The organism is candidate division TA06 bacterium B3_TA06 (genome assembly GCA_005223075.1).
Taxonomy (GTDB): Bacteria; Hydrothermota; Tepidihabitantia; order B3-TA06; family B3-TA06; genus B3-TA06.
This window is the reverse complement of record NJBO01000006.1, coordinates 1-115,343: the sequence shown is the minus strand read 5'-3', so window position 1 is coordinate 115,343 and position 115,343 is coordinate 1. Positions and strand designations below refer to the sequence as shown.

Genomic DNA, 115,343 nt, shown 5'->3' with positions numbered 1-115,343 from the left:
CTGCTTGGTGTGGGTGTGCCTACAGGCATTAAGCTCCCTGGTGAGGCCTCGGGAAAGATAGATCGCCCTCGTCAGATGAGCGAGCTGCGTCTGACCAACAACGCCTTTGGTCAGGGTCTTTCCGTGACTACCCTGCAGCTTGCGACAATCTATGCGACCTTTGCATCGGGTGGAGTTTACAACGCACCTCATATCATCAAGTGGATAGACCGCGACGGCAGGGTTATATTCAAGGGTAAGGCCAAGGAACTTAGAAGGGTATTCAGCGAGCAGACCGCAGCCGACGTATGCGAGATTCTACAAAAGGTTGTGGATGAGGGAACCGGTAAGGCGGCAAGGATTGAAGGCATCCAGGTTTGCGGTAAGACAGGAACGGCCCAGAAGCCCGTTGCCGGCGTAGGCTACTCATCTTCTGTTAGCGTGGTCTCGTTTGTCGGCTTCCTACCTTACCAGGATGCTCGTCTGCTTGTTGTGGTGGTCATAGACGAGCCTGGCCGCGGCCGGTTCGCAGGAGAAATCGCCGCACCTGCCTTCCAGCGCATCATGGAACGCATCCTTCGCCTGCCCGTCTACAGAGATATTCGCATGCCACCTGAAGAAGAAACCGAAAAGCTGGCCCAAATCCAGGAGCGAGAAGAATGAAGCTGGCTGATCTTATCAAGGATTGCAAAGACGTTAAACTGCACGGCTCAGGGGAAGCAGAGATCACCTCGGTGGCCTATGACTCAAGACGGGTTGAGGAGAACTCTTTATATGTGGCAATTCCGGGCGCGAGGTTCGATGGACGCCGCTTTGCGCAGGATGCTCTGGCTCGTGGAGCGGCGGCTTTAGCTGCAGAATCCCTGCAGGGTCTGCCTGAGAGCATCCCTTTAATACAGGTCCCCAAAGCCAGACGATTCCTGGCAGAGACCTCGGCAAGGATCACAGGTTATCCTGACAGAGAGATGACCGTTATCGGCGTCACCGGCACAAACGGCAAGACAACGGTTACCTATCTTGCCGAAAGTATCCTGAAGGCCGCAGGTCAAAAAACCGCCGTCATAGGCACCACCGGCTTCTACGACGGGGATAGATGGGAGAAGCTATCCCATACCACACCCGAGAGCACCGATCTCTGGCAGATGCTGAAGCAGGTGAAGGACGCTGGATGTGAAGCGGTGGCGATGGAGATCTCATCCCACGCCATAGCGTTTGAGAGGGTGGGGGGGTTGGATACCGATGTGGCCATCTTCACCAACCTGAGCCAGGATCATCTGGACTTCCACAAAGATATGGAAGACTATAAGGAGACCAAGTTCAGGCTCTTTGAGGAGATGAAGCGGGATGCACTAGCTGTGGTGAATACCGACGATCCTGCCGGCAGAGAGTTGCTTGAAAGGCTTGGGGACAGAAAGAAACTCTCCTACTCATGCGAGAGCCGTGAGGCTGATCTATGGGTGGAGATCGAAGAAGCGAGTCTTGAAGGCTCTGCGGTAATCTTGCACCACCGTGGCCTGGCTTTACCACTCTTCCTTCAGTTGCCGGGTCTACATAACGTAAGTAACGTTGCCGCTGCCGCAGCAGCCGCACTTAACCTGGGGGTAGAGCCGGAACATCTCAGAGGAGGTGCATGGGCACTTCGATCTGTCCCTGGGCGTATGGAGCCGGTGCCCAATGACAAAGGTTTTTTTATCTTCATAGACTATGCGCATACCCCTGATGCATTGAAACACTTGATCCATGCCGCTCGCAGTCTGGCTAAAGGCCGCGTGATTACCATTTTCGGGTGCGGCGGCGACAGGGATCGTTCGAAGCGTCCAAAGATGGGGCGAATAGCCTCGGAGTTATCCGATTACGTCTTCATCACTTCGGACAATCCGAGAACCGAAGAACCGCAGGCGATCATCCAAGATATCCTAGTGGGAGTAAAAACCGACGCCAAACAAGTGATCGTTGACCGCAGAGAGGCGATATTTGAGGCAGTAAAATTACTTAAGCCGGGCGATGTGCTGCTTGTCGCTGGAAAGGGACATGAAGATTATCAAATACTGGGAACTGAAAAGATTCATTTTGACGATCGGGAAGTCCTAAAGGAGGCTTTGGATGCTCTCGCTTGATGAGATCGTCCGTGCGAGCTGCGGTGTCCCTAAGGACATAAATGATCCTGGCTTATGTCCTTCAGGTGTGTCAACAGACAGCCGAACCATCGAGCAAGGAGAGCTTTTTGTTGCTCTTGCCGGCCCCAACTTCGACGGCCACAACTTCCTGGGGCAGGCATTCGAGAAGGGAGCCATCGCAGCCGTCGTTTCAAAGGATCTCCCTCTTGCTCGCACCATCAGGGTGGCCGATACCCTGATGGCTCTGGGAGACATAGCAGCGGCCTACCGGCAGAAATTTGATATACCGGTTATCCTCATAAGCGGAACAAACGGAAAGACAACGGTAAAGAACATCTTGAGGGATTTGCTTTCTCTAAGATACAAAACCTATGCCAATCCAGGCAGCTTCAACAACCTGGTGGGCCTGCCTGTTTCAGTGCTTGCGATTGCACGGAACCACGAAATAGCAGTGCTTGAGGCGGGTATAAGCGAGAAAGGCGAGATGGAGAGGCTCTGCGAAATCTCACGTCCCACCCACGGTCTGTTGACCAATATCGGGCCAGGTCACCTTGAGGGTCTTGGAACCCTCCAGGAGGTGTTTGAAGCTAAGTGGGAGTTAGCTCGGGCGATAAAGAATTTAGGGGGCGTCCTTTACCTGAACGCCGACTACCCCGAGTTCCTGAAACGTGCGAGGACGGAAAAAATCACATACAAAACCTTTGGGGTTCAAACCGAGACTGAGTTCACGCCCGCCGATGTGCACTATGGTATGGACGGTACGGAGTTCGAGCTTAAGGGAGAGGAGTTTCATCTCCTTCTTTTAGGGGCAGGTAATCTCTGTAACGCAGTAGCCGCGCTGGCCGTTGCCTCAGGGGAGTTTGATATTCCCCTTTCGGAGGCGACCCAGGTGCTTGCCGAGGCTAAACCCGAGCGCTGGAGGCTGGAACACAGAAAGGTAGGCGGCCTGCATCTTTTGATTGACTCCTACAACGCCAACCCTGTTTCGATGCGAGAGGCCTTCGGGCTTCTTACAGTATTCCCTTCGCCACGTATAGCGGTGTTGGGAGCGATGCTGGAACTTGGGGATGAGTCGGAACGTTACCATCACGAGATACTCGAGCTGGCGCGCGAGACCGCGGATCTGGTGATAATCACCGGACCCCACTGTGAACTCTATCCTCGCCACGAAGGGGTGCTTTTTATACCCGACAAGCAAAAGGCGGCAGAGGAACTCCACAAGAGGCTGGTGCCTGGGGCAAGCGTTCTAATCAAGGGTTCGCGTTACTGTGCCTTGGAAGACATCGTATCAGAGCTCTGGGGTAGCGCATGATATATCTACTTGCCAAGGCGATTCAACCCGTCTTTTCACCTGCTAACCTATTGCGTTACATCACCTTCCGCGCGGCTCTGGCCGCAGGATTCTCCATACTCCTCCTCATGCTCTTCGGCAGACCTGTGGTGAGGATAATAAAAAGGTTGGCGCTGGGCGAGGAGATCTACGAGGAGCTGCCCGATCGTCACAAAAGGAAGGCAGGCACCCCCTCGATGGGCGGGATACTTATCGTCGCAGCGATTGCGATCTCCCTCATCCTCTTCGCCGACATCACCAATCCCTACGTTTTACTCTCCCTCGTGATACTCGGTGGCATGGGAATCCTTGGTTTCCTTGACGACTACGTAAAACTGCGCAAACACAAGCGGGGCATCAAGAAGCGCTGGAAGTTCCTTGCTCAGGCGGCACTTGCTTTGGGCGTGAGCCTCTACCTCTATTTCTTCCCCGAAACTGACGCCCTGCGTTCCACCACCAACGTGCTCTTCTTAAAAAACTACGTGATCCAACTCGGCGTCTTTTACGTTCTCTTGAGCGGTTTTGTGATCGTTGGTGCTGGTAACGCGGTGAACTTCGCGGACGGCCTTGACGGGCTTGCTATCGGCCTTTTGGCCATCGTTGCCGGCGCCTATGCGATGCTTGCTTACGTGGCAGGGAACGTCAAGATTGCAGACTACCTGAACATTCTCTACGTTGCCAAGGCGGGCGAGATGGCGGTGGTAAGCGCTGCGGTGGTGGGAGCAGGACTCGGTTTCTTATGGTTCAATACGCATCCTGCATCCATCTTTATGGGAGACACGGGTGCACTACCACTGGGTGCGCTCATGGGATTTATTGCGGTGGTGGTCAAGCAGGAGATTCTTTTAGGGATCATCGGCGGGGTGTTCGTGCTGGAGGTTATCTCGGTGATACTTCAGATTATCTGGTTTCACTCAAGCAGAGGGCGCAAAAGGCTCTTCAAGATGGCACCACTGCACCATCACTTCGAGCTGAAGGGCTGGCCTGAATCAAAGATAGTTGTTCGGTTCTGGATATGGGGAATCCTCTTTGCCCTGGCAGGGCTGGCAACCCTGAAGGTGAGGTAATGAGAAGAATCGGAATCCTGGGACTGGGTCGTGTAGGACGCAGCCTGCTTTCGTATCTCATGGATAAGGATGTGGAGATACTACTCTATGATGAGAATCCACAGGCACTGGCTCACCGGAGGGTGAGATTCGCCATCGATAACAGAAAAGCCAGAGCGATAGATAACCCTGCCGATCTCAAACAGGCTGATCTGCTTCTCAAAAGTCCAGGCATACCCAACGAAGCGGACTGGATAAGGAAGCTTGACGAGGCGGGTGTGCGGATGATAGACGAGATCGAATACGTGTGGAAAGAGTTGGGAGAGCCTATGACAGTGGCGGTCACCGGAACCAACGGGAAGTCAACCACAACCGCGTGGATAGCAAAGGTGCTTAAAGCCGCAGGCAAGAAAGCGTTCTGCGGGGGCAACATCTCGCCGGGCAGACCCTTCTCCGAGGCCCTCGGCCATCGGCGATACGAGGTTTATGTAATCGAGGTCTCCACCTTCCAGCTCGAGCGCTGCCCAAGTTTCAGACCCAACATAGGGGTGCTTTTGAACATCACCGCAGACCACCTGAATCGTCATTCGCTTGAGGGGTATGTAAACCTGAAGCTATCACTCTTCAAGAATCACCGAGCCCAGGATCGAGCGGTCCTCAACGCGGACGACGAAAACATCAAAAAGCGCCTGGAGCAGGTAAAAGGCCAACACATCCTCTTCTCCCTGCAACGAACTGACGTGGATGCTTACCTTAAAGAAGGCGGGTTGTTCCTGTGGGATAGAAAAATCATTGATAGGGGTGATTTGCCCCTTCCCGGTCTTCACAACGCAGCCAACGCCCTTGCCGCGATAGCGGTAGCCGGTGAGTTCAATCTACCACAAGAGGCCATAAGGTCAGGGCTTAGGAAGTTTAAAGGTCTGTCCCACCGGATGCAGTATCTGGGTAAACTTAAAGGCAGGGAGGTCTACAACAACTCCATGTGCACCAACCCGGTGGCCTTTTATCACTCGGTGCGTGCGTTCGATGAGCCCTCGGTGATCATAGCTGGGGGAACTGAAAAGGGGCTTGCACTTGAGCCGTTTATCCAGGGGGTGAAGGAGCAAGCAAGGTTTGTGGTTCTCTTCGGCGAGAATGCCGAGAGACTGAAAAAAATCCTTGAGAAAGATTCACGCTTCTCCTCCTGCGTCACAGTTACATCGTTGAGGGCCGCTCTACAGGCGGCCCTCACACACAGCTCCGAGGGCGATCGAATACTCTTCTCACCCGGCTTTGCAAGTTTTGGAAACTTCAGAAACTTCGAGGAGCGAGGAAATGCATTTATCCAAGCCTACAGAGAGCTCATCCGAGAGACCTGATTACGGTTTTTTGGCCATCATCATCCTTCTGGTGGGCTTCGGCCTGGTGATGGTTTTCTCCTCCAGTTTCTATCTAGACAATAACGATCCATTGTACTTCCTCAAGAATCAAGCCATCCGTATCGCTATAGCAACGGGTTTCTTTCTTGTGGGACTCAAGCTCCCCTACCGGTTCTGGCGAAAAACAGGCGGCATCTTTATCCTCATATCAATGGTCGTTCTAATCATCGTGCTATTCATTGGACACAAGGCCGGAGGAGCTACTCGTTGGCTAAAGTTCTTAACTTTTTCCCTGCAGCCCTCGGAGTTCGTGAAAGTTGCCCTGCTCATCTATCTCTCAGCGTTCTACGCAAAGCGAGAGGAGGCCAAGCGTGACTTCAAGCACTATACGCTTCCCCCGCTTATCGTCTCAGGTATACTGCTGTTGCTCATAGCGCTTCAACCCAGCCTGGGAACCGCGACGGTCCTTGGAATGCTTGTTCTCTTTGTTATGTTCGTAGCCGGCGTCCGCCTGCGCTATCTTTTGCTCCTTACCCTGCTGGCTGTAGGCGCGTTTGTGCTTCTGGTCACCGTCTTCCCCCATGCCAAGGCACGCGTGGCAGGTTTCTTGGGGGCAGGGAACTACCAGCTTGAGCAGGCTCGAATAGCCATGGGATCAGGAGGTCTCTTCGGCGTAGGCCTGGGCGGAGGACGTCAAAAATTCCTGTTCCTGCCCCAGCCACATACCGACTTCATATTTGCGGTAATAGGTGAGGAGTTGGGATTTGCAGGTGTCGCAGGACTTATTCTTCTCTTCGTGCTCTTCCTCTACAAAGGACTCAATCTGGCAGCCAAAACCGAAGATGCATTCGGACGCTACCTGGGGTCTTCGCTCGTGGTGATGATCCTTCTTTACTTCCTGATCCACGTAGGTGTCAGTATGGGGCTATTACCAACCACCGGTCTACCACTTCCATTTATCAGCTTCGGAGGATCGGCCCTTACCTCCAACCTCTTGGGGGTCGGTATCCTCTTAAACATAAGCCGCGCAAAGGAGAAAGCCTATGCGAGTGATGCTCGCCTGCGGTGGAACAGGCGGCCATATCTTCCCAGCCCTAGCCCTCGCCCGTGAGCTTGAGAAAAGAGGACACAAGGTGCTCATGCTAACCGATGAGCGAGGCGCAAGGTTTGTAAAGGATGAGATAGCTGTGGCAGAGATACCTGCAACGCCCTTCTTTGGCCGTTCGCTCGGCGATAAGTTACGCGCGGGCAAGGCTTATCTAAAAGGGAAGCGCAAGAGTGTGGAGTTAATAGACGAATTTAAACCGAACGTAGTGATAGGCGCAGGAGGGTATGCCAGTTTTCCGGTTATCCGGGCCGCGCAAGCCAAGGGACTCCCCTACTTCCTTTTGGAGCAGAACTCGGTGCCTGGCAGGGTGACAAGGATGACGGCGAGGGGAGCAAAAGAGGTCTACTGCGGAATACCCCCTGCCCGTAACACACTCTCAAAAACACTTGAAAGAAAGGTTATAGTGACAGGTAACATCTTGAGGGAATCGGTAGTCATCAAGGATAGGAAGGAAGGCGAAGAGATCCTCGTTTTGGGAGGAAGCGGAGGAGCTCAAAGATTGAACGAACTGGGATACGAGCTGGCAGAGAGGATGCCTCGTGAGAGATTCATTATACTCACTGGGAAAAGGGACTACGAGGAGATGTCCGCCAAGCCAACCCTCGAAAACCTTGAGCTTGTGGAGTTTACCGACCATCCTGAAGAGCTTTACGCAAGAGCGAAGACCGCAATCTCCCGCGCAGGGGCGATCGCCTTGAGCGAGCTTCTGGCCAACGGCATACCCTCGATTCTCGTACCCTTCCCCTACGCGGTAGACGATCATCAGACCCACAACGCGAGGTGGGCAGCGCAAGCAGGAGCGGCTGTATTAATACCTGAGAAGGAGATCGAACGCGTTGAGATAGTGCTGAAAGAGCTACTTCAGGACAAAACACGTCGAGAGCTGATGAGTGTTGCCGGTAAAGAGCTGGTGCCAACCGCCGCCGCCGCCAGGATAGCTGAAAGGATTGAGGGATGTTTGGCCGCGTAGACAGCATCCACATGGTGGGCATCGGCGGGATAGGGATGAGCGGAATAGCCCATATCCTGCACAACATTGGGTTTGCGATCGCCGGCTCGGACATCACCCGCTCGGAGATCACCCAGATGCTCGAACAGTCAGGGATAAGGGTGGAAATCGGCCACAAGAAAGAAAATCTTAAGCAAGCCGATGTCGTGGTGATCTCCTCGGCCATCAAGCCGGACAACCCTGAGATAGCAGCCGCCTGCGAGCGCGGCATACCGATCATCGGCCGAGGCGAGATGCTCGGAGAGCTCATGCGCATGAAGTACTCGATCGCGGTCTCAGGGACCCACGGAAAGACCACCACCTCATCCATCATAAGCTTCATCCTGGAGCTTGCAGAGCTTGATCCCACCTCGATCATCGGCGGAAAGGTCCTGGAGATGGGCTCAAACGCCAGGCTGGGCCAAAGCGAGTACCTGGTAGCTGAAGCGGACGAATCGGACCGCTCGTTCCTTCACCTATTCCCGACCATAGCGGTGGTCACCAACATAGAGCCCGAGCATATGGACTACTACTCAAGCTTTGCAGACATCAAGAGCTGCTTCAAACAGTTCACAGAGAAGATCCCCTTCTACGGGCTGGCGATATTGTGCGGAGATGATGAGGGAGTGCGGGCAATACTGCCGGATCTTTCGGTGCGCAAGATGACCTACGGGTTGGAAAAGGATAACGACCTTCGTCCCATGTGGCGTAGAAACAAGGGGTGGAAATCACGCTTCGTTTTGAAGCTAGATGAGCGGCTGTACGAGTTCGAACTTAACCTTCCTGGAGAACACAACATGCGCAACGCCATTGCCGCTATCGCTGTGGGACGAGAACTAAAGGTTTCCCCAACAGTTATGAAGGAGGCTTTGGCAAGATTCCGCGGCGTCCGCCGACGCATGGAGAAGGTAGACGAGGTTGAAGGCATCACATTTATCGACGATTACGGTCATCATCCAACCGAGATCAGAGTCACCATCTCCTCGATTCGACGAATATTCAACGGTCAGCCCTTGCGCGTGCTCTTCCAGCCGCACCGCTACAGCAGAACAAAGCACCTGCACGCGCTCTTCGGTCCGGCGTTTAAGGAAGCAGACGAGGTGGTAGTCACCGATATCTACCGGGCAAGCGAGCAGCCAATAGAAGGGGTGGGGCCTGAGTTGATATTGGAGAGTATAAAGAAAGAGGCACCGAACGCGAGCTCCCAGATCATTACCGACAGAGAAAAGATAGTGGATTATTTTGCAAAAACCTTAAAGCCAGGGGACGTATTTCTCACCCTTGGGGCAGGCGACGTATGGAAGATTGGCGCAGAGATATTGGAAAGAGTCTCGGCACGTACCTAGAGGGTAAGCTGGCCATGGGCGAGGAGATGGCCGCCCACACCAGTTACAGGATAGGCGGGTCTGCCGACGTGTTCGTCGAGATGGAGAGCGTGGAGGATCTGCAAAATGTGGCTCGCTTCCTGGCAGAGCATCCCAAGGTTCCGTGGCAGATCTTAGGTGGAGGCACCAATGTGCTTTACCCTGAGCACTACCGAGGAGTGGTGATTCATCCGGGCAAGGGACTATCGAAGATCAAAAAGAAAGAGGATCGTGTGATCGCCGGTGCCGGTGCGGAGCTCTTGGAGGTCATCAAGCAGGCCGCCGAGTGGAGTCTGGGGGGTATGGATTTCCTCGCTGGGATACCTGGAAGCGTGGGTGGTGCTCTCAAGGGCAACGCAGGTGCGTTCGGTAGGTGGATATCGGAGTGTGTGGAACTTGTCAGGGGATTTGACCTTGCGGAGCGTGTCGAAAGGGAATTGAAGAACCAAGAGATCGAATGGTCGTACCGAAAAACCAACCTGCGCGCTGCGCTGTTCATATACGAGATCGTCTTGAAACTTGAACCCCGTCCGATTATGGAATGCATGCACGAGATCTCGCGCGTGCTGTCAGAGCGCATGGCAAAGAATCCATCCGAACCCTCGGCAGGATGCGTGTTCGTCAACCCCGAACCGCCTGATGTTACCGCCGGTCGGTTGATTGATGAGCTGGGATTCAAGGGTCGCAGGATAGGCGACGCCATGTGCTCACCCCAACACGCCAACTTCATTGTGAACGTCGGCAAGGCGACGCAAGCTGATGTTTTGACTTTGATTACCGAGATCAAGAAGGCGGTAAAGGAGCGGTTCGGATACGACCTGGTGGAGGAGATAAAGATTATAAGAGAAACAATGGAGGAACATAATGGCTAAAGGCGAACGAATCGTGGGTCTTGATCTTGGCACGACCAAGGTCGCCGCGGTGATCGCCGAGCTGGATGAGAATCTACAGCCGCGCATCGTTGGTGTGGGTTTGACGCCCTCACGCGGGATGCGTCGAGGCACGGTAGTTAACCTGGAGCAGACCGTTGAGTCCATCAAGCGGGCCGTTGGAGAAGCGGAACGCATGGCCGGATGCAAGGTGGATTCATGCTACGTTGGCATCGCCGGCAGTCATATATCTTCGATGAACTGCCGCGGTGTGGTGGCGGTGGAGAAGGCCGGCGGCGAGATTACCCAAAGGGACAAGGCAAGGGTGATCGAGCAGGCCAAAACCATCGGGCTGCCCCTGGACCGTGAGATCATCCACGTGATCCCTATCGAGTTCATCGTGGACGACCAGCCCGGGATCTGCGACCCTGTTGGGATGTTCGGCAAGCGGCTTGAGGTCGAGGTCCACATAGTAACAGGTGCGGTGACCTCGGCCCAGAACATATACCGCTCCATAGAACGGGCAGGACTGCGGATCAAAGACCTGGTGCTTCAGCCTCTGGCATCGGCTTACGCGGTGCTCGAGGCGGACGAGAAGGAACTGGGGGTGCTTCTGGTAGACATCGGCGGCGGAACCACCGACATGGCGATCTTCAAGGAAGGTTCAATCCGGCACACGCAGGTCCTTGGTCTGGGTGGAGAACACATCACTTCAGACATTGCGATCGGCCTTCGCACCCCCACCAAGGAAGCAGAGGAAACAAAGAAGCGCTACGGATGCGCTCTGGCCAATCTGGTGGATGAGGATCAGACCTTCACCGTGAAGGGCGTGGGCGGCCGCAGTGAAAAGCAGGTATCAAGAAGGATACTTGCTTCGATCATCGAACCCCGTGTCGAGGAGATTCTTACCCTGGCCCACCGGGAGATGAAGAAGACCGAGTTCGCGGAACTCCTGGCCGCAGGCGTGGTCATCACCGGAGGCTCGGCACACCTTGAAGGAATTGAGGCTATCGCCGAGCAGATATTCGACCTTCCGGTCAAGGTAGGAAAGCCGTGGGGCACCTCAGGTCTAACAGACATCATCGCCGACCCCATCTTCGCTACCGGGGTGGGGTTGGTTCGTTATGGGATCGAAAAACAGAACCTGACGCTTCTGCCATCGGGCACAGAGGACAGATTGTTCGGAAACATCCTCAGCCGTATGCGCGACTGGCTGAAGGAATTCTTCTAAACGAAGGAGAAGACATGTTCGAACCAGTTGAGGAAAACCGTTATCAAGCACAAATAGGGGTTATAGGTTTCGGCGGCGCGGGCGGCAACGCCGTGGATCACATGATCGAGAAGGGCTTACCAGACGTGCGTTTCTATGCCTTAAACACCGACGTTCAGGCGCTTGATCAAACCAGGGCCGAGCATAAGATCCAGCTTGGGCCTAATCTTACACGAGGCTTAGGATCCGGCGGCGACCCCGAGGTAGGCAGGCGTGCCACCGAAGAATCGCTTGAACAGATAAAGGAGATACTCCTTGACCTGGATATGGTGTTCATCGCCGCTGGCGAGGGCGGCGGGACCGGAACCGGTGGTGCACCTCTGGTGGCCGAGCTTGCCCAGTCGCTTTCCATACTTACCGTCGCAGTTGTAACTCGTCCCTTCGACTTCGAGGGCCCGGTTCGCAAGAGCCAGAGCGATGAAGGCATAGAGCTAATCAAGAAGAACGTAGACACCCTCATCGTCATCCCAAATCAGAAACTTTTATCTGTTATCCCGCAAAACATGACGCTACGCGACAGCTTCCGCATGGTAGACGAGGTGCTCTTCAACGCCACACGAGGCATCACCGATCTCATCACACGCACCGGTATGATCAACCTGGACTTCGCCGACGTGCGCGCCATCATGGCAAATCGTGGCAGTGCGGTGATCGGCATAGGCTCCTCCAAGGGCGAGAACCGGGCGGTTGACGCGGCGCAGAAGGCGATCTCATCACCACTGATCGAGGAGTTCGAGATCTCCGGTGCTAAGGGAATACTTCTCAATATCTCCGGCGGCGAGGATTTAACACTGCACGAGGTCAACGAAGCGGCACGCATCATCTACGGCTACGCCAACGCCGACTCAAACATCATCTTCGGAGCGATACAGGAGGAGGAGTTCGCCGATGAGATTCGCGTCACGGTGATAGCCACAGGTATCGAAGAGATGCCCCCTCGTGTAGAAAAGGTCGAAGGATTAATGCCGCATGGAGCGCAGGACCTAAAGGTGCCGACCTTTATGCGGCATGAGCGCAAGGTCCCGCGCGGGTTCGAAAAGGTGGAGCCGAAACCCCTCTCTGATGAGGATCTTGAGATCCCGGCGTTCCTGCGCAGGCAGTTTGATTGACGCATCATCCTTTTTGACTAATATTAGAGGATGATGAACCGGATCAAGACCCTTGCCTGGATTGCTCTGGGGCTTGCCATGTTCTTGCCTCCAACAGGGCAAGCGGAAGAGCCGGATTCGTTGGCGGCTGCCACCGCCCAGGCCAGGCGGACAGGGATCGTTATAGCCGCAGAGCGGGTTATGCCCACGGTCGTCTCCATAACAGTCTTGCAAACACGTACCTACAGCTCACCCTTCTGGCTTGACCCCTTCTTCGATGAGTTCTTCGGCAACCTATTCCCTCGCGAGTACAGCCGGGAGATTCAGAGCCTGGGATCAGGATTCATAGTATCTGATGACGGCAAAATCGTAACCAATGCACACGTTGTCCAGGATGCAACCACAATAAAGGTAACACTCGCTGACGGCAGAACCTTCGACACCAACGTTATGGGTATAGATGCGGGCCTTGACCTGGCGCTTCTTAAGCTCATAAATCCCCCTGAGGATCTTCAATCGGCAGTCCTCGGCAACTCCGACGACCTCTTGATCGGCGAGTGGGCCATAGCCCTGGGCAACCCTTTTGGGTTCCTTATTGCGGACGCCAAGCCGAGCGTTACCGCAGGCGTGATATCGGCCACAGGCCGCAGGGTACAGACCGGCGAAGCCAAGCGATTCAGCTACTCGGGAGTTATCCAGACCGATGCGGCCATCAACCCTGGAAACTCAGGAGGCCCTCTTACAAATATCGCAGGAGAGGTCATAGGCATCAACACCTTCATCTTCACCAAAAGCGGCGGCTCCGAGGGCATAGGCTTCGCCATACCAGCGAACCGGGTAAAGAAGTTCATATACGAGCTTCAAAGCCACTCCGAACGTCGCATCGCATGGCTTGGCCTGGGTGTACAGACCCTGACATCGGACATGGCCCGCGCATTGGGAATCCCGGGGCAGAGAGGAATCATCGTCACCCAGATATTCGAGAATACTCCGGCCGAGCGAGGAAATCTCGAGGAAGCCTGGGTTATCATCTCAGCAAACGGTATCACATACGCCAGTGAATCGGACTGGCAGATGATGGAGCAGGGCCTTTTTGTAGCTGACACAGTTCGGCTTGAAGGAATAACGGACGAAGGTAAGCCATTTGTTCGCACCCTACAAGCGATAGAGTACACCACTCCAGCACCGGTAAGGATAGCTGCTTTGGGCATCCAAGCGATGGATCTCGACCCGGCGATTCGCTATCGGTATAACATCCGCAGCCTGCAGGGGGTGGTTGTGTTGAAGATCGAACGGGGCAGTCGAGGTGCCGAACTCGGACTTAAGCAAGGCGACGTGATCCTGGCCTATGGCTCGATGGAAACCCCGAACATAAGGGAACTTAAAAAGGCGGTACGTTCAGTCGAAGATCCCCGCACATCGGTGATCGAACGCGACGGAGGCCGCTACCGACTTTACCGGGGATTTTAAAATGATAAAACGTTACTCCACTTCACAGATGGCCGAGATATGGGCTGATGAGCACCGCTTCCGATACTGGTTAAGGGTCGAGAAGGCGGTGGCAAAGGCAGAAGAAGAGCTTGGGATAATACCAAAAGGCCTTTCAGAATGCCTTGCGGACGTCTCAGATGTTGATCCTGAAAGGGTTAGAGAGATCGAACAAGAGACAGAGCACGAGGTTACCGCGTTCCTAGAGGCTGTATGGGAGAAAGCACCCTGTTCAAAGGAGTATCTACATTACGGTCTCACCTCATACGACGTGGTGGACACCGCACTGACCCTGCGGATCCTACAGGCATGTGACGTTCTAGCAAAGGATCTCAACAAGCTCAATAAGACCCTGGCCGAGCTCGCTCTCAAACACAAGCGCACACCGGCTCTTGGGCGCACACACGGCAGGGGTGCCGAACCAATAACCTTCGGGGTGCGGGCGCTCTCATGGTACTCGGAGGGTCTGCGGGTGACAGAAGGTTTAGAGCATGCCCGCAGCATAGCTGCACGCGGACGCATCTCAGGAACGGTAGGAACGTTCACCGTCCTCCCCCCTATTGTTGAAGAGCTGGCGCTGAAAGACCTAGGACTTGAGCCTGAGCCGGTGGCCACCCAGGTGATACCGCGAGACCGCCACGCAACCGTGCTATTCGCCCTGGCTCTTATAGGGACCTGGCTTGAGCGCATGGCCTTAAACATCCGATTAGGCCAGCTTGAGGGGCTGGACGAGCTTTTTGAACCATTTAAAGAACGTCAGACCGGGTCGTCTGCCATGCCGCATAAGCGCAACCCGGTGATCACCGAACGGGTCTGCGGCCTTGCAAGGATACTTAGATCAAACGTGCAGGCCGGGCTTGAGAACGTGGCGTTGTGGCACGAGCGCGACATCTCCCACTCATCGGTTGAGCGGGTGATACTGTCTGACTCGTTCAATCTCGCACACTACCTTGTGCGCAAGATGCAGGGGGTGATCAATGGATTGAAGGTAGAGGTGGATCGGATGAGCCAGATTCTGGATGGGACAGGGGGTGTTTTCTTCGCGCAAAGGCTCCTGCTTGCACTGATTAAAAAAGGCATGGCGCGCCAGGACGCCTACAAGCTGGTCCAGGATCTGGCCTTCAAGACAAAGGAACAAGGGCAATCGTTTGATCTTCTGGCGCGCAAGAAGAAAGAAATCAATGAGAAGTTATCCGAGGCCGAGCTGAACGAGATATTCTCTCTTGAGCGCTTTCTTGAGGGGATCGATGTGCTTTACCGCAGGATGAATTTATAACCCCCCCCACATCACCGATGCAACCGAGTGCTCGAATCCTGGTTGTGGTCCCCTGACCCGCCGGGATTCGGGCGTTTATGCTGAAAGCCTCCCTTACTGAAGGGGGAACCAAAGGGGGATTGAGGAGGAGGGGACTACGATATACTACCCCTCCCTTGACGGGACAGCGTGCCCCAGTCGGGCAGGGGGTATGGGGAGGGTGACAAAAGTCCCCCTTCTCTAAGGGGGAACTAAAGGGGGATTAGAAGAAAAGGGTTGGAGGAAGGGGGAAGTTATTGATTACTCAACCAACCAGCGAACGCACTCAGAAGCATATTTTCAGTTTTCTTATCTCTAATTAAGAGTACCGGTTTTCTGAGACCAACCGCAACGCCTATTTCATACATTGTGTTGGGGTTCGTTGTGGACACGTCTGCAATGATTAGGTCAGAATCTACAATCAAACTCGTTACTTTGTCGACGATAAGACTCCCATGAGATGGAACGTCACTAGGGGTAATAACAGAATAGAAGTTCTCTAATGCCTTCTTAATGGACTTAATCAATGGGGTGTTGGATGGTGCCAATAAAAGACATCTAGCATTCAGCCTTTGCTCTTCTTCTCTTTGTTTAAAGTTCTTCGTCTGCTCTTTTGGATTCTTCATGTTAGAAGTATATTGTGAAAGTAAATTCGTGTCAACCTTGCCCCTCCTCTCCTCGCGTCTCTCCCCCATCTCCTTTACATCCAACTCGTCACCTCATACGATTCGCCGTCAGCTGTTAGCCGACAGCCCCCTTAATTTTGCATTTTGATATTTGATATTTGCACCGGAGGGCGACGCTTGCGGAGCAATCGCGACGAAGTCGCGTTCTTGTCCATCTTTTTTACCCCACAAAAATGCTTCGCATTTTCGTGGGGACCCCGAACTTTGACCACCTTTTGGGTAGCTTTTGACCAGCTTTTGACCAGCTTTTGACCAGCTTATTTGCCACATCTTTTGAAAGGAAGAATAATGGGCAGGGGAGGATTCGAACCCCCGAAGGCATTCGCCAGCAGATTTACAGTCTGCCCCCTTTGGCCACTTGGGTACCTACCCTTAAAGCCGGAGAAGGGAGTCGAACCCCCGACCTGCGGTTTACAAAACCGCTGCTCTAGCCAACTGAGCTACTCCGGCGCACGTAACTACGTCACTTGTGAAACTCTTGACGGATGAAAATCAAACTGTGCCAATTTTGTGCCAGCACTATTTACAGCATCCAAGAAATGAGCCTTTGAAAATACGAAACATGTGTTTCAGCGTCTGGATCTCACGGTTGACAGTAGCAGGACAGTCTCTAAGCGTCTCCTTTTGTTATATCCGTCGTTGAATCTCTCCAAGTTTTAAAAGAGCCTCTCGCTTGGTCCGACCTGCGGTAGCTTCTCCCGTTATATGAGAAGTCGACATACCAGCGCCTGCCACCCTGACAAACTCACCTAACCTACCTCTAATTGTAGTTGACCTCAACAGGTTGTCAACATCTTTCGAGATTGGCACCATTGGTTTTAGTAAGGGAATTACGCACAATACCGGCGTGGTTTAACGAGTTGCGATCTTTTCCCCTCTGCACAAAAGGAGCATCCAACGTTGACAAGTCGAGTAACCGGATTAAGCTAGAGCATGAAATTCTGGGGAATCGTCATTTCGGTTGCGGCGCTCGTATGTGGGGTGGGCGGCGCGGTGCTCGCGTTCATCGGCTGGGACCGTAAAAACAAGGGTGAGGATGCTCGACTTCTCTTCACCCTTGCCATCATCGGCGGCTTCCTCTTCGCCGGCCTCCTGTACCTCGGCGGCAAACTGGGACTGTTGTGGTGAACCCTTTCCGCGTAGCGCGAGGCTTCAGCCTCGCTTTTGTTTAGCGAACCTTCAGGTTCGCACTATATGCTTGACAAAACTCTAATCCACCTTTAAACTAAGCTTATGCATTTGGAAACAGAAGAGGATATCCAAAGATTAATTGATGATCGTATTCCTGAAAATTACACCCTTGACTATAAGGAAGAACCTTGGCCGGAAAAGAAAGGCAAAAACACTGCTAATGAAATCGCAAAGGACATCTCTTCATTCGCCAATAACCAAGGCGGCATAATAATTGTTGGGGTTAAAGAGGATAAAAGAACCAAGTTACCCGTGGCACGGACCCCTTTTGAGATAGGTAATTGGGAAGAACGTATAGATGACGTTCATCACACTTCCATCAAACCATTCATAGAAGGCTTACGAATCCGTAGAATAATATCAGATGAGCAAACGGGTAAAGGGTATTTGATTATAGAAATCCCCGAAAGCCCCAACGCCCCTCACATGGTTACTACTACAAACAGGTATTACAGACGCACTAGCTCAGGTGCAAAACCAATGAGCGAAGCTGAAGTAGCTGAGCTTTACAATAGAAGACAGGTACAAGAAAAGAGGTTAAAGGAACTCTCTAAGCCTCTCTTTGATAAACTTGAAGAAGAAAAAGCAAAAGTTGGAAATGATGAAACTCAACTCTATTGTCTCTTCTTACCAAGAATATTTCACAAGGAGCTTATCGACATTTACAGAAGCGAGTTCATATCTAACACTGAATCGGGACTTAAGCGCTTAGAACTCGGCATTAGTGGTATGTATACCCCAGACGTAAAAGATGGATTTTTCCATTATCGTCACGAATCAACTTCCGATTACCACAGATTACCTAACGTGTGGATTCATCAAGATGGAGGATTGCTATTTGTTAGCAAACTTTTTGACTCTAAAAGCTCACAGAGAGAAATTCATCCAGTTTTATTTATCGCTAATATAGAATTAGGTTTTAAGTCAGCCAGGTGGATCTTTTCGGAGCTTTTAGAACTTTACGAAAGCTTTCAATTAAAAACTCTCGTCCAGCTCTATAATGTCAAGGGATGGTGGATCGAGAATTTCTACCCTCACTATCCTGAAAAGATAAGTGAGTGGTCACAAGCAAGAGCACAATTCCGCCGTGACTCTTCCCCCCAATTGCCTACCGACAAACATAATATTTCTGTAGAACGGAATTCGTCTCTCTACCAATTGGAAGAAAATCAACTCCAGCAATTCCTCAAAAAGGAAGTATTTCTCAAAGTCCTCAGAGATTTCGGGCACCCAAACCTAGACGAGTAGACGTAGGGGTTGGTCTTTAGACCGACCCGATCCGAATTCACATAGGCGGGCCGACCTTAAGGTCGGCCCCTACGAGGATCAACACCGCCTTTCTTGACTTTACCTCCCCCCTACGTAAACTTCGTCCATGAAAGACGTTGCCGGATTCGTTGAAGAGTGCATACAAAAGCTGAAGAACGAGATTAAGGGCACGGCTATAATTGCCTGCTCCGGCGGGGTGGATTCGACCACATCGGCGGTTTTGGGCAACCGGGCCATCGGCGAACGGCTGGTTACGGTCTTCGTGGACACCGGCTACCTCAGAAAAGGCGAACCCGAACACGTGCAAGCCCTCCTCAGAAACATGGGGCTGAACCTGCGTTTCGTTGACGCGTCGGCTGAGTTCTACAAGGCGCTACGCGGTGTTACCGACCCTGAGCGCAAACGAAAGATCATCGGCAACCTGTTCATCAAGATGTTCGAGCGCGAGGCCGAGAAGGTCAAGGCCGATACCCTGATCCAGGGCACCATCGCCCCGGACTGGATCGAGTCGGGCGGTCAGCTGCGCGACGTTATCAAATCCCACCACAACGTGGGCGGCCTGCCCGAAGAGATGAAGATGAAGCTTTCCGAGCCTCTGCGCGATCTCTACAAGGACGAGGTCAGGAAAGTGGCGAGACATTTAGGACTTGAGATAGCCGAGAAGCAGCCCTTCCCCGGACCCGGACTTGCGGTAAGGGTTTTAGGTGAGGCAACCCGTGAAAGGACAGCCATCCTGAGGGAAGCGTGCGCGATCGTGGAGGAGGAGATCGAGCAAGCAACAGAGCGCGGCGAGTGCGAGCTTCCCTGGCAGTACTTTGCGGTGCTTCTGCCGGTAAAGAGCGTTGGGGTAAGAGGAGACGTCCGCGCCTACGGCGAAACCGTCGTGGTGCGTGCGGTGCAGAGTATTGACGCCATGACCGCATCTGCCAGTCCTCTCCCCTACTCGCTTCTTGAACGCATAGGAATCCGCATCACCAACTCCATTCCCCAGGTGGTGCGTGTGGTCTACGACGTAACCCACAAGCCGCCCGGAACCATCGAGTGGGAGTGAGGGTAGACGTCGTCGACAACGGGGGGCAATGGACCCACCGGGAATGGAGGATGCTACGCGACCTTGAGATAGACACCAGGATCATTCCCAATACGACTCCGGTCAAACAGATCGAGGCGGATGGATTGATTCTATCCGGCGGCGCTCCCCGCATCGGCTCCGATATCCCCAAGCTGGGCGTTACCGCGGATTACCTGGACAAGCTGCAGATACCTATTCTGGGGATATGTGTGGGGCATCAGTTCATCGCCCTTCACTTCGGGGGCAAGGCTGGCCCGGCTAAGGTGCCTGAGTACGGCAAGGCGGAGCTTATCGTTACCGACCCGGATGATCTGTTCAAAGGCTTACCGGAGCGGTTCACGGTGTGGGAGTCGCACAACGACGAGATTCACGAGCTGCCTGCGGAGTTCATTGCATTAGCACACTCCAAGGACTGCCGGTTCGAGGCGATCCGCCACAAGACGCGCCCGCTTTACGGTGTGCAGTTTCACCCTGAGGTGGAGCACACGGACTTTCACTACGAGATATTTGCCAATTTCATAGAAGTGGTGAAGGTTTCTAAGCCCTGATTTTCACCCTTCCTATCCTCTAAAAATCTGGTCTACACTCCATGACTCCAGGATAACCCATTTGCAACATTGCGTACTCTCTAGAGCTTCCATGAATGGTAAACATGTAGTGCGAGGCTCAGCGTACCCCCTTGGGTATTAGCCTCGCAGCGAACCTAAAGGTTCGCACTACGTAACTTAATCACAAATGGGGCGAAATCTATTCCACTGTACTTCCCCAACCGGTATTCGGCTTTTGTCTTAACCAGCGGGGGAGCAACTCGATCAAGGCTGAGGGTTCCAGCTTGACTGAAGTCAGATCATCTACCCGCTGCCATAGAAACTCAAGGTGCGATTCCTGAGGAACAGGGGCTTTAGGGGCATAGAGATCCTCACACTCCATCCTGAAGATCAGGTTGATCTCATGGTTGAACCCTTTCTCATCCTCCCAGCTATGCTCAACAACACCTAAGAAATCCTTGACCTCTATGGTTACTCCCAGCTCTTCTTTGATCTCACGGACAAGAGCCGTTCGCGCCGGCTCCCCGAAGTCGATATGTCCGCCGGGAAGGAAGGTATTCGTCGCTCCCTTTTTATGCGTAAGCAGTATCCGATCTTTATGGATCAGTACCCCTCGTACGACCACCTCAACCGTTTTCACTGCTCAACCGACCTTATCCGTAGGATTTCGACCCCGGGCTTACCCGGACGGGTAAGGAATCAATCACTGGAACCGGAAGAAGCAGATACTCCTGATCGGCGAAAAGCACCCCTCCTCCGATAGTGATTTCGTAGGCCCGTAAAATGAAGTGGTGAGGATGAGTCAAGTAATAACCGACCCACTGACGTAGGGGTGGCACCGGTATCTCGTTGTCTTTGCTGGTGGTCTCGTTGATCAAATCCCTTATGTCCAGCTTGTGATTTTGATAGAAGTCCCGCTTGATCTCGAATCCAGTTTTACGAAACAACCGCCGCGCAGCAGAACGTGATATATCACGTTTATGATGAGGGATGGCCCAGTCCATGGTAACCGCCGAAGGGAAACAAACCACACCGGCTCCCCCGGGGAGAAGAGCCAGGTTGATCCATCGCATAAACCTATAGGCATCGGCAACGTGCTCCACCGTGGCCAGGCTGACCACCGCGTCGAACTTGCCCAGGCTCTTGAGGAACCCGGCATCGTCGGCGTTGCCAAGCATGAACGAGGTGCGCTCGTTTTTGTAGTTCTTGCGGGCGTAATTCACCGCTTCGGGATCCAAATCGACCCCCACTACCTCACCGACTTCTGAAAGTATCTCGGTACCGTAACCTGACCCGCAGGCGATATCAATAACCCTCGCTTTGCGCCCCTGGAAATGCTCCCTTAACCAATCCCTCGCCACCTTGTAGCGGGTGGTAAAGACCTTATACATCACGCCCTGGATATTCCCTATCCCATCAGCATCTATCTCCTTGGGATAAACGCGCTCAGTTATTCCGGCCATATTTACTCCTATCTTCAGGGAAAACGGGGCTTACAACCTTAATTCGCGTCAGCGGAAGGTGTAAGCAGATACTGCTGGTGGGCAAACAGAATCCCGCTGCCGGCGGTCATCTGGTAAAGACGCCTGATCAGATGATCGGGGCGTCTGAGATAGTAACCCAACCAGTAACGCAACGGCGGAGCCGCCATCTTTTTGTTGGTGCGGGCTTCGCGGATTATATGGCGCATATTCAAACGGTCTTTCTGATTGAATGTCTTCATAATCTCGAAACCGCACTCTCGGAATAAACGACGCGCAGCATGACGCGAAATGTCCCGCCTATGATGAGGTGCGGCATAGTCCATTGTAAAAGTCGATGGGAAAGAGACGATAAGGACACCACCCGGCCGTAGCGAACGATTGACCCACTTAAGATAGGCACGATGATCACCAATGTGCTCAATAGTCGCAAGGCTGATTACCGCATCGAACTTGCCAAGACTTTCAAGAAAACTGCGATCGTCAGCGCTACCCACCATAAATGACGTATTTACAGTCTTGTAATGGTCTCTTGCGTGTTCCACTACATTTTTGTCTATATCCACGCCAAGAACCTCGCCGACCTTTGAAAAGATTCTTGAACCATAGCCGGTTCCGCAAGCAAGATCCAAAAGACGAACTTCACGGTCTTGGAAGTGTTCCGTAAGCCAGTCATAGACCTTATAATAACGCTCAAAATACATTTTAATAGTCATCCGTTGCACTTCACTCGAAGTATCCATTGCTTGGGGAACAACTCTCTCACCATGCCAGTCCAAAATCACTCCTAGGTAGAGGTTTGTTTAACAAAGATGCGGTACTGCAGTCCTAAAAAGGCTACACGTTTTGAAAAAAGTACATCCCTGATTATGTAATTTTGAGTCATGTCAAATTACTCTCTCAATAGGCTCAAGCAGATACTGCTGATGGGCAAACAGGATCCCGCTGCCGGCGGTCATTTGATAGATACGCCTTAACATGTGATCTGGACGTCTCAGGTAGTAAACTATCCATTGACGCAGAGGCGGTGTCGGTATCTCCTTGTTGGTGCGTGCCTCGCGGATTATATGGCGCATATTCAAACGGTCTTTCTGATTGAATGTCTTCATAATCTCAAAGCCGCACTTTCGGAGTAAACGACGCGCGGCAGGGCGCGATATATCCCTTTTATGGTGAGGAGCAGCCCAATCCATTGTAAACGTCGAGGGGAAAGAAACAACGAAGACACCTCCCAGTCGCAATGCTTTCTTTACCCATTCCAGGTATCGGTAGTGGTCCTCAAGATGTTCGATAGTTTCAAGACTGACCACCGCATCGAAATCCCCCAGACTCTCAAGGAAGCGCTGGTCGTCCGCGTTGCCGACCTTGAAGGATGTGCGTTCGTTGTGGTAGTGGCGTTCCGCATAGCCTATAGCATCCTCATCCATATCCACACCAAGCACCTCACCGACCTCTGTCAATATCTCCGAGCCGAACCCTGTTCCGCAGCCTATATCGAGAATCTGCGCCTGCCGCCAGCTGAATCGCTCGCCAAGCCAATCGCGAGCAACATGGTAACGCTGTAGGTGGTATTTCAACGCAAGGCGCTGCACCTCACTTGAGACGATATCCATCTCCTTGGGAACAACACGCTCGATGTTCCAGTCCAAAAGTCTCTCCTAGGTAAAGGTTTCCTTAATTGCCCTCTGGCGTTACCACCGTCTGCCCCAATACTAAAAAAGTATACTCTCAAATCCCAATATGTCAAGTCAATTTGTCAAACGAACTGTAAAGCAACTTAACCTTTACGTCCATTTGACTGCACCGGATGTCCGTTTTATCTTTCTACTTACAACTTCCATGGGGTAAATCAAGAGACTCTATTAGAGGATAGACGGTTCACCTTAAACTCAAAAGAGTCAGAGAGTATGCGATAGGTGTAAAAGATCGAATCTTCGCTTCGTTTCAAATCTTGTTACGGGTGTATTACGGCATCAAGGGCAGGGGAGGAACTATCCGCTTACCTTTTGCTTCAGGCTTACCCGGCGAGTTGTCGTAGACCTCTATTACGTAGTAAACGACACCGATGAACTGTCTGTCAAAAGCCCCGTGGAAGTAGGAGTGGATGAGGTTGGCGTATTTTACCTGGAGTTTCTCTGTCTCGGTGAGCTTTGGATCATCCGGATGCATAAGATGAGCTATGGCTTTGAACTCGTAAGAAGGGATATCAAGGAACACAACAGCGCACGCCGGGTTTACCATCTGATTGATAAAGGTACCGGTCTCAAACTCATGGGTTGAGTAAAGCTCAAGGCTCACCTGTCTGGTGAGGTCGTAGAGCTTGGTTCCTTGCTTGTAGAGTGAATCCAACCGGTCGAGCTTTGCCGAAAAATCCTCGTCAATTGTGGACTCAAGCAGCTTGATGACCTCGGCTAGCTTCTCGTCGTAAGGCAGCCATCCCATACCCTTGACCGCGTTGTTGATGGCAAAGCGGCTGTCGTTACGTGCTAGACCATAGGTGGCAACCATCGCGTTGTGCGGACCTGAAAGCTCAGGGGGCTCGTGATTACGGAAACGTTCCAGTGTTGCAGCACGCTTGCCAAAACTCCACTCCTGAAAGGCCACAGGGAGCTCGCGTAACTCGAACTCCTGCCATGAACCGTCCACCTTGGCTCGGATTATCCCCTCGGAAAGCCGGGAGCAATCCACACTCTCCTGGTGGAAGGCTGTGTTCTCCCAGAAGCCAACGTCAGCGTGTTCCAGATTACGCTCCTGTGCGCCAAGAAGGGACACCACTGCGAGGGCCGTCAATGCGACCAACAAATGTCTCATATACTCTCCTTTGGGTTGAATCGTTCACTAGGCTTTATTCTTACTTGACCTATTCCGGCTGGTCGGGAAAAGAATCCTCAACGCGTCGCGTATGCTCTTAACCGTGCGGAAGGTAAGACCTGTGCGCACGTGTTTTGGGATCTCTGTCAAATCCTTCTCGTTCTCGGCCGGCAAAAGGATGGTGGTAATGCCTGCGCGCTTGGCACCTAAGACCTTTTGCTTGATCCCGCCCACAGGAAGCACACGACCGGTAAGGGTTATCTCACCGGTCATGGCGATGGAGGGGTCTATGGTCTTTCCTGAGAGAAGGGAGTACAGGGCTGAGGTCAGCGCCAGACCTGCGGAAGGGCCGTCTTTGGGAATAGCACCCGAAGGGATATGAATATGCAGGTCTGTTTTGGAGGTATCCAGAGTGTCGAGTTTCAAATCTTCGGCATGGCTACGCAGGAAAGAAAGTGCTGCCTGTGCCGACTCCTTCATCACATCACCAAGGGAGCCGGTAAGGATAAGCGCTTTGGAACCGGGCATCCTGGTGGCCTCGACGAAGAGTATCTCCCCTCCAACAGGTGTCCACGCCAGACCTGTGGCTACACCGATCGTCCCCTCTCGTGCGGCAAGCTCCGAGTAAAACTTGGTCGGCCCCAGGTAGTTGGAGATATTCTTCGCGTTAACCTTGACCTTGCGTTTCCTTCCCTCAGCATGACGACGAGCGATCTTCCGTATAACTGAGCCTATCTCACGTTCCAGGTTACGCACCCCTGCCTCACGAGTGTAGCTCTTGATGATCCCGAAGATGGCATCCTCTGCAAACTCCACTGCTGAAGATTTAAGACCTGCTTGCTCCAATTGTCGCGGGATAAGATAGCGCTTGGCGATTTCAAGCTTTTCTTCGTCTATGTAGCCTGGAAGCTCGATTATCTCCATGCGGTCATGCAGGGCAGGGATGATGGTCTGGGTGATGTTTGCGGTTGCTATGAACATAACCTGTGAGAGATCGAACGGCACCTCGATGTAGTGGTCGGAGAAGGAAAAGTTCTGTTCTGGATCGAGGACCTCAAGCAGAGCAGAGGATGGATCGCCACGGAAATCTGCGCCCACCTTATCAATCTCATCCAGCATGAACACCGGGTTGTTGGAGCCTGCGGTTCTAAGGCTCTGAAGGATGCGCCCGGGCAAAGCACCAACGTATGTGCGGCGGTGGCCGCGGATCTCAGCCTCATCACGCACTCCCCCGAGCGACAGCCTCAGGAACTTACGCCCCAAGGCACGGGCGATTGAGCGGCCAAGCGAGGTCTTACCCACACCAGGAGGGCCGACAAAGCAAAGGATAGGACCCTTGGAGTCGGGTTTTAGTTTTCTCACCGCAAGGTACTCAAGGATGCGCTCCTTGACCTTTTCCAGATCGTAGTGATCCTCATCAAGGATGCGCTTCGCACGACGGATGGCCAGGTTATCCTCGGTTCCCTCCTGCCAGGGAAGGTTCAGTAACCAATCGATATATGTGCGGACAACGGTATATTCCGCGGCCGCAGTAGGCATCATACGCAACCGATCGAGCTGTTTGAGGGCTACCTCATTGGTCTCGTCAGGCATCGCTTTGGCCTCAATCTTTTTCCGCAGCTCCTCTATCTCGGCGGTACGTTCGTCGGCCTCCCCAAGCTCTTCCCTGATGGCCTTGAGCTGCTCACGCAAAAAATACTCGCGCTGCGACTTATCCACCTCACCCTTGACACGATCGCGTATCTTTTCTCCCAGCTCCAGGATGCTTAGCTCCTTGGCAAGCAACGTATCAAGCTGCTTGAGCCTTTCTTTGGGGGCTATGGTATCCAATAGCCTCTGCTTTTCCGGCACCTCGAAGTTAACGTAGGAGGCAACGAAGTCGGCGAGCCTGTCGGGATCGTGGATATTGAGGACAACCGACATCAACTCCTCAGGAAGATAAGGGACCATAGAAACAAGCTTTTGAAAGGAACTCACCACATTGCGCATGAGCGCCTCGGTCGCTGTATCGCGACGCTTGTTCGCTCTAATCAATTCCACCTTTGCGGTAAGGTAGGGGTCATGCTGAACGTACTTCTCGATGCGCCCCCGCATCATTCCCTGAACAAAGATACGAAGCGTCTCGTCAGGATAGCGGCGCATCTTAAGGATTAAGGAGACTACTCCCACATCGTAGAGCTCTCCAGGCTCAGGATTCTCGATCTCGGCGTCACGCTGGGTTACAATACAGACTATCTTGTGGCTGGAAAGGGAATCGTCCACAAGCTTGATCAAGGTCGGGTTGGAGATCGCAAGGCCGGTCGCAAGGTTAGGGAATATAACCCCACCCTTGATTGGCAATATGGGAAGTGTCTCAGGTAAGGGATGAGCATCGTCCATTCCAAGCAACAATTCGTTCTGCATCAGCGCCTCCTACTTAACCGGGATCTCTACCACCTTGTGACGTCGCCTGGGGATGCGTATGTGAAGAACTCCATCGCAAAGATTCACCTTCACATCTCGAGGCTCAACCTCCACCGGTAGAGCTATGCGCCGTTCGAAGAACCCGTAAAACGACTCAAGCTTGTAGAAATGGGTTGCCTTGGCAAAGAACTCAGGTTCACACCTGCGGCCTCGAATCTCCACATGGTTTTCGTCAATCTTGACATCCAGTGCCTGGCGCGGTACCCCGGGCACCTCGGCCAAGAGACAAACCTCCTGGTGGGTAAGCAAAAGGTCAACCAGGGGATAGGCCTCATCCTCCCCACTGATGGGCCACCCTTCAAACATGAAATAAAACCGGTCTCTTCTCATAACGCTACTCTCCTGGGTTAGGGTTTAACTGAAACCTTCTCCCCTACCCGCATCTCAAGAAGACAAGCTGCAGAGCCTTCACGGCAGGCTATCTCATAATAACCCCAACTATTCAAGATCAAGCCCGGCTTGCCTTCCTCAAGCTCCGAGTAGCTACTCACGATCGCCAGCCTCTCTTCACCCAAACACACGCAAGAACCCTCACCAAGATGCTGGGTCCGCAGGTTGGTTATAAGATTGCCGAAGTGATCTATGTGTATGATCTCGCCCTCAACCCCTGCTTCAACCTCACAAGGTTCGGGTATCTGGAGCACCTCAGGATCGGTTATTGGAGCGCTAAAGGCGGAACGATCCAATCCGGCCAGAAGCTTGCCTGCAGCAAGTGCGTAGATGTCCCGACCGTGAAAGGTGTTGCTTGCTTTAGTAACCCCAAGAAGGGCAGGATCGATCTCAAAAACACTGCCTCTGTTAAGTTCAGCGATCCTGCCCAGCACGCCGTTGTCAGGCCCTATAAAGAAGTGAGCCGCAGCTTTGCAAAAAAGATGCCTGCGCACCGAACCGACACCGGGATCAACGACCATAACGTGCAGGCTGCCTGCCGGGAAGCTGGGGAAAGAATTCTCAAGTATCAACGCCGCCGCGCAAAGGTTGAAGCGAGGAACACAATGGGTGATATCCACAAGCCTTGCACCAGGTGCATGGGCAAGCACCACCCCTTTCATAACACCGGCGTACCCGTCCTCTGTTCCAAAATCGGTAAGGAAGGTTACGATACCTGAGTATAGGGTTCTGCTACTTTGCGTACTCAACGTTTCGCACCTCACGGATCACCACAACCTTGATGTAGCCTGGATACTTAAGCTCGTTCTGGATCTGATTGGCGATCTTCACACTCATCTCCTCCATCTCAAGATCACTCACAACGTCAGGCTGCACAAGCACCCGGATTTCTCGTCCGGCTTGAATGGCGTAGGCCTTCTCAACCCCTTCAAAGCTTGCAGCGATAGCCTCAAGCCTCTCCAATCTCTTAAGATAGGCCTCTAGGGTTTCACGCCGTGCACCGGGACGTGAACCTGAGATAGCATCAGCAGCGGCCACAAGGAAGGCATAAGCACTCTCCATAGGAACCTCCTCGTGATGGGCGGCTATCGCGTTTACCACCACATCATCCTCCCCATACTGGGAGGCGATGCGAGCGCCTATCTCGGCGTGAGGGCCTTCTATCGTCACCTCGGCAACCTTACCTGTATCATGCAAAAGCCCGGCCCTTGCTGCCAACTGCGAGTCTAAATCAAGCTCAACAGCCATATTCACGCATAGATGGGCCACCTCTTTGGAGTGCTGCAGGAGATTCTGACCGTAACTCGAACGATACTTCATCTTGCCGATATAGTTGTAAAGCTCGTTGTGAAGACCTATGATCCCCAGCTCGGCTGCGGTCTCCTCACCGGTAACCTTGACGTGATCGATGATATCCTTCTCGACCTCGTGAAAGACCTCCTCTATCCTGGCCGGATGTATCCGACCGTCCCGTATCAACCGCTCAAGGGCGAGTTTGGCCTTCTCACGGCGCAGAGGATCAAAGGCGGATATAATCACGGCCCCTGGGGTGTCGTCAACAAGAACCTCCACACCGGTCAGGGTCTCAAAGGTGCGTATGTTACGTCCCTCTCGCCCGATGATTCTACCTTTAAGCTCCTCTGTAGGCAACTCCACCACAGAAACCGTGGTCTCTGTCCAATGGGAGAGGGATACCTTTTGAATGGCCTGAGAGATGATCTCGCGCGCTGCCCGCTCGCCCTCCTCACGAGCGCGTTCCTTGATATCCTTGAGTATCTGCACCGCCTCAAGATCAACCTGCTTGCGAATGTTCTCCATCAACTCCTCTTTGGCCTTCTGCTTGCTTATAAGGGCTACCTTCTCCAGACGGCGGTTCTGCTCCTCTATTAGCTGGTCGTAGCGTTGCATCTTTGTGTTAAGTAGCTTCTCAAGATTTGCCAGGTGCTTCTCGTTACGGATCATGACACGCTCTCGCTCGGTAAGATAGTGGCTTCTGCGCTCAAGCATAGCCTCGCGGTCGGAGAGTTTCTTTGCTTGTTTGTCGAGCTCTCGCCGGTCGATCACGAGCTCCTTTTCCAGCTTTTCCTTGGTCTTGAACCAGCGTTCCTTGACCTCGACCTCGGCCGCCTTAATGGTGCGTTCGGACTCCTTTTGCGCTTGTTTGAGAATCTCGTTAGCACGCATCTTGGTAGAGGCGATCCGCCTCGTACCGATTAGTTGAAATAGGCAAAATCCCGCGAGAAAAGCCACCACGACTACCCCTGCGAGAATAACAATCCACAAAGTAGGCATCTTCGTCCTCCAGATCCTCCGCCGTGTCGTGGAGACGGGTGTCTTTGAACCCAAGAACCATGACGGGGTTCGGTTAGTCGAATCCTGAAATCCCCAGGGATCTCATCCCTGATGGGTTCTCAATTCATCGACGCCATTCCCCGATCCCTGAGCGTTGGCTCAAGACAAAGACCGTCACCACGCACACGGCAGATTCCTAAATCACTTCATCTATCCCCCGAACAAGACGCCTAACCTTCTCGGCTACCTCTTCTTCAAAGAGACCGCGCTGCTCATCAAGCTTGTCTGCCAAATCAAGGGCCACAAGCAAAGCGCAACGTGCAACCGAGATATTTCCGAACTTTTCCTTCTTCTCTCTAACTAACTTGTCAATCCACGAAGCAAGACGCGCCAGACGATCAGGGGTTGTGTCATGACGAATCTGTATCTCGTAGCCGGCAATCTTTACCCGATCAACAGCCATAATAACGCCTCATTCGGGTTCTTCCAACCTGTCAAGTATCCCAGTAATGCGTGCAGCTGCCGCCTCTTGCAATTTTTCCAACTCGCCAATCCGGGCTTGCAACTGCTCGCGTTCAGCTTCAAGTTCCCGCACACGCTGAATCAAGCGCCCTATTCTCTCCTCCAGCTGCTTGAACTCAGCTTCCATCGCTCTCTCGCCCTCTAACCAAAGCGTTGAACTTAGCTGCCACCCGCTCACCGGTCTTTGCAATTATGCGATCCAACTCCTCTTTAGGAAGGTTTCCGTCACGCGGCATAAAACAAAGCCGCAGCCCCAGATTACGTTTACCTGGGGGAAGTGGATCGCCCACGTAACTATCAAAAACATCAACACCCGTGCACAGTGGACCTGCATGGCTGCGAACAAATTCCACCACATCAGCCGCACTATGGTTCGCATCCAGAAGCAGGGCCATGTCACGCTCGACCGGGCTGAAACGGGGCAGCCCTTCAAAGTTTGATTCATCGCTAGTTACAGCCTCAAACACTGCGAGATCGACCTCACAGAAGTAGACTTCACCTGCGATGTCGAAATGCTCGAGCAACTCAGATGAAACCCTACCCAGCTCGATTACTGCAGCATCATCCATCTTGACCAGGCAGGCTTCATCTTCGAAGTAACCGGGTTCCGCGGGCTCAAAGTGCGCTCCTTTGATTCCAAAACGCTCGAAAAACATCTCTACGATCCCTTTGAGATCGAAGAAATCAACGCTGCGGGACCCCTGATCCCACTGGAGTGGGGCGGCGTTTCCGGTGAGTAGGATCCCAAGATGGGTCTTCTCTGAGGGTGAATCCTCGCCTTTGGTAAAAACCTGTCCTATCTCATAGATTCCAAGATCAGAGTTCCCGAAACGTACGTTAGCTGAGACAACCGCAAGCATACCCGGAAGAAGCGAGGGACGCAGCACGCTCATCCGTTCGGAGAGAGGGTTGGTTATGGGAGTGATGGCCGCTTGTAGTTCTTCGGGAACATCTTGCATCGGGATAAGACTGAGTGAATACACCTCAGAGAGTCCTAACCCGGAGCAAAAATTGCGGATCTGCTCGATGCGCTTGGATAGGGGATGCCTTTGGCCTCGGCGTTCGGCACGCCAACCGAACCTCGAAGGCAAATCGTCGTAGCCGGAAAGCCGCAGCACCTCCTCAATGAGATCTACATCCTCGAGGATGTCGTTTCGGTGGGATGGAACCTTTGTCTTCAGGGAATCTTTCTTCAGATCAACCTCAAAACCTATAAGTTCGAGGTTGCGTTTGGTCTTCTCAGGATCCATCCTCTTGGCCGCGTAGGAATCGAGCTTGGCAAGCCCAAGGGAAACCGACCCCTTATCCATGGCAGCGCCGTAGGCCAACTCACCTGAGACCAAAAGGTCAGGGTTCATCTCGGCCAGGGCATCTATAAATACTAAAGCGGCGTCACGCACCATGGCACCGTCAATCCCTGCGGCAAAACGCTTGCCTGACTCGCTCCTAAGCCCTGTCTTTTCAATGCTTCCTCTTGCCGCCTGCTTCCTGAACTCGGCCGATTCAAGGAACAACCGCACAGTGCTTTCAGATACCTCGGAGTCAACCCCTCCCATCACACCGGCAATGGCCAGGGGATGATTCTTGTCGGCTATAAGCAGACAGTCGGATGAAAGCGCATAGCACTTGTGATCGATGGCAGTGAAGCGCTCCTTATCCTTTGCACGACGCACCTTAACCACCGACTCTCGGATCCTTGCCGCGTCAAAGGCGTGCAACGGCTGACCGGTGAGGAACATAACGTAGTTAGTGCAGTCCACCACGTTGTTCACCGGCCGCACCCCAAACGCATGAAGCATCCAGCGGAGCCAGAAGGGAGATTCGGCCACGCCCACGCCATCTATCGCAAAACCGTAGTACTGATGAACGGCATCTTCGGCCTCTATCTCGAGCCTAAATGGATGTACATCTGAGCCTATCTCCACTCGCGGTGCCGGAGGAGTAACGAACCGCTCTCCCCACAACACCGACAACTCCCGCGCCAGTCCGTATACAGAGTATAAATCGCCGCGGTTAGGGGTAACCTCCACGTCAAGCACCGTGCTTTCAATAACATCGGAGAGCATCACGCCCAGCGGAGTATCCGGGGGAAGAACTACAGGCCTATCTTCTTCCAGTCCCAGGTCCTTCTCCACCAGCACCGCGGCCGCGGCGTCGTTGCGGCCAGCGAGCACATCTTTAGCGATAGGACTCTTTATAAATCCAATCGCTACAATGCCTTCTGGCGCCACCTCAACGTGGGAATAGGCGTAGTAGCGCTCTTCGTCTGTTTCTACTGTAAGAAGTACTCCATTATCGGTATGCTTGAAGACACCTGTAACCTTTGCGGTGCGAACCTGTGGATCATAAGGCAGGAGCTCTATGATCTCCTCAACAGGAAAACCCACACGCTCAAGATGTCCCGCAACCGAATCTGCCGAAAGATCTCGACCGGTCAAGGTCTCGAGCAGACGCATAGGAAGTCTCATACCTTAAGCTTAATCGCAATATGTGGGTGTGTCAAGCCGTTTGATTCTCCTTTTGTCCTCTGGACAAAAGATCGGAAATAGAAATCTAAATCGTTGTGGGTGAACCCAATATATTATCTATGACGACGTGGTTAAACGGCTTGGATTTTCGATAATCCCTGCCATAACCACCCTGTCCTGCCAGTAAATAACCCCTAACTGACCGGGCGTGATTGCGTCAACCGGATGATCCAAGACAACCTTTTCATCTTCAAGACGGCAGCTGATTTGCGGGGTGGCGTAGCGTATCTTGCAGGTTAAGGGAAGGTTAGAAAGATCGCGGTCGGTGAAGCGATTGATGTGAGTGAGGCGAAAACTCTTACCCGCGATAGCAGAGCGCGGACCGACCAGCACCCTGTTGTTTTCTGAATCGAGTGCAACTACGTATAGCGGTTCGCCTGTAGCTATCCCCAGACCCTTGCGCTGACCTATGGTATGAAACCAGATGCCCTTATGGGTTCCTAGAACGTTACCTTCAAGATCAACGATCTTCCCAGGCTTGGAACCAAAATGCCTGCGAAGAAACGAAGCAGTATCCCCGTCAGGTATAAAGCAGATGTCCTGGCTTTCGCGATCTATTATCGGTAGATTGTTATCAGACGCGATAGCGCGCACCCGGTCCTTGGTCAACTCGGCAAGCGGAAAGATCAGATGACCTAAACGTTCCTTAGGGATCAGTGCAAGGAAGTATTCTTGCGACTTGCGCTCGTCCTTTGCACGAGCAAAGAACAGCTCACCTGAATCTTCGACTATTCCGGAGTAGTGCCCGGTGGATAGATAATCTGCTCCAAAGCTCCTTGCTGCATCCCAGAAAGCCCCGAAGCGAATACGCTCGTTGCAGACCGCACAAGGGTTAGGGGTACGGCCGCTGCGATATTCATCAAGGAAGTAGTTGACTACCTCGGCCTCGAACTGTTTGCGGATATCGATGATGGTGTGAAGGATACCTATCTTCCGGGAAACGGCGATCGCAGCTTCGATAGCATCGCGCGAGCAGCACCTGCCCTCCTCACCCTCCTCGCCCTCCTCACCCCACATACGCAGGGTGAACCCGTGAACCTCGTAGCCCTGCTCTTTGAGCAGTAAGGCGGCAACCGAGGAGTCAACCCCGCCGCTCATACCTATCAGGACCTTCTTATTAGTCACGGGATTGAAACTCACCCCTCCCAGCGTTCGACGAACCGAAGCAGGGTGCGCATGCCGAAGCCGGTGGCTCCCTTGCGGTAGCAGGAGTAGGGCTTATCGGCCATCTCCTTGGCCGCTATGTCTATGTGCGCCCAGGGCTTTTTGTCTGTAAAATGCTCGAGGAACTTGGCCGCGGTGATAGCTCCTGCATCTCTGCCGCCCGTGTTCTTGATACCGGCAGCCGTACTCTCTAACTGTTTATTGTACTCGTCAAACATGGGCATCGGCCAGAGCCGCTCACCGGTCTGGCTTACGTTATCCATAAGAAGTTTCTCTAACTTCTCGTCCGTGGCAAAGATACCTGCCACCTTTGTACCCAGAGCAACGACCGATGCCCCGGTAAGTGTAGCTATATCAACCAGATAGCCTGCACCCAACTCGCGCGCGTAGGAAAGACCGTCGGCAAGTATCAACCGTCCCTCGGCATCAGTGGAGATTATCTCGACAGCGGGACCGTCAAGGCCGCAAACGATGTCGCCAGGATTCTGAGCTCCTCCACCAGGCGAGTTCATGACCGCAGGGATGATGCCCAATACGTTGCGCTTGACCCCGAGTTTGGCAACGGCAAGCAAGGCTCCGGCAACCGCAGCACCGCCGCCCATATCGCCCTTCATACCCTCCATACCCTGTGGCTTCTTGAGCGAGATGCCGCCTGAATCGAACATAACGCCCTTGCCAACGATGCCTATCCAGGGGGCCTTATCACCCGCCCCCTTGTAACGGATAACCACCAACCGCGGCGGATGCTCACTTCCCTTGGCAACGCCCCAGAGAAGGCTCATGCCCTTTTCTTGAATCCAGGCCTCATCGTGGACAGTAACTTCAGCTCCGGCTTGGCTCCCGGCCTCTTGGACACGTTTAGAAAACTCAACAGGCGTCATCGCGTTGCTTGGTTCGTTCACCAGGTCGCGTGCAAGGTTCTGCGCCCAGGCAATAACTTCGGCTCGCTTAACCCCTTTCTTAAAGGAAGCGATCTTGGCTGCCTCGCGCTCGATGATGGCAAGATTCTCAACACGAGGCTTTTGCTGTTCCTTCTCCTCTTTGTACTTGTCGAACCGGTAGGCGGCAAGCAGGGAACCGATTGCGGTGGCCTCGGCTGCGGACTGAGGTTGGATTCCTCCGATGCCTGCACCGTGAACAATGGTTGCCGCCTCTTTTGCCGACAGCTTTTCTGCAGCCCAGATGGCCGAAGCTGCAGCCCTGCGCGCCTCCTCAGGGCCAAACTTTTCAGCCTCACCAAGACCGACCACCAACACTCGCTCGGCAGGGATCTTGCCGTCCGTATGGAAGAGAAGCGTTTCGCCGAGCTTACCCTCCATCTCTCCGGCGGCAAGTGCCTTACTGATGGCTCCGCCCAGTGCTTGATCCACCGCACCGGTTGCTCCGCCTGGATGCTTTACACCCTTAAAAAGGTTGACCATAAGAAGCGGGCTAGCGAATGAGGTTACATCACCTTGCTTTACTTCTACCTTCATCTTAGATCTCCTTGCCTTCTCATTTTTGAGGAAAGTATAGGCACAAGGTAATGGATGTCAAACTTATGTGGTCACTTAACGTTTTTCTCGCCGTCCAAGTGGTTATCTATCTTTCTCGGCGCGGCGGCGGGTGTTACGGGTGTTACGGGATCGGCGGATGTAGTTCTCTGTATCACGCCAAGAAAGGCGCTCGTAACGAATCCACCCCTTGCGCTTGGCGAAACGGATGAAGAGGTAGAACGCACACGGCACAAACATCAGAAATGCAAGAAACAGAATGTCTCCCAATCGAATCACTCCCATACCTGATCATCTCTCATATCATGACGAAGTCCACCCAAAGCTGATGCCTATAACACCAGCGATATTGCGGGCGGAACAGGTTTCTCGATAGTATTAAATCTATTAGTATCTTTTGGGGTATTGACAAACAAAGTTTATTCCTTATAATTCGTTCGTGAGAACCCTTAAACTATAAGGAGGCAAAAATGAAACCAAAGGGCACACTCTCACTAATCCTCGGTCTGGTGCTACTGTTAGGAGCCAGTGCATTGACGGCTTCTGACTGGGTAGGCACCTATGATGGCGACGATCAGGGCGTCATTGAAGGCACTCTGAACGAAAGCACCGATCCCGCAATCTATGAAGGCACCTGGGAAAGCTACAATGACTACCCTCACAACTACGGCACCTGGTATGGAAGAGCAGAGGAGATAGTAAACGGCTGGTTCGTAGTGCGAGAAGGTGAGATCTACGACGACGAAGGAACCTATATCGGGACCTGGAGTGGCACGTTCCCTCCCTGCCACATAGACGGCCTTGCCTCAGGTGACTGGTGGCGGTTCAACCCTTGGCAAGGAACCTGGATCGCGTGGAAATAATAGAACAACAAAACAATAATCGCAAGGAGGAAAGATGAAAAACAAAGGAACCTTGATCGTGGCCGTAGTATTGGTGTTTGCGGCCACCGCTCTAATGGCCAACTCTAACTGGCAGGGCACGTTCACTGGAGACAGAATAGGTGTCTGGAAAGGCACAATCTACGACGGCCAGGAACCTGCATACTACGAAGGCGAATGGAAAACCACTGACCAGGAGCCGCCGGATATAGGCACGTGGTATGGAGAGGCCGAGCTTGTAGGCCGCTACTACGTGATCGATGCAGGCATCGTCTACGACGAGGATGGCGAACCTATGGGACGCTGGTCAGGCAGATTCCCCGCATACGACGACACAGAGGCTTCAGGCAGATGGAGCTGGGACAGCACAGCGAGCGGCACCTGGAGCGGTTGGAGCTACTAACCGCAAAGATAAACTCGTTGTGACATTGCAATCATTCAAGGAGAAGACATGAAGAAAGCATTGCTTCTGGCCGTAGGGATCATGCTTCTGGTGAGCGCCACCGGACTTTTTGCCGCAACCGAGTGGTACGGCAAGTTCTGGGGCGACGCAGAAGGCGAATGGAAAGGAACCCTGTACGACAAAGAAGTCCTGCCGCCTGTTTTTAAGGGCGTCTGGGCCGACGGACACCACGAAGGCGAACTGTACGCTGAACTGGAATACGCCGGCCATGGAGTCTACAAGATCGTGAAAGGCTTGATCTTCAACGAGTACGGCAAAGAGATCGGCAAATGGGACGGCTACTTCAACGAAAGCATCAAGCCCGGTCATGCTGAAGGCATGTGGTGGTTGATAGACTCCCACTGCGAAGGCAAATGGGAAGGCCAACGAATACTCCCCTAAACTAGAATCCACCCACAATGGGGGGCGGGCCCGTAACACACCCGCCCCCTACCTTTATCACTCCCATAACCCAATCATATTTTTTATGATGACGAAGTCTACCAAAACGCGAAAGGTTGAGAGAACATGTAGCGCGGGTCTTCAGACCCGCAACGAACCTGATACCCACCGGGGCACGCTGAGGTTCGCGCTACTACGGATATTCCTAGAACTCGTAGCGCGGGTCTTTAGACCCGCAGCGAACCTAAAGGTTCGCACTACATGACACCCTCTGAAAAACGATCATAATCAGTTTGCGAGAAGGGAATCCTTAGAGGAGAAAAGGGGCGAAGATTCTCCAGATACTAATGATCCCTAGAGTGTAGATACGTAAGTACCGAACTAGGAAGTTTAATCACCCTCCCCCTACCCCCTACCCTATGAGTGCACCAGGCACTCAAGGGGCACACTGTCCCATCAAGGGAGTGGTGTAATTCTCCTCTCCCTCTGGGAGACGCCAGTGCTACCGTCTGGCAGGAGTTAGAGGTGAGGGAAGACCATTCTCACCAACCCCTCACCCCAACTCTCTCCCGAAGGGAGAGGGGGCCTCACTCCTCCCCCTTGACCGGGGCACGCTCTCTCAAAAGGAGGGGAAATGTCCACCCCTGTATTCCCGTCGTCGCGACCGTCTGTCCGTCTCCTTTGGAGGCGGGGAAGGGTGGCGATCTCATACAAACGGCAGACCCATGAGATCGCTCCCTGCGTTCGCAATGACAAGCTATACAACAGCTTGACTTTGTTACCTGTTCACGTAGACTTAAAGCTCAATTTGGTTTAGCAGGCTTCAAGGAGGATTAATGGCTAGAATTTGCGAGATTTGTGGCAAAGGAGCGCAGAAAGGGCACAAAATCTCTCACTCCCACAAGGTCTCCAACCGCCGCTTTAAGGTAAACCTTCAGAGTGTCAGGGTGCGCCAGGGCGGTAAGGTGCGACGGATACTTGTCTGCACCAAGTGTCTGAAGGCCGGCAAGGTCGAGCGTGCCTGACCCTTCCCCAATCGTGGGAATCCAGCAAGGAGGATAAGATGAGAAAGACATTGCTTGCAGCCGCGGCAGTGTTTCTTGCGGTTGCATCGGTGAGGGCGGCCGAGGAAGAGCGCCGCACACTTACCGTTACCGGAACCGCAGAGATCTCGGTAGCCCCGGATATTTGCTACATGAGCTTTTCCGTCCAAACCCGTCACAAAAGCGCTGCTGACGCATATCGCCAAAACAACGAGCTGATGAACAAGGTGAATGCCGCCATAAAGGCAGCCGGAATCGCCGCCAAGGATATGCAAACTACCAATTTCACCATCTCACCTGAGTATCACTACGAACGGGCTACCAACAAACGGATCTTCGACGGTTACCTGGTCTCCCATACCCTTAACGTAAAGGTGCGCGAGCTCGCAAAGGTCCCGGATGTTCTGGATGCAGCGGTCAACGCCGGTGCCAACCAGGTGCTTGGAATAACCTTCACAGTCGAAAACCCCAAGAGGTACGCATCCGAAGCTCGTGTGGATGCCATAAAGGCGGCAAGGACCAAGGCCTCCCAGATCGCATCCCTTACAGACGTCAAACTCGGCAAACCTATCTCGATCTCCGAATCCGAGCCGGGCCGTCGTATACTCTACCCGCAGGCCGCAATGATGCGAAACGGCGGTGCACTCGACGAAGGCGTTACCCTTGAACCCGGTGAGATCAAGCTAACTCATACGGTATACATCACCTACGAGATCAACTGATGGCTAAACGGGTTCTTATCACGGGCATCACCGGCTTTGCCGGAAGCCACCTGGCAGATCATCTTCTGGATCGGGGTGGATTCGAGATTTACGGTCTGTACCGCTGGCGCTCGCGTATGGAGAATGTTGAAGGATTCAAGGACAAGATCAATCTGATCGAGGGAGACATACGAGACGCGGCGTCCATGAGGTCGCTGATTGAGAAGATCAACCCTGATTGGGTGTTCCACCTCGCGGCACAAAGCTATGTGCCCATGTCATGGAAGGCACCGGCAGAGACGCTTTCTACAAACGTCATAGGTGAAGTCAACCTGTTCGAGGCCTGCCGAAAAGCGAGAGGCGATCCTTTAATTCATATCGCAGGATCTTCGGAGGAGTACGGGCTTGTTCATCCTGACGAGGTGCCTATAGCCGAGACGACTCCTCTGCATCCCCTATCACCTTACGGGGTTTCCAAGGTAGCCCAGGACCTTCTGGCCTTCCAGTACTTCAAGAGCTACGGGCTTCGCGTGATAAGGACCCGTGCATTCAACCACACCGGCCCGCGCCGGGGCGAGGTTTTCGTAACCTCCAGCTTCGCCCGTCAGATCGTCATGATCGAAAAGGGACAAGCCGAGCCTTTAATCCGCGTAGGCAACCTGGATGCGGTGCGGGATTTCTCCGACGTAAGGGACATCGCAAGGGCCTATACCATGGCGCTGGAGAGATGCGAACCAGGCGAGGTCTACAATATCTGCTCAGGCAAGGGTATAAAGATCCGTGAGCTTCTGGATATGCTTATTGCCCAGGCCGATGTGAATATAACGATCAAAGAGGACCCTGCACGTATGCGTCCTTCGGACGTCGAGTTCCTGATAGGTGACGCGACCAGGTTCCGCGCGAAAACCGGCTGGAAGCCTGAGATTGCGTTCAAGCAGACCCTTGCCGATCTCCTCGACTTCTGGCGCGAGCGGGTCTAGCCAGCCTTTCCTGGACAGGACCAGGCAGTGTCTCACTCTCCAGACAAGATACTGATAACCGGCGCGAGTGGATTCGTCGGCAGGCTGCTGGCCAGGGCCGAGATGGAAAGGGGTAATACAGTAATCGGGATTCACGACCCGCAGGAATCTCCCGATCTGCCTTTCGAGTCCAAAGGTGTCGATATACGGGATAAAAAGACACTCCAAGATTTCATCACTTCCCTCAAACCCCAACGGGTTTATCATCTCGCCGCGATCTCCTCTGTAAGGATGTGCCAGGAGAATCCAGGGATGTGCTTCGGGGTAAACGTCACCGGAACCCTCAATCTGCTGGATGCTTGCTCGAAACTTGATGAGAAACCGAGGGTCCTATTCACCTCTTCATGCGAGGTTTACGGGAACGTCGATCCTTCTCATCAACCGGTCAACGAGGATACCAGGCCTGCCCCTATCAACGTCTACGGGTTGAGCAAACTGATGGGAGAAGAGATCTGTCAATTCTATATGAGAGAGCACGGACTGCCGATAATTATCAGTCGAGGTTTCAACCATACCGGGCCCGGACAAACAGAGAGCTTCGTTTTTCCTCACGTGGCAAGGAGTCTGGCAAGGATTGAGAAAGACGGACAAGAACATGTCCTAAAGATGGGCAACCTGTCTGTAATAAGGGACGTGCTGGACGCGCGCGACGTGGTGCGTGCCTATATGATGGCAGCCGATAAGGCGAAGCCTGGCTCGACCTACAACGTAACCTCGGGGCGGTGTATATCTATAGAGGAGGGTGTAAGGATGCTGGTTGAAATCTCCGGATTAAAGGTTAAGATAGTGCAAGAAGCATCGCGCATGCGTACCTACGATATCCACCAGTTGCATGGTGACGCATCGCGTATAGGCAAGGATTTAGGTTGGCGTGCAGAAATCACGCTGGAGCAGACCATGAAGGATCTGCTTTCATACTGGAGAGCAAAGGAAGGCGTATCGTGAAGTTACATGCTTTCGGGGTCAGGGGCAGCCTGCCCTCCCCATCGACCAAGGGTTTTAAGACCTCGGCCTACGGCGGCAACACCACATGTTATTACCTCGAGGCTGGTCCATTCAATATCACCCTGGACATGGGCTCGGGCGCAAGGGTGCTGGGTAACATCTTGATGAGCAAGGGGATAATCGGCAAATCGTTCATCTTTCTTTTGACCCACTATCACTCGGACCACACCCAGGGAATCGGCTTCTGCGTTCCCTTCTACATCAAGGCCAACACCTTTCATATCCACGGCTTTACCCCGGATGAAAGGAAGGGCGCAGACCCCATAAGAAACATAGTCCTGCAGTGTCTGGAGGAGCAGCAGTCAAGCCCCTACTTCCCGGTTCCTCACGTATCTCTGCCAGCGGAAAAACTCTACCAGGCGCACGACAAGATGTTTTCCGAGGTTTTCTACTACCTGCACCGGAACGGCAGATACATGTATGTCTCTGAAAAGGAATCAGCCGAGACCAAATCCGTAGACCCCAAGGATGTAGCCAAGGTAACCACCATCCCACTCAACCATCCCAACGGCTGCATCGGTTATCGAATAGACTACATGGACGCCTCCATGGCCTTCTGCACCGACAACGAGCCCCTGGCCTTTACCAACGACAGGATCAACACCCTCTGCAAGGATGTCGATCTCGTGGTTCTTGACGGCCAGTATACCGCGAAGCAGCTACGAGGCTCAACCCAGACCTTCGGTCACGGAACCCCTGAGTTATGTGTTGATCAGGCAATAGCCTGCGGGGCAAAAAAACTCCTCATCACCCACTTTGACCCTGGCCATGACGACGCCAAACTAAGGAAGATGGAGGATGCCTGCAAGGTCTATCTGGCAAAGAAAAAGAGGAAGTTCCCCGAAAGCGTTGAGTTCGCCAGGGAGGGAGCCTCCTGGGGGATCTAGGTTGAGGATCCTTGCTATCAACTGGCAGGACTGGGGGGCGCCGCAAAAAGGCGGAGCCGAGTTCTATCTCAAGGAGATTCTCGTCCGACTGGTCTCCTACGGCCACGACGTGACCCTTTTGGCCTGTGGGTATCCTGGAGCACCCCATAAAGCGTTGTTGGACAGGATCAAGGTGATAAGGACAGGCTCGCGCAACACCTTTAACTTTCATCTATACGGCAGACCGATTCGGAGTTTTTTAAGATCGAATGATTTTGACGTAGTGCTTGACGATCTAAACAAGATCCCGTTCTACACACCGCTGTGGGCTGGCTCGACCCCTGTGGTGGGTATCGTTATGCACGTCTTTCGCAGGAAGATATTTAAAGAGACGAATTTCCTTGCCGGCTCCTACGTTTACTGGACCGAGGGGCTGATCCCCAGGATTTACCGTAAGGGTCTTTTCGGGTGTCTGGGTGCATCGGGCAAAAAGGAGCTGGCTCAGATGGGGATGAAGCCCGAGCGCATCCAGGTTCTTGAGGTTGGCGTTAATCCCATCTTTAAACCCGGACCTAAAAAAAGAAAAAAACTCGTGGTATCTGTAGGTAGATTAATGCGTTACAAGTGCGTAGACCACGTCATCTACGCAATGGCTAGATTGAGACAGCGCGGAATTGACGCCAGATGCGAGATTGCGGGTACAGGTAAGGATGCAGATAGATTGAGGCAGTTGATAGACCGGCTTGGACTCGAGGACAGCGTGAAGCTTCCGGGCTGGGTATCGCTTGCGGATGTGGCAAAGCTTTATCAGCGCGCGGCGGTAGCGGTCCAACCCTCGGCCAAGGAAGGCTGGGGATTTCTGGCAACGGACGCGGGTGCGTGCGGCACACCTGTGGTCGCGGCACGGGTGCCCGGCTTAACGGATTCGGTCAAGGATAAAAACACGGGATTTCTCTACGAGCACGGAAACATTGATGAGATGACCGACCATCTGGAGAGACTGCTGACGAATGAGAAGCTGCGGCGGAAGATGGGCGAGGCGAATCGAAAGTGGACATCAACCCTGACCTGGGAGCGGGTGGCTCGAAGAGCGGAGAGACTTCTTGCATCAGCCGTGGAACGCAGAGCCATCTGATGGATAAGAAAACCAAAGACAGGATATTCTTCTGGCTGCGGATCGCCATAGCCGTTATCTTCATTGCTATCATCATCCTTACCGTTGATCTCAAGAAAACGTGGGCTGAGCTACAGCAAACCGAACCTATCTACGTTGGGGTTGCGGCAGGAGTATACCTTTGCTTCCTTGCCTTTCTTGCCCTGCGCTGGTTCATCCTATCCAAGGCACGCAACCATCCCTACGGCTTCTTCTACCTTTACCGCAGCGTGCTCATACACATGCTGTTCAACAACGTTCTGCCCACGACAATAGGCGGCGACGTCTACCGTATAGTGGACACCAGCGGGCACGAGGGTAAAGGGGTGGCGTTTTCTATCGTGTGGACCGACCGCATGGTGGGTTTCATCGGAGTATTCAGCTTCGCATTCCTTGCAAGTATCTTCTACGCCGCAGTGAGCGGCAATTTCCTGCTGCTTGTCATCTTCGGTGCCGGGTTCGGCTTCGCGATCTCCCTGACTCTCGCATTCCTTTCTAAAAAAATAAACGCCTGGATCTCCCCCTGGCTTTCAAAACTGCGAGTATTCAAGTATCCGTTTGGTGAAAAGATCGCAGGGGCATTCAAGTCTATCACCCACTACCGCAACCACAAGGGTGCGTTATTTGCCGCGGTATTGGTTTCCCTTGGCGTTCAGATAAGCCTTGCCTGGATATGGTATCTTCTCTTCCTCTCGCTTGGTGGGCAAACGAGATTCATCCATATCATGGTAACCATACCGATCGTGAACACCCTTGCCATGTTTTCTGTAGGCGGCTGGGGACTCCGCGAACAGACATTTGTGCAGATGCTTGCCACCTTTGCGGTCGCCAGGGAGACGGCACTTGCTACCTCGATCCTGTTTGACGTGGTAAACGTCTCCTTCGGGGTCGTGGGCGGGGCGTTCCTTCTCTTCCGCCGAGGCCGCAAACCTACCCATTCACCGGTGGAAGACCCCAACTGACTCCCCATTCCCCCACTGGGAATCATATATAAATATCTCTTGAGATCAAAAAGAAGCCCCCTGCGAAGAGATTAGCCCTGGCTTGGACTGCAGGCTAGTTTGCGGACCAATTTTGACTGGTTGCAAGTTGATAGGCAAATGCACCCCACGCGATCGCTCCATACTCGTGTGTGGACCACAATAAAAAACACCGAATCGAACACCACAAATCCTACACTTATAGCAACCGTCTGCAAGAGAAAGAAGATTAAAACTCCCACACTCCAGATACCTCTTCCGTCCACCTCCCCAACGCAATCTCTTGTAGTAGTTCTCAGCTCGACTCTCACCTGCCAAGAGCTTCAAGCGCTCTAAAATGTCCACCTTCGATAAGCATACTTACTCCGTTCTCATGGCCAATTCCATAACGAAAAAAATCTAAGCTAGAAACCAGCATCACCCCACGTTAGGGTATCCTTTTCTTAAAACTCAAACAAAGAATACCACAATAACTCCCAAATAAACCTCTACGAATCCTCATAAGTCGTTCTCCTTAAGGAAATAGCATAGTTAAAACACAAAAAGTGTCAGAAGACTTGACATATGAATCCAAGACTGTATAATTACACAATTTATTACTCAAGACAAGTATGGCGAGGTAAATGGGTTGAAGTTGAGAGCAAGTTTATTTACGATCAGGACGAAAGGAACCTATCATGCATAATAACTCCTTTTGCGCCGGGATACAAATGATGGCGTCTGCTGGGATTGAGGGCAACTTAATCGCAAAGGTATACAACACCTTCCCCCTCCATAAAACATCGAGCCGACCGCCATGGAGCCTTTCCGGCGACTCATTAAAGTGGGAGCGTTGATGAGGCACATATCCAAGTATGACGAGAACAAAGTGGTACTCCATATTCGTTATATCGTGGGGTTAACCACAGACGAGCACCTTCAAATCGCCGAGCGGGCCGAGGAACTGCCGCTCGAAAAAAGCCAACCGAGTCTCATAGACCTCTCAGATGCCAAAACCCTCCAGGTAGATCGCAACACCGGCAGAAAGGTCACGGACATGATCAATAAAATAGGGATAGAAGGAGCCCGCACCGCCATCGTGGAAGCCTCACCACTGATGCGATTCATAATGAATATGTACTTCTCCATGATCAAGCATGGTATTAAAACCAAGTTCTTCGATACCTGTGAGGAGGCCCTCACGTGGCTCAAAGAAAAGTAAGCGCACACGGATTAAAAACATGAAAGAAAAAAGGGAGATGAGCGAATCCAACAAAATCAAGGGGTTTGAAAATCGTCCTGAATTGGACCTTCAACCGGTTACAACTGCAAATCGTAGAAGATGAGAAGAACAACAAGAGATAGCATCATCCCCATCCTCAAGCTCGGGGAGTTCCTGCTTGTCTCTATCCAGATCGATCTTCACGACCGGATGGCCGAACAGCTACAGCAAGATATCCTCGAGCGTGTCTCCCAGACCCAGGCGCGGGGCGTACTCATTGATATCTCAGCCCTGGAGATGGTGGATTCCTTCATAGGTAGAATCCTTGCCGACACCGCACGCATGGCCGCCACCCTTGACGCAGAGATCGTAATCGTGGGCATGCACCCGGCCGTTGCTATCACCTTAGTTGAGCTTGGGCTTTCTCTGGGTGATGTAAAAACCGCATTAAATCTTGACGAAGGCTATACACTGCTGGAAGAACTACTAAAGGAACGAGAGATGGGGGCAAGAACCCAGCAGGAGGAGGAAAGCACAGAGGAGTCCAATGATAGTGATTCCGATTAAGGAAGAGGTGGACATCGTAAGGGTACGAACGGTTGTCAGGTCTATGGCGCGAGATATCGGCTTCGGGCTTGTAGACCAGACTCGTATCAGCACCGCCGTCTCGGAACTGGCACGCAACGCCTTCCTCTACGCGGGCGAGGGAGAAGCCCACATAGAGGAACTCACAAATCCTCATAAGGGTATCCGGATCACCTTCATCGATCACGGACCGGGAATCGAGGATATTGAACTGGCAATGAAAGATGGTTGGTCATCATCCGGCAACATGGGCAAGGGACTGCCTGGTTCAAAACGGCTCTCTGACCATATGGAGATTTCCAGCGAACCCGGTCAAGGCACCACTGTCATCATAGAGAAATGGCTATCCGTATGAAGCAAATCGAGGAGATGCGCATCGAAAAGGAAGAACATATTCTTGAGACACGAGGAATCATACACCGCTTCGCTGAAAAGCTTGGATTTAAGGATAAACTCCTGGCCCAGATAGACCTCTGCGTTAGCGAACTTGCCACAAACCTCGTGGTTCACAAGGCCAAAAACGGCAGGATGAGTTTTCACGAGCTTAAAGAGAACGATCTGCGTGGAATCGAGATCTTTGTCCAGGACGAGGGCCCTGGCATCAAGAACGTCACACAGGTACTCCAAGGGGGTTTAAGCACCGCCGGCTCACTGGGTCAAGGTCTGGCCTCTGTGCAACGCATCGCAGATGAGTTTGAGATATACTCCAACTCCAACGGCACCCAGGTGCGATTACGGAAGTACCTTCCACCTGGCAAAACCACCGACGAAGCTATCCACAGAAAAGCGGTTGTGAGTGTTGTGGTTCGCACCCATCCGGAGTCGGCTATCTGCGGGGACGGTCACGTGATCCATCACGACGGTCCGAGAACGCTCCTTGCGGTGATAGACGGGCTTGGACACGGAAACGAGGCAAGAAAAGCAGCTGCTCTCGCCGAAGCCTACCTGCATGCGAACCACCGCAAGCCCATCCAGCAGATGCCTGCCGAACTTCACAGTGCCCTGCACAGCACCCGCGGTGCAGTGGCAGGGATAGCACGTATCGACGAACCTGCCAATAAACTCTCCTTTATAGGGGTGGGCAATATAAGCGCCAGGCTCTGGCTGCCGGAGGAAGAATCGTGGGCTCGTCTGATCTCAATGAGCGGCACCTTGGGGGTAAGCTTACGCCCACCACGTCTCTTCTTCTACCCCTGGAAAAAGCAAAGCGTTTTCGTGATGCACTCAGACGGTCTACGGGATCGCTGGGAACTCTCCACCGATGAGATTACACTATCACCAACTGAGATCGCACGCATCCTCATGCGAGATAATTGTCGTCGAACCGACGATGCGACTGTGATGGTGGTACGATGAAAAATCTGGCCTTCTCCCAAGACGGCGTATGCACCATGCATCTTGAGGGAGTTACACAACCTCGCGAGATTGAGGATCTGATCGAAGAATACGTCACAAGTGTCGAGCTTCTGCCTTATCACCTCCGCCTGATACTCATAGACATCTCCGAGCTGGTGCACATGGGTGTACGCTCAAGGCAGGTGTTCTCAGAACTCCTGACCCAGGCATCAAAGCATTACGGGGGTAAGGTAGAGTTGGTGATAGTGGGCGGGTCCCTGAACCTGCGCCGGTTCATTCAGCTTTTTTGCAAGGGAATCGGTCTCCGCGAGCGAAGCCACTTCTTTGAGCACCTCAAGGAAGCCCAAGCCTGGATAACCAAACGGTCTGCGGAAGATCCCTCCTAAGATGTCGGACTTGACAACTAAGATAGTAGGGGCGACGCATGCGTCTCCCCTACATGCTTCATTGCTCCTTTTGACCTTTGGTCAAAAGATCGCAAGGCCCTAACCAACCAGAATAATATTGAACAGGCTGAGAGCCTGTGCCACATAAGACCCAATCCCTTGTCATAAGCAATTCGCTGACTATAATCCTCATCAAAACAAAAGGAGTAGCCCTTGAAGCTTTTTACCTTCGATACCCTGCCAGGCCAGGATTCGATGACCGTATTCCATACCATCGCCAGGGAAGGAATCGAGTGCCTGTGTCTTGTCTCGCCGCAGACCCCGATCATCAGCGTGGGATACTTCCAGGACGCGGCAGCCGAGATTGATCTTGATTACTGTGCGGCACACAACCTGCCGGTGATGCGCAGGGAAGTAGGGGGCGGCGCCACCTATCTTGATTCTAACCAGGTCTTCTACCAGGTGATCCTGCGCCGCGACAACCCTTTGGCCTCACGCAAGATATCGGAGCTGTATCAGACCTTATCCGCACCTGCAATCGAGACCTACCGCAAGTTCGGTATTGAAACAAAGTTCCGCCCGGTAAACGACATCGTTACCATCCAGGGCGAGCGAAAGATCGCGGGCGAGGGTGCTGGAAACATCGGCCCCTGCGTGGTGTTCGTGGGCGGTATCCTGATAGACTTCGACTATGATACGATGGCCCGGGTATTGAAGGTGCCGGACGAGAAGTTCCGCGACAAGATCCACAAGTCGATGCAGGAGCATGTAACCACGATATATCGAGAGACGGGCAAGAAGCCTTCCCGTGCCCAGGTACGGAAGGCGCTGATAGAGAAGTTCACCCTACTCCTTGGTTCGCTGGAGCCTGCCGAGTATACACCGGAACTTCAGCGGAAGAATACCGAGACCATCGCCAGGATGACCGATTCGAGCTTCCTCTTCAAACGCACCATGAAGAAGCCGGGTGAGGTGAGGATCAGATCGGGTGTCGAGTTTATCATAGGGATGCACAAGGCACCGGGCGGACTGATAAGGACGGCATCAGAGGTGCATGAGAACAGATTGGCGGATGTGATCATCTCCGGCGATTTTACCCTTCTTCCGCTTGAGGGGCTGCCAAGGATCGAGGATGGTCTGAAAGGTGCTTACAGAACACGAGGTGAGGTTGGTACTCGGATCGACCGAGTAATTTCTGAGCAGGGCCTCGAGCTTCCCGGCCTCTCGGTTGAGGACATGCTGCTGGCGCTTAAGATTGAGGAATAGTTAAGGTCGAAATCTTAAATAGAAATTCCAGGGATATCCCTCTCCCCAAAATCCAACGGAAGAAAAGATAAGATACCCATAGCCGTCTGTAATAAAAGTCGCCAGGAAGAGGGTGTCATTTTTTCTATAAACATCAGGGTATGCTTCGCAACAATCGTATTCAAGAGGAACCTTCATACAAAATGCTGGAAGTTCGTAACGCTCATGAAAGGCACAGGATTCCATGCTCAAAATCGGAAACCAGGCAGGATCAGACAATCTACTTATCAATACGTTTTTCTGCACCGCGTTATTGAACATCCACATAGCGCGAGTCGAGTCCATCACTGTATCGCTGGTTCGAGCCCACGAGATCCCGGTATAACCGCTAAAATACGCTTTCCCCTCTTCCATTGTCCAAACAGGTATGGTCGCATAACGAACCCAGCCCTGCTCGGATGTACCTGTACCTCCGCTGAAGTGTAAAATATCGAATACCGTGTTGCCGAAATTCCATGGCTTCTTAACCTTGTAGAAGTTATCGTGGTAAAGATAGTAAAGCATCTCCCTGCGAACGGAATCAGGCAAGGGAGCCGCCGGCCCGGAGGAGGGTTTCAAGTTATCAAGCACCCAGTCAAGGCTCTTCTGTCTTCCCATCGCATCCTCAACAAGCTTATCAAGCTGGACCGCGGCACGAGGATACTCTTGTGTAAGCACGGGCATAGGGATTATCTTCTCGTTACTCCAGTCCTTGGGGCCATAGGTAGCCTTATAGGCCTCTCTATCTTCCTCCCACAAGTAGCAATCATAGTCGTGCCAGTAGAAAATCCACAAAAACTCCTCAAGCGAGAACCCCCACATCGTTCCGCACATCACAAGAAGAATAACCCACGCCCTTTTCATCAAGATATTATAAGACAAAGGTTTATTGTGTCAATCCCATTGATTCTACCATTCCTATGGCAAAGCCCAGTGTGTGGGGAGAGCATTGATATTAATCCTGGCAAGCCTTTGCCGGTCTGGCTCCAACAATAAATCTTGATTGCTCTCCAGAAATCTCAAAAGACCTTGTATCCATGCCGCCGAAACCGCCCCGTTGGGGTCAAGGGCCAAGGCTAGGGTTGAAAAACTATCTCTTCCTGGAGGAAGTTAGAGAAGTTGTCGCCCTTGGAATCTGAGTTGGAATAGGAGAAAAGATACTCATAACCGTTCTTTACAAGGACTGTTACTATGAGCGTATCAGGTCTCCTGAAAACCTCAGGATACACCTCGCAGCAGTCGTACTCCACTGGAACTGCGAGCTGAACTGCTGGGATCTTGTAATCATAGTGAAAACCAACGGGTTGGACACTCAGGATAGGAGACCATATCGGCTTGGACAACCTGCTTACCAGCATGTTCTTCTCTGCTGCTTTATTGAACATCCGCACGGCGCGAGCGGAATCCATAATGGCGTTATCTGTTCTGGCCCACGCGATCGCGCAGTAGCCGTAAAACCACAACTCTGCCGCATCCTCCCCAGGCCCAGTGTTTATATACGCGTAGCGAACCCAACCCCTATCGTAAGTCCCCGTACCTGCGCTAAAAAACCAATCTATGTGGATGGATTCTTTGTAGCACCAAGGTCTATTCAGCCTTGAAAAATTGTCGTGGTAGATGTAGTAAAGCATCATTCTGCGCAGCGAGTCGGGAACTGAAGCCGCTGGCCCCAAAGACGGTTTCAGGTAATCGAGCGCCCAATCGAGACTGTGATGATTTTTCATTGCATCCTTCACAAGCTTGTCAAGCTGGGCCGCGGCACGCGGATACTCCTCGGTAAGCAAAGGTATCGGGATTATTATTTCCATGCCTCTCTCTGAGTGGCCGTAGGTGTTTAAATAAGCCTCCCAGTCCTCGTGAGCTATATAACTAAGCCAGGCGTGCCAAGTGTATATCCAAACAAACTCCTCTCGAGAAAACCCCTGGATGGTACCCAAAAATATAAGAAGAGTAAACGTCAGTCTTCTCACGAAGAAATTGTAAGATAAAAATTCAATCTGTCAAGTGTACAATTTTGATTTTAGCATCCTACGGCAAGGGCCAGGTAGACTGAACCTTATCGAGGTGGTGGAGGTTGATTCTGGAGATTTTCTTCTTCTGAAGGTCGGTTAGGTCCTCCTTCTTCTGCAGAAACTTCACAAACCCCGCCATCCATGATGCTGAAACCGCTCCGGCGCCCGTAAGGTTATTAACGGCATCCGAGCCTAGACGACTGAAGTTAAATGAACCCTCGTTAAAGGTATTCCAGTACTTAGACGCTGGGATTGTGTTCGGACCCTGCATCTCCGCTTTAACCTTTGCCTTACCTGTCTTGGGATCATGGATGTGAGGCAGATCACCATCATATGGTAGCAGAAATCCAGGAAGTATAGCTTTGTATTCATCCTTCATCTGGGTGTATAACAAGTAGGCGTAGCTCACGTGAACAACGTTATTACCTTTCCTTGTCTCTACCAGGGTATACGGCACCTTTTCTAATCTATCATTTCCTACAACCCTAAAAAGCCATGCCAGGTATCCCCAGAATACGAACCGCTTTTGTTGTCCAGTGAAAAGTATGGCACTTAGATCGGGTTGAACGTCTATAGTCCCGCCCACAGCATGTGTGGTTTGTGCGCTATGAGGGACCTTTAACCCTCTTTGCTCCGCAGGTGTTCTGTAGCCAGAGCTAATCACCAGGTTGGCGACCTGACCAAATACCGCATCCCATTGAGCCTTGACATAAGAGTAAAGGATGACCATTTCTGGAATGATAATCCTTGTATTGCTTGCATTCTGATTTCCAATCAGAGTGGCACAGTAGGTCATAATCTTGCGCCAGGCTATGTCCCGCGCTTGCATGGCTCTGTTGTAAAGCCCGAGGAAAAAGGTCCAACGATCGTCTATTGTTTCACCTTTGAGATCAAAACCCATCACCTGCTTTTGTCCAATCAGACTTATTTTATCCCTCCCTATCCATGCTCGCGTCAGAATCGTGATGTAATCCAATATCTTCTTGATGTAAGTCGCTTTGATCGCTTTATCGTAGTTTGCGGGATATCGGGGTGCGAAGGGATTCTCCTGGCTGAGAAATCCATATTGGAACCCACCGGTTGCCCGTGTATATTTGGGCAGAAAGGACGGACGACCAAAATCCGACTGCGAAGAATCGAGATAGACGTGTATAAGATATGCCCAGGCCTCTATATCCGTCGGATTAAAATCAGGAAAATGCTCGGGTGCAGGAGGATTCTCCGCATCCACCTCGGACAAAATTTCTCTTATCGTTGCGTAAGGCATAATATCTCCCTTTTTTGTTTATTAAGTCTCCTCTGGATTATGACGAGTGCAATAGAAACCTGACGAATAAAGCCATGGAGATCGCGATCGGAGGCTAAAGATGAACAAACACAAGAAACTGACTAACCTGAATCTCAAATCCCTGTACCACCATGTCGGTGGATATCCCGGGTGGGAGAAGGTTTTAGCAAGAGAACTACTGTTAGCTTAAAGTCTTAACGTTCTACTTAAGTGAGTTTTTACCTTGCCGGGCATTGTCTGCTCGATCAGTACCTTCTCGCATCTATTGAATGAGGCCAGGGCTTTCAGTTTTTCTGCAAGCGAGTGAAGAATCCCCTCGTAGTGTTTAAACCCCTCCTCGAATACAAGGTTGCGGACCACAAGCGTCTTTTGTTTTCGGTCGGCTTTCGGGTCGAGCCTTCCTACGAATTGCTCACCCCATAGGATGGGCAGGCAGAAGTAGCCGAACCTGCGCTTGGCAGGGGGAGTGTAGCACTCAAGTGAGTATGAGAACCCGAAAAGTTGTTCTGTTCGAGGTCTGTGGATGATCAGGTTGTCGAAAGGAGAGAGAAGATGCAGGCGGGGTTTGCGTTTGCTAAGCCGCGATGCATTTCTCAGAACATCGCTAAGGACATAATAATTGATCCCTTCAAGTCCCACGATTTCTACCTGGACTACTTCTCCCGAATCAACCATTTCGTCTAAAGCATCTGGAACTTTCTCTTTCGAACTTATATGTAGATGGTCTAAGATCTCTCGCTGGGTGGCTATACCATGCGCGCAAAGCGCCCTTTTTACCCTGAACCTGGCCACTTCAGCTGGATCTGGAACCGTGGTATCTACCCCCCCCCAGGCAGCACCCGTTCGGTCAAGTCATAGATCCTTTGGAAGTTGCGGCGCTCGGTGACCATCAGATCTCCCTTCCAGAAAAGCATCTCCAACGCCGTCTTTGCCGGTTTCCAATCCCACCACGCCCCGCGCTTCTTGCCATCATGCGCCTTGAAGTCCACCGAGCCCAGAGGACCTTCCTTGCGTATCCTTTCCAGCACGTCCTTCATCACGTCTTTATGCCTCTCGTGCATCCTTTTGATCCAGCCGTCACCCCAGGGGAAGGCACGCATCCTGGGTATGTAGTATCGGTAGTCTTTCATCGGCAGATACGAAGCGGCGTGTCCCCAGTACTCGAATACCCGGCGGTCCTTGGCCTGAAGCTCATCGAGCATCGCAGGGCTGTAGTCCGGTCGCCTTGTCCAGAGGGTATGATGATGGGCGCGGTTGATGACCGCTATGGTGTCTATCTGAACGTAGCCCAGTTTCTCGATAGCCTGGGCTATTCCTTCCTTCCCTTTAGGCAGTTTTGTTCGACCGTCCAGTAATTGGGAGTGCAGGGTCAATCTTCTGGCAAGTGCCGAGGATATCTTCGTCATTGGGACACAGTATATCTCTTACCCCGTACGTGTCAAAAGTTTCGGCTTAAGTTATAGTTCCCATGCCCCAATTGCAATAATGGCTTGCCCGGGCAACGTAAGGCGATTAGGGTTTCTCTTACAAGCCGGCTATATCTTGAAAACCAAAGCAACCGAGACGCCTATATCTCCTAGTCCACCTGCAGGCTCATAGCTGCCTTCATAATCGCCAATATTCTCATCATCTACAGTGACTTCTTCGACTACATATTGCAGAGACTGCCATCCCAGCTTCTCAATCTCCACGTTGAATCCTACCCATTTGACTATTCCGATATGAGCACCGGCAATAAAGGTCTGAGCCCAACCCAGGGTGTTGCTTTCAGAGTACTCCGTCTGTGTCGGATCACTGTATATTTCCTTTGAGTATTCGGTGAAGTAATTGTAGTAGCCTAGTCCTAATCCACCGTAAAGAAAAGCCAGTTCACCGCCTATGGGGGCCTCACCCAGTATCCTGAACTCACCCATCCCGCCGTGGATGGTGATTTCTTCCTCCCAGCTGTCTAAGTAATCGGAGACAGAGTTAAATTCTCTGGTTAATATCTTGTTCGAGTAGCCGCCGCGCACTCCCAGTTTAAATCCTTTGACAGGTGAGACCGCGAAGACCAGCCCCACATGGAAGGGGGAGGCTGTTATGGTAGGTTGAGACCAGTAGGTTACCGGTCCAATGACATAATTTACAACGTAATCCCTGCCAAGGTTTATGCCGATGTCGACCAGGTTGGCTTGGGCATGGCTGAACGCCAGCATGCCTATAAGAAGCAATCCTAGCGATAATGCTTTCTTCATGTGGCTCCTCCTTAAGGTTTTCACCTTATTACGGATAGAGATTATTTCTCTATCCTTTGAGTGATTTATTTGTTGCTTATATTAGCTAGTTGGAGAATGTTGTCAAGCATAATCATCCCGGAGATATTTAAAAAGCCCCCTATCCCCGTGCGGAGATAGGGGGAGGTTATTAATGCTTTCTAATCGATTTTCAGGTTTCTTTTCTCCCTGTGCGTGTGGCCCCATGTTTGGGCGGAGCCGTAAGAATAATAGATTTCCAGGTAGTAGGAATCAGTAGCATCGTATCCTTCGAAAGGCACCACAACCACGTAGTAGGTCTCGGAAGCCGACCCCTCGAATTCTATCCATTCACTCTCAGTGTATTCATTTTCGGAGGCGTCTATTAGATCGTAGTTGGAGTCACACAGGTAGAGATCGTAGTCTTCGGGCAGGCTGTAGAGATCGATCCCTATCCAGCCGTCGCTTGCGGGAACAAAGTAGTAGTAGTCTACATCATCCCAGGTTGATATCCATGACTCGTAGGTCGTTTCAAAATCCAGTGGGCCGTAGGCATCATCGAAGGAGTCGTTAGGCTCGTAAGAGTCTTGGGTTTGGATATAGTCTACCTTCAGTAGATAGGAGTCTCTGGAGTCGGGACGATCGTATAGAATGACTACCACATAGTAAAGCTCCGATCCCGTGACGTAGTAGGAGATCGATTCATCTGCCGGTCCCCACTTGCTGGACCAATCAAGCTCCTCCTGGTTCTCATCAAAAAGCACCAGGTCGTAGTCTGTGGGCAGGCTGTAAAGATCGATCTTAACAATACCACTTGAGTCCGGGATAAAGTAGTAGATGTCATAATAGTCCTCCCAGTCCCAGATCCAGGATTCGTAGACCGTTCCAAAACTCAAGGGACCGTAGGCCTGGTCGAACAAGTTGTTTGGCTCGTAGGAATCACCCATTGTGGTGGTAAAGGACCAGATCGGCCCGGCGGCGGTGTCGCCTTGCTCGTCCTGGGCAACGATCATCCAGTAGTAGGTGGTGTTGGAGTCAAGATCGCTGATCTCGCAGTATTTTTCTATGAGGTTGACCTCTCTAAGGGGCGGGGGATCTGTGGTTCCCAGATAAACGTCATAATAGGGAAGCTCCGGGTCGGGATCCCCTCCGCTCCAGTGAAGCGTCAAGCTCCTCGGCTGACCCCCAGCGCCGTCGCTCGGCTGTGGGTCTGACGGAACCAACGGTGGATTGTTGCTTGTGCAGCTTAGGGATAGAAGTAGTCCCCCTAAAAGAAAGATAGATGCCACAAGTAGCGGCAACCTTTTGGATAGTCCCATTACTCCTCCTTGGTTGGTTTGTAAAAAGTACGGTTGCTTCTCAATCTTTAGAAGAAACATCCGATCCATTGATATTATCCAGTTTTTGGGGCCTTGTCAAGGGGTTGGTTCGGTTGGGGCATGGTTTTAAGAGTTGACACCTCTCAAACTCTCTGTATGATTTAGCAAACAAGAAAACCCGGAGGTTGATCGTGAAGAAGTTTCTTTATATGGCGGGTCTTTTAGCCGCTGCCCTTACGTTATTCGGCTGCACCCCGCGGTTGATCCGCGATGCAGATACGGCTCTAGAAGAGGGAGATTACGCCAAAGCCGCCGAGCTATACAAGGAATATACCGAGAAGAAGCCCCAGAAGCCCGAGCCATTCAACCGCATGGGGTTGGCCTACGACGCGCTCGCCGACTACGAGGCCGCAGCCGCCGTCTTCAGTAAGGCGATAGGACTTAGCCCGAAGGACGCGGTCTACTACCACAATCGCGCCACCACCTACATGCACATGAAGGCCCTGGATCAGGCAAGGCTGGACTTCGAGCAGGCTATAAGGCTCGATTCGACAAGGGCCGACTACCACAACAACCTGGGCAACGTCTACTTCAAGAAGGAGAACTACAACCAGGCACGACTGATATATGAGAAGGCTCTCAAGCTTGATTCCCAGAACCCGGAGATATACCTTAACCTTGCACTGTGCGCGGAATACGAAGGTGCAGGCGAGGAGGCCTTGAAGTTCTATGATCAGGCCTTAGAGCTTGATCCGGGCTCGGCCCTGACCTATAACAACCGAGGTGCCCTGCATGCGGATGCGGGCCGTCTTGAGGAGGCCATAGCCGACTATACACATGCTCTTGAACTAAAGCCCGGCTACGCGATGGCTTACAACAATCGCGGCACCGCCTACTACAGAATGGGCGATCTAATCAGAGCAGAGGCCGACTACACCAAGGCGTTGCTCCTCGATCCAGGCCTCACCCGCGTCTACCTGAACCGGGGAAGGGTATACCTTGACCAGGCCGAATACAACGCCGCACTTGACGACTACAAAAAAGCACTTGAGAGGGATCCTGAAAGCGAGCTTGCCCGCTCCAGGATTGCCGAAGCCTACCTTGAGCGCGGTAAGATACGTCTTGAGCAAGGCCAGATGGATGCCGCACACAGCGACTTCGAAGCGGTGCTTGAGGTCGACCCTGACGGGTCCTTTTCTTCAGCAGCCCGCACCTATCTCAAGAACCTGCGCGCCGAGGCTGAAGAATCCCTGGAATAGTTTATTAAATGCACGGCTGCCGATTGAATCTGGGGGAGACCTTAAGGAGGAATCGGTGGCTATTTCTGCTTCTGGCGGCTTCGCTGGCGATCCACTTCCTTCTACTTATCCCTGCACTCAAAGATTCCTCAAGGCTATTTGTATGGGCTGATTCATCGTGCTACGAAAGCCTGGCTTTAAACATGCTTTCCGGCAATGGCTACTCCTTGGCCCGAGCCTCTCCTTACGAACCGAACTCGACCATGGTACCCGGCTATCCACTGTTTATAGCCGGTATCTATGCAGTATTCGGACAATCGCCCTATGCTGTTGTGATAATCCAGGTTATCTTGAGCCTTGCGCTTATCGCAGGGCTGATGTGGTGTGGAATTCGGCAGTTCTCCAAGAAGGCGGGTATCATTGCAGGCATCCTGCTTCTACTTAATCTGTGCCTTGCCTTTTATTCTACCCAGATCATGACTGATGTGCTTTTCCTTGCGTTTCTTCTCCCTGGTTTGTGGTTGGTATTTCGCCTTTTTCAAGGATATCGTCCCATATGTTCCGGTCTTGGTGCAGGCCTGCTTTTAGGGTTGGGCGCTCTTACACGACCCATTGGACTATACTTCCCTCTTATCCTCGCCTTTCTTTTCTTCATCAAACCCTTCGGTAAGCCTGGCCGATCTCGTTTGTTCGGCTACGGAGCGCTGCTTCTGGTCTGCATCGCGGTTGTCTCTCCCTGGTTTATTCGAAATCGGGTAGTATTCGGGCACTTCTTCTTCTCTACCGTTCAGTCCTTTAACCTGTCGCATATTCATGCCGCCCCGATAAAAGCCAGTATTGAAGGCAAGACCGTCTATGAGGCCGAAGCCGATCTGGAGCGTGCCGCCTTTGCAAGATACGGCGAGCCGTGCAATGAGGCGGAGGGGTTCATCTTTACCGGGCGGGAAGCCGTGCGCTACATCCTGAAGCATCCCGGTCGATACACAGTGCTCTACGCCGCAGGTGTGGCCAAAACCCTGCTCCCCTTGGGCTTTGCCGAGTTCCTGCTTTTTTACGCTTCCCCTGAGCAAGGGATCAGAAACCTTACTCCCCCCGTCCAAAAGGCTATTCTGAAGGGTGATGTGAGGGAGGCGCTAAGGGTGATCTGGCAGGAACGTATAGCACCCACCGGCTGGGTGTTTGTTGTCTACGTGCTGGGGTTGCTATTCAATATCTTCATTATCGTACTGGCGATAAAGGGATTTGTTAAGAAGGGATTTCGATCACCCTTCAATCTTTTGGCATTCATTGTAGCGATCTACTTTTTAGGCGTTACCGGCCCGGCAGGACAGCCTCGCCACTTCCTGCCCTTGTTGCCGCTTGCAGCGCTTCTTGCAGCACATGGATTAGCCATCGGTATACCTTCAGAAGCTAAGAGTCCGCCTCATGACACCCCCTCCTGATATGAATGAGGGCCTTCCTTTGAAGGAGAGCAAGACCAATGAAGAATTGCCGATTTGATCTCCGCTCTACCTCAGTGAGACATAGATGGTTAATCGTATTGCTTGGTTTAGCCTTAGTGATTCATTTTCTTTTGCTTATCCCTGCTGCTAAGGGTTCCTCCTGGCTCTTCGTCTCTACCGATGCAGTGTGGTATGAGCGTTTGCCGCTCAACATTATTACAGGGAACGGTTACTCATTGGCAACCTCTGGACCCTATACCCTTAACTCCACCATTGTTCCCCTTCACCCTTTGTTTGTCACAGGAGTCTACGCTTCCGTTGGCCGCGTTCCTTATGTGGTGATAGCGATTCAGATTATCTTGAGCTTGGGTGTTATCGCCTGGATGATCCGTTGGGGAGCGCGGGAGTTCTCTCCCAAGACAGGAATAATTGCAGGGGCGCTCCTAATTCTTAATGTGGCTCTTGCATTTCATTCCGTTCAGTTCATGACCGATGTGCTGTTTCTTACATTTCTCGTTCCGGCATTGTGGCTTGTGTTGCAGGTCTTCGAAGGGAATGCACCCACAAGATCAGGTTTAGGGGCAGGTGTGCTTTTCGGGCTAGGAGCACTTACCCGTCCGGTAGGACTCTACTTCCCTCTTATTCTCCCCTTCCTTTTCCTTTTAAGGAAGCCCAACAAGCAGCGCTTGCGGGGCTACGGGGTGTTGCTTTTAAGCCATATCGTTATCGTGTCCCCTTGGTTTATTCGCAATCGGATAGTGTTCGGACACCTCTTTTTCTCTACTGTCCAGGGGTATAATCTTTTGTATATACATGCGGCGCCAGTAAAGATTGCGGTGGAAGGAAAGAGCTTCAATGAAGCGTCGCAGGAGATTGAGCAAGCGGCGTTAGAGCGATATGGTGAACCTCGTAACGAGGCTGAGAGGTTGCTTTTTGCCGGTCGTGAAGCGATGCGCTACCTCATCAAGCATCCGGTTCGTTACGCTGGCCTTTACGCCGCAGGGGTACTCAAGGTATTTCTGCCGATGGGGTTAAGCGAGTTCCTGCTTTTCTATACGGATCCTGAGCAGGACATCCGCAATCTTACTCCTTCCGTGCACGCCGCCTTACTTCAAGGACGCCCTGGAGAGGCCCTTCGGTTGATATGGGAAGAGCGTGTTGTGCCTACAGGGGGTATCTTCTTCTTGTATGTGGCTGCGTTCCTTTTCAAACTTTTTATCATCGGTTTGGCACTCAGGGGATTCTTAATCAAGGGTTTTCGATCACCCTTCAATCTTTTGGCATTCATTGTAGCGATCTACTTTATAGGTGTTACCGGCCCTGCTGGACAGCCTCGCCACTTTCTGCCCTTGTTGCCGCTTGCAGCGCTTCTTGCAGCACATGGATTGATCTTCGGTCTTGAGAAGACAAACACGCTACGTCGGCTATGAGTAGGGGATGTTGCCTCTGTGTGCTGGGCGCTGGCACGGCTGGCCTGGGTGCAGCCTACCTTGCGGGCCGTGCAGGGGTGGATACCGAGGTAATCGAGAGGCGCAAGATCCCCGGTGGGCTCGCTCTTACCCGCCGCACCGACGACGGATACTACCACGACCTGGGTGGGCACCGCTACTACAGCCCCTCGCGCTATCTTGCAGTGTTCCTAAAGAAGCTTCTGGGTGAGGAATTGATCATGACCCCGCGCAAGAGCCGCTTCTACCTCGACGGCCGCTTCTTCGATTACCCTGTGCGTCTCAGTGACGTGCTGCGTAAGCTTCCCGTAACACACTCGGCTAAGATGCTCACCGATTATCTGGTAGAAAAGGCCAGGAGCACTAGAAGCAGAAAAGAGGAGAGCTTCGAGGATTGGGTGGTGCACCGTTTTGGCCGCTCGCTTTACGAGTTCAACTTCGAAAACTACACCCGGAAGGTGTGGGGGGTTGAGCCTTCCGAACTTTCAGCAGACTGGGCAGCACTCAGAATCAAGGGACTCTCCCTGGGCAAGGTGGTTCGTGAGTTCTTCTCGCGCAGAGGCGATATCGCCACCCTTGTTGACCGCTTCCTCTATCCAAGACACGGGATCGGCCAGATCGCTCGTTATCTGGAAAGGGAGGTAAGGGAGCGTGGAGGAGTGGTTCATCTTGGGCATGAGGTAGTTAAGATCGTCCACGACGGCAAGCGCATCACGAGAATCATCAGCCGAGACCCAAAAGGCAGTAGAAGATCCATCAGACCCGAATGGGTCGCCTCATCAATAGACCTTGACCTTCTGGTCGCCGCACTTGATCCTTTGCCTCCACCCGAAGTCCTTGCCGCGGCCTCCAGGCTTCGATACCGCGATCTGGTTATCCTTTTTATCCGCATCAACGCGTCCAAGGTTACCGGTGATTCATGGATATACTTCCCTGACGAGTCGGTTCCGTTCAGCCGCTGGCACGAGCCACGCAACTGGAGCGCTGCGATGGTGCCTGACTCCAGCCACTCATCCCTGGTGGTTGAGTTCTTTGCAAACGAGGGGGATCGGTTCTGGAACGCTTCAACCGACGAGCTTCTGGATATGACCCTGAGCACCGCTCGCCGGTTGGAACTCCTGGAGGGTTCTGAGATAGATAAGGCCGAAAAGTTGCTCGTGCCGCATGCTTATCCTGTATGGAACGTAGGCTACCGGGGACCGCTGGAGTTGATACTCGATTATTTAGATCGGTTCAAAAATCTCTCAGTTATAGGCCGTAACGGCAGGTTCTACTACTGCACGATAGATGAATCCCTTATCTCAGGTTTTGCCGCCTCGGCGGGCTTCCTTGAGGGCAAGAGAGCCGGGCCTGAGCCTTTACCGATAGAGATTCCGGATAACGCACTCGGCTACCTTGATCTTTCACCCGCTGATCTTGAGGAGGCTGTCGAAGGCGGCCGCTGGTCCAGAAACGACTAATCACCCCACTCAATCTCCTCCCTTTCGCTCGAAGGGCGAAAGGGAGGAAAATAAAACAGGTAAAGCCAGCCTCAGGTTGGCTTATTAATCTTTTTCGTGGGATGTCTTAAATTTCTACCTCTATCTTCGCAACGTAGATGAGCTTGCGGTCGCGATTGGCAAGGAAGTTTTGCAGCATAAAATCGATATCGGGTTCTACCCTCCGGTTGAAGACCTCCTCGCCGTTAACGGTCACCACAAGGTTCCTCTCAAGGCGAATCATATCAGGGTGAACAAAGACGCTGAATCCTCCTAGACGCGAACCTTCGATCTCCACCCGATTTGCAGAGAAGGAAACCCGTGCCATAGCCGAGGGACGCTCACGCTTAAAGAGGTAGTAGTTGGTAGGAGGAGGCAATGTGCCTTTAAGTAACTCCTTCTGGCCATCGCGCAGAACGGTGAGCTGGATCGGGTCGCCTCGCTTGAGACCGGCTTTATAGGCCATCAGGTCATCCATATCCTTTATCTTCCTCTTCTTACCGCGAATGATTACGTCTCCAGCCGCAAGGCCCATCTGCTCCGCGGCAGTGCCCTCAACGATCTCTCTCACCTTGATACCTGGACCTGGGAAGGTGTCGTCGTGGCGAAAGCCTATGGTGATGCGGTCGTCGGTAAGGACAAGGTTATGGTCAACGTGCCACGATGCAGAGGGATCGGCGCTGATGCGATCGATGGCAAACCAGCGGCAGGTGCCGAACCAGGGCACCGCTGACTCCCAGATTATGCGCGTTGGGAAGGGATCGCGGGGATGGCGCTCAAGGAAGTGAACGATCTTGGGCAGCTCCTCTTCTGCGTAAGAAAAATCGTGCTCACCTTCCTGTTCGCGGTAGAAGATATCCCCACCCGCCTCCCTGGCCATCTGGATAGCAGGCCGCATCTTGGCTGAGGGAAAGAGTTGATCCTCAAACGAGGTTACCGCGTACACAGCGGTGTTGTAGAAGTTGGGAGCGTAGGTGTGCAGATCGCCGCCCAGGCTGCCTGTTCCCATGTGACCGCTCAGGGCAATGAACGCGGCGTAGTCGGTAGGGAAAACCATGGCGTAAAGGAAGGCGGCAGAAGCCCCGTCCGAATATCCGCCCAGCCATACCCGGTCGTCGTCAACATTGTACTCTCTCTTGACGGTTCTGACCAGATTATTGATGTTACTCATGCCTACCTCGTCCCACCACGTGGCTCCTTCCTGACCAAACGGGAACAAAAGCAACCAACCGTTTTCTTCCGCCAGATCCTTGAATAAGTTATCTCCCATGAACTCGAGTGCTTCAGAATCAGGTATGGGTTCTGGCCGGCTTACCCCTCCGTGCAGGTTTACAAACAACGGGGTGGGATGGACGGGGTCGTAGGAGGTGGGAACGTAAAGAATCCAGGAACGCTCCACACCGTCACTGCATGTGGTCTTGCGCAAGTGAATCTTTCCGGTCTCGGCCTCGGGGAATTGAAGGTTCCGGAGATAATCCGATACCTCCTGCCACGAGGGCTTAGCGGAAACGATTCTTGAGATCAATTTTTCTTGCTCGGATTCGGCAGTGGTCTTCAGAAGCTGATCCAGATCAACCTCCCAGCGTGCAGCATCCAACCATGCAACCCAAAGCCCCAACGTAAGAAGTACAACCAAAGCCCTAAAAGACTTCATTTTCCCTCCTTTTAACGATTGTTTGGTAGCCGTGACTCCTCGGGGATTCCGCCTCCTCGTGCAGCCAAGTCGTGGCCGGTTTTAACGTCCGCAGGTGGAGCAGTCGCTGGAGGAGCAGGTGGAACATCCGCCGCCACCCGATGCCGTAGGTCTCTCAACCGCTCCTGCTACCCCGAACACCGAGAGCAATCTTTCAAGATTGCGAGACTTGCACTTCGGACAACTTGCCTTAGCCTCGTCCGACTTCTTGAGGATCAGAAACTCAAAGCTTGCTCCGCAGTCGCGGCAGCAGAACTCTCTTATAGGCATACCCTAGATTATAGATTTTACTCGGATGGAGTCAAGGTATAGGGGTTTTGAAAGATGCAAAGCTTCTATTTTTGGGGCAAACGGGCGATTACCTCTATGCGGCCATGATGGTGAGGATCGCCGTGGCCTATGTCCATCTCGTAGCCTTCTTTGAAGGCGATCAAATCAAGGCCCCCCAGGAGCGCTTTGGCCTCTTCCGGGAGGAAGTAGTGCATGGTCATCTTGCGTTTGGGCACGAAGAAGGTGCGTTCTTCGATCTCCTCGAACTTTTCCTTACACAGAGCGTATCCAGGGTCCTGGGTAGAAAACACCCCAAGGTAGACGAATCCGCCAGGCAGGAGCCCTCGAATGGCCATCTTAACCAGTCCATCGCGTTCGCCTCGCCTTAAAAACATCAGCACCCAGGCGATTACGGCGAGCGAGTAGCGTTTGGGCAGAATAGTGAGGGTGGTGAGTTCGTTCCTTATCGCCCTGACAGGCAGATTCCGCTCCTGGGCTACCCTCATAAGTTCTGCTACTGATTCGGCGTCGCGGTCAAATGCATCCACCTCGAAGCCGTGCTCGGCCAGGAAGAGGCTGTTGCGACCGTTGCCAGCGCCCAGATCGAGTGCTATCCCCCGCGGAACTATAGGAAGGTACTGCAACAGAAATAGATCAGGGATAGCCCTTTTTTGCCTGCCTGCTTGAGGGTCGGAATCCGCTCTGCTTGCCGCATCTCTCATGGGGCATCCTATTCAAAAAACGGGCGTAGTCAAGTGCTTTCGTTTGGGAAGGCTCAGTTTATGGGCAGAGAGGCTAGTTTGTAAGTCATATGGTAGACGAAGTCTACCTCCACGCCACCCGAATGATAATAACCGGAGCAGAAGAAAACCCATCGCAACCAAGTTACGAATTAAGTGATGTTATCTTACCAAGTTCAGGTCTCTACAGCACAAGGTTTGATGAAAGAGGGACTTTAACCCTTTATGAAGGAAGATCAGGCAGAAGAGTCAGAAGGCCGATGGTTGTTCACGGAGACCTTGAGCTAGACCTCTCCGACTTGCCAGCTGGAGTTTACTTCGGTATCTACAGACCAGAAGAGGGAAGGCAGCAAGCCCAAAAGATCATCAAAAGGTAGCGAACTCGGCTTCTGGAGTGCGTCAACCATGTTGATGCGCAATGACGCGGTCATTGCACTCCAAACATAGACTTACACAGGCTGGAGAGCCTGTGCCACACAAGTCTCTCCGGCTGTAGGGGCACGGCATGCCGTGCCCCTACAGACTTAGGGTGTAATAGAAGAAAGGACGGATTGGGGTCCTGGTTGTTGCCTTGACAAGAGGCTATTTTTGTTTAGAGTAAATTGAAGGAGAGCATACGACCTCCGCCGGACAGTCGTCCAGCTTACGCCCGCCAGCGGGTTATAGGCAAGATAAGAATCGAGGCAACTTAGAATTAAAGACAAGGAGGATCCAATGGCTGAGGAAGGAAAGATCTACGTCTGCAACATCTGCGGACAGGAAGTGAAGGTTACCAAAGCGGGAGCCGGAACGCTCGTCTGCTGCGGCCAGGATATGGAACCTAAGGAGGCCCCGTAACACCCGTACCCCTTCGGGGCATTCTCATAATTATTCGGAGCTTTCGCTCCGCGCACAAGGAGATAACACCCGTAACACTGCGGCTGGATGTCACGAAACGGGAGTAAACTTGCAGGAAAATTAAAGGAGGCAAAGTGGGCATTAAATTCTCAGGATACGAGATAGGCGAGATGGCGATCCAGATCGAGCGCAACGGCAAGGCGTTCTACGAAGAGCTTGCCAGAAAATCCAACGAGGCTGATATGAGGACCTTCTTCAAGTATCTTGCCGATCAGGAAGATGTTCATCTTGAGCGTTTCAAGGAACTGCGAGATAGGCTGTCCAAAGAGGGCTACGTTGCTCCCTACGACTGGGACGAGGCGCGTGATTACCTCGCGGCACTGGTCTCCAAAGAGGTCTTTGCAGATGAGAACATGGGAGCACGGTTAGCCAAAGAAGCACCTGACGAGGCCGCGGCATTCGATGCCGCTATAGGATTGGAGAAGGATTCTCTGCTCTTCTACCACGAGATGATGCGGTTCGTGAATAAACAAGATCACCCGCTTATCGAAGCGATTGCAGATGAGGAACGCAAGCACATCACCGATCTTACCCAGAAGCGCAAGGAGCGCGGTATTTAGACACCCCAAATCAAGTGCTCCTTTTTGCTAACGCAAAAAGATCGCAATATAAAAAACGGTAAGAAGTGACCTCAAGAGATGCTCCTTTCGTCCCACGGACGAAAGATCGCAATTGAAGGATCTGTGAGGCCGGTCCAAGACCGGCCTTCGGGTTTTGTCTCTCAACCTCTCATCCTGTAAGGATATGCCTGCGTGAAGCATAATTATACGTTGCCTCTGCCTTTTCTGTCATCGCGAGCCGCCGAAGGGTGATAAACACTAGTGGTAAATTCTCGAATTCTGCCACATATGAGATTGCCATGATTTTGCTTCGCAAAATCTCGCAATGACTGAGGGTTTCAGTGATCTTCCCTAAAAGATGTAGGGGCACGGCATGCCGTGCCCCTAACTTTCTAACCCCGATCCTTTCTCCGAAAGCAAAAGGGAGAATTTTATGAAACCTTAGCCTATCCCTCTGCGTCTTTACCAGTAAACCTGAAACTAAAGGAGCGTTCATGAGAAAGTATGTAGTCTTTGTTGTTCTTCTCTCTGTGGTCGGTCTTGGCGCGGTTGAGATCAACCCCTGGGAGTTTGCCTCCGACAATGCGCTGATCGGTGCAGCCGTACGCATTGATTCAACCCGGCAGATCTCAGACGATCTGGTTGCTGGAGGTGCCTTTGTTGAAGTCGCGGCACCCGTTCCAGGAGATGCCACCCTGGGAGGAGCGCATGTGCGTCTCTTATCGGATGTGGCAGGCAACCTTATGGCTGCAGGAGCGGCGGTGGAGATCTCAGGTGAGATCAAAGGTAAGGCTGATGTCATCGGGGCAAGTCTTCAGCTTGACGGAACCTTCACCGACTCGCTTGAGGCTGGGGGAGCGGTGATCTTCCTTCGAGGACACGTCAAGGGGCCGGTGATGCTCTCAGGGGCGGAGATATTCATAGAGTATGGCGCGATTATCGAGGATACCCTGCGCTACAGTGCGGGCAGGCTTCATATAGCGGAAGGTGCCGTGCTCAAAAGTGGCGCCAGGGAGTTTGTTCCTGAGCCTAAAGAGAAACCTGAAGTGGAAAAGAAACTGCCCAGGCGTACCTTTGGACGCTGGTTGATCGGGACTATCATCGGTTTCCTCTTCTTTGCCGGCGCAGGCCTCTTTATCTCACTGGTTCTTCCTCACCACTTCAAAAACGTTACCGGCAGACTGATGGTCAACCCCGGCCTTTCTGCCTTAACCGGCGGCATAGCACTTCTGGGGCTCCCGCTGGTGCTTTTCATAGTAATACTCTTGTTCGCCTCCGTTGTGGGAATAGGTGCGGGTCTGTTTGTCAGTGCTTTCTACTTGATAGGTATCATTTTCTCAATAATTTACGCAGGAACGGCTATGGGACGCTGGCTGCTTTCCGCGGCCAGGAAGGGCAAGGAACCACACATCATCATCTCCATGCTTCTGGGTACCTTCATCGCGCTGGTGCTGTTCCGTATCCCTTACGTGGGGTGGGTCTTCAGGATCGCCGCCTTCGTCTTCGGATTCGGTGCCCTACTTGTCTCCCTGTGGTTAGAGATAAAGCCGCGCACGGCGCAGGGCTGACAGCTGTGAGCCTTACTTCCCTACCACCTGCATGGAATCTACAAGCAGATAGGGGTAGAAGCCGCCGTAGCCTTGCTCTATCTCCTTGGAGACAGCGCGCACATGCTTGAAGTCCTCGTAGATGTTTCCTGAGAGCATGGTGTTCTCAAGCCGCCCGGTGATGCGTCCTTTTGCGATCGCAAAACCTATTGCCCTTACCGCGATGTGCCCTTGCGTGTAGTTCGATGAATGGAATCCCATCCCGCCGGAGAGGAAGATGCCTTCATCTAAAGAATCAATCATCTCATCGAGCGACGAATCACCCGGTTGGATCCACAGGTTTGCCGGCCATGTGGTGGGCATGGCGCTTGTGCCGCCCCCAAATAGAGCACGCTTGAAGCCGTTGCCAGAGGAGCGTGCTCCCAGCTTGGCACCGGTACGAAGATCCAAGAGAAAGCTCCGCAGCACGCCCCGCTCCACAAGGGCTCGCTTCTCGGTAGGAACCCCTTCGTCGTCGAAACCTCTGGCACCTACGCGAGGCGAATGTGGATCGTCTACGAGGGTGATCTTATCCGAAAGTATCTGGTTTTCGTGTTTGTCCATGAGGGGAGAGGTCTTCTTGACCAGCTCCTCGCCTGAGATTCCAGCGCAAAGGGCCAAGGCGAACATGTAAAGGGCCACAGGGTCCCAGATGACCGGCATGCGTTTGGTGGCAGGGGTTACTGCGTTTTCTGTCCAGCGGTAGCGGCGTATGAACTCACGGACCACTTCAGCGGGATACTCAAATGGGGCGACCTCCGATTTGAAGCGGTAGACTGATATGCCGGCGCCCTTGATAGGAGCGGAGATTGTGAAATCCACGTTGGTGATGAGTTGCTCTGCGCGCGTGCCGCCGGAGGTAGCTATACGTATGTGTTCTTCTTCCTTGCTCATCGTGATGTTCAGCGAGATGTCGGGCAGAATCTCCCGCACCTCTTCCTTTGCCCGCTCGCACATCTCGATCATCCTTGCCGTTGGGTAATTCGTGGCCTCTTGAGAGTAACTTTGAACCTGGGGAAACCCTGTGGCCTGAGAGAAGGAGTAGGGGATCTCATTGCCGTGCTTTGCCGAATCCAGAGCCGCTTCAAGAAGGGTTTTGGGATCGTCCAGTGTGGTGGCTGAGGCAATACCCAGCTTTCCTTGTTTTTTTACCCGCATCATCACGCCTGAGACCCGGTTGGATGAGATGTTTCTCAGATCCCAATTTCCGTAGCGCACACTGGTGTCTGCCTTTTCCTTGTGGTAGATCTCCGAGGAGTCGAAAAGCTCCATAGACGCGTTAAGCACCTCATCTATCATCTGGCACCTCCGAGGGTAACCTTGTTGATCTTGATGTGGGGAGCACCCTTTCCTGATTTTGCATTAAGCTGCATGGGGCCGCCTCCGCCCTTGCCGCAGCCCCCGCGCTCTGCAAATCTTAAATCGTCGCCGATCATGGAGATGTTTTGCAAAGTCTCAAACAACTCCCCTGACATGTTGAGGTCGCGAAGGAGACTGCCGAGCTTGCCAGCTTTTATCTCGTATCCGTACTGGGCGCCGAAGGTGAAGGCATCACCTGAGGTCTGCCCACCCTTGGCTCCTACAAGGTAGTAGCCGTGATCGATGGAAGAGACCATCTCCTCAAAAGTGGAAGTTCCCCTCTCGATAAAGATGTTGGACATGCGCACGATTGGGGTAAACTTGGGTCCGACCGCCCTCATGTTGCCTGAAAGCTCCTCGGAAAACTCTGCGGCGGTCTCGCGGGAGTGCATGCGACCTGCCAGCACCCCTTTCTTTATGAGCTCGGTGCGCCGGGTCCGCACTCCTTCATCGTCAACCAGATGTCCGCCCGGCGCGGTGAGTATCGTGCCGTCGTCCGTTACGTTCAGAATCTCGGAGCCTAGCTCGGCGCCGATCTGGAGCTTGGCCAAAAACGCGGGGTTATCCTGAAGACCGTCCGCCTCTGAAAGATGTCCGAACGCCTCGTGGATGAAGACGCTTGCCTCATCAGAATCAAGGATCACCGGGAAGTTGCCTGCAGGCAGTTGATCTGCGGTGGTAAGCTCGACCGCTATCCTGCCACGCTCCAGGAACTCCTCGTCTCGGTCGAGGAGGTTGGAGTAGTCGTCGCGTCCACCTACAGAATACGCGGTTTTTTCTACCACATTGCCGTCTCTTGCGGTAATCTGGAAGCCGATGTTGGTGATCAGGAGATCGTACTCGATCGCGGTGCCTTCAGATGAGACGAACCAGCGATGCGAGAACCACTCCGAGTAGGCACCTGCTACAACCACCACCTTTGGGATGTAGAGAAGCAGATCGCGGTAGTGCTTGAGTAACTCGTGTTTTTCATCCAAAGGCCATTTGCGGGGATCCTTTTCAGGCGAAAGCAGTAACTGGCCGCGCAAAGTCTCAGTAGGGGCAAGGGAGAGCTTGGCTTTTCGGTGCGAGCCTACGATCTGTGAGTCAGCCGCACATTGCTTTATTCCTTTCTCAAGATCTTCCAATCGAGAGAACGAATGGATAGCCTTTCCGCCTTTGGTGTAGCAGCGCACATGACCACCCCGGCTGGTGGTTGTCGAAAGCCTGCGCAGCTCACGGTTCTCGTAGCTTATTGTAACCCGCCGGTTCTCCTCGTATCGGATGTCTGTGTAGTCAGCCTTGGAGGAACCTATAGCTGTCTCTAGTTTGTCAAGCATAAGACCTCGCTTTTTTAACTCAATTATTCTACCACAATAGGGAAAAACTCATCCATGTCAAGTAAATTGAAGCCACTTGTTTACCCTGATATTAAACCTTATAAGGGTATTTTTAAGGAGGGGGCGCTTTGATGAAGGGGTCCTATTGAATTCGTTATCTAAGTAGGGGGATACATGAGTGTTCTATCTATCCGCTCTCGATTCTCTCCGTATGGGTCTTTCGGCTCAGGGATTTTAAGGCTGCGGCTTATGATGGATAAAGAGGGTTGATTCTTGGTGAAACTTTGTTTAGGGTCAAAACATCGTTCTAAGTATGCGGGGCAGATAGGAGTCGTCTCCGCGACGTTAGGCGGCTTATCTTTTTCTTTGCGTGCCCATCTTTTGAGTCCGTGGGTTCAATAATGAAGTGCAACACCTTGGAAAGCGTTGGGGACTACGCTATTGGGAATTCTTCCCCCTTCGGTCTGAGGATGTATGCACGAGAGTTATCATTGGAGAAAAACTCCTCTCCAAAAGCAACTTGATGTCAGGTTCGGTTTTGGCAAAGCACTCCTCCCAGAATCGCTTGGCTTTGCAAGGATCGTTTTCGGGCATGTCTGGCTGGTAATCCAATTCGGGCGATCGTCAAGTCTTCTTGGCCTCTACAGTATTTAGGTGGACTTCGTAAATCTTGACATACTCCCTTTTTGCAAGTATCCTTCCGTTTATGCGTGAGCTCAGTGTCAACGTGGATCATATCGCCACCCTGCGCGAGGCTCGGCGCGAGCGTTTTCCTGACCCGGTTGAGTTTGCTTTGGAAGCCGAGACAGGCGGGGCTGACGGTATAACCTGTCATCTGCGCTGTGACCGTCGGCATATAAAGGAGGCTGACGTCCGTCGGCTAAAGGAGGCGATCAGCGGCGAGCTTAATCTGGAGATGGCCGCCACTGAAGAGATGACGCGGATCGCACTTGAGATCAAGCCGCACCAGGTGAGTCTGGTTCCCGAACGTCCGGAAGAGGTTACTACCCAGGGCGGTCTTGATCTGCGGGCGCGCTTTAAGGATGTCAAGCCCTATGCTGAACGCATCACCGGCGCAGGTATCCGTCTCTCGGTCTTCATCGAGGCCGCCGAGGAGATGATAGAGCTTGCCCAAAAGCTCGGGGCCAAGAGGGTCGAGTTCAACACCGATCATTACGCACGAGCGTATCCCAGCGGCTCTGGGAGTTATCTTGAATTCATCGAGTCTTTCCGTAAGATGGCAGGGTTCGCCAACACATTGGGTATTGAAGCGCACGTCGGGCACGCGCTCGACTACGATAACATCGCGCCGCTCATGGAGATAGAAGAGATAGTCGGCGCTTCAATAGGCTTTACGATCGTGGCGCGGGCACTGAAGGTAGGTATTAGGCAGGCGGTAAGAGAGATGGGGCACCTTATGGGAAAGAAAGTTTGATGAGAGAAGAATCCGGCAAACCCCTCAAGGAGGTTTGATGAAGCGAAGTCTGTGGATCAAGTTGGTTCTCTTCATACTGGCTTTAGTGATAGGCGGTGTTCTTCTTTACCCTACGCTCAGGCTGCTCGTATCAACCGATCTGGATGAAGAGGAGCGTATGGCACTCGAGAAGAGGGCGCTCCACCTTGGGCTTGATCTTGTGGGTGGGATGCACCTTGTGCTTGAGGCGGATACCTCTGGCAGAGATTTCTCCCCCCAAGAGGTGGCGAGCGCCACTGACAACGCCATAAGCATCATAAGGGATCGCGTAGATGACCTTGGTGTCAGCGAACCTAACATACAGCGAGTTGGAAAGAACCGCATGCAGGTCCAGCTTCCCGGGATCGCGTACAGGGAGAGAGCGCTTGAGGTAATAGGAAAGACAGGATTACTTGAGTTCAGGCTGCTTGCGAGCCCTGAAGCTACCATGAAGATATTTTCCGACATAGATGTGCATCTTTCAGGGGACTCGCTCGGAGGCGCAAGGCCGTTCAGCGGGTATCTTGTTCCTGCCAGGAACGACGCCGCTGTTGAGAAGCGTAAGTATTGGGCATTCAAGAAGCTTGTTGATGAGACCCGTGCGGTGGTTCCCTCAGATGCTGAGATTCTTTTCGGCCATGAGGAGGAGGTTGAGGGACGAACCATTCGCAGGGTCTACGTGGTAAAGAAGAGGGCCGAGATCACCGGTGCAGACATCAAGGACGCCAGAGCCAAGCCCTACCAGGGCAACGACCCCAACTACCAGGGAACCTGGATGACTGAGATGGATCTTCAGCGCAGCGGCCAGGCGCGATTTGCCAATGTGACCGGCAACAACGTCGGCGAACGTCTGGCGATCGTTTTCGATGATGTGGTGAAGTCTGCTCCGGTAATAAAGGAACGCATTCCACCGGGTTCGGCTGCCACGATTACGAGTAACGATAGGGCCGGAGAGGAGATGAGGGATCTGGCCATACTCATCAGGCACGGTGCCCTGCCTGTTCCTTTGCGCATCGTCGAGGAGCGAACGGTTAGCCCTACCTTAGGGCGCGACTCCATCCGTGCAGGCGTTATAGCCATCATCATCGGTTTGGCCGCAGTCGTTTTATTCATAATTATCTACTACACCGGCTCAGGACTTGTAGCGGTGGCGGCCCTTATCTTCAACCTTTTCGGGCTACTTGCTATCCTTGCCGGGTTCAGAGCCACTCTTACATTGCCTGGTCTGGCAGCCATCGCCCTTACCATCGGTATGGCGGTGGACGCGAACGTCTTAATCTATGAACGAATACGGGAGGAGTTAATGACTGGCAAGTTCCCACGTTCGGCTGTTGAGACGGGTTACAGTAAAGCCTGGCGGGTGATTATAGATGCCAACATCACGACGATCATAGCAGCAATAATACTTGCCGTCTTCAACTCCGGGCCGGTGCGCGGATTCGCCATCACACTCATCGTTGGATTGATTATAAACATGGTTACCGCGATCTACTTCTCCAAGGGCCTCTTCGACCTCTACCTGTTCAAACGTCCTGACCGAAAACTCTACATCTAGGAGAGGAGATGCTGCAGATACTCAAAGAAACACACATCCCCTTCAGCCGCCTTCGTTACATAGGTTTCATCGCCTCCGGCGCACTTATCGTGCTTACCCTTATCCTGCTTATCGTGAAAGGCGGGCCTGACTACGGGATCGATTTCGAGGGTGGATCAAAGATAGGGCTTTCCTTCTCCGACCCTATGACCACAGAGAAGATCCGATCCGCTCTTGCCGAGCTTGGAGAAACCGATGTCAAGATCTTTCGTATCCAGGATGTGAGCACAGGCACCTCGTCGTTTCAGATCCAGACCACGCCGAAGACCCTGCTGATAGAGAAAGACGAACAAAAAAGCTTCAGTCTGCGGGTGATTGATAAACTCGAGACCAAATATCCTGGCCTTGAGGTGACGCTTACCGGCGAGGAGACGGTATCTGCCGCCTTCGGCAAGGAACTCCAGTGGGATGCTATACTTGCCTTGCTTCTGGGGCTGGCTCTGATCCTTATCTACATCTGGATTAGGATTGACTTTCGCTTCGGCGTCGGCACTGTAGTCGCGGTCTTCCACGACATATGGATAACCCTTGGAATAATCACGCTTGCAGGTATCCGTATAGACATCACTGTTATCGCCGCTTTACTTACCATCATAGGTTACTCGGTGAACGACTCTATCGTTATCTCCAAGCGTATCCAGGAGCTTATAAAGACCCGTCGCGGCGCGACGCTTACCGAAAATATCGATTCAGGCATCAACATGGCCCTTTCCCGAACCATCGTTACCTCGCTTACCACTCTCTTCGTGTCAGTGGCTGTAGTGATCTTTGCGTCGGGTACTGCGATCTTCCCATTCGCGATGACCATGACCATAGGTGTCGTAATCGGAACCTACTCCTCCTCGTTCATCGTGGCTCCATTAGTGATCGAGTTGGAAAATATCCTGCCCTCGCGCAAGCGCAGAACCTAGCTTGGAGCTGCAACTTGGTTGGCGTTGGGGGAATGGGTTTGCGTTGATGTATGGATACTTCTAAACCCTTGCTTTCAGTGCGGCTTGCCCTCTCAGTCTTGGGAACGGGTTATATTCCAAGGGGAGGGGGGACGGTGGCGAGCTTGATCGCGTTGGTTCCGGCATGGTTCCTTGCACCTTATCCTTTGATACTTGCGGCTGTGATTATAATCCTTTCCGCGTTAGGGGTATGGGGCGGCTTCTACGCCGAACGCAAAGGATGGAAACATGATGATAAACGAATCACCTTCGATGAGTTCTGCGGGATGCTTGTTGCATTATTCTGGCTACCGCGTCCAGTATCCCTGCTCGGTTCGATCCTGATCTTTGGCATAGCTTTTATCCTGTTCCGACTTCTTGATATCTTCAAACCCCCTCCTCTGCGCTTACTTGAGCGTTTGCCCGGCGGCTGGGGTGTGATGGCTGACGATCTGGCTGCAGGGGTTGTGACCAACGGTCTTATCAGGTTAATCCTGCTTATCCCGGTTCCTTTATTCCATGGCTAGTCACAACGTAGAACTGGTGATAATCGGCGACGAGCTCCTTTCAGGGGCGGTGCGTGAGTCGAACGTTGCGTATCTGGCCGCAAGACTTCTATCTATTGGGATCTCAGTCTCCCGTGTGACCTTTAGCGGGGATGACCCTGAGCAGTTGCGAGAGGTCCTCGTCGAGGCGCTTGAGCGCACCGGTTTCGTGATCTCATGCGGCGGGCTTGGCCCGACCTCAGACGACTCCACCCGTGCAGTAGCCGCTGATATATTCAACCGCCAGCTTTATGCGAACAAGCGGCTCCTTAATCTCCTTGCCAAACGTTACTCCAGGCTTGGCCGCAAGATGGACTCCGTCGCCAAAACCCAGGCTCAGGTGCCGAGAGGAGCAGAACTTTTTACGAATCCAGCAGGCGCGGCACCAGGTATCATCCTTAAGGACAACAATCGCATGCTCGTTATGCTGCCCGGTGTTCCCATGGAGATACAGGCGATCACCGAGACCGCCCTCCTCCCGTATCTTGAGGAAAACTTTGAACTCAGTGTCCCTCACATCCTGCTTCTGCGCACCGTGGGAACCATAGAGACCGAGCTTGCGAAGCGGGTAGCGCCTGTGCTTTCCCGTCTTAGCGACCTTAAGGTCTCCTACCTTCCCAGGCGGGGCGGGGTTGATTTAAGGATCCAGGCTGCTTGCGCCGCTGAGAAATCTCAAGCTTTGAAGGAACTAAGCCGCATACTTGAAGACGATCTCTACGCTGTGGGGCGAAAAGAACTCTCAGAGGTAGTAGTGGAACTGCTTCTTAGTCGTGGTGAGACCCTGTCAGTGGCTGAGAGCTGCACCGGCGGGATGCTTGCCTCAAGCATCGTAGACGTTGCAGGAAGCTCAAATTATTTCCTAGGTGGTGTGGTAAGCTACTCGAACAAGGCAAAAGAGGATTTTCTTGGTCTTCCACACATCCTACTTAAACGTCACGGTGCGGTGAGTCCGGAAGTTGCCAAGGCGATGGCCGAGGGAGTTCGTGAGCGCTTCAACTCGACCTATGGTATAGGTATCACAGGTATCGCAGGTCCTGGCGGTGCAACGAGAACCAAGCCTGTGGGATTGGTCTATATCGCTCTGGCCTCCCAGGATTCGGTTCGGATCAAACGCTTCGTTTTTCCAGGAGATCGTTCATCAATCCGCGAGCGAAGCGTTGTGGCTGCGTTGGATCTACTGCGGCGCAATTTGCTGTAGGGGCACGCTGTGCCGTGCCCCTACGTTCTTGACATCCGCAGGCGCAGGGTTATACTTCGCCTGATGAGGGTTTTCTTTGGCATAGGGCTGCCCCCAGACATCCGCAAACAGGTTGGTGATTTTTTAGAAACTTTGAGGACTCGGCTTCCCCGCATGAAGTGGGTGGAAGAGAAGAACCTCCACATCACGCTGAGATTCATGGGAGAGGTGGAAGAAACCAGACTGACTGCTATCATTGGAGCGGCGCGCGAGACTGCATCAGGTCTGGAGGGATTCCGGATGGTGCTTGGATCACTAGGAGCGTTTCCTAATCCCAGGCGCGCCCGTGTGTTCTGGTGGGGACTTTCAGAGGGGGCAGAAGAATCCAGTAATCTGTTTAATCGCCTTGAGGGATGTTTGGTGGGCCAAGGGTTCGAATCGGAGAAAAGACGCTACCATCCACACATTACGCTTGCTCGTCTTCGCTATCCTTCACCGCTTCGGCTTGACTCATTCACTCTACCGGAAGGGCTCTCCTTTACTGCCTCCAGCTTCACCCTCTATCAAAGCACCCTTACCCCAAATGGACCCATCTATAAAATCGTAGAGGAGTTCAAACTTGAGTGAATCCCTGGCACCGGAAAGAAAGCCCCCCCGTGTCTTGAAACGTGCTCTGCGGATAGTTATATTTGTTGCAGCACTCTATGCGTTTCTTTTAAGCATCGAGATGATCTCCGGCTCACTCAAGCTCCTTGGGATGCCCTTTGCCGAGCTGCTCATAACGATGACTAGAAATCCAGTAACGGGTCTGTTTATAGGTATACTTGTCACCGTTATTATTCAGAGTTCCTCAGCCACCACCTCGCTGGTTGTATGCTTTGTTGCTGCAGGGACGCTTTCAGTGGAACACGCCATACCCATCATCATGGGAGCCAACATAGGTACCACAATCACCAACGCACTTGTTTCACTTTACCACGTCTCGCGAAGGGATGAGTTCACCAGGGCCTTCCCCGCAGCGATGGTTCATGACATCTTTAATATCCTTGCCGTGGCGGTCCTCCTGCCGCTGGAGATATTCCTGCATCCTATTGGATACGTCTCCGGGTTTCTTGCCAAGGGTTTTACCGGGATAGGCGGCTTCAAGGTGTTGGGTCCCTTGCAGATCGCGGTGAAGCCGGTGGCTAAAGCGATTATCCATCTGGTTGGCTCAAAGGTCTACTTCAGTCTACCTATAGCTCTTGTCTTCCTCTTCTTCGGGCTTAAGTTCATGGTTGATACGATGCGTAAGCTTGTGGGTTCCAAGACCGAGGTTGTGATAGACCGCTATCTCTTCGGTGGGGCGGTGCGTGCGTTTCTCTTGGGTTTGGTAATCACGTCTGTAATTCAGTCTTCATCTGTGACTACATCCTTCATCGTGCCTCTTGTGGGTGCGGGTCTTGTTGCGCTTGAACGGATATTTCCCTACACCCTTGGGGCTAACGTGGGGACGACGGTTACCGCAATCCTTGCTGCGTTGGTAACCGGTTCGCCTTTTGCAATACAGGTTGCGTTCGCTCATCTTATTTTTAACATCTTCGGGATAGCCATCTGGTATCCGTTGAAGATAGTGCCACTTACCCTTGCGAGGTTGGTAGGGAAAAGTGTTGCGAACCGCCGCTGGCTTGCTTTTGTCTACATTGCAGTTATCTTTGTGATCATCCCTGTTGGGTTGATTTTACTTCTTAGGAGGTAAGTATGAAGAATCTTCTCAGTATCTGGAAGGGGTCAGGGTTGTTGAAGTTGTGTATGGAGGATTTATTCAAGATGTTCGACATCTCCGAGAGTATGTTTAGCGCCGCCTGGGAGATGATTACCGGCTCAGGCAAGGTCGAGGATCTTTATAAGATAGACCGCCATCTGAACGAGCTGCAGATTGCCATCAGGCGTCGGATACTCGAACATCTTGCAATAAACCCTGCACAGGACATCAACGCAACGTTCGTTCTCGCAATACTCGTGATTGACCTTGAGCGTATCGGTGACTATGTGAAGAACCTGGATGAGATAGCCAAGCACTATCCCAAGCCTATCTCGGGCGGCGCCTTTGACGCTCTGCGCCCCATGGCACAGCGAGTCAAAGAGATGTTTAGAGAGACCAAGATCGCAATCACCGAGAGCGACACCGAGCTGGCTCGCAAGGTGATGGCAGATCAGGCTAATCTTGCCATGCAGGCCGATAGACTGATGGATCAACTCATCGAGAGCAAAGACATCGCGGTTAAGGAAGGAATTGTAGCAGCACTTCTGTCCCGGTACATAAAAAGGGTCAGCGCACATCTCAAGAACGTTGCATCAAGTGTGGTGAATCCCTATCATAGGATCGGTTACCGACCAAACGAAAAAGAAGACTAGTTTCAATTAACCACAAGGGACTTGACAAGTTCTGAATTTTGATTAAGATTAGATTAGAAACAAATAGGAATGGAGATGAAGGCCTTGGTGAGAGGAAATAAGGTTCGAAAGAGATTCCCGTAACACACCTCCCTTCCCTCACCCCCTCCCCTGGAGAGTGCGTCCTGCCTCTCCAGGGGTTTTTTTAGTGCCCCATGCGCTCGCGTAGCGAGCGCATGGGGACCCCGATAAAGATGCTCCTTTTTGCTAAAGCAAAAAGATCGCAGATGAGACGGTAGCCGGTTTGACACCGGCCTCTATTATTCCTATAATCACCACATGCGAGTAGGGTTCGGTTTCGATTCTCATCCTCTTGTTAAGGATAGACCCTTGGTAATCGGCGGGGTAAAGATACACTACGACCGGGGTCTTTCGGGCCATTCGGACGCAGACGTTCTACTTCACGCGATAGCCGATGCGCTCCTCGGCGCGGCAGGGCTTCCAAGCATCGGAGAACTCTTTCCTGACACCGATCCAGCCTACAAAGACGCTGACAGCACCGCGCTCCTTGAGAGAGTAGTGGTTTTGGTACGGGAACAAGGTTACAGTATCGTCAATCTTGACTGCACCGTGCTCGCCGAAGAACCTAAGCTGGTTCCTTACCGGGATAAGATGCGTGAGCGCATATCAGGAATCCTGGGTATTCCCACAACCAACATCGCAATAAAGCCAAAGAGGGGGGAGGGTATGGGGTTCGTTGGCCGCAAAGAGGGCATCTCAGCCATGGCCGCCGTCCTGCTTGAATAGCACAGATCATTTCCTATATGCCTAGGTCCACGTTATGAGTTGTCGGCGACTATGCAAATTGCCCCCGGGGAGAGGTGTTTATTATGCAATTTGGTGCATTGTTTTTGATGTTTGCTGTAGTTTTGTTTCCTATCTACGAGACTATCTTACCACTACCACTTTCTGTATTTGGGTTTCCGTCTTCAAGAAATACACCCCTGGCACTCCGGGAATCCAAGAAGCTTCAGGATGTTCTAAGAGTCTTCCGGTGGCGTCGTAGACGGCGGCTCCGGCTTCCAAAGGGATAGCCTCTCCGACACGATAGACGCCTTTAGGTGCGATCGGGGGGTTTATATCCGGGGTATTCGGGGCCTCCTCTATGCCAGACAAAGGCTCCACGTACCAGAAGCCGGAATAGACTGTCCACGACGAACCCTCGGCTATACCTATTACTGGCTGGCCCAGGGTAGAGGTCTCAGTGCCTAATGCAGGCATGGTGCCTGCCAGCGCCCAGGCCGAGAAAAGAAGCAAAATCAACATCGCCTCACCTCATAAAAATCGCCCAAAGACGAACGTCCGTAATCGTAGCCCCAGGCGAAACAGTTATTCGTATTCTGTGTGAACCTTCCTCTATTGCTATAGCTGTACAGATGAAAGATTCAATGTTGTTTCCCGGCCATCCCGCAACTCTCATGTCATCCACATATAAATGAACACTACGATATAATGCTGCTCCCTGTATCCAATAACCCACTAACAAGATACCATCCGCGGGGCAGTCATAATCCATTGCCGTATCCTCTACCATCTTGAAATGCGAATAGGCTTGATCGGCTACTTGGGCGTAGGGCACGCTGGTTATCTGCTGGCGCGGTAGGGCGTCGCCATCTATTACAACCTCAAGCCAGCATCCGTCTGTGGGTAAAGCAGGAAGTTCGGTTACTGAACCTAAAAGCACATTGAAGATACCGTCTACCACAATTACGGTTTGAGTTTCCTCCCAGAATGAGGTTGTGGCATCCTCGCTCTCATAGAGAGCAAAGTTCATCGAGGCCTCGCCTGAAAAGGGCTCCCCATCCTTATCCAGCTTGCCCTGGTACGAGATGAGGTTGGGCGTGGCCCACGCCGCTAGAGCGAGCACAAATAGCACCAAAAGGGCTCTTTTCATAATTCCTCCTTTGGATTAGTCGTTTATTGTAATCCAGACAAGAGGGCTGTCAAATAAAAGGGGCCGCCCGCAGGCGGCCTTAAATCGGTGCAATCTGCGTAATCTGCGGTTTATTCTACCTTGACGATCTTTACTATCGTCCGATCTTCATCCCTTGCGAAGTAGGTGCCGGTAGGCAGGTTGGAGATGAAGACCTTGTCATCTGAGATTGCGCCCTCGATCACTCTCCCTGTTGCATCCACCAGCTCGGTTGCGCCGGCCACGTTCACGTAAGGGCCTTGGCTGATGAGGCTCGGCGTGGCACCCGTTGGCTCGGCATCGCTGGTGGGCTGCTCCGCCACACCGCTGGTCGTGTCCGGCAGGAAAATAAGGACCTGAAGGTAGGCGTTATAAAAAGTGGAAGGGCCTCGTATAAGGGTAATTCCCTTAAAACGAACGGTATGTTCCCCCGGAGTAATCAGGCAGGTATAAACAACAAGGGCTGATAGGGTTGTACTCCCCTGTACGATCGCTGCGGGGAATAGGTAATTACCATCTAATTCTAGCAACATCTTTGTTTGGAAACTGGTTAATCCTCCCGCCGTGAACTGCACGTAACACGAGGTATCCACAGAGAACGACAGTTCTACTACCGTGACCGTATCATGTTCTCCCTCAGGGATCGTAATCGTTCCTTCCTGATACGCCTCGACCAGCACGGGCGCTGCGGAAAGGCTTGCGGCCACAAGCAGTGCAAGCGTTGCCTTTATGATTCCACCCCCTCTTTTATTCTCCCCCGTCAAGGGGGAGATAACGGAAGGGTGTAGTCTCTTCATGCTTCCTCCTTTTGAAAAAGTATAGACCAGCCGTGGTGTCTGTCAAGTTTTACCGTCAGGGGTATACGGCTTCCGGCTCACAGCTTACCGCTGACGGCTCACGGCTGTTTTACCATCCAGGGGATCCTAAGGCTCCCTGGGATTTGCCCGACACACGGCCAGCTTTGAGGAATGTTGCGTAGTTCACGATCTCGGATGAATAAAGCCAGCGGGCAAGATTCCTTATCTCGTCGAACCCGTCAAGTCGTCCAGCATACATCTTGATAAGGTTGAACGTCGGGCTCGCGGCCGGCCGTCGCAAGTGTTTATTTTGTCCGATAACTGGGAACCTCTGCTAGCTAGCTGCTTCATCGTGGCTTGTAAATCCCTCATCCCAGTCCTCCTCGTCCGGCACCTTTGATTTTGCATCATTCTTCAGGCATGGTGATGGGTAGATTTCATCCTCGAATCTTAGACAACACAGCAGGCGTCCGCACATACCTGAGATCTTCTCGGGATTCACGTAGAGATTCTGTCTCCTGGCGGTGCGCAGACTTATCGGGCGCAGCTCTGTCAGGAATGCGGTGCAGCAAAGCGGTCTTCCGCATGGGCCCAGCCCACCGATCAGCCTTGCATGATCACGGATTCCTATCTGCTTTATGACCACCCTGCATCCAAGCAACATTCCTATCTCCTTGTGCAGCTTGCGGAAGTCGAGGCGGTGTTCGGAGAGGAAGTAGAAGGCGATCTTGTTGCGATCCACCCATGCGTGCACATCTACTACCTTCATGGACAGGTTGTGTTTTGCGAGAAGTTCAAGGAAGGAGGCAAGCGCCTCTTTCTCCCACTGCCTGGCTTCTTTTCTTTTGGCCAGATCCTCTGGGGCGGCCTTACTGATGGCTATGGCCTTGGCCTGAGGATCGTCGGTTAATCCCCTCACGTAGCCTATGTCCTCACAACCCTTGAATCGCAAAACTACATACTCCCCACGTTTAATCTCAAGGCCTACAGCGGCCGTTACCACAACCCTCATCAGGGGATGGCACTCTACGAGGTAGTGTTTATCGCTCATATCTACCATGGGGAAAGGAAGCCTTGTGGATAAACAAGCACGTACTCGCCGAAACCGAGCCTTTCTTCGAATACGAACTGCATTCCCTGAAGGTTGTAGGTCCAAACGATGTATGGGTATCTGTTAGGCTCAAATGGATGGTCTTCGATCTCGTCCGGTGGGCCGAACCTCATGTATATCCTGGCACGATCCGAGAGGTAGCCCTTATCCCCGTATCCGAAGTTGCGCTCGCAGTAGGAGATCTTGGCAAAGTAGGACTCAAGCTCTTCGTTATAGTCGGTTTGCGGGGTTGGGTCCTTTGCTAGCCAGAAGCTATCCCAGGTGGCCTGTCTTGCTTCAGGCGGCACGGACTTCATTCGCTCACGTTCACCGAAGGTCGTTATGTATATAAGCTTCTCAACGAGTTCCTCGTAGCGCCCAGGGTCGAAGCGAAACGGATTGCGCAGGACGAATAGAGCCTTGCGTTCGTCTACTGCCTTCTTACCTTGAAATGCCTTCACCCAAAGCTGGTAGTCTCCGCTTGAGAAATCCTCAAGTGCAACACTCCACGATGCTTGTGAGTCAGGTTCGGTCAGGGTTTTATTGTAGTCTGGGGCGCCCGGACGCGTAATCTCGAGAAGCAGCGAATCGAGACCATCTTCATACACCGACACACTCACCAGCATGGTGTCGCGGCTGTCAAAGGGGCGCTCAAGCATACGGCTACCATTAGCGTCGGTAATCCGCAGGCTTCCCAGTGCCCGATGGAAGATCTCGACATCAAACTCCTTCTCGATTCGTCTTGTTGCACCCAGGGCGGCTACGCTTAGATTGGCATTGTAGCTTCCCCGGGGCAGAAGGACATTAAGGGTTTCTGCTACCGCGAGGCTTTTCGACTTGGCGATGTTGGCGTCCGTTACAATTACATCACCGAAGCGCTCGTCTCCGTAGATGTTCTTGCGGCGATCCAGAAGCTGAAAGGTTATGTGGTAGCCCGCTTGGTAGCCTGAGTTAGACTTTGTGAACTGAAGGCTTGAGTAGGGTATAGAGACGTAGGCGGTAACATAGAACGAGCCGTCACGTTCGCCTTGCTCGATCACGTGGCGGAAGCTGTATTCTGCCTCGCCTGTCTGTGAGAGCAGCGCCAGAGACAGTAACAGATGCATCATCTATATCTTAACGGCGCTAAAGGATATGTCAAGGAGACAAGGGGGAAATTGCAAATGGGCGGCTAGTTGAAAACTCCTTCCTGATCCCAATTTAAAATTTGCAATTTACACTTTGCAATTTGAAATGCGCGTGCTACTGCACGCGTCCGGTATTCTGGTTATCGGCACCGAACTTGGGCCAGGGGGAGGAAGCAAGGCCTGGAGAAGCGGTTTGGAGCGCATAAAGGTGTTTTGAACAGGTGAAATAGAGCGTACCGTCCGCCCCTAGTGTCGGGTCACTTATGTTCGATCTCACTCTGTATTTCCATTTAAGGGTTCCATCAGGGTTGATTGCATAGATAAATGGTTTTCCCCTAAGGCGGAAGTTACTGATTAATCTCAAGAGAGAACATCCCTCTCCGGGGCCTATATATATTACACCATCTGCACCTACTACCGGGGATGAGAAATCCCAGATGTCCGTTTTATAACGCCACTTGAGTTTCCCGCCTTCGCTTAAAGCATATATGTGCCTGTCTTCAGAACCGAAGTATATTGTTCCATCTTCTCCTATTGCGGCTGCAGAGAAGATGAAACTGCCTGTTTTGAACTTCCATTTTAGACTTCCATCAGGATTTACTGCATAGAAACAGCTATCAGAAGACCCTAGATATAATGTACCATTAGCACCAATTACAGGGGATGAGGAAATGTTATCATCAGTCTCAAATTCCCATTTGAGCGTACTGTCAGGATTAAGCGCATACAGCTTTCCGTCAGTTGAGCCTAAATAGATAGTGCCATCCATTCCTATTGCCGGCGGGCATTCAAAACGACCCAGTTCTGGGGAATTAAAAACCCATCTTGGTTCAAAATCATAGTATGATGTGTCCAGTGCAATAAGTCTCCAATATATAGCCATGAATACTGTTCCATCTTTTGCGAGAGCGAGATAGGCAGGGTGACTATATCTATCTTTAGTATCATAAAACGGTAAACCAACTTGGCTTGTATCCTCGGGATTGAATTTTCTGTGATGAGTTACAGCATATATTGAATTATCTTTTGTTCCCGCATACAGTCTACTGTTCTCTCCAATCGCGAGATTTTTAAATCTCGCGGAATAAATAGTATCCTGCCATATGATTTCACCGCTTGAGTTAACAGCGTATAGCCCTCCGTTTTCGCAGGCCACGTATATGGTGCCGTCTTTAGCTATTGCCGGAGGGGTGCATCTTGGACCTAACTTCAATTTCCACTTTAATCTGATATCCTGTTGGCATGAGATTGAGCCTATGACAAGAAGCAATCCCATACTTAGAGAGAATAGTCTCTTCATCATTCCTCCTTTGGGAAATATACACAAGTTTATATTGTTGTCAAATCTACAAGAAACGTTGTCCTGTGGGAAAATAAATAAGGGAAGCAGGCCAAGCCCCCTAAATTTAAAATTTGCAATTTGAGATTTACAATGAGCGCCTAAGGCGCGTTTACGCGTCCGGTATTCTGGTTATCGTGTCCTTGTCTTGGCCAAGAGGAATTGGCTAAACCTTTTGAGTCACTCTTAACTGCGTATAGATATTTGCCAAAGGAGAAATAGAGGGTGCCGTCCGAGCCGATGGTTGGTTCGCTAATCTCCGTGTCGGAATATCTAGTAATATGTCGACACTCAGATCTAACATTGTATGTCCATTTGAGACTACCATTGGAATTGATTGCGTGAAGCAGAGCTTTGATGCGGAAGGATGTGGTAAACCATATAATGTTTTTCCTGTTTTCTACTAGGTAAATGGTACCCTCCGAACCAATCACCGGAGTGGAGATGTATCCTTCAAACTCATGCCTCCATTTGAGGTTACCTCTGGGAGTGATAGCCAGGAGGCAGTCAGTCCCGGAAACAACATAGATATTCCCAGCTTTGTCGATTACAGGGGATGCATTGATTGCATAGCCGGTTCTATACCTCCATTTCAGGTTGCCGTTCCTGGTAAGGACATAGAGGGAGCCCCCTAATCCCAAATAGATTGTGCCATCAGCACCTATTGCCGCTGGAGAAGGTGAGCTGTATTTGGTTTCGTCTTTCGGCAATTTGTATCCCCACTTCAAACTACCATCTTTATTTATCGCACAAAAGCTATACTCCTTCTCAATATAGATTGTGCCATCCGAACCTATACTTGGGGAAGATTGGGTGGGATAGCCCCCTAAACGACAAAGTTGTTCGTATGAACCATACAGATAAGAATCTCCGTAATAATACCGAACCATGTATATTGTTCCGTCTTCTCCAATGGCTGGCGAATAGGAGACATCATAGCCGGGTTTATAGTTGGTGTGGTAGTAAAAACTCACGGGTTTTAAGGTATCTTCTGGATCGGGTGGGCCTATTTGGATTGCATTAATATCCCCATCGTCGCATCCGACATATATGATTTTATTTAGACTTATTACCGGTGAAGCTGGGCAGCCACTGGTTTCCCACATCTGCTTGAGGGTTCCATCTGTGTTTATCGCGTAAAGGTAATTATCTCCCGATCCTATGTATATGGTGCCTTCTTCGTCTATTGCCGGGCAGGATTTGCAGAGCGCTCCAATCTTATACTTCCATATTAGGCGATCGTCCTCCCCAACTTTCTCTTTGCATCCGAGGATTCCGATAGTTAATACTAATCCCAGAAATAAAAGCAGGGTCCTTTTCACTAAGCCTCCTTTCTGAAATATAGCGATTAATTGTTCAATGTCAAACAAAAGGGCCGGCTTCGCCGGCCCTTCAATTTACTACGCATACCCTATGAGATGCAGTAAAGTTAGCATCTCAAGGGGCAGGCTCAGTGTCGTCACTTCGTGTGCACTTTGCATTTTGCCTTTTACACTTTGCATTATCGCAGAACGTCAAAAACGTTCAGCGATCGATTTTCCCTGCATGAACAGCAACAGATAGTCCCTGCCGCCGGCCTTGGAGTCGGTGCCGGACATGTTGAACCCGCCGAAGGGCTGCACGTCAACCAGAGCACCGGTGCACTTGCGGTTGATATACATATTCCCCACGTGGAACAGCCGCTTGGCCTTGGCGATCTTACAGCGATTGTTGGTGTACACTGATCCGGTAAGACCGTATTCCGTGGAGTTGACGATGCGCAACCCGTCGTCAAAGTCCTTACATTTAACGATGGCCAGCACCGGAGCGAATATCTCCTCCTGGGCAATGCGGGCATCCCATGCAACGTTGCCGAACACGGTCGGCTCGAGGAAGAAGCCGTTGCCCTCGACAACATTACCGCCGCAGAGCAGTTCGCCTTCCTTCTTGCCGATCTCGATGTATGCCAGCGTGTTCTTCAAAGCCTTCTCGTTGATGACCGGGCCCATCCAGTTGGCGGTGTCCTTGGTTTCCCCGACCGTGATCTCCTTGATACGTGGAATAAGCTTTTTGACGAACTCGTCGTAGACCTTCTCGTCAATGATGGCGCGGGAGCAGGCCGAGCATTTCTGGCCTCCGAACCCGTATGCGGAAACGGCGACGCCTTCCACCGCGGCGTCGAGATCGGCCTCTTCGTCTACCAGGATGCAGTCCTTGCCGCCCATCTCGGCCACTACCCGCTTGATCCATATCTGGCCTTCCTGTTTCTTGGCCGCGTTCTCAACGATTCGCAGGCCTACTTCCTTGGAACCGGTGAAGCTGATGAACCGGGTCTTTGGATGCTTGACCAGATACTCGCCGGCGATCGCACCCGGACCGCTAAGGTAGTTTAATACACCATCGGGCAGACCGGCCTCGCGCATGATCTCGGTAAAGAGCCAGCCGATGTAAGGTGAATCCGACGAGGGCTTGAGCACTATGGTGTTGCCGGTCACGATAGCCGCCGAACTCATGCCCACGAGTATCGCCCATGGGAAGTTCCAGGGCGGGATGATGATGCCCACGCCCAGGGGGATGTAGCGAAGCTCGTTATTTTCCCCAAGGAAAGGTGTTACGGGCTGGTTGGGGCCGAGCCGCAGCATCTCGCGGCCATAGAACTCTAAAAAGTCGATGCCTTCGGCTGTGTCCACGTCGGCCTCGATCCAGTTCTTGCCCTCCTCAAGGATCATGCCCGCGTTGATCTCGAAGCGGCGGCGCCGGGCGATGTGCGCGGCCTTGAGAAGGATGTTGGCGCGCTCGCGAAAGTCGTAGAACCGCCACCACTCGAACGCGGCCAAAGCTGCCTGAAGCGCCTGCTCGGCGAGTTTTTCGTCCGCCTTCTGGAAAAGGCCGATAACCTTGTCCTTGTCTGCCGGGTTGATGGACGCAAAGGTTTCGGAAGCGGCAACCTCTTTACCGCCGATGAACGCCGGGTAGGTCTTGCCGTAGTTTTTCTCAAGTGCTGCGATGGCTTCAAGTTGGGCTTTCTTGCACGGCTCGCAGGAAAAATTCTTGTATGGCTCGTTTTTGAACGGAAGAACCATTGTGCCTCCTTTGGTTAATTTTTAGATTTTGATTTGTGGAATGTTATCCGGCAGGTGGGAGATGTCAACTAAATGACTGATTTTCCCCTTCCCCTTTATCCCCTTCCACCAGGGAAGGGAAATTTGGGGATTATGTGGATAGCTTCCGGTATTCCCCCTCCCTTGTGGACAGCGTGCCCCTTGGGGTGCCAATTTTACTGCACCCCATAGGGTAGGGGGAGTGTGGCATTGTGAGCGAGCCGAAGGATGCGAAGACGAAACGGGCTTGACAAACCTACTTTTCAGTGGCATAATAAATATGTGGAAGAAAAGAAGTCTTTATACCCAAGCGGTGTGGTGGTCCTTGAAGAATTGCGTCAACAGAGGGCTAACCTGACAAGAGTTATTGACGCAATTGATAATAAGCTGGTCATTCTTTTGGGAATGGATGGGATTATCGTTTCCATAGTCGTTGCATTATTTGCATTAAGTGAGTTAGAACTGAGATGGGTATTTGTACCTCCTATGTTGTTTCTTTTAACTGGTTTTATCCTTGCTGTTTTTGCTTTTTGGCCAAGGAAATGGGCATATCATCCGAGTCCGAAATCTCTTATGGAAAAATATATTAAAAGAAAACCTGAAACTTTCGATTCGGAAGAAGTTGGTACAGTAGCACAGATAGCGGCTTCAATTAGAACTACTTGTGAAGAAATTCAGAAGACCTTAAAGACTAAGACAAACCTGTTAAGGTTTTCTTTAGCTTTTGAGGGAGCAGGTGTAGCATTGATTGGATTGTATTTTGCAATCTACGTTATTATTGGAGGTTGAAGTGAACGAAGAAATTGTAAGCAGTCCAGATCAGGACGAGGAACCAAAGAAAGAACCGCAGAAACCTGTTGAACCACCAACGCCTCAACATGACCCTGAAGATTCTAATTACATCGATGAGGGCAAAGAAGTCCCTAAAGAGATAAGAAAGAAAAATTAATCAGGAAGTACGAAGAACCGATTTTCTAAGCCCGTAGGGGCCGACCTTCAGGTCGGCCCGCTGATAATATTCGGGCCGGTTTACGCGAAGCGCAACGGAGTTGTAAAAACCGGCCCCTACATTTTGTCATCGCGAGGATGCTGAAAGCACCCGTGGCGATCTCATACCTCTATGTGTGGACACTTTCTGCTATGAGATTGCTTCGCGGCTTTTAGCCGCTCGCAACGACAATTATTCCACTCCTCCCCTGGTGGGAGGGGTCGACGCAATGCGTCGGGGGAAGGGGAAAAGGAGTCACCTTGCCTCGTAGTTGCAGAAGGGTCTGTAATCTGCTGCGAGTTTTTTGGCCAGGGCTTGTCTTTTTGCCTTTAGCCAGTTGTAGGTAAGATACGCAGAGACGTAAAGATTGTCTCTGGAACCAGCCAGGAGGAGCCAGCACGGATAGGCAGGATGGTGCTCGTCAACACTCAGCCCGGCGAGGTTTTTCGATTCGCCAAAATAAATCACCTGATAGCCAGACCTGGTAAGCAGGGAACTGCCAGCTATCAGAAGGGCGTAAACCCCTGATGACGGAAGCGGCTTCCACCCCACCAGTCTAACCGGCTCGCTGAACCGGTATCCACCGAAGTTGACGACCATTAATCTTCCCCTGTTTTCGCATCAGCATTGCATCTTAAAGTTATCAATAAAAACGCGTTTTATATTTTAAGGATATGGGTGGAGTTGTCAAGTCTTTCGGTATTTAGCAGGTGGAATGTTGGGCTGTCTTGTTTATTCTTCGGATATGAAAAAAGATGACGTTGCATTAGTTAAGAGGATAGGAGTAGAGATACGCAGCAGACGGAAAGCGCTGGGGTGGTCGCAGGAAAAGTTAGCCGAGGAAGCCGATCTAAACCCTAAGTATCTGAGCGAGATCGAACGCTTTCTCTCCAATCCCAGCGCTACTATACTGAACCGGATTGCGGTTGCACTTAAGACATCGCCGAACGATTTGCTGGACTTCAGTCCTTCCGGCGAAACTTCCCATGACCCCAGGGTTCTTTTTGAGAAACTGCTTGACTCGTTGAAAGGCAAGCCAAAGCTCCAAATGGAGCTTCTCAAGCGTCTTTTAGATGAGACTGCCAGGCTGCTCAAGTAGTGTATCTAAACACTGGCGAACCTCATACCCCACAGGGGGCACGCTGAGGTTCGCACTACATGCTGTTCTTTAAACATGAAAGCAGATGACGTTGCATTAGTTAAGAGAATTGGGGTAGAGATACGTAGCAGACGGAGAGCACTGGGATGGTCCCAGGAGAAGTTAGCCGAGGAAGCCGATTTAAATCCCAGGTATGTGAGCAAGCTCGAACGCTTTCTCTCCAATCCAAGCGCCACTACGCTGTTTCGGATTGCAGTTGCACTTAAGGTCTCACCAAACGATTTGCTGGGGTTCAGTCCTTCCAGTGAAAGTTCCCATGACCCCAGGATTCTTTCTGAAAAGCTGCTCCAATTATTGAAGGGAAAGCCGAAGCTTCAGGTGGAGTTTATCAAGCGTCTTGCCGAGGAGGCTGCCAAGCTGCTCAAGTAAATGCTCCTTTTCGCCTGTGGCGAAAAGATCGCAGAGAAAGAATCGGTACATTACCTTCGGGAATAGATCGCCACCCTTCCCCGCCTCTAATGAGGCGGACGGTCGGTCGCGATGACATTCATTATTCCCCTCCCCCTAGCTCGTAGGGGCCGACCTTCAGGTCGGCCCGTTAATAATATTCGGGCCTCAAGTAGTAGCCAGCAACCCCATGAAGTAACTTCGTTTCTTCGCGGGGACCCCGAATTAAAAATGTGGAACGGGCTCTCTAGCCCGTTCTTTTATGATTATCCCACAGGCTGGAGAGCCTGTGCTACATTAAAGAGTAGAGCTCGTAGGGACCGACCTCAGCGTGCCCCTTGGGGCACGCTGTCCACAACGGGAGGGAAAAACCCTCAAAATCGCCCAAAATCACCCAAAAAATGCGACGAGTGGCATTCAAACCTGACGAGTTGTTGCGTGGCTTTTTGGTCCGAAAAGGTGTGTAAGTTAAGGAAAAACGGCGTTTAGGTCAAACCGCTGCAGCCCGGCGTCGGTGGCGATCCAGAGATAGTTGCCCTCGAGATAAAGTGCCGTAACATCGTCAGATAGGAGACCGTCCTTGGTTGTCAACTGAACCTGGAAGTAGGTCTCAGGGTTGTAGATGACCACCCCGCCTGCTCCGCCCAGCGCGATCAAGCTGTCCCGGCCGGCTATCGCCTTCTGAGGCACAGGGATAAATCCAGGCGAGGTGAAGTATTCCCAACCCTCACCTGTCTGCTTGACCAGGAGCCTGCCTGTCCAGAAGTAGCGGGCATGATCGCCTCGCACGATTGCCAGCACATCGTCCCTGTAAAGCTTTGAGCGCTCGTCCTTTAAGGGCTTCGGTTCGCCCTTTGAGATTAATGTAAGGAATACCCCTTCGTCGGTGGCCACAAATAAAGAGTCACCACGGAAGTCAACGTCGTATATCCAGGATTGGGTTCTGATCTCTGATAGAACTTTTTTATCAACGTTAAAGACATCCGCCTCGCGTCGCTCAAGCAGGAACAGGTTGCCTTCGATCAGCCTCGCTTTCTCGTAGTTGGTGCGTCGCAGTTTGTCCATGATTCCCACGCCCCATGACGGCGTCTCATTTCGTGTTGTTCCCCACCACTCAAAGGGGTGGTAGAGCATCTTTTTCTGCTTCAGAACAAGCTGGTCCACCCCGTTTTTGCCGAACGCGTAAAGCGAGCTGTCTGCGGCGAAGATGGAGTGGACTTCGCTTGCACGTGGGCTCTGGTAGCGCAGGGTCTCGCGCCAGCTAAGGCGGTCAAAGACAAGATACCCGTATCCATAGACAGACACGTACGCCTTGTTGCGGTGCGTAAAGACCGCAGAGTAGGGGATCTGGTGCATTCGCTCGTCAAGGAACACCCAGGGGGCAAGGAAGGGGTAGTCCTTGCGGATGTTTTGCGGGTTATATGAGCCGACCCAGACCGTGGTTGAGTCAGGTGCAACGTCCGCCTGCCGTTCTGATCGTTTATGCACCGCCTGAACGGACGAGCCGTGATCGAGGAAAACATACTCGTGGTTGATGCCCAGACGTCTGATCGAGGATGTGGTGGTGAGGAATATCTTCCTTGCAAGCCCGCCTGTGGTGTTGAACGTGTACAGTTCACCACTTGTTGAAACCACCCAGACACGTCTCAGGTCCGTATCGTAGACGGCAAACGCTATCTCTAGGGGCAGACCTTCTGCCGCGCCAAAGATGCGTTCAGGCGTGGAGGAGTCATCGTCGAGTTCGATGATTGCATCGTTCGTTATCATATACACCGTGTTGAACGCGTCGGCGGTGAAGTTGCGGATCTCATCCAGACGCGGGTAGTGCTGCCAGTCGGATGGGTTGTAGATGTATGCCAGAAGTGCAAGCAGGATGCTCATTTCTCTAATCCGATTCGTAGATCTCTTCGTCTTCGTCGGCAAACAAGGAGCCTATAGCATCGGGTAGATAATCCAAGAGGTCTCCTGCAACAAGCGAGTATTCGCCGATGTCCTGGACTGCCTCATCTGCTGCCGCCCCGTGAAGCCATACCCCCAGGCGTGCGGCAGGGGCCAGGGCCAGGCCCTGGGCTACCAATCCTGCGATGATGCCGGTCAATACATCCCCCGTTCCGCCTGAGGCAAGGCCTGAGTTGCCTGTGGGGTTGATCCATGTTTCTGCCGGACAACCTATAATCGTGGGTGCGCCTTTGAGAACCAGGACGGTACTGTACTTCTTGGCATACTCTTCGGCTACATCCAGTCTCTTACGGTCGATCTTTTTGGCTTCGCGTCCGATCAATCTTGCCAGCTCACCCGGATGAGGGGTAAGGATCAGGGGCGGCTTCTTGCCCTCAAGCAGCTCAGGTTCTGTAGCGATGGCGTTGATTCCGTCCGCGTCGATGATTAAAGGCTTCTTCCACTCGGCGAACAATCGCTTAACGAGTTCTACCGTTTCCTGATGCGTTCCCAGCCCCGGGCCGATTGCCAGAAGCTTTACGTCATCGGCCATCTTTAATATCTCATCTGCCGCACCCTCTGCCAGATGGCCGTCTCCGGTATCCGCAAGAGGCCGCTTGACCGTCTCCAAAAGGCTTGAATCAAACACATCAGCCATAGTCTCCGGAAATCCCAGATACACAAGCCCTGCACCTGTCCTTGCGGCAGCCATGGCTGCAAGCCTCGCCGCACCGCTCATCCCGCGGGAGCCGGCAACTATCAATACCTTGCCAAAGGTCGCCTTGTTGCCCGAAGGGGAGCGCTCGGGCAAAAGTGCTGCCGCATCCTCTGAGGTCATCAATCTCAGCTCTCCCTCGCTGTCGATTATAGTGTTGGGGATTCCGATATCCGCCACCCAGACATCACCGCAGTATAGACTGGTTGGGTATAGGAGGTGGCATGGTTTGAGATAGGCCATGGTAACGGTAAGATCGGCCTGAACCGCCACCTCAGGCTCGGCGAGCATCCCGTCCGCTTCAATCCCTGAGGGCAGGTCAACGCTCACCACGAAGGCTTTCGATTCATTGATTAGCTGTATCGCACGCCCCGCAAGGCCTAGAGGCTTGCCTTTGAACCCTGTTCCAAGGATGGCGTCAACCATCACATCGAACCCCTGCATTCCTTCAAACGCCTCCTCGTCGGTCACCTCCTCAATCGCGAGTCCCATGCTCTTTGCTATTTGAGCGTTGACCAATGCGTCGCCCTTCAGCTCATCAATCTTTCCGAGTAGAAGGATTTCAACCTCGGCACCCGAGTTGGCCAGATCCCGCGCGACCACGAATCCGTCGCCGCCGTTATTACCCTTGCCGCAGACGCACAGCACAGAAAGGCCTTCCGGCTCAAAGTACTCCTCGATCGTTTCGGCAACCCCACGCCCTGCGTTTTCCATAAGAATCATCGAGGGGATCTTGAACTCTTCGGTTGCCCGCTTATCAATCGCACGCATCTCCTCACGCCGCACTACACGCATAGAATCTCCTTATGATTTATCCAAGTGTTTCTGAAACCGATGCTTGGAAGCCCACCACCGCTGCCCTCTTGATGTTAACCGTAGAAGTACTGGTAGGTGATCGATCTAATAAGATCGCCTGTGCGGTCCTTGCTTGTCTCCTCGATGATGTGCCCCTTGTCGTCGTAGCGCAACTCTACGAATCCATAAGGTTTGTTGCGTTCATCGCGCCAGATTATCTTTGCAGGGTCTGCGGCGTCCTTCTCGTAGCGATACTCCCAGGACTTGGTCCTTTTGTGACGCGAGTCACGCCACTCTTTCTTTGTAAGGCGTGCGTGTCTGTCGTATTTGAAGTCTACGGTATGGAGCACCTCGTTATGGGGGTTGCGTACGATCTCTTTTGCGATCTTGTCCTGTTTGTTGAACTCGCGATCGCAAACCTGCAGGGTGATACCTGCCCTGTCGATGTGGATTTCCTGAACAAGTGTGCCGTCCTTATTGTAGATCAACTGGTGGGTTCTGAGGGGATTGCCGTTGGGGTCAAGAAAGATCATGCGGGTAAGCCGATCGTTGTCGTATTCGTAGCGGCATATCTCGTGGAGACGATCGTTAAGGATAGTCCTGCGCTCTATCATCTTCCCCCCTGCCCCCTCTGATGGAGGAGGTGGTGGATATGCTGCCTGTTCTCTTGGTCTCCTTGGTTCGAGGCGAGCAGGCTTCTTTGTGGGCTGGGGTTTCTTCCTTGCCGCGATGGCCGGGGATACAGTAGGTGGTGTCTTTTTCCTGGTTGCCTCGTCTTCACGTTTGGGCGAAAGCCGAAGGCGCGCCTCAAGGTGGGTCTCGAGATGATCTATGAGCTTTACCGCCTTCTCCAGGTTGTTTGACTCAATCACGGCCTTGGTTATCTCGTTGAGAATCTCCACCTGGAACTCGTGGGCGGCGGTCTTGATGAGATCGAAATTCACCGCCTGTCTCGCCCTCTCAAGATGCTTGTCTGCCTTCTCCTTGAGCTTTCGGCGCTCTTCCAGTAGTTTAGCTACGCGGCCTTCGAGTTCTTCCTGGTTTTTGGCCAGCTCCAGATACTCGGTGTAGCCCTTATCGTGATCGTACTTATTTGCCATCACGAGCCTTTCGTGTCGTCCTCATACCTGAACTATAAGCATTCATTGGTGTATTGTCAAGTCACCACTCACTTAATCTAGGGGAGAATGCCGAGACCATCGCCAGGATGACCGATTCGAGCTTTCTCTTCAAGCGCACCATGAAGAAACCCGGCCAGGTCCGCATCAGATCGGGTGTGGAGTTCGTCATGGGGATGCACAAGGCACCGGGCGGACTGATAAGGACGGCGTCAGAGGTTCACGAAAACAGATTGGCGGATGTGATCATCTCCGGCGATTTTACCCTTCTTCCGCTTCAGGGGCTGCCAAGGATCGAGGATGGTCTGAAAGGTGCTTACAGAACACGAGGTGAGGTTGGTACTCGGATCGGCCGAGTGATTTCTGAGCAGGGCCTAGAGCTTCCCGGCGTCTCGGTCGAGGATATGCTGCTGGCGTTGAAGATCGAGGAATAGTTTCAGCCGGGCCGACCTAACACCCGAAGGGGGTGCGCTGAGGTCGGCCCCTATAAACTTGACAACGTTCCATTTTTGGTTAAAATTATAAAGATGAGAATACTAAGGTTTACTTTACAAGGAGGGTCGAATGGCAAAGATTCTTGCTGACCGTGAAATAAAAAAATTATGTGGCACAGTAATCCTTGGAGGAGACGATAATGCCATACACACACATGGGATTAGACTTCACCTAGGTAATCATGTGCAATTCCTTTCAACGGGCGAAGAGAAAGAGTTAAAACCAGGATACTTCCTTGTAATACACCTCAGCGAAACTGTCCTCATCTCTAGTCTTGAAAAAATCGATTTTACAAAAGAAACAGTTCAAAAGCAATATCCCAAAATGTTGTTAATGGGACTCCTCACACCAACAACAACTATGATGAGAGAAGGACTATCCCTATTAACAACAAAAGTTGACGCTGGCTTCAGAGGTAATCTAAATTGGGGAATTCGAAATAATTCAATTAATAAGATTACACTAGAATACGGGGAGCCTATCTTTAAATTGACTATTTTCTTACTTGAAACAGAGGAAGAATTATCGGAAGTCTTATATGGTGAGAAAGAAATTGACCACTACCAGGATACGGAAGGAATCAGGCCTTCTGCACGTCGTATCCCTACCAGTATTCCTAAAAGCAAGATCATAGCTTCAAGCTACACTAACATCCCTCCAACGACAATATTGAAAGAAGCAGGATATCCTTTTAATCATATCGGTACAGAACTTGTAGAACTCGGTGGCAAATTTGACCAAGTTTCAAAAGATGTGATTTTTTTAAAACAAGAATTCCAGAAACAAATAACCGAATTATCTTCCAAAATCGTAGACGTCAGGGAAAGGCTTTCGGAAAAGATAGAAAATGTTTTAAAAGAGGCCTCTCAGTTGTTTGACAAAAGATTCGGCGCGGTTATAGGCGCTCTCATAGGCGCTGGCTCTCTCATGTATACCATAATTTCATTACTCCAAAGCCAAAACGTTGGGAAAATAATAATAGCATGTGTTGTTGGCGGCTTTGGCGTCGCCTCTCTCATTATAACATACTTCCTAACACGTAGAATAAAAGTAACGAAATAGACTTCGGGGTTCGCTATGGATTATCAAGAAATAGCCCGCATCCTGTCATCGGGAGCGAAGTGAGGGCGGCGAGCTTTTACCCCATACCATTTTGCATTTTGACTTTTGCAGTTTAAAATCGCGACGAAGTCGCGTTTTTGTCCATCATTTGACCACCTTTTGACCATCTTTTGACCAGCATTTGACCAGCTTTTTTATGACGAGTGCAATAGAAACCTGAAGAATTAAGCCATGGAAGATATCCTGGAGGGCTGCAAGAACTTGACTCCCCGCCGTCTGCGAATAGAATGTTATTAGATCGGAGGCGAAGATGAACGAACAACCGAAACCTGTTCGCAGACTGGACGTTGAGATAAAGCCCGAGCAGGCCGAGGGCACCTACTCGAACCTTGTGCTGGTTGCTCACTCTTCATCGGAGTTCATACTGGATTTCGCGCGCATGCTGCCAGGACTGCCCAAGGCAAGGGTGCTTTCGCGTATCGTCATGTCCCCTCAGCATATCGAGCTTCTGCGCCGCACGTTAGAGGAAAACATCAAGAAATACGAGGCACGCTACGGAAAGATTGAAATCAAAGAAAAGCCCGGCCCCGCAAAAGAGATGGGCTTTACTCCGCCGCAGCACTAACACCGGCCTGCGCTGGCTGGGAGAGATAGCGGCCCAGGAAGGGGCTAAGCTTTACCTGGTAGGAGGGGTGGTACGCGATAGGCTGTTGGGCAAGAAGACCCTGGATATCGATCTGGCCTGCGAAGGCAATGTTCAGCGCCTGGGCGAGCGATTGGCAAAAGAACTAGGGACTCGCTTTCTCTACTACCCGCCGTTCAAGACAGGAACACTTCAAGGACCGAAAGGGGAAAGGATAGATATCGCAAGAACACGCCGCGAGAGTTACCCAAAACCAGGCGAACTCCCGAAGGTCGAGCCTGCTTCGATCACGGATGACCTACACCGGCGGGACTTTACCGTGAACGCCATGGCCCAGTCCCTGCATCCTTCAGACTTCGGGAACCTGCTTGATCCTCTTAAGGGTCAAAGAGACCTTAAGAAAAGGTTGATCCGTGTTCTGCACGATAAGAGTTTTACCGACGATCCTACCCGAATCTTCCGCGCGGTGCGATATGCAGCAAGGTTTGGATTCAGGATTGAGCCGCATACGTTAGTGTTGCTCAAGAAAGCGGTGAAGAGAACACCTGCCCTATCAAGGGAGAGACATCTTTATGAGTTACGATGCATCGCGCAGGAACCGAAAGAGGTGAGGGTAAGGACAATCAAGAGATTGAAGTCATTGGACGCGCTTGCCTTCCTTGGAAAACCCCTTGCTTCCCTCTCCCCTACGCGGCTGGGACGCATCAAGGAAAGCTGCGAGTTCCTGTGTCTGCTCCTTTCTTTATTTGACGAGACCCATGTAAAGAAACTCCCGGTAAAGAAGGCATGCCTTGAAACCACAAGCACCCTGCGGGAGGCCAGAAAGATCCTTTCCTCCCTTGCACGACTCAGGACCCCATCCCAGATCACCTTCTACCTCAATAACTACGATCAAAGGGGGCTGGGGATTATCGCAGAAACCACAAGAGCTAAAAGCTGTGAGAAGATCACCCGCTATCTGGAGGACTACAGTAATGTAAAGATCTCAACAACCGGCGAGGATCTAAAGCGTATGGGTATCCAACCTGGACCAAGGTACAAGGAGTTACTGGACAACCTCCTTGCCTCGAAGCTCGACGCGAGGGTTCGTAACAAGCGTGAGGAACAAGCGCTTCTGGGGCACTGGCTAAGGGAGAAATAATGTCTGGTTTCTTTTCCCGATTTGCCGATATTAACTACTGGCTCACTATCCTTCTTGCATTGCCAGGGATACTCATTGGTTTAACGTTCCATGAGTTTGCTCACGCATGGATGGCGAATCGGTTGGGTGATCCTACAGCTAAGATGATGGGGCGCCTAACCTTAAACCCACTAAAGCATCTGAATCTAATAGGCACCCTGGCTATCATATTTTTCAGGTTCGGCTGGGCAAAACCCGTTCCCATCAATCCGGACAACTTCATGGATCGCCGCAAGGGAACCCTCCTCGTATCAATAGCCGGTCCGGGATCGAATCTGCTTTTGGCCTTGCTCTTCGCCGCACTCTTCAGACTCTTTGGATTGATTTCCCTGCAAACGTCGTCGGTTATCGCTTATATCCAGGGGATTCTCGGTTTAGCCGTTTTCTACAACCTGATCCTGGCGTTTTTTAATATAATCCCTATCCCCCCACTTGACGGCTCGCAGATACTTTTTTCTCTCCTACCCCTGCGCTACACAAACGCCTTGCTGTGGCTGCAGCGTTACGGCTTCATTATACTTCTCGTTCTCATCTTCACACGGGTTCTCTGGTATATAATCGGCGTACCCAGCCTCTATCTTACCGCAATCCTTGCAGGCCCAAGCGCCTTGGGTATAATACTCTAAAGGACTGAGAATGGGTAAGAAAGTTTCTGCAAGAAAAACCAAATCGAACAACCCCAAATCACAGGCTAAGCCACGCAAGCGGGACAACACCGACATCATCATCGGCCTTCTTCTCCTGCTTCTTGCCGGGTTTGTAACCATCAGCCTGGCGAGCCTTAACCCTCAAGCGATACCCACAAGACCTGAAAACTGGGGCGGTATGCTGGGTTTCCTTCTGGCGCGCGGACTCTACGCGTGGCTTGGTTTCATCGCCTATCTTCTGCCTCTGCTTCTCTTGCTGTGGGGAATAAACCGGTTGCTGCGCCGATCGGTAAAAAAACTCGTGCTGACGAGCTCGACGCTCGTGGGATTTGCCTTCTTCGTCCAGATAACCCTCGGCTACTTCCTCATCCCACGAAGCAAACTCTCACCCGGCTTCCCCCTGTATAACATGTATCACCTGGTTGGTGGCAAAAAGCTCGTGAGCCTGGGCGGCAAGATCGGCAAGGACGTGTTCGACTATCTGACCGGTCTGGTGGGAGGGCTGGGACTTGGGTTCATCCTTGGTTTCCTCCTGTTGGTATCCATCGTTCTTATCTTCGACATCAACCTCCACAAGTTGATAGTTGAAGCGCTTGAGCGCGCCAAGGCCGCAGCTGAAGAGCGCCGTGAAAGGCATGCAGCATTCATGGCGGAAAAACAGAAAGCCGAGGAAGCAAGGCGAGAACAGGAAAGGCTTGAGGCGGAGATGGCAAGGGATGAGCAAGAGGAGACTCCACCCAGGGCTGAACCACCGATGGGGGTGACCGAGCGCATCGTTCGTACACCAGCAAGTGAGGTCTCCCCTGAAGAGCTTGGGCTTGCAGAGCTTCTTGATCCTGTTCCCGAAGGCTGGGAGGCGTTGCCTGACCGCGAGGCACGCGAAGGCGCGAAGGTGTTGATTAAACGCCTTGAGGAGTTCGAGGTGACAGGAAAGGTAGGCGACATCATCCCTGGCCCGGTCATCACCCGGTATGAGTTCCATCCTGCGCCGGGAATAAAGATCTCCAAGATCATGAGCCTTGCAGACGATCTCTCATTGGCACTTAAGGCCGAGCGCATCCGCATCCTTCCCATCCCGGGTAAATCGGCGGTAGGCATCGAGATACCCAACCGCGCTCGAAAGACCGTCCCCTTCAGGCTGGTTGTTGGCTCAAAGGATTTCAAGGACTCGCCCAACCCACTGACCATTGCACTGGGAACCACAATCACCGGCACCCCCCAGGTGGCCGACCTGGCATCCATCCCCCATCTTTTGATCGCAGGAACCACCGGTTCGGGCAAGTCGGTCTGCATCCACAGCATCATGACCAGCATGCTCATCAAGTCCGCTCCGCACCAGGTTAGGTTCATGGCGATAGACCCCAAGCGGCTTGAGCTGCCGGTATACAACCCGATTCCACATCTGATCCAGCCCACCATCGTTGATCCACGCAAGGCAACTCGTAGCCTTGAGTTCGTGGTGCGAATAATGGAGGAACGCTATAAGGAGTTCTCCCGCGTGGGGGTTCGCGATATCACAGGTTACAACCGGTATGCTGAGAGGGAAAAAAAGAAGAAAAAGCCATACATTGTGGTGGTGGTGGACGAGCTGGCTGACCTTATGTTCACCGCACCATCTGAGATCGAGCAGCGCATCATTAGACTGACCCAGATGGCCAGAGCGGTGGGAATCCACCTGGTGCTCGCCACCCAACGCCCCTCGGTTGACGTAATCACCGGGCTTATCAAGGCCAACTTCCCAGGCCGCATCGCGTTCCAGGTGGCATCCAAGACCGACTCCAGAACCATCCTTGATATGAACGGTGCCGAGGCGTTGCTTGGGCGCGGAGACATGCTCTTCTTACCGCCAGGTAAAGGCGAGCCCGTAAGGCTGCATGGACCATTCGTCTCAACCGGTGAGGTCAAGAGGATAGTAGACAAGCTTGCCCGGGCAAGGCTTAGGGTGTTGCTTTCAACCCAGGTAGACGAAGAGAAAGCCGCAGAACTCTCTGACGCCATCATATCCGCAGATCTCCTTGATCCGTTGCTTGATCCCTCAGAGCCACTCTACGAAACCAAACGCAAGCGCCTGGCAGAGATCATCTCCCCCCAGGTACTTGCAGAGCTCGAGGGCCGCTACTATCCACCCATGGAGGAACTCGCCCCGATTCGCGAACAGATGGAACGCCAGGGCAGTCTGGAGGAAACAGACGAGTTCTTCGCAGAGGCGGCAAGGCTGGTGATGCGCCACAAGGAGGCCTCGGTATCCATGCTTCAGCGCCGGCTGAACGTGGGCTGGGCGCGGGCCGGACGCATCATAGATCAGCTTGAGCAGGCAGGCATCGTCGGCCCCTACGAGGGCAGCAAGTCAAGGAAGGTCCTGATCGGGGACGAAGCCGAACTGGAAAAGATCCTTAAGGGGTTGGAAGGAGTGTGAGGCAAACGGGATTTGACAGCCCATTCGTGATAGAGTAAAATCCACGCGGATTTCAAGAAGGTAAACCTCTTTAGAGTTTGCAGGAGGATGCATGATCAGTTATCTCAAGGAGATTCTGGCGCATGTGCCAGCGGACTACGCCGAGCTGCGCTACCACGAGCGCAGGGTGAACGCGGTCTCGGTTCGCAAGGGAGAACCTGAAGCGGCGCAGGCTAATCATCTTGCGGGCGTGGGTGTTCGGCTGCTGGACTCTGGTCGGTGGGGATTCTCCTCTACCCCAGGCAGCAAGCGCGCGGATATCATGCGAGCGATAGGTGACGCTGCAACCGCAGCCAAGGCCATGAGCAGGACCAAAAAAAACCTGGCGAAAGCAAAACTGGCAAAGGGAGAGTTCAGACCGCCTGTTGAAGACCCGATAGAGAATCACTCACTGGAGGAGAAGCTGAAGCTGGTAAAAAAGGCCGAAGCCAAGGCGCGGCGGTCTAAAAAAGTGGCCTCGGCATCATCCGCTTACATCGAGTACCTGGATAAGAAGGCCATCGTGACCTCTGACGGTGCAGCCGCACTCCTAACCGACGTGAAGCCGGAATTCCGTATCACCGTGGTGGCCGCAGAAGGAACAAACATGGTAACCGCATCTGAATTCGCAGGAGTCACCGGAGGCTGGAAGGACCTGTGGCGATACGGAGCCTGGGAAGAGATTGTCGAGAAAGCGGTTAAGCGCGCCCAGAGACTTCTTTCAGCAGAGTTCCCCAAGGGCGGACGAATGAAGGTCATCCTCAGCCCTGAGATGGTTGGTCTGATCTCGCACGAGGCCATAGGCCACACCGTGGAGGCCGACTTCGTGCTCTCCGGAGCGATAACAAAGGGCAAGATCGGTAAACGCGTGGCAAGCGAGCTTGTTACCCTTGCAGATTCCGGGCCGTCGGTTCACATACCGGGTGCCTCAGGGACTCTTCTGGTGGATGACGAAGGGGTCATGACCAAGCGCACCGTGATTATAGAGAATGGCATCCTTAAATCCTACCTTCACAATCGGGAGAGCGCGGCCTCCTTCGGGGTCGCTCCCACCGGCAACGCCAGGGCCTTTGAGTACTCGGACGAACCGATAATCCGCATGCGCAACACCTACATCGAGCCGGGTAAGATGAGTCTTGCCAAGCTCTTGGCTTCCACCGACCGGGCACTTCTTCTTGAAGGCGCGGGCGGCGGTCAGGCCGACGCCAACGCCGAGTTCATGTTCGGCGTGCAGGAGGCGACCCTGATCGAGAAGGGCAAGAGAAAGAAGACCTTCCGCGGCGTAACCATCTCGGGCAACGCGTTCGATGTGCTTGCGAGCGTGGACGCAATCAGTAAGGAGTTTCGCTGGGCTTTAGGTGCCGGCTACTGCGGCAAGTTCCAGAGAGCAAAGGTAGATGCAGGAGGAGCCTACGTTCGCTGCGAGGCTATCATCGGAGGTCGTCATGGCTGAGTTGGTTGATAGGCTGGAAGAACTCGTCCGCTGCGCTCTTGCCAAGGGCGCAGACCAGGCCGAGGCGTTCGGCCAGAGGTTTGAAGGCCGTGAGGTCTGGCTTGAGAACAACAGAATCAAAACCGCCAAATCCCATCCCGGAGAAGGAATCGGTCTGCGGGTAATCAAGAATAAAAGACTCGGCTTTGCCTCGGACAACAATCTTGATGAGGCAAACTTTGAGGAACTATGCACGAAGGCTCTTGCGCTGGCCTCGGCCAATCTTACCGACAAGTTCCAGATTATCCCCGAGCCACGCAAGCTATCTGCCCTTAAAGGACTTTACGATCCAAGGCTGGCAGAGCTGCCCCTCAAAGAAGCCATCGCCATGGCCAAGCGGCTGCTTAAAGCCGCCAAGGACTACGACAGAAGGGTAACTGTGGACTCAGGCGGTGTGTTTGTCAACACGGGCGAGAAGGCAATCTTCAATTCCAACGGCCTGGCGGCATCCGAGCAGGGAAGCTCCATCACCGCAATGATCATGGGGATGGCCAGAGAAGCCGATGAGGTCTCGGCCTTCGACTTCCAGTTTGACGGTTCACTGAGGCTTACAGGCATCAAGATAGAACCCCTGGCAAGGCGGTTCGCACAAAACGTGATCCGTTCCCTGGGCGCAAAACCCGCCCGCTCGTTTAAGGGAACGGTGCTGTTTTCGCCGGTGGCCGTTGCCGAAACCCTGCTCTTTCCTCTAACCTACTCTATAAACGCACAGAACGTTCAGAAGGGCATGAGTAAACTGGCAGGCAAACTTGGGCTGCGTGTAGCCTCTGCGAAGTTAACCATAGTTGACGACGGCCTGCTTAAAGATGGTATCGCATCCTCGGCCTTTGACCGAGAAGGACAACCTCACCAGACGATAAAGATCGTAAACAAAGGAAAACTGATAACCTACCTCTACAACAGCTACACCGCGAACCGCGAAGGACGAGCCACAACAGGCCACGCCTCGGGCGGCTACCGATCTCTGCCCGGAATCGGTACCACAAATCTGGTGATATCCCCTGGCGAGGCGACTAAAGCGCAACTCATCCGCGACATCAAGGAAGGCATCCTGGTTACAAGATTCTCAGGCAACGCGAATCCAATCTCGGGCGACTTCTCAGGCACGGTCAAGGGCGGCTTCTACATCCGCAACGGAAGGCTCTCCTACCCTGTCACCAACACAATGATCGCAGGCAACGTGTTCGATGCAATCGGCAATATCAGCGGAATCAGTAAGAAACTGACCAGGGTCTACTCCTACCTCCTTCCCTACCTCGCGGTAGAAGGGATTTCGATCACATCGGGCTAGGCTGGCGTAAGACAACGCAACCGAGCGAGAAGTGAACTACCCGCAGGCTATTGATTTTCTTTCCACTCTGATTGATTACGAGCGCTGGGTTTACCGCAACTACTCCTTCAAGCTTGATAACTACTTTGAGTTTCTTTCAAAGATAGGTAATCCACAAAAGCAGCTGAAAAGGGTAACGCTGGTGGCCGGCACAAAGGGCAAAGGCTCTACCGCAATAATGCTGGCCAAGATACTTCAGGATCACGGTGAAAGGGTGGGGCTATATACCTCTCCCCATCTTCTGGATTATCGCGAAAGGATAGGAGTCAACGATCGGCAGATACCTGCTACTCGCTTTGCTTCGATTTTAGATACTCTGCGCCCCGCAATCCTTGCCCACGAGCCGCGCATCACCTTCTTCGAGGCCCTGACCACCACAGCCTTCCTCTACTTCCTGGAAGAGGGAACCAGCGTCAACGTTCTGGAGATAGGGGTGGGCGGCAGGCTGGATGCAACCAACGTGACCGAGCCGGAGATTTCGGTAATCACCCGCATCGGCTACGACCACACCAAGATGCTCGGCAAGACCTTAACCAGAATCGCAAGGGAGAAGTGCGGGGTGTTGAGGCCTGGCAAGCCTGCGGTAATAGCCGCTCAACGACCAAGGGTAAGATCCGTGATTAAAGAGGCCGTCCAGGAACGAGGTGCGAAAGGAATCTGGTGGCAGGACGACTTTAACGCCCAAACGATCGAGGATAACCTGAACGGTTTGAAGATGCACTATCAAGGACTCACGCTGGATACGGAGTTCACTCTGCCGCTTATCGGCACCCACCAGATAGAGAACGCGGCGGCAGCGATCGCCGCCGCAGAAATGCTGATCCATGAAATCAAAGAGAAAAAGGTCCATAAGGCTCTTGCAAACTTGAAGCTGCCTGCGCGCATCGAAATCATCCAAGATCGTCCTGCCGTTATCCTTGACATGTCTCATAACCCCGAATCGGCAGCAACCTTAAGGAAAACCCTGGACAGGCATTTCGCAAGCTATCCCCGCCGCATCCTGCTTATCGGAATCACACGGCACAAACAGAAACGCAGGATTATTGAGACCCTGGCCCCGTTCTTCAGTGAAATCTATGTTACGCAGGCCAAGCTACCCAGGGCTGAGTCGACGCAGAACCTCTTGAAGCTCTGTCGGAAGATGCATCGAAATTGCCGTTGTATGGATTCTGTGGCAGATGGTGTAGAAGATATCCTTGATTCCCTGGATGCAGACGGCCTGTTTGTAATTTCCGGATCTATCTACGTGGCCGGAGAGGCGCTAGAAGCCCTCAAGGCGAGAGAAAGAGCCAACGTCTAGCGAAGAAGGCGAGCGCCTAAGAACAGCCCTCTCCCCTACTATAGTATCTTTGATAACCATCCCCTCAATCTGAGCACCTGCGTTGATGATGGACTCGGAGACGATCGAGTTGCGAACCACCGCACCTTTTGCAATTGAAACGTTAGGGCCGATGATGGAGTTCTCAATGGTTATGTCATCACCGATCCAGCAGGGCGGCTTGATGAGCGAACCTTCAACAGGAACAACGCGGCTTCTCAGCTTCAAGAGTGCCCGGTTTGCCTCAAGCAACGCTGCAGGGGTACCGCAGTCCAGCCATGTATCCACCTTGACCGGCTTCAGCTTCTCCCCTCTTTCAATCAAGATAGACAACGCGTCGGTCAGCTGGTACTCTCCCTGCGTACGCTGATCCTTGGCAATCAGCTCCTCCAAAGCCTCACGTAAACGCCTGGCAGAGGATAGATAGTAGATACCCGAAATGGCTAGATTGCTCTGCGGATCCTCAGACTTCTCAACCACCTTGGAAACATAATCTCCGGAAAGCTCCATCACCCCGAACCGGCGAGGATCGGCAACCTCCTTGGCAACAAGGAAGCCTTCGTTCTCACCGAGATCGGAAATAGCTTTCTGAATGTCGAAGGGGATGATGGTATCGGAGAGAAGGATAAGGATGGGTTCGTCGCCGAGCTCGGTAAGACCCTGCAGCACCGCATGCCCCAGCCCCAATGGCTCAGCCTGCTCCCAGAAGGAAAAGCTGCGGTCAGGGTATGCTTCCTTGAGCGAACGTGGAAGGGAGGTTTCCGGTGAGTAGACGATGCGGTATTCTTCGATCTCAAGGCCGTCGAGCAGAGAGAAGATGTGACCGATTATGGTGTCACCTGCAACGAACAAAAGCGGCTTGGGTGTATAAAGGGTGTGAGGTCTGAGCCTTATTCCCTTGCCTCCTGCGGGTATCAGGACTTTCATGAAAGCTCCTTTTTCAGCCGGTCAATGGATGCAACAGGTAAGGGATCAACACCACGGAGTTCAGCTAAGAAGACGCTCAGAAGATCGCCTTTGACCAACAGGGAGAAAAACCTATCGAGCAGACTCTCACCCTCGGCATGAATCACCAAGCGCGGGATTGAGGAAGGAAGAATCCTATCCACGATCCTGGCCCGCTTGCGGTTGCGGTGGTGAATGAACTCATCTCCAGGATCGAGAACGACTAATGCGATGTTCTCGTCCACCCCGCCCTCAAAGCCCATTATCTCGTTGTGGTTCATCTCTGAATACACGTGAGCGTGCGCAAGGACTTTGGCATTCTCGTTGAGCTGACAGACAAGGCGATACGCGACGGCGGCAAAACGCTGGTCGAGCGAGTGGATGATGGGAAAGTGATCCTTCAGGGATTGGGCGAGTTTCTCTGTTTCTTTTTCCCATTCCGACATACGTGAACGCAAAAGCTCGAGGGTTGCAGTAAGTTCCTGTTCTGCCTCAGGATACAGATTCCAGTAATCAACCAGCCGCAGAAGCGGCGCGAAGAGATAACCTACCGCTGCGCGCGGCGGGATTCCGGAAGGTACTGTGACCGTCGGAACGCTCTCCGCCTCGGCCAGTTCCTTGAGCTTCCCCACTGAGGTTATTGCCAAACGTTGGACTCCCCGCTCGGTCAAAGCCTCCCACAAAGCCAGCGCCTCCTCCGTGTCTCCTGAGTAGCTTATGAGCACCGCAAAGGCTTGGTTCTTGATCCAGCCTGGCAGGGTGTAGTCCTTAACGACCTCTATCGGGACGGGTGAGGTATGAAGTAAAAGTCCTCGAATCAGATCGCCGGAGACCCCTGATCCGCCCATGCCGCAGACGACAAGAATCGAGGGAAGACCCTTGGGAATGCCCTGGACAACTGCCCCGGCAGCCTTCCAGCCATACTCAAGCTGGTCAGGAATCGATCGCACTAAGGATAGCATACGTTCTTCCTTTCAAGGAACAGAACAGCAAGATCGTGGTATTTCCGACTCAGCTCCCTGCGCAGGTAGCGGATGACCTCCACCGGTGTAGAGTACTCCACCGCGCGATTGGCAATGCGGCGCAACTCCTCCACCTTAACGTTGCGTATGATCTTGCAGGCAACAGGAACGGCACCTGGGGTCATTGAAAGCTCATCAACTCCTAACCCTATAAGCAAAGCCACGCCAAGGGCTTCGGCAGCCATCTCCCCGCATACACCCACCCAGATATGAGCCTTGTGTCCGGCACCGATCACCCGTCTTATAAGCTGCAGTACCGCCGGATGGTAGTGGTTGAAGAGGAGCGAAATCTTCTCGTTCCCCCTGTCCGCCGCCAATGTGTACTGGGTAAGATCATTCGTGCCAATACTGAAGAAATCAACATACTTCGCCATGCGGTCGGCCATAAGGGCTGCGGAGGGAACCTCCACCATGATTCCCACCTCCATATCGGGATCGAACCTCTGTTTTTTGCTTTCGAGCTCTTCGCGGGCCCTCTTTAAGAGAAGCTTGGCTCGCTTGATCTCGGAGAGATCTGAGATCATGGGAAACATGATCTTCACATTGCCGTGAGCTGAAGCGCGAAGTATGGCTCGCAGCTGCGCAAGGAAGATATCCTCGTTGTCGAAGAGAAATCGCACCGCACGCCAGCCAAGGAAGGGATTTGCCTCCTCGTAACCGGGCAACACCTTATCGCCCCCGATATCCAGGGTTCGTATGATCACCGGATGCGGCTTCAGCTGGATCGCCGCCTCGCTGTAGATACGATACTGCTCCTCCTCCGATGGAAACCGGCGTTTGGTAAGAAAGACATACTCCGTCCTGAAAAGCCCAACCCCCTGCGCTCCATAGCGTTTTAAGGCACCAATCTCGCTCGTCAGCTCTATATTGGCTGAGATATCAATCTTGCGTTCGTCCAGGGTGATAGGTGCCTGCTTGGCCTCATCGAAAAGTCTCTTGCGACGGGCGGCGTATTCCCGTATCTCAGCAGCGTATATCGAGACGCGGTGCTCGGTAGGGGCAAGCACAACCTGTCCACGCTGACCGTCCACCACCACCTGCTCATCGTCCTTGAGTTTCTCCAAGAGATGCTCTACGCCGAGGACGGCCGGTATCTCCAACGCCCTGGCGATAATGGCAACATGAGAGGTTCGCCCCCCTATCTCGGTCGCCAGACCCCTGACCCTTCTGGGATCGAGGAGCACTATCTCCGAAGGCGGAATGTTATGTGCTAGCACCACCGAATCGCGGGGCGCGTCGATTATAGAAACCGAGGGCAGGGAAAGAAGATTGCGCAGAACACGATTGGTAATATCCTCGATGTCGACCAGACGTTCCTTAAACAACCCATCCTTCGCATCAAGGAGCGGCCTGGCAATCTCTGCTACCGCTTTGCTGAACGCATACTCCGCACTGTAGGCCTCACTGATATTGCGCTTGCAGGTCTCAAGCAACGAGGGATCGGAAAGGATCTGTATCTGCACCTCAAGAAGATCCGCGAACTCCGGACCAAGAGATTTGCGAATACCAGCCTGGAATTCTTTAAGTTCTTTTCTGGTTGAGGTAAGCATAGCCTCAAGGCGTTCCTGCTCCGTCTGGATGTTCTTCTCCGGGATACGAACGCGTCTAAGTTCAGGCGGCTTGGAGGTAAAAAGGAACGCCTTACCCATCCCTATGCTGCCTGAAACCGCAATACCACGCAGGATAATCATTCACCATCCTCCTGGAGTATATTCCTTAACGCCTCAAGGGCCTCTGCTTCATCCAGGCCCTCAGCCTCAAGCAAAACCAGGCTCCCCTCCTCGGCGGCCAGGGTAAGAAGCGAGAGGATGCTCTTGCCGTTAACCCGAATACCGTCCTTGGTAACCCATATATCACACTTAAAACCCTCAGCTACCTTGACAAACTGGGCCGCCGGACGCGCATGCAGTCCTATCTTGTTGCGGATGATAACCTCGAGTGTAATCATAAAATAATCCCCAGCACAACTACAACAAGAAGATTAACCAAAAGATTGAACAGAGGCGAGATCCTGAGAAGCGCAAAAACAAGCGAGATAGCGAAACAAGGGATAAAAACGAACCAGGACTCCATCAGCAGGGATGAAACCCCTTCTATCCCCTCCTTGTTCTGCTCCCGAACAAGAACCCCGGTGAGGAAAGAGGCAAGGTAAGGGTTGGTGTTGAACGTAGATTGTGGAGGTTGAATCACCGCCTTCTTTCTGGAACGAGCCGAAAGCACAAACGCCATCCCAGGCCCCTGCTCACTTTCAAAGTTCCACAGGTTCTGAACAAAAAGCTGCGCAATGAAGTTCTTTAGAATCTTAGCAGCGCCCATACAACCACCCAGGCTGTAAATCCCACAAAGATGCGGAAACAAGTGGTTGTGAAACCCCGAACTCCCCAACTGAGTACTTATTCAGCATCAACAACCCGGAAAGGACGCATAAAACCGCTATGATAAGTTGCGGGTTCACTATCTCCTCTTGCGTTTAATCAATTTCACCACGTCAACGGCCCTTGAGCCTGGAAGATCCCGGGCGATTACCTTAATGCCCTTACGGCTCAACCTCAGTATAGCCTCGATCTCGCTTGAGTCAAGATAGAGGAACGAAAGGAACTTCTCTCGCCCCTGGCGTGAATGAACGCCGCCAAGGTTAAGCACAGGCAAGGACAAGCCCTGGCGATAGAGGGCCTCTACGTCGCTAACGGACTCCACAAGAATCATTTGGCGGCCTTTGAGGCGATTGTTCTCCACATAAGCAACTGTTTCTGAAAGTCTTAGCATCTCCAGCTTCACACCCTCAGAAAAGGAGGTTACTACAGTCCTTAAAGTATCTTGATGCCAGGCATCGGTTGCAACTCGATCGTTGGCCAGGATTATCCTTGGGATATCCAACACAAGAACCCACCCCACCATTACCTGGCCGTGGATCAAGCGATCATCGACCCTGAACCACTCTATAGCACTCACGAACCCACAGTAGGGATCTCGATATTGGCCGGGGATACCATATTACCCTGTGAATCTTTGCCCCACACGCGCAGCCGCAAAGGAAGGGCAGGCAAACGATCCCCGGCAACGACAGGTAAAGAAACCTCAATCGAGCGGTTAGCCCCCAGAGGGGGAATTGTGGTATCCAAAATAGTAAGATATTCCGACAGCTGAGGGTCTCGCATCACAGCCTTCAGGAAGATTGTATCTGAATCCTTCAAGCCGCGGTTAACCAGGAAAACCAGAAGGCGGCCCTCCTCACCAGGCTCAAGGATACCGTTGCTGTTTCCACCGATGGCATCATCGAACACGACCCCGGCTACCTCAAGACGGGGTCCGATCTTATACTTCGATGCAGGGCCAGCAGTGCCTATGCATATCCCAAGGGTGAGGTAGATTCGTTCAGCAGCATCCTTTACAATCAACGTCCCCAGGGTAGCCTGCAGACCCACCATCCTCACCGGAGACCAGCGTCCCATAAGTTCAAAAACAAGATAAGGGGCTTTGGCCCTCCAGCGACGCTCAAGGATGAAAGACAGCGGGCCGAGCACATCGTAGCGTTGCCCCCAACCAGAACCGCGAACATTGAAGGCGATGAAATGTTTGAAAAATGCATCGTTCCTCCAGAAGGCTATCTTCTGATAGATCGGAACACTCACATGCAAAGGCAGGAGTGAACCGATGAACTGACCGCTGTCGCGAGAGCCAAAGCCGTAGGACTCGACAATTGAAGAACCAATCCCTATATAAGACAACCCCAAGGTAAACTCAACAACGTTAAGCCGATTACATAAAGGCAACCCTACTCCGTAGTAAGCATCAACCGCTGCCCACTCCCGCACCTGGGTATCTCCCCAAAACGCTGCTGAAAACAGCAGGATTAGCTTAAGCAAATCTTGCTACTCGAACTCTGGTGCCCACCTATAGAAACCATCCAGGGCTTCGGGTTGATAGAAGAAGATAGAATAGCTCTTCTCACCCAGCATGAGAGTGCCCTTACCGCCGGGAAGCCCTGTGAAGATAGCAAACGACACCTGAAGCTTACCTATACGTTCTTCGGCAACCAACTCGCCCAGTTCGGTAACCTTGCCGGAGTATACGTTCGCCTCAACATAGGTAGAGCTGAGTTCAACCACATCAAGGGGGTAGGTTGTATACCCCACCCGGATAGCAGAAGGCTTAACCAGAACCTTCTGACGAACAGGCAAACCACCTTCAGGTGTGGACATAGACTCAAGTTCCTGAACGCGTGATATCACCTTAATCATAAAGGTCTCAGGTTGCATGAGGGTATCCTGATCATCAAAAGCGAACCCGACACCTGCCAGTTCCAGAAGATAGACGCCTTCTTCCCTGGTGATGGTCTCATACGGCACCTGTGTTGCAATCGAAACCACTGCCCCAAGGAGCACAGCAAGCGTGATGATCCTTTTCATCTTAGGCCTCCTAGAGATAAAGATCGGCTCTTTACATAACCACGATATCTACGCGCCGATTGAGATCACGTCCTGTGCGTGTACGGTTGTCGCCGCGCGGATGGGATTCACCATAACCAACGACTCCGATACGATCAGGCGAGATGCCGTTAGAGATCAGGAAATCACGCACCGACTGGGCCCTGCGAAGAGAGAGCCTTTGGTTGGATGCGGCATCCCCTACGCTGTCGGTATAGCCTCTAAGCTGTACCTTAACCTCAGGATGCGCCTTAAGGACGCTAACAGCCTCCTTGAGTGGGGCATAGTCTTGTGGGGAAAGACCGGCCTCACCGCGTCCGAAGTAGATCGACCGGAAGGCTATGGGCGGCGGAGGGGCCTGGGGGGCCACACGCTCCAGCTTAAAGTCAACCACCACCTCATCGGTATCCTCAAGTATCATGCTCTTGTGGGTCTTCTTGTAACCCGCGGCCTCCGCGTCAACGCGGTAGGTCCCCGCAGGCACAACGGCACGATAGTAACCGGACACAGCATCGCTCTTGAAAGAAGAAAGAACCGTATCCCCGGTTATGCTGACGAAACGGAGCACCGCTTGAACCGGGGCGTTGTTAACGGCATCTACCACGGTTCCAACAACCGTAGCTCCTCCAGTAATGGGAGCGAGCTCCAGCATCACTGTACCGCCCTCAAGCTCGATCAGCTCCGAGCCGATGCGAGTGGTCACGTAATCAGGATGCTCGGCCACAAGGAAGAAGGTTCCTTCCGGGTACTCGACCGAGAAACGCCCGTCTGTACCGGTAACGTAGGTATCGATCCCAGGATGCCCCTCTATGCAGATCTTGGCCTCAGCAACAGGCTTCTGAGTGACCTTATCAACGACGATACCGTTTATGTATCCCTCGGCTGTTGGCATGAGATTGAAGCCGATACCGACTCCAGCCAAGGCGTGCCAGCGGAAAGGCGTCTGCATAGGCTCGAGCTCGCAACCCAGATTGACGTTAAACTTCGTAGCCCTGCCTCCGAAACCGAGGCGCAAACCAGGGGTTACATAAAGGAAATTGGTAAATTGAGAGAGTGAATCCTGGGGAATCCTGGCCGTGCCGTCGACTATAAGGCCGGCGAAACTGAAAGGCCAAACCTCCAAGCCTACGCCCGTGAGCACGTATCCTGGGCTGGTAGATCCGGTAAGGTACTCGTAGCCGCCGTTGAGATGCATCCCAAGCCAGTTAAGTCTGAGGGTCATAAGCCCTCTGCCGCCGAAGCCGAAGACGCTCGTACCCAGACCCTGCATGTAGGCAAATCCGTCGATACCCGGTGCAAGGTAGACATTCTTTGCCTTGTTGAAGTATATGGGCACTCCCCCCTTAACGGAAAGGCCGAGATCGTTGTAGAGCTCTGCCGTACTGGAGGTGTAGTTCCCGAAGGTCGCGTAACGCCCGTGTCCCCATAGCGAAAACTCAAGGTAGTGCCAGGGAGTAAAGGATAGGGCCACATAGGGCAGAACCTCTGTAAGCTGAGCAGTGCTGGAAACGGTATCCGGAGCAACCACCGAGTCGATGTTCATCATCGTCCCGAAGACGTTCAGGTCGATGGTAAGCATCCCCATATCCTCGCAGGCACCGGAGTAAACCCTGAAGGTACCGCGATTTCCTAAAACGGTATTGTAGGGAAAGGCCACGCTTGCAAGGATTATAGTTACAAGCACGACTTTTCTCATAGCAAACCTCCTTGAATGGATTTCCACATTCTCTAGGGCACGTCCGCCCTCTATTATAAAATTATACAACAAAACTAAGGATCTGTCAAGTCTCTTGGAGACGGGACTTAAGGAGGCAAAACACACTACATCATGCCTGATCCATATCTGCGAACGCCGTTCTTGTTGACCCTTACAAGACAAGGGCTACTCGATCCTACTCTCTTGGACCTCCGTAGGTTCACCAACAGGTTTTCCACTTATCCCCATGGAGATACCCACAGCGCGTCAGGTTTGAGTCCAACTCGTCACAAAAAAGCTGGTCAGATGCTGGTCAAAAGGTGGTCAAAAGTTGGTCAAAAGGTGGACATTTTGCGGGTCCGATGCCGAATAAGTGGGACAAAAGATGGACAAAGGCGCGACTGCGTCGCCATTGCAAATATCAAATTGCAAATTTTAAAATGCGATTGCTCCGCAAGCGTCGCCCTCCGGTGCAAAAGTCAAAGTGCAAAGTGTAAAATGGAAGGGTCAAGGGGTGACGCTCACAGCTGACAGCTCACAGCTGACGGCAGGGGACGCGACTTCGTCGCGAATGCAAATATCAAATTTACTCCGCAAGCGTCGTCCTTCGGACAAAATGCAAATTTCAAAATGATGGGGCGGGAAGCAGACGTCTGGGGTAAAAAAGTGGGACAAATAACAGCTCACAGCGGACAGCTGACGGCAGAGGGCGCGACTGCGTCGCCATTGCAAATATCAAATTGCAAAATGCAAATTTTAAAATGCGAATAGCTCCGCAAGCGTCGCCCTCCGGTGCAAAAGTCAAAATGCAAATTGTAAATTGTAAAATGAAGGGGTCAAGGGGTGACGCTCACAGCGATCGGCTCACAGCTGATTGTTCGGGGTCCCCGGGCGGATGCGGAGCAGACGTCTGGGGTAAAAAAAGCTGGGTGTACCCTCACCTTTTATTCCTCTCCCACTGGGAGAGGAAATTCCCCCTCCTTGGTGGAGGGGGATTAAGGGGGCGGGGAATAAGGTGGATTAATTGATTGCCCGAAGTTTAATTATTCGGGCTGACCTGACACCCGAAGGGGGCGCGCTGAGGTCAGCCCCTACGAACTCTCCTACCGGGAGAGGGCTGGGAAGAGGGTTACCGAATCAACACTACCTTCTGCGCCTTGGTCGCTCCCGCGGACTTCAGCACGATGAAGTAAACACCAGGCCCGTAACACCTCCCCCAGATAATCATTCCAGAGGATTCAGTTGCGTGCACCTCATCCACCTTGCGGCCTGAGGCGTCGAAGATTGAAGCTCGAAAGCCATCGGGTCTATCTTGATATCGCAGCACTATTTGAGAACCGATGGAGGTTATCACTTCCCAGTTGGGCGGCTTTTCAACAATCGGCTGCTCAACCACCCCTACCCCCATGTCCCAGTCGGTGATCATGGCCCAGGCCTCACAGATGCTATCGGGCGTGGAATGGGGATATACCCACACGATTCGGTCATCGCACACCCCTACGGCAGGTACAAAATAAGCCATCCATACGGGGTTAATTCCCTGTGCGGTATCTTTTTCGAAGGGTAACGTATACTCGAAGAGGTTAGTCTGTCGCCAAACCTCCTTGTCTCGAATCTCTCCAATTATGCCACCCGGACGCTCCCACCACCAGTTTTCGTGTAACTCACTCCTTCGAAGATGCGTTTCAGCAAACCGCCCATCCGAAGAAAAGGCAACTGAGAACATCTTTTCCCAGGCTCCAACTTCGTGAGGATCAAGCATCACCAAGCGTATGGGATGCCGCGCCAACCCGCGATGCACGAACACTCGACCCATAAGCCCCCATAAATTTAAATCTATAGATCTTCGCCAGAACGCCACGAAACGCTCATCCTCAAGCCAAAAGAACTGGGGGTCCCAGTCGTCGTGCTCCTCATAATCCAAGAGATGCCCCCTGGACCTCCACGACAGGATTGGTTCATCTGCGGCATCGAACACCTGGAACCGTTGATACGCCGTGTCAGAATAAAAAGGAGTAAGCTGATCACGCCAGGTTACCACCACGTCGCCTTCGTCGTTCAACGCCACCCTGGGATAATAGAAGAATACACACTCCTCATCACAAGCCAGGAAGGGCCGGTTCTTAGGATCACCCTCCATATCAAAGCGCTCCACCCACACGTAGTTCTTGTAAGTAGGGGGGCCAGGCTCTATCTCACACCAGGTAACCACGAACTCCTCATTATTGTTGAGGCTGAGGTCAATCGGGCTGAATGGCGGCGTCTGCTTACCTAAGAGTGCGCGAGCAACCAAGGTGTGCGCAGAGCCAACAGGGTTGCCGCCAGGTGCAAAGTGCTGAAAGCACACGTAAGAAGGCTCCTCCTTGCCCCGAGTCTTCCTCTCTTCCCAAAGCAGGATGGTGTTGCCTACCGTGTCCATCTCAAGGCAAGGGTGCCAAATCCACGAGGTGTCCGCAAGCTTTGTAATCTTATAAGCCTCGGTCATTGGATTTCCATCCCGGTCAAAGAAGCGGACGAAAAGCTCCGGCTCTTGATCATCAGGATCATCGGGATCGCCGGAGGCTATGCCGTCTATCCAGGCTACAGCAAAATGGCCATCTGAGGTCATTGCCGCACAACCCTGTCTCTGATTATGACCGAGTTCAGCCTCTGCGATACGAAAGGGTTCTACAAGGCCTCCCCC

The 115,343-nt window shown here is 52.4% G+C and carries 112 protein-coding genes and 2 tRNA genes (1 of these 114 running past the window's edge); 62 read left to right on the top strand and 52 right to left on the bottom strand.

Annotated features, from left to right (window positions below; genetic code table 11):
* The 13 genes in view from CEE36_05420 to CEE36_05360 are tightly spaced (at most 30 nt apart) and all read left to right on the top strand, a layout consistent with a single transcriptional unit that may run on beyond the window.
* A protein-coding gene (locus tag CEE36_05420) for a hypothetical protein (protein TKJ43189.1) crosses the window boundary here: on the top strand, positions 1 to 642 show its 3' end. Its footprint begins 1,086 nt before the window's first position; 642 of the gene's 1,728 nt are visible here — the last part of the coding sequence; its start codon lies off the left edge, out of view; its stop codon occupies positions 640 to 642.
* Positions 639 to 2,096 (top strand): UDP-N-acetylmuramoyl-L-alanyl-D-glutamate--2,6-diaminopimelate ligase, encoded by a 1,458-nt coding sequence (locus CEE36_05415; protein ID TKJ43188.1) that lies wholly within the window; start codon positions 639 to 641, stop codon positions 2,094 to 2,096. Before CEE36_05420 ends, CEE36_05415 begins: the two co-directional genes overlap by 4 nt.
* Positions 2,083 to 3,408, top strand: coding sequence for a hypothetical protein (locus CEE36_05410; protein TKJ43187.1), 1,326 nt, complete (start codon positions 2,083 to 2,085; stop codon positions 3,406 to 3,408). The genes CEE36_05415 and CEE36_05410 overlap by 14 nt, the downstream gene beginning before the upstream one ends.
* Complete coding sequence (locus CEE36_05405; protein ID TKJ43186.1) at positions 3,405 to 4,493, top strand: phospho-N-acetylmuramoyl-pentapeptide-transferase; 1,089 nt, start codon at positions 3,405 to 3,407, stop codon at positions 4,491 to 4,493. Before CEE36_05410 ends, CEE36_05405 begins: the two co-directional genes overlap by 4 nt.
* Positions 4,442 to 5,830, top strand: a complete 1,389-nt coding sequence (gene murD, locus CEE36_05400; protein ID TKJ43185.1) for a UDP-N-acetylmuramoyl-L-alanine--D-glutamate ligase — start codon at positions 4,442 to 4,444, stop codon at positions 5,828 to 5,830. Before CEE36_05405 ends, murD begins: the two co-directional genes overlap by 52 nt.
* Positions 5,787 to 6,941: a putative lipid II flippase FtsW gene (gene ftsW, locus CEE36_05395; protein TKJ43184.1), complete on the top strand. Its 1,155-nt coding sequence runs from the start codon at positions 5,787 to 5,789 to the stop codon at positions 6,939 to 6,941. The genes murD and ftsW overlap by 44 nt, the downstream gene beginning before the upstream one ends.
* Complete coding sequence (locus tag CEE36_05390; protein ID TKJ43183.1) at positions 6,874 to 7,908, top strand: hypothetical protein; 1,035 nt, start codon at positions 6,874 to 6,876, stop codon at positions 7,906 to 7,908. Before ftsW ends, CEE36_05390 begins: the two co-directional genes overlap by 68 nt.
* Positions 7,893 to 9,272, top strand: a complete 1,380-nt coding sequence (locus CEE36_05385) for a UDP-N-acetylmuramate--L-alanine ligase (GenBank protein ID TKJ43182.1) — start codon at positions 7,893 to 7,895, stop codon at positions 9,270 to 9,272. Before CEE36_05390 ends, CEE36_05385 begins: the two co-directional genes overlap by 16 nt.
* Positions 9,224 to 10,162 (top strand): UDP-N-acetylenolpyruvoylglucosamine reductase, encoded by a 939-nt coding sequence (locus CEE36_05380; protein ID TKJ43181.1) that lies wholly within the window; start codon positions 9,224 to 9,226, stop codon positions 10,160 to 10,162. The genes CEE36_05385 and CEE36_05380 overlap by 49 nt, the downstream gene beginning before the upstream one ends.
* Positions 10,155 to 11,390, top strand: coding sequence for a cell division protein FtsA (gene ftsA / locus CEE36_05375; GenBank protein ID TKJ43180.1), 1,236 nt, complete (start codon positions 10,155 to 10,157; stop codon positions 11,388 to 11,390). Before CEE36_05380 ends, ftsA begins: the two co-directional genes overlap by 8 nt.
* Before the next feature lie 14 nt (positions 11,391 to 11,404).
* Positions 11,405 to 12,538 (top strand): cell division protein FtsZ, encoded by a 1,134-nt coding sequence (locus tag CEE36_05370; protein ID TKJ43179.1) that lies wholly within the window; start codon positions 11,405 to 11,407, stop codon positions 12,536 to 12,538.
* 30 nt (positions 12,539 to 12,568) lie between these two features.
* Positions 12,569 to 13,987 (top strand): hypothetical protein, encoded by a 1,419-nt coding sequence (locus tag CEE36_05365; protein TKJ43178.1) that lies wholly within the window; start codon positions 12,569 to 12,571, stop codon positions 13,985 to 13,987.
* 1 nt (position 13,988) lies between these two features.
* Positions 13,989 to 15,281, top strand: a complete 1,293-nt coding sequence (locus CEE36_05360; GenBank protein TKJ43177.1) for an adenylosuccinate lyase — start codon at positions 13,989 to 13,991, stop codon at positions 15,279 to 15,281.
* Positions 15,282 to 15,553: 272 nt separating this feature from the next.
* Here CEE36_05360 and CEE36_05355 read toward each other — a convergent pair whose 3' ends face one another.
* The 3 genes from CEE36_05355 to CEE36_05345 all read right to left on the bottom strand — a co-directional run bounded on the left by CEE36_05355 (position 15,554) and on the right by CEE36_05345 (position 16,435).
* Complete coding sequence (locus CEE36_05355) at positions 15,554 to 16,009, bottom strand: hypothetical protein (GenBank protein ID TKJ43176.1); 456 nt, start codon at positions 16,007 to 16,009, stop codon at positions 15,554 to 15,556.
* A 265-nt stretch (positions 16,010 to 16,274) separates the two neighbouring features.
* Positions 16,275 to 16,357, bottom strand: a tRNA-Tyr gene (locus CEE36_05350).
* 4 nt (positions 16,358 to 16,361) lie between these two features.
* Positions 16,362 to 16,435: transfer RNA gene (locus CEE36_05345), tRNA-Thr, on the bottom strand.
* 483 nt (positions 16,436 to 16,918) lie between these two features.
* Here CEE36_05345 and CEE36_05340 point away from each other — a divergent pair.
* The 4 genes from CEE36_05340 to CEE36_05325 all read left to right on the top strand — a co-directional run bounded on the left by CEE36_05340 (position 16,919) and on the right by CEE36_05325 (position 20,065).
* Positions 16,919 to 17,113: a hypothetical protein gene (locus tag CEE36_05340; GenBank protein ID TKJ43175.1), complete on the top strand. Its 195-nt coding sequence runs from the start codon at positions 16,919 to 16,921 to the stop codon at positions 17,111 to 17,113.
* A gap of 105 nt (positions 17,114 to 17,218) precedes the next feature.
* Positions 17,219 to 18,424, top strand: coding sequence for a hypothetical protein (locus CEE36_05335; GenBank protein ID TKJ43174.1), 1,206 nt, complete (start codon positions 17,219 to 17,221; stop codon positions 18,422 to 18,424).
* Between the two features lie 127 nt (positions 18,425 to 18,551).
* A complete protein-coding gene (locus tag CEE36_05330; GenBank protein TKJ43173.1) occupies positions 18,552 to 19,496 on the top strand; it encodes a GMP synthase in 945 nt (314 codons plus the stop codon).
* Positions 19,493 to 20,065, top strand: a complete 573-nt coding sequence (locus CEE36_05325; protein TKJ43172.1) for a GMP synthase — start codon at positions 19,493 to 19,495, stop codon at positions 20,063 to 20,065. Before CEE36_05330 ends, CEE36_05325 begins: the two co-directional genes overlap by 4 nt.
* 199 nt (positions 20,066 to 20,264) lie before the next feature.
* Here the strand turns inward: CEE36_05325 and CEE36_05320 are convergent, their stop codons facing one another.
* The 14 genes from CEE36_05320 to CEE36_05255 form a co-directional block, all read right to left on the bottom strand.
* Entirely contained in the window at positions 20,265 to 20,705 is a 441-nt protein-coding gene (locus CEE36_05320) for a DNA mismatch repair protein MutT (GenBank protein ID TKJ43171.1), read from the bottom strand.
* A 13-nt stretch (positions 20,706 to 20,718) separates the two neighbouring features.
* Positions 20,719 to 21,528 (bottom strand): hypothetical protein, encoded by an 810-nt coding sequence (locus CEE36_05315; protein ID TKJ43170.1) that lies wholly within the window; start codon positions 21,526 to 21,528, stop codon positions 20,719 to 20,721.
* 38 nt (positions 21,529 to 21,566) lie between these two features.
* Complete coding sequence (locus CEE36_05310) at positions 21,567 to 22,325, bottom strand: hypothetical protein (GenBank protein TKJ43169.1); 759 nt, start codon at positions 22,323 to 22,325, stop codon at positions 21,567 to 21,569.
* Positions 22,326 to 22,433: 108 nt separating this feature from the next.
* Positions 22,434 to 23,195: a hypothetical protein gene (locus CEE36_05305; protein ID TKJ43168.1), complete on the bottom strand. Its 762-nt coding sequence runs from the start codon at positions 23,193 to 23,195 to the stop codon at positions 22,434 to 22,436.
* A gap of 316 nt (positions 23,196 to 23,511) precedes the next feature.
* Positions 23,512 to 24,357 (bottom strand): hypothetical protein, encoded by an 846-nt coding sequence (locus tag CEE36_05300; GenBank protein TKJ43167.1) that lies wholly within the window; start codon positions 24,355 to 24,357, stop codon positions 23,512 to 23,514.
* 27 nt (positions 24,358 to 24,384) lie between these two features.
* The gene (gene lon / locus CEE36_05295) at positions 24,385 to 26,736 is read right to left on the bottom strand and encodes an endopeptidase La (protein ID TKJ43198.1); all 2,352 of its coding nucleotides are present in this window, start codon (positions 26,734 to 26,736) and stop codon (positions 24,385 to 24,387) included.
* Between the two features lie 33 nt (positions 26,737 to 26,769).
* On the bottom strand, positions 26,770 to 27,150 hold the full coding sequence (locus CEE36_05290) for a hypothetical protein (GenBank protein ID TKJ43166.1): 381 nt from the start codon (positions 27,148 to 27,150) through the stop codon (positions 26,770 to 26,772).
* A gap of 17 nt (positions 27,151 to 27,167) precedes the next feature.
* The gene (locus CEE36_05285) at positions 27,168 to 27,974 is read right to left on the bottom strand and encodes a hypothetical protein (GenBank protein ID TKJ43165.1); all 807 of its coding nucleotides are present in this window, start codon (positions 27,972 to 27,974) and stop codon (positions 27,168 to 27,170) included.
* Positions 27,943 to 29,502 carry a ribonuclease Y gene (gene rny, locus CEE36_05280; protein ID TKJ43164.1) on the bottom strand — a complete coding sequence of 520 codons (1,560 nt, stop codon included), beginning with the start codon at positions 29,500 to 29,502 and terminating at the stop codon, positions 27,943 to 27,945. Before rny ends, CEE36_05285 begins: the two co-directional genes overlap by 32 nt.
* A 196-nt stretch (positions 29,503 to 29,698) precedes the next feature.
* On the bottom strand, positions 29,699 to 29,965 hold the full coding sequence (locus tag CEE36_05275; GenBank protein TKJ43163.1) for a hypothetical protein: 267 nt from the start codon (positions 29,963 to 29,965) through the stop codon (positions 29,699 to 29,701).
* 175 nt (positions 29,966 to 30,140) lie between these two features.
* A complete protein-coding gene (gene pheT, locus CEE36_05270; protein ID TKJ43162.1) occupies positions 30,141 to 32,492 on the bottom strand; it encodes a phenylalanine--tRNA ligase subunit beta in 2,352 nt (783 codons plus the stop codon).
* Positions 32,493 to 32,609: 117 nt separating this feature from the next.
* Positions 32,610 to 33,692 carry a tRNA 2-thiouridine(34) synthase MnmA gene (locus CEE36_05265; protein ID TKJ43161.1) on the bottom strand — a complete coding sequence of 361 codons (1,083 nt, stop codon included), beginning with the start codon at positions 33,690 to 33,692 and terminating at the stop codon, positions 32,610 to 32,612.
* A complete protein-coding gene (locus tag CEE36_05260; protein TKJ43160.1) occupies positions 33,689 to 35,191 on the bottom strand; it encodes a leucyl aminopeptidase in 1,503 nt (500 codons plus the stop codon). The genes CEE36_05265 and CEE36_05260 overlap by 4 nt, the downstream gene beginning before the upstream one ends.
* A 102-nt stretch (positions 35,192 to 35,293) precedes the next feature.
* The gene (locus CEE36_05255; GenBank protein ID TKJ43159.1) at positions 35,294 to 35,494 is read right to left on the bottom strand and encodes a hypothetical protein; all 201 of its coding nucleotides are present in this window, start codon (positions 35,492 to 35,494) and stop codon (positions 35,294 to 35,296) included.
* Positions 35,495 to 35,679: 185 nt separating this feature from the next.
* On the opposite strand from CEE36_05255, the gene CEE36_05250 reads away from it, so the two are divergent.
* The 16 genes from CEE36_05250 to CEE36_05175 all read left to right on the top strand — a co-directional run bounded on the left by CEE36_05250 (position 35,680) and on the right by CEE36_05175 (position 48,495).
* On the top strand, positions 35,680 to 36,072 hold the full coding sequence (locus CEE36_05250; GenBank protein TKJ43158.1) for a hypothetical protein: 393 nt from the start codon (positions 35,680 to 35,682) through the stop codon (positions 36,070 to 36,072).
* 34 nt (positions 36,073 to 36,106) lie between these two features.
* A complete protein-coding gene (locus CEE36_05245; protein ID TKJ43157.1) occupies positions 36,107 to 36,493 on the top strand; it encodes a hypothetical protein in 387 nt (128 codons plus the stop codon).
* 48 nt (positions 36,494 to 36,541) lie between these two features.
* A complete protein-coding gene (locus CEE36_05240; GenBank protein ID TKJ43156.1) occupies positions 36,542 to 36,934 on the top strand; it encodes a hypothetical protein in 393 nt (130 codons plus the stop codon).
* An 836-nt stretch (positions 36,935 to 37,770) separates the two neighbouring features.
* The gene (gene rpmB / locus CEE36_05235; GenBank protein ID TKJ43155.1) at positions 37,771 to 37,959 is read left to right on the top strand and encodes a 50S ribosomal protein L28; all 189 of its coding nucleotides are present in this window, start codon (positions 37,771 to 37,773) and stop codon (positions 37,957 to 37,959) included.
* Between the two features lie 38 nt (positions 37,960 to 37,997).
* Positions 37,998 to 38,699 (top strand): hypothetical protein, encoded by a 702-nt coding sequence (locus CEE36_05230; protein TKJ43154.1) that lies wholly within the window; start codon positions 37,998 to 38,000, stop codon positions 38,697 to 38,699.
* A complete protein-coding gene (locus tag CEE36_05225) occupies positions 38,699 to 39,658 on the top strand; it encodes a GDP-mannose 4,6-dehydratase (GenBank protein TKJ43153.1) in 960 nt (319 codons plus the stop codon). Before CEE36_05230 ends, CEE36_05225 begins: the two co-directional genes overlap by 1 nt.
* A gap of 27 nt (positions 39,659 to 39,685) precedes the next feature.
* Entirely contained in the window at positions 39,686 to 40,642 is a 957-nt protein-coding gene (locus CEE36_05220) for a hypothetical protein (GenBank protein TKJ43152.1), read from the top strand.
* Complete coding sequence (locus CEE36_05215; GenBank protein ID TKJ43151.1) at positions 40,639 to 41,589, top strand: hypothetical protein; 951 nt, start codon at positions 40,639 to 40,641, stop codon at positions 41,587 to 41,589. Before CEE36_05220 ends, CEE36_05215 begins: the two co-directional genes overlap by 4 nt.
* Positions 41,501 to 42,703 (top strand): hypothetical protein, encoded by a 1,203-nt coding sequence (locus CEE36_05210; GenBank protein TKJ43150.1) that lies wholly within the window; start codon positions 41,501 to 41,503, stop codon positions 42,701 to 42,703. Before CEE36_05215 ends, CEE36_05210 begins: the two co-directional genes overlap by 89 nt.
* Complete coding sequence (locus tag CEE36_05205; protein TKJ43149.1) at positions 42,703 to 43,683, top strand: hypothetical protein; 981 nt, start codon at positions 42,703 to 42,705, stop codon at positions 43,681 to 43,683. The genes CEE36_05210 and CEE36_05205 overlap by 1 nt, the downstream gene beginning before the upstream one ends.
* A gap of 853 nt (positions 43,684 to 44,536) precedes the next feature.
* The gene (locus CEE36_05200) at positions 44,537 to 44,902 is read left to right on the top strand and encodes a hypothetical protein (GenBank protein ID TKJ43148.1); all 366 of its coding nucleotides are present in this window, start codon (positions 44,537 to 44,539) and stop codon (positions 44,900 to 44,902) included.
* Between the two features lie 120 nt (positions 44,903 to 45,022).
* A complete protein-coding gene (locus CEE36_05195; GenBank protein TKJ43147.1) occupies positions 45,023 to 45,469 on the top strand; it encodes an anti-anti-sigma factor in 447 nt (148 codons plus the stop codon).
* On the top strand, positions 45,450 to 45,842 hold the full coding sequence (locus CEE36_05190) for an ATP-binding protein (protein ID TKJ43146.1): 393 nt from the start codon (positions 45,450 to 45,452) through the stop codon (positions 45,840 to 45,842). Before CEE36_05195 ends, CEE36_05190 begins: the two co-directional genes overlap by 20 nt.
* Complete coding sequence (locus CEE36_05185) at positions 45,827 to 46,843, top strand: hypothetical protein (protein TKJ43145.1); 1,017 nt, start codon at positions 45,827 to 45,829, stop codon at positions 46,841 to 46,843. The genes CEE36_05190 and CEE36_05185 overlap by 16 nt, the downstream gene beginning before the upstream one ends.
* Positions 46,840 to 47,229 carry a hypothetical protein gene (locus CEE36_05180; protein TKJ43144.1) on the top strand — a complete coding sequence of 130 codons (390 nt, stop codon included), beginning with the start codon at positions 46,840 to 46,842 and terminating at the stop codon, positions 47,227 to 47,229. Before CEE36_05185 ends, CEE36_05180 begins: the two co-directional genes overlap by 4 nt.
* A gap of 213 nt (positions 47,230 to 47,442) precedes the next feature.
* Complete coding sequence (locus CEE36_05175; protein TKJ43143.1) at positions 47,443 to 48,495, top strand: biotin--protein ligase; 1,053 nt, start codon at positions 47,443 to 47,445, stop codon at positions 48,493 to 48,495.
* On the opposite strand, the gene CEE36_05170 is transcribed toward CEE36_05175, so the two are convergent.
* The 7 genes from CEE36_05170 to CEE36_05140 all read right to left on the bottom strand — a co-directional run bounded on the left by CEE36_05170 (position 48,496) and on the right by CEE36_05140 (position 55,213).
* The gene (locus CEE36_05170) at positions 48,496 to 49,377 is read right to left on the bottom strand and encodes a hypothetical protein (protein ID TKJ43142.1); all 882 of its coding nucleotides are present in this window, start codon (positions 49,375 to 49,377) and stop codon (positions 48,496 to 48,498) included.
* A gap of 212 nt (positions 49,378 to 49,589) precedes the next feature.
* Positions 49,590 to 50,483 (bottom strand): hypothetical protein, encoded by an 894-nt coding sequence (locus tag CEE36_05165; GenBank protein TKJ43141.1) that lies wholly within the window; start codon positions 50,481 to 50,483, stop codon positions 49,590 to 49,592.
* A gap of 58 nt (positions 50,484 to 50,541) precedes the next feature.
* The gene (locus CEE36_05160) at positions 50,542 to 51,792 is read right to left on the bottom strand and encodes a hypothetical protein (GenBank protein ID TKJ43140.1); all 1,251 of its coding nucleotides are present in this window, start codon (positions 51,790 to 51,792) and stop codon (positions 50,542 to 50,544) included.
* Positions 51,793 to 51,999: 207 nt separating this feature from the next.
* Entirely contained in the window at positions 52,000 to 52,605 is a 606-nt protein-coding gene (locus CEE36_05155; protein TKJ43139.1) for a hypothetical protein, read from the bottom strand.
* 26 nt (positions 52,606 to 52,631) lie between these two features.
* Positions 52,632 to 53,219, bottom strand: a complete 588-nt coding sequence (locus tag CEE36_05150; GenBank protein ID TKJ43138.1) for a hypothetical protein — start codon at positions 53,217 to 53,219, stop codon at positions 52,632 to 52,634.
* Between the two features lie 129 nt (positions 53,220 to 53,348).
* The gene (locus tag CEE36_05145; protein ID TKJ43137.1) at positions 53,349 to 54,047 is read right to left on the bottom strand and encodes a hypothetical protein; all 699 of its coding nucleotides are present in this window, start codon (positions 54,045 to 54,047) and stop codon (positions 53,349 to 53,351) included.
* A 179-nt stretch (positions 54,048 to 54,226) separates the two neighbouring features.
* Positions 54,227 to 55,213 (bottom strand): hypothetical protein, encoded by a 987-nt coding sequence (locus CEE36_05140; protein TKJ43136.1) that lies wholly within the window; start codon positions 55,211 to 55,213, stop codon positions 54,227 to 54,229.
* Positions 55,214 to 55,554: 341 nt separating this feature from the next.
* Here CEE36_05140 and CEE36_05135 point away from each other — a divergent pair, with 341 nt between their 5' ends.
* Genes CEE36_05135 through CEE36_05120 form a run of 4 tightly spaced genes read left to right on the top strand, consistent with a single transcriptional unit; the run spans position 55,555 to position 60,951 of the window.
* Positions 55,555 to 56,622 (top strand): hypothetical protein, encoded by a 1,068-nt coding sequence (locus CEE36_05135; protein ID TKJ43135.1) that lies wholly within the window; start codon positions 55,555 to 55,557, stop codon positions 56,620 to 56,622.
* A gap of 8 nt (positions 56,623 to 56,630) precedes the next feature.
* Entirely contained in the window at positions 56,631 to 58,043 is a 1,413-nt protein-coding gene (locus tag CEE36_05130; GenBank protein ID TKJ43134.1) for a hypothetical protein, read from the top strand.
* 38 nt (positions 58,044 to 58,081) lie between these two features.
* Complete coding sequence (locus CEE36_05125) at positions 58,082 to 59,473, top strand: hypothetical protein (GenBank protein ID TKJ43133.1); 1,392 nt, start codon at positions 58,082 to 58,084, stop codon at positions 59,471 to 59,473.
* Positions 59,470 to 60,951 (top strand): hypothetical protein, encoded by a 1,482-nt coding sequence (locus CEE36_05120; protein ID TKJ43132.1) that lies wholly within the window; start codon positions 59,470 to 59,472, stop codon positions 60,949 to 60,951. Before CEE36_05125 ends, CEE36_05120 begins: the two co-directional genes overlap by 4 nt.
* A 106-nt stretch (positions 60,952 to 61,057) precedes the next feature.
* Here CEE36_05120 and CEE36_05115 read toward each other — a convergent pair whose 3' ends face one another.
* The 3 genes from CEE36_05115 to CEE36_05105 all read right to left on the bottom strand — a co-directional run bounded on the left by CEE36_05115 (position 61,058) and on the right by CEE36_05105 (position 63,654).
* On the bottom strand, positions 61,058 to 62,623 hold the full coding sequence (locus CEE36_05115) for a hypothetical protein (protein TKJ43131.1): 1,566 nt from the start codon (positions 62,621 to 62,623) through the stop codon (positions 61,058 to 61,060).
* An 81-nt stretch (positions 62,624 to 62,704) separates the two neighbouring features.
* Positions 62,705 to 62,932, bottom strand: coding sequence for an FmdB family transcriptional regulator (locus CEE36_05110; protein ID TKJ43130.1), 228 nt, complete (start codon positions 62,930 to 62,932; stop codon positions 62,705 to 62,707).
* Positions 62,933 to 62,997: 65 nt separating this feature from the next.
* Positions 62,998 to 63,654 carry a hypothetical protein gene (locus CEE36_05105; protein ID TKJ43129.1) on the bottom strand — a complete coding sequence of 219 codons (657 nt, stop codon included), beginning with the start codon at positions 63,652 to 63,654 and terminating at the stop codon, positions 62,998 to 63,000.
* Positions 63,655 to 63,743: 89 nt separating this feature from the next.
* Between CEE36_05105 and CEE36_05100 the strand changes: the two genes are divergently transcribed.
* From CEE36_05100 to CEE36_05090, 3 genes are all read left to right on the top strand, one after another.
* Entirely contained in the window at positions 63,744 to 64,049 is a 306-nt protein-coding gene (locus CEE36_05100; protein ID TKJ43128.1) for a hypothetical protein, read from the top strand.
* A gap of 337 nt (positions 64,050 to 64,386) precedes the next feature.
* A complete protein-coding gene (locus tag CEE36_05095; protein TKJ43127.1) occupies positions 64,387 to 64,509 on the top strand; it encodes a desulfoferrodoxin in 123 nt (40 codons plus the stop codon).
* Between the two features lie 134 nt (positions 64,510 to 64,643).
* On the top strand, positions 64,644 to 65,129 hold the full coding sequence (locus CEE36_05090) for a hypothetical protein (protein TKJ43126.1): 486 nt from the start codon (positions 64,644 to 64,646) through the stop codon (positions 65,127 to 65,129).
* Positions 65,130 to 65,298: 169 nt separating this feature from the next.
* Here CEE36_05090 and CEE36_05085 read toward each other — a convergent pair whose 3' ends face one another.
* Positions 65,299 to 65,625, bottom strand: a complete 327-nt coding sequence (locus CEE36_05085) for a hypothetical protein (protein TKJ43125.1) — start codon at positions 65,623 to 65,625, stop codon at positions 65,299 to 65,301.
* Here CEE36_05085 and CEE36_05080 point away from each other — a divergent pair.
* Positions 65,624 to 66,697 carry a hypothetical protein gene (locus tag CEE36_05080; GenBank protein TKJ43124.1) on the top strand — a complete coding sequence of 358 codons (1,074 nt, stop codon included), beginning with the start codon at positions 65,624 to 65,626 and terminating at the stop codon, positions 66,695 to 66,697. The genes CEE36_05085 and CEE36_05080 overlap by 2 nt on opposite strands.
* Positions 66,698 to 66,709: 12 nt before the next feature.
* Here the strand turns inward: CEE36_05080 and CEE36_05075 are convergent, their stop codons facing one another.
* Together CEE36_05075 and CEE36_05070 are read right to left on the bottom strand one after the other, a co-directional pair.
* Positions 66,710 to 68,014 carry a hypothetical protein gene (locus CEE36_05075; protein TKJ43123.1) on the bottom strand — a complete coding sequence of 435 codons (1,305 nt, stop codon included), beginning with the start codon at positions 68,012 to 68,014 and terminating at the stop codon, positions 66,710 to 66,712.
* A complete protein-coding gene (locus CEE36_05070) occupies positions 68,011 to 69,393 on the bottom strand; it encodes a Zn-dependent protease (GenBank protein ID TKJ43122.1) in 1,383 nt (460 codons plus the stop codon). Before CEE36_05070 ends, CEE36_05075 begins: the two co-directional genes overlap by 4 nt.
* A gap of 706 nt (positions 69,394 to 70,099) precedes the next feature.
* Between CEE36_05070 and CEE36_05065 the strand changes: the two genes are divergently transcribed.
* From CEE36_05065 to CEE36_05025, 9 genes are all read left to right on the top strand, one after another.
* Complete coding sequence (locus CEE36_05065) at positions 70,100 to 70,828, top strand: pyridoxine 5'-phosphate synthase (GenBank protein ID TKJ43121.1); 729 nt, start codon at positions 70,100 to 70,102, stop codon at positions 70,826 to 70,828.
* 37 nt (positions 70,829 to 70,865) lie between these two features.
* A complete protein-coding gene (gene secD, locus CEE36_05060) occupies positions 70,866 to 72,401 on the top strand; it encodes a protein translocase subunit SecD (GenBank protein ID TKJ43120.1) in 1,536 nt (511 codons plus the stop codon).
* Between the two features lie 8 nt (positions 72,402 to 72,409).
* Positions 72,410 to 73,351 carry a protein translocase subunit SecF gene (gene secF / locus CEE36_05055; protein ID TKJ43119.1) on the top strand — a complete coding sequence of 314 codons (942 nt, stop codon included), beginning with the start codon at positions 72,410 to 72,412 and terminating at the stop codon, positions 73,349 to 73,351.
* 50 nt (positions 73,352 to 73,401) lie between these two features.
* Complete coding sequence (locus CEE36_05050) at positions 73,402 to 73,896, top strand: phosphatidylglycerophosphatase A (protein TKJ43118.1); 495 nt, start codon at positions 73,402 to 73,404, stop codon at positions 73,894 to 73,896.
* Positions 73,889 to 75,112: a competence/damage-inducible protein A gene (locus CEE36_05045; protein TKJ43117.1), complete on the top strand. Its 1,224-nt coding sequence runs from the start codon at positions 73,889 to 73,891 to the stop codon at positions 75,110 to 75,112. Before CEE36_05050 ends, CEE36_05045 begins: the two co-directional genes overlap by 8 nt.
* Positions 75,113 to 75,121: 9 nt before the next feature.
* Positions 75,122 to 75,718 (top strand): RNA 2',3'-cyclic phosphodiesterase, encoded by a 597-nt coding sequence (locus tag CEE36_05040; protein ID TKJ43116.1) that lies wholly within the window; start codon positions 75,122 to 75,124, stop codon positions 75,716 to 75,718.
* Positions 75,711 to 76,826 carry a hypothetical protein gene (locus tag CEE36_05035; protein TKJ43115.1) on the top strand — a complete coding sequence of 372 codons (1,116 nt, stop codon included), beginning with the start codon at positions 75,711 to 75,713 and terminating at the stop codon, positions 76,824 to 76,826. The genes CEE36_05040 and CEE36_05035 overlap by 8 nt, the downstream gene beginning before the upstream one ends.
* Before the next feature lie 2 nt (positions 76,827 to 76,828).
* Positions 76,829 to 77,485: a hypothetical protein gene (locus tag CEE36_05030; protein ID TKJ43114.1), complete on the top strand. Its 657-nt coding sequence runs from the start codon at positions 76,829 to 76,831 to the stop codon at positions 77,483 to 77,485.
* A 318-nt stretch (positions 77,486 to 77,803) separates the two neighbouring features.
* Positions 77,804 to 78,271 (top strand): 2-C-methyl-D-erythritol 2,4-cyclodiphosphate synthase, encoded by a 468-nt coding sequence (locus CEE36_05025; protein TKJ43113.1) that lies wholly within the window; start codon positions 77,804 to 77,806, stop codon positions 78,269 to 78,271.
* A 141-nt stretch (positions 78,272 to 78,412) separates the two neighbouring features.
* On the opposite strand, the gene CEE36_05020 is transcribed toward CEE36_05025, so the two are convergent.
* The 8 genes from CEE36_05020 to pruA form a co-directional block, all read right to left on the bottom strand.
* On the bottom strand, positions 78,413 to 78,790 hold the full coding sequence (locus CEE36_05020; GenBank protein TKJ43112.1) for a hypothetical protein: 378 nt from the start codon (positions 78,788 to 78,790) through the stop codon (positions 78,413 to 78,415).
* Between the two features lie 4 nt (positions 78,791 to 78,794).
* A complete protein-coding gene (locus CEE36_05015) occupies positions 78,795 to 79,418 on the bottom strand; it encodes a hypothetical protein (protein ID TKJ43111.1) in 624 nt (207 codons plus the stop codon).
* Between the two features lie 110 nt (positions 79,419 to 79,528).
* A complete protein-coding gene (locus CEE36_05010) occupies positions 79,529 to 80,233 on the bottom strand; it encodes a hypothetical protein (protein TKJ43110.1) in 705 nt (234 codons plus the stop codon).
* A gap of 334 nt (positions 80,234 to 80,567) precedes the next feature.
* Positions 80,568 to 81,293, bottom strand: a complete 726-nt coding sequence (locus CEE36_05005; GenBank protein ID TKJ43109.1) for a hypothetical protein — start codon at positions 81,291 to 81,293, stop codon at positions 80,568 to 80,570.
* The gene (locus CEE36_05000) at positions 81,287 to 82,432 is read right to left on the bottom strand and encodes a hypothetical protein (GenBank protein TKJ43108.1); all 1,146 of its coding nucleotides are present in this window, start codon (positions 82,430 to 82,432) and stop codon (positions 81,287 to 81,289) included. Before CEE36_05000 ends, CEE36_05005 begins: the two co-directional genes overlap by 7 nt.
* Before the next feature lie 133 nt (positions 82,433 to 82,565).
* Positions 82,566 to 83,726, bottom strand: coding sequence for a cell surface protein (locus CEE36_04995; protein ID TKJ43197.1), 1,161 nt, complete (start codon positions 83,724 to 83,726; stop codon positions 82,566 to 82,568).
* 164 nt (positions 83,727 to 83,890) lie between these two features.
* Positions 83,891 to 85,159, bottom strand: coding sequence for a cell surface protein (locus tag CEE36_04990; protein TKJ43107.1), 1,269 nt, complete (start codon positions 85,157 to 85,159; stop codon positions 83,891 to 83,893).
* A gap of 144 nt (positions 85,160 to 85,303) precedes the next feature.
* Positions 85,304 to 86,851: an L-glutamate gamma-semialdehyde dehydrogenase gene (gene pruA, locus CEE36_04985; GenBank protein TKJ43106.1), complete on the bottom strand. Its 1,548-nt coding sequence runs from the start codon at positions 86,849 to 86,851 to the stop codon at positions 85,304 to 85,306.
* Positions 86,852 to 87,097: 246 nt separating this feature from the next.
* Between pruA and CEE36_04980 the strand changes: the two genes are divergently transcribed.
* Positions 87,098 to 87,658, top strand: coding sequence for a hypothetical protein (locus CEE36_04980; GenBank protein TKJ43105.1), 561 nt, complete (start codon positions 87,098 to 87,100; stop codon positions 87,656 to 87,658).
* Between the two features lie 454 nt (positions 87,659 to 88,112).
* Here CEE36_04980 and CEE36_04975 read toward each other — a convergent pair whose 3' ends face one another.
* Positions 88,113 to 88,457, bottom strand: coding sequence for a hypothetical protein (locus CEE36_04975; GenBank protein ID TKJ43104.1), 345 nt, complete (start codon positions 88,455 to 88,457; stop codon positions 88,113 to 88,115).
* Between the two features lie 115 nt (positions 88,458 to 88,572).
* Here CEE36_04975 and CEE36_04970 point away from each other — a divergent pair, with 115 nt between their 5' ends.
* Together CEE36_04970 and CEE36_04965 are read left to right on the top strand one after the other, a co-directional pair.
* Positions 88,573 to 88,956 (top strand): hypothetical protein, encoded by a 384-nt coding sequence (locus CEE36_04970; GenBank protein ID TKJ43103.1) that lies wholly within the window; start codon positions 88,573 to 88,575, stop codon positions 88,954 to 88,956.
* Between the two features lie 75 nt (positions 88,957 to 89,031).
* Positions 89,032 to 89,385 carry a hypothetical protein gene (locus CEE36_04965; GenBank protein TKJ43102.1) on the top strand — a complete coding sequence of 118 codons (354 nt, stop codon included), beginning with the start codon at positions 89,032 to 89,034 and terminating at the stop codon, positions 89,383 to 89,385.
* 486 nt (positions 89,386 to 89,871) lie between these two features.
* Here CEE36_04965 and CEE36_04960 read toward each other — a convergent pair whose 3' ends face one another.
* From CEE36_04960 to CEE36_04950, 3 genes are all read right to left on the bottom strand, one after another.
* A complete protein-coding gene (locus CEE36_04960) occupies positions 89,872 to 91,284 on the bottom strand; it encodes a hypothetical protein (protein TKJ43101.1) in 1,413 nt (470 codons plus the stop codon).
* A 4-nt stretch (positions 91,285 to 91,288) separates the two neighbouring features.
* Positions 91,289 to 92,851, bottom strand: a complete 1,563-nt coding sequence (locus tag CEE36_04955) for a bifunctional ADP-dependent NAD(P)H-hydrate dehydratase/NAD(P)H-hydrate epimerase (GenBank protein ID TKJ43100.1) — start codon at positions 92,849 to 92,851, stop codon at positions 91,289 to 91,291.
* A 74-nt stretch (positions 92,852 to 92,925) separates the two neighbouring features.
* Entirely contained in the window at positions 92,926 to 93,951 is a 1,026-nt protein-coding gene (locus tag CEE36_04950; GenBank protein TKJ43099.1) for a hypothetical protein, read from the bottom strand.
* 107 nt (positions 93,952 to 94,058) lie between these two features.
* Here CEE36_04950 and CEE36_04945 point away from each other — a divergent pair, with 107 nt between their 5' ends.
* From CEE36_04945 to CEE36_04905, 9 genes are all read left to right on the top strand, one after another.
* Positions 94,059 to 94,403 (top strand): hypothetical protein, encoded by a 345-nt coding sequence (locus tag CEE36_04945; protein ID TKJ43098.1) that lies wholly within the window; start codon positions 94,059 to 94,061, stop codon positions 94,401 to 94,403.
* Positions 94,404 to 94,533: 130 nt separating this feature from the next.
* Positions 94,534 to 95,526, top strand: a complete 993-nt coding sequence (locus tag CEE36_04940; GenBank protein ID TKJ43097.1) for a hypothetical protein — start codon at positions 94,534 to 94,536, stop codon at positions 95,524 to 95,526.
* A 310-nt stretch (positions 95,527 to 95,836) separates the two neighbouring features.
* A complete protein-coding gene (locus CEE36_04935) occupies positions 95,837 to 96,151 on the top strand; it encodes a hypothetical protein (GenBank protein TKJ43096.1) in 315 nt (104 codons plus the stop codon).
* Positions 96,090 to 97,310, top strand: coding sequence for a hypothetical protein (locus tag CEE36_04930; protein ID TKJ43095.1), 1,221 nt, complete (start codon positions 96,090 to 96,092; stop codon positions 97,308 to 97,310). Before CEE36_04935 ends, CEE36_04930 begins: the two co-directional genes overlap by 62 nt.
* On the top strand, positions 97,310 to 97,975 hold the full coding sequence (locus CEE36_04925) for a site-2 protease family protein (GenBank protein TKJ43094.1): 666 nt from the start codon (positions 97,310 to 97,312) through the stop codon (positions 97,973 to 97,975). Before CEE36_04930 ends, CEE36_04925 begins: the two co-directional genes overlap by 1 nt.
* Before the next feature lie 10 nt (positions 97,976 to 97,985).
* A complete protein-coding gene (locus CEE36_04920; protein ID TKJ43093.1) occupies positions 97,986 to 100,412 on the top strand; it encodes a hypothetical protein in 2,427 nt (808 codons plus the stop codon).
* Positions 100,413 to 100,503: 91 nt separating this feature from the next.
* Positions 100,504 to 101,883, top strand: coding sequence for a Zn-dependent protease (locus CEE36_04915; GenBank protein TKJ43092.1), 1,380 nt, complete (start codon positions 100,504 to 100,506; stop codon positions 101,881 to 101,883).
* A complete protein-coding gene (locus tag CEE36_04910; GenBank protein TKJ43091.1) occupies positions 101,828 to 103,213 on the top strand; it encodes a hypothetical protein in 1,386 nt (461 codons plus the stop codon). Before CEE36_04915 ends, CEE36_04910 begins: the two co-directional genes overlap by 56 nt.
* A gap of 31 nt (positions 103,214 to 103,244) precedes the next feature.
* Positions 103,245 to 104,552: a hypothetical protein gene (locus CEE36_04905; GenBank protein TKJ43090.1), complete on the top strand. Its 1,308-nt coding sequence runs from the start codon at positions 103,245 to 103,247 to the stop codon at positions 104,550 to 104,552.
* Here the strand turns inward: CEE36_04905 and CEE36_04900 are convergent.
* From CEE36_04900 to CEE36_04855, 10 genes are all read right to left on the bottom strand, one after another.
* The gene (locus tag CEE36_04900; GenBank protein TKJ43089.1) at positions 104,514 to 105,497 is read right to left on the bottom strand and encodes a nucleotidyl transferase; all 984 of its coding nucleotides are present in this window, start codon (positions 105,495 to 105,497) and stop codon (positions 104,514 to 104,516) included. The genes CEE36_04905 and CEE36_04900 overlap by 39 nt on opposite strands.
* On the bottom strand, positions 105,494 to 106,477 hold the full coding sequence (locus tag CEE36_04895) for a bifunctional phosphoglucose/phosphomannose isomerase (GenBank protein ID TKJ43088.1): 984 nt from the start codon (positions 106,475 to 106,477) through the stop codon (positions 105,494 to 105,496). Before CEE36_04895 ends, CEE36_04900 begins: the two co-directional genes overlap by 4 nt.
* A complete protein-coding gene (ptsP, locus tag CEE36_04890; protein TKJ43087.1) occupies positions 106,465 to 108,228 on the bottom strand; it encodes a phosphoenolpyruvate--protein phosphotransferase in 1,764 nt (587 codons plus the stop codon). The genes CEE36_04895 and ptsP overlap by 13 nt, the downstream gene beginning before the upstream one ends.
* Entirely contained in the window at positions 108,225 to 108,485 is a 261-nt protein-coding gene (locus CEE36_04885; GenBank protein ID TKJ43086.1) for a phosphocarrier protein HPr, read from the bottom strand. Before CEE36_04885 ends, ptsP begins: the two co-directional genes overlap by 4 nt.
* Positions 108,482 to 108,853 (bottom strand): hypothetical protein, encoded by a 372-nt coding sequence (locus CEE36_04880; protein ID TKJ43085.1) that lies wholly within the window; start codon positions 108,851 to 108,853, stop codon positions 108,482 to 108,484. The genes CEE36_04885 and CEE36_04880 overlap by 4 nt, the downstream gene beginning before the upstream one ends.
* A 138-nt stretch (positions 108,854 to 108,991) precedes the next feature.
* A complete protein-coding gene (locus tag CEE36_04875; protein ID TKJ43084.1) occupies positions 108,992 to 109,489 on the bottom strand; it encodes a hypothetical protein in 498 nt (165 codons plus the stop codon).
* A complete protein-coding gene (locus CEE36_04870) occupies positions 109,486 to 110,403 on the bottom strand; it encodes a hypothetical protein (protein TKJ43083.1) in 918 nt (305 codons plus the stop codon). Before CEE36_04870 ends, CEE36_04875 begins: the two co-directional genes overlap by 4 nt.
* A gap of 6 nt (positions 110,404 to 110,409) precedes the next feature.
* Entirely contained in the window at positions 110,410 to 110,946 is a 537-nt protein-coding gene (locus tag CEE36_04865; GenBank protein TKJ43082.1) for a hypothetical protein, read from the bottom strand.
* Positions 110,947 to 110,977: 31 nt separating this feature from the next.
* Positions 110,978 to 112,660 carry a hypothetical protein gene (locus CEE36_04860; GenBank protein ID TKJ43081.1) on the bottom strand — a complete coding sequence of 561 codons (1,683 nt, stop codon included), beginning with the start codon at positions 112,658 to 112,660 and terminating at the stop codon, positions 110,978 to 110,980.
* A 1,129-nt stretch (positions 112,661 to 113,789) separates the two neighbouring features.
* A partial coding sequence (locus CEE36_04855; protein ID TKJ43080.1) for a hypothetical protein occupies positions 113,790 to 115,343 on the bottom strand: 1,554 nt, incomplete at its 5' end.

What these genes read in the sequence shown, in the direction of transcription:
- CEE36_05415 (TKJ43188.1), top strand. Translation starts at nt 639, where the DNA reads ATGAAGCTGGCTGATCTTATCAAGGATTGCAAAGACGTTAAACTGCAC.
- CEE36_05410 (TKJ43187.1), top strand. Translation starts at nt 2,083, where the DNA reads ATGCTCTCGCTTGATGAGATCGTCCGTGCGAGCTGCGGTGTCCCTAAG.
- CEE36_05405 (TKJ43186.1), top strand. Translation starts at nt 3,405, where the DNA reads ATGATATATCTACTTGCCAAGGCGATTCAACCCGTCTTTTCACCTGCT.
- murD (TKJ43185.1), top strand. Translation starts at nt 4,442, where the DNA reads ATGGGGAATCCTCTTTGCCCTGGCAGGGCTGGCAACCCTGAAGGTGAG.
- ftsW (TKJ43184.1), top strand. Translation starts at nt 5,787, where the DNA reads ATGCATTTATCCAAGCCTACAGAGAGCTCATCCGAGAGACCTGATTAC.
- CEE36_05390 (TKJ43183.1), top strand. Translation starts at nt 6,874, where the DNA reads ATGCGAGTGATGCTCGCCTGCGGTGGAACAGGCGGCCATATCTTCCCA.
- CEE36_05385 (TKJ43182.1), top strand. Translation starts at nt 7,893, where the DNA reads ATGTTTGGCCGCGTAGACAGCATCCACATGGTGGGCATCGGCGGGATA.
- CEE36_05380 (TKJ43181.1), top strand. Translation starts at nt 9,224, where the DNA reads ATGGAAGATTGGCGCAGAGATATTGGAAAGAGTCTCGGCACGTACCTA.
- ftsA (TKJ43180.1), top strand. Translation starts at nt 10,155, where the DNA reads ATGGCTAAAGGCGAACGAATCGTGGGTCTTGATCTTGGCACGACCAAG.
- CEE36_05370 (TKJ43179.1), top strand. Translation starts at nt 11,405, where the DNA reads ATGTTCGAACCAGTTGAGGAAAACCGTTATCAAGCACAAATAGGGGTT.
- CEE36_05365 (TKJ43178.1), top strand. Translation starts at nt 12,569, where the DNA reads ATGATGAACCGGATCAAGACCCTTGCCTGGATTGCTCTGGGGCTTGCC.
- CEE36_05360 (TKJ43177.1), top strand. Translation starts at nt 13,989, where the DNA reads ATGATAAAACGTTACTCCACTTCACAGATGGCCGAGATATGGGCTGAT.
- CEE36_05340 (TKJ43175.1), top strand. Translation starts at nt 16,919, where the DNA reads ATGAAATTCTGGGGAATCGTCATTTCGGTTGCGGCGCTCGTATGTGGG.
- CEE36_05335 (TKJ43174.1), top strand. Translation starts at nt 17,219, where the DNA reads ATGCATTTGGAAACAGAAGAGGATATCCAAAGATTAATTGATGATCGT.
- CEE36_05330 (TKJ43173.1), top strand. Translation starts at nt 18,552, where the DNA reads ATGAAAGACGTTGCCGGATTCGTTGAAGAGTGCATACAAAAGCTGAAG.
- CEE36_05315 (TKJ43170.1), bottom strand. Translation starts at nt 21,528, where the DNA reads ATGGCCGGAATAACTGAGCGCGTTTATCCCAAGGAGATAGATGCTGAT.
- CEE36_05300 (TKJ43167.1), bottom strand. Translation starts at nt 24,357, where the DNA reads ATGAGACATTTGTTGGTCGCATTGACGGCCCTCGCAGTGGTGTCCCTT.
- lon (TKJ43198.1), bottom strand. Translation starts at nt 26,736, where the DNA reads ATGGACGATGCTCATCCCTTACCTGAGACACTTCCCATATTGCCAATC.
- CEE36_05290 (TKJ43166.1), bottom strand. Translation starts at nt 27,150, where the DNA reads ATGAGAAGAGACCGGTTTTATTTCATGTTTGAAGGGTGGCCCATCAGT.
- rny (TKJ43164.1), bottom strand. Translation starts at nt 29,502, where the DNA reads ATGCCTACTTTGTGGATTGTTATTCTCGCAGGGGTAGTCGTGGTGGCT.
- CEE36_05275 (TKJ43163.1), bottom strand. Translation starts at nt 29,965, where the DNA reads ATGGCTGTTGATCGGGTAAAGATTGCCGGCTACGAGATACAGATTCGT.
- pheT (TKJ43162.1), bottom strand. Translation starts at nt 32,492, where the DNA reads ATGAGACTTCCTATGCGTCTGCTCGAGACCTTGACCGGTCGAGATCTT.
- CEE36_05260 (TKJ43160.1), bottom strand. Translation starts at nt 35,191, where the DNA reads ATGAAGGTAGAAGTAAAGCAAGGTGATGTAACCTCATTCGCTAGCCCG.
- CEE36_05255 (TKJ43159.1), bottom strand. Translation starts at nt 35,494, where the DNA reads ATGGGAGTGATTCGATTGGGAGACATTCTGTTTCTTGCATTTCTGATG.
- CEE36_05250 (TKJ43158.1), top strand. Translation starts at nt 35,680, where the DNA reads ATGAAACCAAAGGGCACACTCTCACTAATCCTCGGTCTGGTGCTACTG.
- CEE36_05245 (TKJ43157.1), top strand. Translation starts at nt 36,107, where the DNA reads ATGAAAAACAAAGGAACCTTGATCGTGGCCGTAGTATTGGTGTTTGCG.
- CEE36_05240 (TKJ43156.1), top strand. Translation starts at nt 36,542, where the DNA reads ATGAAGAAAGCATTGCTTCTGGCCGTAGGGATCATGCTTCTGGTGAGC.
- rpmB (TKJ43155.1), top strand. Translation starts at nt 37,771, where the DNA reads ATGGCTAGAATTTGCGAGATTTGTGGCAAAGGAGCGCAGAAAGGGCAC.
- CEE36_05230 (TKJ43154.1), top strand. Translation starts at nt 37,998, where the DNA reads ATGAGAAAGACATTGCTTGCAGCCGCGGCAGTGTTTCTTGCGGTTGCA.
- CEE36_05225 (TKJ43153.1), top strand. Translation starts at nt 38,699, where the DNA reads ATGGCTAAACGGGTTCTTATCACGGGCATCACCGGCTTTGCCGGAAGC.
- CEE36_05210 (TKJ43150.1), top strand. Translation starts at nt 41,501, where the DNA reads ATGCCTGCAAGGTCTATCTGGCAAAGAAAAAGAGGAAGTTCCCCGAAA.
- CEE36_05205 (TKJ43149.1), top strand. Translation starts at nt 42,703, where the DNA reads ATGGATAAGAAAACCAAAGACAGGATATTCTTCTGGCTGCGGATCGCC.
- CEE36_05200 (TKJ43148.1), top strand. Translation starts at nt 44,537, where the DNA reads ATGAGGCACATATCCAAGTATGACGAGAACAAAGTGGTACTCCATATT.
- CEE36_05195 (TKJ43147.1), top strand. Translation starts at nt 45,023, where the DNA reads ATGAGAAGAACAACAAGAGATAGCATCATCCCCATCCTCAAGCTCGGG.
- CEE36_05190 (TKJ43146.1), top strand. Translation starts at nt 45,450, where the DNA reads ATGATAGTGATTCCGATTAAGGAAGAGGTGGACATCGTAAGGGTACGA.
- CEE36_05185 (TKJ43145.1), top strand. Translation starts at nt 45,827, where the DNA reads ATGGCTATCCGTATGAAGCAAATCGAGGAGATGCGCATCGAAAAGGAA.
- CEE36_05180 (TKJ43144.1), top strand. Translation starts at nt 46,840, where the DNA reads ATGAAAAATCTGGCCTTCTCCCAAGACGGCGTATGCACCATGCATCTT.
- CEE36_05170 (TKJ43142.1), bottom strand. Translation starts at nt 49,377, where the DNA reads ATGAAAAGGGCGTGGGTTATTCTTCTTGTGATGTGCGGAACGATGTGG.
- CEE36_05160 (TKJ43140.1), bottom strand. Translation starts at nt 51,792, where the DNA reads ATGCCTTACGCAACGATAAGAGAAATTTTGTCCGAGGTGGATGCGGAG.
- CEE36_05150 (TKJ43138.1), bottom strand. Translation starts at nt 53,219, where the DNA reads ATGACGAAGATATCCTCGGCACTTGCCAGAAGATTGACCCTGCACTCC.
- CEE36_05145 (TKJ43137.1), bottom strand. Translation starts at nt 54,047, where the DNA reads ATGAAGAAAGCATTATCGCTAGGATTGCTTCTTATAGGCATGCTGGCG.
- CEE36_05130 (TKJ43134.1), top strand. Translation starts at nt 56,631, where the DNA reads ATGCACGGCTGCCGATTGAATCTGGGGGAGACCTTAAGGAGGAATCGG.
- CEE36_05125 (TKJ43133.1), top strand. Translation starts at nt 58,082, where the DNA reads ATGAAGAATTGCCGATTTGATCTCCGCTCTACCTCAGTGAGACATAGA.
- CEE36_05120 (TKJ43132.1), top strand. Translation starts at nt 59,470, where the DNA reads ATGAGTAGGGGATGTTGCCTCTGTGTGCTGGGCGCTGGCACGGCTGGC.
- CEE36_05115 (TKJ43131.1), bottom strand. Translation starts at nt 62,623, where the DNA reads ATGAAGTCTTTTAGGGCTTTGGTTGTACTTCTTACGTTGGGGCTTTGG.
- CEE36_05110 (TKJ43130.1), bottom strand. Translation starts at nt 62,932, where the DNA reads ATGCCTATAAGAGAGTTCTGCTGCCGCGACTGCGGAGCAAGCTTTGAG.
- CEE36_05105 (TKJ43129.1), bottom strand. Translation starts at nt 63,654, where the DNA reads ATGAGAGATGCGGCAAGCAGAGCGGATTCCGACCCTCAAGCAGGCAGG.
- CEE36_05100 (TKJ43128.1), top strand. Translation starts at nt 63,744, where the DNA reads ATGGTAGACGAAGTCTACCTCCACGCCACCCGAATGATAATAACCGGA.
- CEE36_05095 (TKJ43127.1), top strand. Translation starts at nt 64,387, where the DNA reads ATGGCTGAGGAAGGAAAGATCTACGTCTGCAACATCTGCGGACAGGAA.
- CEE36_05080 (TKJ43124.1), top strand. Translation starts at nt 65,624, where the DNA reads ATGAGAAAGTATGTAGTCTTTGTTGTTCTTCTCTCTGTGGTCGGTCTT.
- CEE36_05085 (TKJ43125.1), bottom strand. Translation starts at nt 65,625, where the DNA reads ATGAACGCTCCTTTAGTTTCAGGTTTACTGGTAAAGACGCAGAGGGAT.
- CEE36_05075 (TKJ43123.1), bottom strand. Translation starts at nt 68,014, where the DNA reads ATGATAGATGAGGTGCTTAACGCGTCTATGGAGCTTTTCGACTCCTCG.
- CEE36_05070 (TKJ43122.1), bottom strand. Translation starts at nt 69,393, where the DNA reads ATGCTTGACAAACTAGAGACAGCTATAGGTTCCTCCAAGGCTGACTAC.
- CEE36_05065 (TKJ43121.1), top strand. Translation starts at nt 70,100, where the DNA reads ATGCGTGAGCTCAGTGTCAACGTGGATCATATCGCCACCCTGCGCGAG.
- secD (TKJ43120.1), top strand. Translation starts at nt 70,866, where the DNA reads ATGAAGCGAAGTCTGTGGATCAAGTTGGTTCTCTTCATACTGGCTTTA.
- secF (TKJ43119.1), top strand. Translation starts at nt 72,410, where the DNA reads ATGCTGCAGATACTCAAAGAAACACACATCCCCTTCAGCCGCCTTCGT.
- CEE36_05050 (TKJ43118.1), top strand. Translation starts at nt 73,402, where the DNA reads ATGGATACTTCTAAACCCTTGCTTTCAGTGCGGCTTGCCCTCTCAGTC.
- CEE36_05045 (TKJ43117.1), top strand. Translation starts at nt 73,889, where the DNA reads ATGGCTAGTCACAACGTAGAACTGGTGATAATCGGCGACGAGCTCCTT.
- CEE36_05030 (TKJ43114.1), top strand. Translation starts at nt 76,829, where the DNA reads ATGAAGAATCTTCTCAGTATCTGGAAGGGGTCAGGGTTGTTGAAGTTG.
- CEE36_05025 (TKJ43113.1), top strand. Translation starts at nt 77,804, where the DNA reads ATGCGAGTAGGGTTCGGTTTCGATTCTCATCCTCTTGTTAAGGATAGA.
- CEE36_05020 (TKJ43112.1), bottom strand. Translation starts at nt 78,790, where the DNA reads ATGTTGATTTTGCTTCTTTTCTCGGCCTGGGCGCTGGCAGGCACCATG.
- CEE36_05015 (TKJ43111.1), bottom strand. Translation starts at nt 79,418, where the DNA reads ATGAAAAGAGCCCTTTTGGTGCTATTTGTGCTCGCTCTAGCGGCGTGG.
- CEE36_05010 (TKJ43110.1), bottom strand. Translation starts at nt 80,233, where the DNA reads ATGAAGAGACTACACCCTTCCGTTATCTCCCCCTTGACGGGGGAGAAT.
- CEE36_05005 (TKJ43109.1), bottom strand. Translation starts at nt 81,293, where the DNA reads ATGGTAGATATGAGCGATAAACACTACCTCGTAGAGTGCCATCCCCTG.
- CEE36_05000 (TKJ43108.1), bottom strand. Translation starts at nt 82,432, where the DNA reads ATGATGCATCTGTTACTGTCTCTGGCGCTGCTCTCACAGACAGGCGAG.
- CEE36_04995 (TKJ43197.1), bottom strand. Translation starts at nt 83,726, where the DNA reads ATGGGATTGCTTCTTGTCATAGGCTCAATCTCATGCCAACAGGATATC.
- pruA (TKJ43106.1), bottom strand. Translation starts at nt 86,851, where the DNA reads ATGGTTCTTCCGTTCAAAAACGAGCCATACAAGAATTTTTCCTGCGAG.
- CEE36_04980 (TKJ43105.1), top strand. Translation starts at nt 87,098, where the DNA reads ATGCGAAGACGAAACGGGCTTGACAAACCTACTTTTCAGTGGCATAAT.
- CEE36_04975 (TKJ43104.1), bottom strand. Translation starts at nt 88,457, where the DNA reads ATGGTCGTCAACTTCGGTGGATACCGGTTCAGCGAGCCGGTTAGACTG.
- CEE36_04970 (TKJ43103.1), top strand. Translation starts at nt 88,573, where the DNA reads ATGTTGGGCTGTCTTGTTTATTCTTCGGATATGAAAAAAGATGACGTT.
- CEE36_04965 (TKJ43102.1), top strand. Translation starts at nt 89,032, where the DNA reads ATGAAAGCAGATGACGTTGCATTAGTTAAGAGAATTGGGGTAGAGATA.
- CEE36_04960 (TKJ43101.1), bottom strand. Translation starts at nt 91,284, where the DNA reads ATGAGCATCCTGCTTGCACTTCTGGCATACATCTACAACCCATCCGAC.
- CEE36_04955 (TKJ43100.1), bottom strand. Translation starts at nt 92,851, where the DNA reads ATGCGTGTAGTGCGGCGTGAGGAGATGCGTGCGATTGATAAGCGGGCA.
- CEE36_04950 (TKJ43099.1), bottom strand. Translation starts at nt 93,951, where the DNA reads ATGGCAAATAAGTACGATCACGATAAGGGCTACACCGAGTATCTGGAG.
- CEE36_04945 (TKJ43098.1), top strand. Translation starts at nt 94,059, where the DNA reads ATGACCGATTCGAGCTTTCTCTTCAAGCGCACCATGAAGAAACCCGGC.
- CEE36_04940 (TKJ43097.1), top strand. Translation starts at nt 94,534, where the DNA reads ATGGCAAAGATTCTTGCTGACCGTGAAATAAAAAAATTATGTGGCACA.
- CEE36_04935 (TKJ43096.1), top strand. Translation starts at nt 95,837, where the DNA reads ATGAACGAACAACCGAAACCTGTTCGCAGACTGGACGTTGAGATAAAG.
- CEE36_04925 (TKJ43094.1), top strand. Translation starts at nt 97,310, where the DNA reads ATGTCTGGTTTCTTTTCCCGATTTGCCGATATTAACTACTGGCTCACT.
- CEE36_04920 (TKJ43093.1), top strand. Translation starts at nt 97,986, where the DNA reads ATGGGTAAGAAAGTTTCTGCAAGAAAAACCAAATCGAACAACCCCAAA.
- CEE36_04915 (TKJ43092.1), top strand. Translation starts at nt 100,504, where the DNA reads ATGATCAGTTATCTCAAGGAGATTCTGGCGCATGTGCCAGCGGACTAC.
- CEE36_04910 (TKJ43091.1), top strand. Translation starts at nt 101,828, where the DNA reads ATGCAGGAGGAGCCTACGTTCGCTGCGAGGCTATCATCGGAGGTCGTC.
- CEE36_04900 (TKJ43089.1), bottom strand. Translation starts at nt 105,497, where the DNA reads ATGAAAGTCCTGATACCCGCAGGAGGCAAGGGAATAAGGCTCAGACCT.
- CEE36_04895 (TKJ43088.1), bottom strand. Translation starts at nt 106,477, where the DNA reads ATGCTATCCTTAGTGCGATCGATTCCTGACCAGCTTGAGTATGGCTGG.
- ptsP (TKJ43087.1), bottom strand. Translation starts at nt 108,228, where the DNA reads ATGATTATCCTGCGTGGTATTGCGGTTTCAGGCAGCATAGGGATGGGT.
- CEE36_04885 (TKJ43086.1), bottom strand. Translation starts at nt 108,485, where the DNA reads ATGATTACACTCGAGGTTATCATCCGCAACAAGATAGGACTGCATGCG.
- CEE36_04880 (TKJ43085.1), bottom strand. Translation starts at nt 108,853, where the DNA reads ATGGGCGCTGCTAAGATTCTAAAGAACTTCATTGCGCAGCTTTTTGTT.
- CEE36_04865 (TKJ43082.1), bottom strand. Translation starts at nt 110,946, where the DNA reads ATGAAAAGGATCATCACGCTTGCTGTGCTCCTTGGGGCAGTGGTTTCG.
- CEE36_04860 (TKJ43081.1), bottom strand. Translation starts at nt 112,660, where the DNA reads ATGAGAAAAGTCGTGCTTGTAACTATAATCCTTGCAAGCGTGGCCTTT.